We start from the raw sequence: 115,343 nt of genomic DNA, 5'->3' as shown, positions 1-115,343 counted from the left end.
CTCCCCTGTGCCTCTGCATCCCTCACTCAGCAAACTTGACTTGACAGAGTACTAGTAGTCTGTCCCATTAGTTACGAGGGGTGAACAAGTTCGTAGTAAGGACTTTAGTCCTAGATAGGACTTACGCAAGAGTTACGGAATAACGAACCTTATTAGGCGCAGAGTACACGGAGAAATCAGAGTTTGAGAGATATTTTGCGTAAGTCCTACTAGATTTTTAAGCACTTCAGTGCCTACTACGAACCCAGGAAATTTAATGAGACAAACCACTAGTACAGCAGGGCGTAAATCAAGCTACTATTTTAAAACTTGCAAGAGCCTTGATATACAAAACTTTTGAATGCGTGAATGCGTGACTTTTGCCTTGCGGTACTAGGCGTTCAGTTTTTTCTCCACCAATTCGTTAGTCAGCTTAGGATCAGCACGTTTGCCTGTCTTTTTCAGAACTTGTCCGACAAAGAAGCCTTTGAGGTTGGTGTTACCGTTGCGATACTTTTCTAGTTCTTTGGGATTGGCAGCTATGACTTCATCAACGATGGGTTCTAGTACACTAGGATCGGTAATTAACTCTTGACCGGCAAAGGCTTTTTCAGGAGAAATACCAGTGAGCAAATCTGGTAACTTTTCTTTAGCTTGAGCATTACTAATTTTGCCCGTTTCAATGCGAGTGATGATATTAGCTAGATTGGTGGGAGTTAGGCCGATTTCAGTAATACTGAGTTTTTGCTTATTGAGGTGGGCTGCGATATCTTGAGTAATCCAGTTTGCAGCAGCTTTCGGATTTGCTCCAGATGCGATAGCAGTTTCAAAATATTCCGCTATTGAACGATCTTCTGTCAGCACTCGCGCATCGTAAGCCGAAAGCCCCAACTCACTTTCATAATGATGGCGTTTTTGGGCTGGTAATTCTGGTAATTCGCTGCGCCATTTCTCTAATTCTGCATCTGTCACCTCAATTGGTGCTAAATCTGGTTCGGGGAAGTAACGGTAATCGCTAGAACCTTCTTTCACCCGCATACTACTTGTGCGTTGAGCGCCTTCTTCCCACAGCCGAGTTTCTTGGATAATGCTCGCGCCTGCAACGATTGCTGCAATTTGACGTTCAATTTCATAGTCAATCGCTCGTTGGATGGCGCTGAACGAGTTCATGTTTTTAATTTCTACCTTAGTGCCAAATTCCTTTCGTCCCACTGGACGCACAGAAATGTTGACATCGCAGCGCAGAGATCCTTCTTGCATATTACCGTCACTCACGCCGAGATACCGCACAATCCGGCGCAATTCTTCAGCATATTCAGCTGCTTCTAATCCAGAACGCAAGTCAGGTTCGGAGACAATTTCTACTAACGGTACACCTGCGCGATTGTAGTCTACCAGAGAATACGAAGAACCGGAGAGGCGAGTCTCGTTCCGAGAGGCTTCGCCAACGCCAACGCTACCTGCGTGTACCAATTTTCCAGCATCTTCTTCCATGTGCAGACGTGTGATCCCAATGCGTTTACGAGTCGGATTCCCCTCAGCATCTACCAACTCAATTTCTAACCAACCATGTTCTGCGATCGGTAGATCATATTGAGAAATTTGGTAATTTTTAGGTAAGTCAGGATAAAAATACTGTTTACGGTCAAATTTGCTATATCTAGCGATTTGACAATTCAGTGCCAAACCAGCCTTGATGGCGTATTCTAATACTTTTTCATTGAGTACAGGTAAGACCCCAGGTAAACCCATACAAACCGGGTCAATGTTAGTATTTGGGTCAGCACCGAATGCTGTAGAGCTATTAGAGAAAATCTTGGTGTTGGTACTCAGCTGACAATGGGTTTCTAGGCCAATAATCGCTTCATACTCAGTTTTTACGGTCGTAGCAATGGTCATAATATCAATATTTGGGCATAATCCTTATAGTGGTACTATTGTAGCGGCGTATTGAGGTGCCTTGAAGACGGTTATTTGGGTGAGCAATGCTTATCCTCATGAGCTTGAAAAGCGAGATGTAAACACAAGGTGAAGAAAATCTTAATTGTTGGTTCTGGGGGTGCTGGTAAATCCACCCTAGTACAGTGGGCGCGGAAATAAACATACCATTTCAAATGGCGCAAGAAGCTCGGAATACAATAGACGTCTCCGAAAAGAACAATAGCACTACTCGACAAGCTGTAGCTACCGTGCTTGAAAACAAGGATATCTTTACACCTTGGGCATGGGGGCGATTCATTCTGACAACAAGAGGATTAATTTCTCAATCTCAACTGGGAGTTTACCATTCTTCATCCAAACTTCCACATCTGCCTTTTTACATTTGGCGATGATACTGCCGACGCTCCCAAGGTAGATACGGTTAATCTTCCTGCTTGTCATTCAGCAATACTGGAAATACTAATATTTATTACCCGACCTTTTGACCCAGTACTTCTCTACCCAATGGGTATCGTGTTGGGGGGCAGTTTTTAAGGTACTTAAACTATGTCAAATGAGTTACATCATAGCAAGCTCTTCGCTTGCAGGGAGGGGGTTGGGGGTGGGGTTCTTATCTTCTTAACTAAACTTTTGCTTCCAAAGACTTGAGTAATTCGGTATTCACACCCGATTCGCGAGTCAGGGCAATTTTGCCAGTGCGGGCGATTTCTTTCAAACCAAATTTTTGTAACACCTGCACGATCGCTACCATTTTACCTGGATCTCCCACAACTTCTAAAGTGAGAGAATCTTCCGCCACGTCCACTACTCGCGCCCGGAAAATCTGAGACAGTTCGATCACCTCTGAGCGATTGCTGCTACTAGCATTCACCTTCAAAAGCATCAATTCCCGCTCTACGCAAGGAGTTTCGGTAATATCCTGTACTTTAAGGACATTGACTAACTTGTACAGTTGCTTGGTGAGTTGCTCGATAATGCGATCGTCACCAGGGATAACCATCGTAATTCGAGATACTCCTCCTTGTTCAGCAGGGCCAACAGCAAGGCTTTCAATATTAAAGCCGCGACGGGCGAATAAACCAGAAATGCGGGAAAGAACACCCGCCTCATCTTCTACGAGAACTGAAAGGGTATGTTTCATCTTCGCCAACAGAGGCTAGCACAGGATTTGAGGAACGCAGACTCTAGTACCGCTTTGCAGAATTCACTCATTCAATCAAAATTCCTTGAGTTGCAAACTCTTGACATTTTGTAAAATGTATGTTGACTTCTGTCGTGGTGTACTACTGCACTAATTGTCAGTGCGACCTTTTATTGTAAACTCAATAGCTGCACTCATTACATTCTCTAGAGATAAATAATTGGGTAGAAATCATCCTGCAAGGAGGAATTTCATTGAATCTATCTCTTTTCATTGATAGATGCGGCATTTTGGTCAAGCTTTTATACTCAGACTTAATGAGCTTGTAATAGGAGAAAAGTTTTTATGGGTTGGTTAAAAAGACTATTTGGGATGGAAAAACCTCAAAATGCCGAAGTAAATCCTACTCCGCAGTCAATAGCGCAAGCTCCTAATACTAACGTTGCTCCTACTGCTACTCAATCAATACCCCCAGAACGTGTGGGATTAAGCGGCGAATATGACCAAAGTGGGTTGGCAAAGCGGGTAGCGTTGGCATTTGATCAAGACCCCCAACTCGATGATGTTAATACCCTTTGGGTTGCTCAGACTGGTAGTACTGTGGTGTTGAAAGGTAAAGTTCCCAGTCAAGAAATTCTCAACAAGATGGTTTCTGTAGCTCGTTCTGTTAATGGGGCTACAGATGTTGACACTAACCAAGCTACGATTGGCTAGGTGTTAAATCAATTCAAAATTCAATAGTGGTAAAGGTATTGGTTGGCGCGATCGCACTCATTGCATAATATTTAGGGAGTAAGCAACGGTTAGCGATCGCTAACCCATCTCCCAATCCAATCTAAAATAGCTTGGTTGACTTGTTCAGGGCATTCATCATGGGGACAATGGCCCACATCTTCTAAATTCAGCACTTCCAACTTCTCGTTGTACTGGGCGAATTGGCTAGCCAGGGCTGGGGGAACAAACCGATCCTTTTGTCCCCAAATTAACAACATGGGAATTGTTAAGGTTGGTAATACTTTCTTGACACTGGGACTAAAGTTAATTCCGAGCGTAGCTTTGAACAAAGCACTAAAAGCTCTCGCAGAACCTCTATCTTGGGGAGGCCCTGCTAAAATTTCTATGAGTTCATCGGTAATTGCCTCTGGGTTAGCGTAGGCCAGACTAGCCCAGCGACGCAGCACCCCAGGACGGCGCACGAAGTTAAATACAGGTTTCAGAATCAACGGCGAAGCAACAATATTTTTAATTGCTCTGACAAGCGGTTGCAGCACAGGCGGGATTGCTTCTTGTTCTAGTGAAGGGTCGGGTAAACTCATCATCACCATACCCAGCACCATGTCGGGGTGAGCGGCGGCGGCGGCCATAGAAATCAGTGAACCGTTGGAATTGCCTATTAATATCGCTGGTTGACGGATAAATGTTTTCCAAAAGTCGTAAACCTGCTCAACCCAGAGTTCGATGCTGTAATTAGCTGCGGCTTTTTCAGAAGCGCCAAAACCCAACATATCTATGGCGTAGACTGTGTGATGTTCACCCAACACTTCTAAATTATGTCGCCAATGACCAATGGAAGCGCCAAAGCCATGTAGCAATATCAGGGGTGTTGTCTTGTGGTGATTTTGGCTAGGGCGAATGTAAGTGTAGCGGGTTTGCCAGCCGCGCCAAACCCAATCCCTTTGATTACCAACCCGTTCTTGCCAGTGTATCGCAGTGGTCACACTTACCTCCGATTCATCAGCGTGAAATTATATTATAAGAAAAATGCCTGAAGACCTCGTTACTTCAGTACCGAAGACTGGAAGTCCCGACTATTTACATAGCTCATGATCGCTTTTTGTCACCTTCTGGTTAGACTTCAAATAATCCTGTAGTAAATTGCAAGCCCGCGACAGTAATTTTTCTAGTTTGATATCTGCCAAATTTTGGAAAATTACTGTGCCATTACCACTACCCGTAGCTAGAGTCTTGCTGTCAGGGCTAAAACTAACGCTGCTTAACTCATCTTGATCACCTTTTAAAGTAATCAATAATGTCCCTTCTCGGTTCCAAAGGTTCACCTTGTTATCACTGGAGGCTGCCAGAGTCTTGCCATCGGGGCTAAAACTCACACTGATGAAACTATCGCCATCCCCCGGAAGATTATTTAGCAGATTCCCGTCCCGACTCCAAATTTTGACCGTGCTATCAATACTAACTGAAGCGATTGCCTGACCATCAGGTGACCAAGCAACCCCATTTACCCGGCGACTATGACCATTTAATGTGTATAGTAATTTACCATCTAAATCCCATATTTTCACGGTTTTATCATCACTGGCTGAGGCTAGCTTCCCATCAGGGCTAAAGCTTACCCAATTCACTGCATCTTGATGTCCCTCCAAGGTGTTGAGCAGTTTACCGTTGGGACTCCAAAGCTTCACCGTTTTATCTTTACTAGCTGAGGCAATTACTTGACCATTAGGTGACCAAGCAACACCCAAGACGGTATCTTTATGACCCTGCAAGGTGTTGAGCAGTTTACCGTCACTACTCCAAAGCTTCACTGTTTTATCTTTACTAGCCGAAGCGATCGCTTTAGCATCGGGGCTGAAAGTGACGCCCCAAACTTCACCCTGATGTGCCGTAAATATACGGAGTAGTTTCCCGTCTCGACTGAAAAGTTTTATAGTTTTGTCTCGACTTGCTGCTGCCAAGGTGCGATCGTCAGGGCTAAAACTGATGCTAGTTACCCAGTCATCATTCTTGGCTTTGGGTTTTCGTAGTAACACATCGTCCCAACGCCAGAGTTTAATAGTTTTGTCCCGACTTGCAGAAGCAAGGGTGCGGCCGTCTGGGCTAAAACTGACGCTATTCACCCAATTATTATGTCCCTTCAAAGTGCCGAGCAACACACCTTCAGAACTCCAGAGTTTGATTGTCTCGTCGGTACTAGCCGAAGCGATCGTGTTACCATCGCGGCTAAAACTGACGCTGGTAACTCCAGCACTATGCCCCGATAAGGTTCGCAGTAGCTTACCCTCCAGATTCCACAGTTTGATCGTCTGGTCTAAACTAGCAGAAGCAATAGTTTTACCATCGGGCGACCAAGCCACACTTTTGACTGCATCCTCATGTAAGAGCAAGGTTTTGAGCAGTTTCCCATCCCGACTCCACAATTTCACCGTCTTGTCAGCACTCCCGGAAGCAATAGTTTGGCCATCAGGCGACCAAGCGACACTTAAGACTGCACCATTATGTAAGAGCAAGGTTTTGAGCAACTTGCCATCCCGACTCCACAGTTTCACCGTCTTGTCTGTACTCGCCGAGGCAATAATCTGACCATCAGGGCTAAAACTGACACTATTCACCACACCCTGATGCCCTAATAAGGTAGCGAGCAGTTGACCCTCTCCACTCCAAAGTTTTACTGTCTTATCCTGACTGGCAGAAGCAACGATTTGACTATCTGGGCTGAAACTGATGCTATTGACAACATCCTCATGCCCCGATAACGTTTTGAGCAAGCTACCATCAGGACGCCAAAGTTTGATTGTAGTATCCGCACTAGCCGAAGCAATTAAAGAGCGATCAGGGCTGAATATAACACTATTTACCCCAGACATATGCGCCTCAAAGCGATTATATTCTCTTACCCCAGAAACTGCTTGATAAAGAGCCGTTTGTACTTGCTCTTTTGTATGGGAATATATCCAGATTGTTTGTTTTAATTTTCTTCCTGCCTTTAAACCTTCCTTTAAGGCATCAATACCTTTTTGCGAGGCAAATAGGGCTTCACTGGATACAACAAGGGTTTTAATCTCGCTATCTACTGCTGTGAGGATAGAGACACTTAATCCGAATATGGCAAGTACAGAAGCAGTCAGGGCGATTTTCAACAAACGATTTAATTTACTTTCACTGAGTCTTTGTGCTTCTTGACTCTCTACTAGCCGCGCCATTAATATTTTTAGGTGCGGTTCTCCTTGCTGGCGAATAAACGTAGCTATGTAGTCATGTACCAGTTGATAACGGTCAGTCGGGTTCTCTGGTAACAAAACCACCAAGCCAGATTTGACAAAAATCTCCAACACCAAATCTAATTTATTGCTATTTGTGGTTGCATCTGCGACTAATGCTTGCAAATCTCGTTCCAATTCAGCGCGAGTTTTCAGGGGGCGAGTTCCTTTTTCATCCGTGAGCAAATACAGTAACAACTCCGCCACCTGCTGATTCTCAACACCGCAATCATTAACAACTTCATCCAAATAGCGTTTAACCAGTTCTTCTTTAGTGCCACGCTGCTGATATTCTGCCAGAGTTGTGATGTTCTCCGTTTGCAGTTGCGCTCCCACAACCTGTAACTCAATGGGACGCACTTCACCCAATTCCCCGGCTAAATCTTGCACGAGTTGCTCAACTAAAGCAGGTTGTAACTGAAAGTTAGCTTTCTCTGTTAAACGCTGGATAATCGACTTAGCATCATCGGGTGAAAAGTTCCCCAACTCGTAGAGGACATTATTGCTGAGAATGTCATTGCCAATAATCTTCATGCTGGAGAAACGATTGCACTCCAGCAAGTAATGCAGGTAATCCACGCGCAACGATAGAATCACCTTCACCGACAGAACATTGAGACACTCTCCCAGAAACTCAAAAAACTCCCGCCTTTGCTTGGGTTCGGTGTAAACAAAGAAAAATTCTTCAAATTGGTCAAAAATTAGGATGGTGCGGAGGTTGCGCTGTTCATTTTCGCGTAGTTGGGAAAGGAGGGAGTTAGGAGACGCGATTAATCGCGTCTGTACAGGAGTTAGGAATAAGGAGTGGGGATTTTGAGTATTTGAGGTGGATGAACGGAGTTCTGAGGTGGATGAATGAGTATCAAAGGTGGATGAATCCAGTTCTGAGGTGGATGAATGAGTATCAAAGGTGGATGAATCCAGTTCTGAGGTGGATGAACGAGTATCAAAGGTGGATGAATCCAGTTCTGAGGTGGATGAACGAGTATCAAAGGTGGATGAATCCAGTTCTGAGGTGGATGAACGAGTATCAAAGGTGGATAAACGAGATTCTAACTCCCCCTTGTCTCCCCCGCTCCCCCTCTCCCCCGCTCCCTCTGCTTCCTCTGCTCCCCCTGCTCCCAAAACCCGCCCCAACTCTTCCACCCAGTTGGTGTAAACGCGCATCGTTACAGGTAAATTATCTTGAATACCTATTGCTTTATTCTTTAAAGCTGGTACAAGTCCCGCATTCACCAGGGAACTTTTGCCAACACCTGATTCCCCACAAATTATTATCAACTTTTTGTCCGGGCGACCCATGCTTTCAATTAAACGTTCTACATCTAATTGACGACCAGATGCGGCAATTTCTGGGGCGACGCTATCTTTATTGTCAATCCTTAAAGGTGTAAGACCTTGCGCTCCTACCTGTTTTGTCGCTTGCAACCTCCCAGCACCGATAAACGCCCGCAAACCAAATTGCTGCTCAACGGAACGCTGCTGCTGCTTCATTTTGTATGCTTGGAGATATGCTTTTTGCTGAAAGTAAAGCTTTTGCAAATGACTAAGAATCTTCAGATAAAGCCTTAAATCTGTCAGTGGATTGCCGATATCTTTTGCAACTTCTAAGTTACGAATTGCCTCTTGATAGTCACCTAAATGATATTGAGAACGAGCCAAGATAAACCGATAGAAACTCAAATCATTGGATACTACAACCTCTTGTGCTGGAAGGGTAGCACTGCTGGGCGCTCCTACATTCAAGGCTTGCTGTGCAAATTGATTTGCTTCTAACCAGCGTTCTTCAGCTAAAGCTACCTCAGCTAAAAAGCCATAATCTTTTGCTAATTCTATGGCTTGATTATTAGCCTGATGTATTTCTAATGCTTGTCCAGCCAGATTTTTTAACTGTTCCCACTCTTGTAAATCACGCAGTACAACGCCAAATTTCAAGATGGAATTAGCAATTAAATCTGGGCGTTCAGCCTGACTCAAAAAGCTAATATATTCAAGAATATAATGCCGAGTAGCTTGCCAATCTGGATGAGTAATATCTTCGTGTTTATAAGCTTTGAGATAATAGCAAAAAGCAATATCACCGAGGGTTTTACCCCATCGTTCTAGATTATTAAGCTGCTGCCAAAGCGCCAGAGCTAGTTGATAATGTTCCAGCGCTATATTGATTTTATTATTAACTTGTGTTGCCAAACCCAACAATGATGCTAAATTAGCCTTTACCTCTTGAGAAACCTGTGCATCATCTAGTAATTCTCTGTTGGCTGCTGCTAATTCTGCTTCTAAAACGAAATAAGCATCTAGATTCAGGGTTAGGGTGTTGCTAAAAAATTGCTTTGCGAGTTGTTGGAGTAAAGCTATTAAATCATCTTTAGCGATCGCAAAATTCCTCGTAATCGCCCAACTCTCTAAATCAGGAGCCACCTGTATCAGTTGCTTGTAGATTTGATCATCAATCCACAACACCAAAGGAAAAGCAAAATTCTTGCGAAACTCCTCCCGCACCTGATTAGCAGAAGTTAACATCACAGCCAAATCCTGCACTCTCTCCAAACCCACAACCATCACACAGCCTGGTACGTCCTCCCCGAATTCCTCCCGAATCGCAGTATAAAGAGTCCTGCGAGATTCCTGCACTACCAAAAGCCGAATTTCGACTTGAGAGATTTCACCCAATCTTTGGATCAGGCGATCGCGCCAGCTGGCATAATTACACCGTGCCAAAATCAGCTTAAACTTCCCCACACTCCCCTCAATGCCCCAAGCCAATTGTTGCAGCGAGCGTAGGCGTAGCCCGTCGTAGACATCGTTGTTTACAAGGTTATCTTTAAGTGGGTGCGGTGAATCAGTCATAGGTTAATGTTACATACTCCTACACTGATTGCAAGCAATGAGCGTGTGGGCATCAGCTACGAAAACATCGCTTTGCTCGTTTTCATAAAAAGCCGTGGGGAAATCGAAGTCCATAGTCATTAGTACCAATGACTATGGACTAATGATTAATGACAATGGATGCGGGCGGCTATTCCTCCCACCCCTCTTGAAGGTATGGGATTCCCGGCGATTTTCTTTGAGCGAAGATTTCGACTTTTTAAGGTTAGGTTAAGTATCTAAAATAGAGAGGAGGTGGGTTGCCGATGAGTCTTGCGCGTTAGGAGTTTTTCTTATGCCTTCTCCCTTTTGGGGCATGAATCCTTATCTGGAACATCCTTCCCTTTGGGCAGGAATTCATCATCGGTTAATTACGGCGATTGCCAATGACCTCGCCCCCAAGCTTCGCCCCAAGTACATCGTAGCGATCGAGGAGCGGGTGTATGAGGTGAGTGGAGATACGGCTCTACTGGTGGGTGTACCCGATGTTTCGGTGCAAAGTTCGCTGTATGCCGCGCCATCGACTCAATCCAATCTTGCGGTTGCTTCAACAACCCAGCCGATTGAAGTGTGGCTACCTTTACCGGAGATTCTGACAGAGGCATACTTAGAAATTCGTGACGTGGAAACCGAGGAAGTTGTAACCATCATTGAGGTGCTTTCTCCTAAAAATAAACAGGTGGGAATTGGGCGCTTGCAATACGAAACAAAGCGGTTAAAGATTTTGGGTAGCGCAACTCATTTTGTGGAAATCGATCTGTTGCGTCAGGGAAATTCGATGGCAATGGTGGGAGATTTTGGGCAAAGTCACTATCGAATTGTGGTCAGTCCTAGCGAAACTCGTCCAAAAGCTCAACTTTATGGGTTTAATTTGCAACATCGGATTCCTGAGTTTCCAGTGCCGTTAAGGGCTAATGAACCGGAACCAGCGATCAATCTAAAATCATTGCTAGATGAGATTTACGATCAGGGGAGCTATGACTTAAGGATTGATTACAGCCGCCCCCCAATTCCCGCTTTGTCGGAACCGGATATGGCTTGGGTAAATGAAAGATTACAACAGCAAAAATTAAGGTAGGTCGCCACAACAGTAACCGCTTCAACCCGAAATGATCTTGCTCCATGCGATCACCTACGGTGGGCGGTTACGCCATCGCAAAAAGTATTGCTAAATAATTGTAATAATATTTAACATGAGTCTAGTTGTGTAATTTAGATTAACTATTGCAAAGAAATTCTCAGAGACTTAGTAGAATGACAAATACAAGGAGGCAACTATTTTATGGATTAGTTACTCTAGAACTGTAGACTATGTTTTCAGTCCTGAGTTATTTCCGTATTTTGCCTCTGAGGCATACCAATTAAAGACCACACCAAATCCTTCATTAAGAGCTCCCACAAATCATAATGCCTGTGATTGAGAAGAAAAGAACTCGCGATCTGCCCCAAATTAACGAACGAATTCGCTACCCGAAAATTCGGGTAATTGATACTGATGGTGCCCAACTGGGAATTATGCTCCCACAGGAAGCACTACAACTAGCAGAAGAGAAAGAGTTAGATTTGGTGCTAATAAGTGACAAAGCTGACCCGCCAGTTTGTCGGATTATGGACTACGGGAAATATAAGTTTGAGCAGGAGAAAAAGGCGCGGGAAGCCCGGAAAAAGCAGCACACGGCTGATGTCAAAGAAGTTAAGATGCGCTACAAAATAGAAGAACACGATTACAACGTGCGTGTTAAGCAAGCAGAGCGCTTTTTGAAAGATGGCGATAAAGTCAAAGCTACTGTGATGTTCCGGGGTCGAGAAATTCAACACAGCGACCTAGCAGAAGATTTGCTCAAACGAATGGCAACCGATTTGGAGCCATTTGGTGAGCTTCAACAAGCGCCTAAAAAAGAAGGGCGAAACATGATGATGCTCATCTCGCCTAAAAAATAATCCTCTAACTCTATATAATAGACCAACTTTGAAAATCCCTTGACTTTTAGCCAGGGGATTTTTTGATGTTTCATTTCGATGCAACATGCGCCCAAACTTTTGAAGTTGTTTAAATTTATCCAAAATCGATAGTCCTGAAGGCTGAATGGGAAACATAATACTCAGTTGCTCAGGACTATTGCTATTTCCAGGAGATGAGGGAGATAAGGAAATATTTTCTTCCCCTGCTCCCCCTGCCCCCGCTCCCCATTACGCGGTGATACTACCAGAAAAATAAAACTGCATGGAACTGAAAAATCACTGGTTGGCTGCAAATAAAGTTGCTCTACCACGGCTACGACTACTACAGTGGCTGAATCTCCGACCAGAGGAGAGCGAACGAACTCAACTCATGTTCTTTTTCTACACAACTGTATGTGTAGGATTGCGGTGGGCAGAGGACAGTACCGTGGCGCTGTTTTTGGATGAATATGGAACTCAGCTACTGCCGTGGATGTATATTGCTAGTGCCGCTATGAGTGCAGCCCTAGTTTTTTTATACTCTTGGCTGCAAAAGATTTTTCCTTTGCGCCGGGTGATTGTAGCGATCGCACCTTGCATGTTGATGCCATTACTATTATTAGTTGTATTACGTTGGGGAGCGCATGTTTCATACCTGGCAGTTATTTCGGCATTTCTGCTGCGGCTGTGGGTAGATGCACTTTATGTGGTCAATGACCTCAACACTTCCATCGTCGCCAACCAAATATTTAATATTCGGGAAATTAAACGGACTTACCCACTGGTGAGCAGTGGACTTTTAGTGGCAGATGTGATCAGTGGCTTTAGTTTGCCTTGGCTAGTGCAATACACCACGCTCAATAAGATCATCTTCATCGCCTGTATAGTAATTTTATTAGGATCGGGAATTTTATTCTATTTAACTCATCAGTATCGAGCGGCTTTTCCTGAAACCCCACAAAGACTAGTTACTGAAGAACAAGCTTCACGACAGCGTTTTATTAAAAGTCCTCTGAAGCGCTATGTTTGGCAGCTATTTGCTTTTGTCGGTCTGTTGCAAGTCATTGGGTTGTTAATAGATTTTCAATATCTGCGCGAACTCCAATCTAATTTGGGCGACCGAGAACTCGCCAGCTTCTTAGGTCTTTTTGGTGGGACGTTAGGACTGTGTGAGTTGTTGTTGCAGTGGTTTATTTCCAGCCGACTCATCGAACGGATGGGGGTATTTTTCACAGCCACGCTTTTACCAATCACCGTAGGCTTTTCACTACCAGGAGTGCTGGTATTATTGCATTTAATTCCCGCCATCCAATCGCAAAGCTTTTTTTGGGGACTGATAATTGTCAAATTCTGCGATGAACTTCTGCGCTACACCTTTGTCATGAGTAGCGGCCCCATCCTGTACCAACCGATTCCAGAGGCAATTCGCAGCCGGATGCAGACTTTATCTGGTGGAACCGCCGAAGCGATCGCTACAGGTTTGACAGGAGTACTAATTTTTGCAACTATATTGTTTTGTGGGCAGTTTATACCCGTACCGTTGCAAAAGTGGGTGTTAGTAGCAGAAACAATGCTGATAACTGGCACCTGTTTAAAAGTAGTTTGGGAATTGCGATCGCGCTATGTTGAACTGTTAGTCTTGAGTGTGGCACGAGGCCAGTTGAGTGCAACCAATGTAGGCTTACGATTCTTCAAGCAAGGTGTAGTCAAAGCCTTGGGAGAAAAAGGCAGCGAAGCAGATAAACGCTCTTGCATTGAACTTTTAGCCCAAATTGATTCCCTTGGAGCTGCGGAAGTTTTAGCACCTCTGTTAGTCAAGTTAACCCCAGATTTGCAGCGCCAAAGTTTGGAAGTCATGCTGATAGCAGGTGCAAATCCCGCTTATCTATCCGCCATCCGTCCTTTGCTAGAACAACCTCAAGAAACTAACCCCGAAGTTTTCGCCCTAGCACTGCGCTATATTTGGCTGGCTGAACCAAATCCCAATTTAAGCATCTTAGAAGAATATCTGAACCCCCGGCAAAACTCACTCATCCGCGCTACCGCCGCCGCTTTAGTCTTACGCCAGGGAACGCCCATGCAAAAGGTAGCAGCTACCCAAACCATGCGCCGGATGTTGACTCATAAGAAAGAACGGGAACGGGTAAATGGAGTTAGAGCGCTTAGAGAAGCAGTTTATTTGCAGGCGTTGCGGATTCACATCCCGAATTTGTTACAAGACGAGTCTTTACGGGTGCGCTGTGCCGTATTGGAAATGATTGCAGCAACCCATTTAGAAGAGTACTATTCGGCACTGATAGCAGCACTTTATTACAAATCAACCCGCACTACAGCAATGTCAGCTCTAGTGCGGCTAGAGAATGAAGCTATAGAGATGCTATTGCGGTTAGCTACTAATATTTACAAACCACAAGTAGTGCGAATGTACGCTTGGCGTACCATTGCTCAAATTGCTACTCAGGAAGCATTGGAGACTTTATGGGAAAACTTGGAGACATCTTGGGGTACAACTAGAGATCATATTCTTCACAGCTTACTAAAAATACACAAACAACCAGGAATTAAAGGTTTAGTGGATCGATTTTATGAAAGTCGGGTAGAAAATTTAATTAAGCAGGAATTAAAGTTTTTAGGTGAGATTTACGCCGCATATATAGACTTGAAAACACTAGACGGAAAAGAAAATCATCAATCCAGTGAGAGGATTGTGATTGTCTCTGAGTTATTGCAACGCGCCCTTTTAGAATTGGAATTTGATGTCAAAGAGCGGCTGCTACTGCTACTTAAACTGCTTTACTCGCCAGAAAAAATGCAGGCAGTAGCATTTAATCTGCGATCGCTCTCAGTGGTAAACTTAGCACGAGGGTTAGAAATCTTAGAGCATACCATAACTTTGTCTTCAAAGTCTTTATTGCTGAATATTTTAGATAACCGACCGCAGGCAGAAAAATTGCAACATTTGGTAGAAGCCAAGATCGTAGAATATGAGAATATGTTAGTTAGTGATCGCCTCCACAGATTACTGATGTTGGGTAACTTCCTTTCTGATTGGTGTCTAGCTTGCTGTTTTCATTTTGCTCAAGTGACTCGCATCAGACTGACAAGTTCTGAGATTTTAGTGAGTTTGCGTCATCCAACCGGCTTTGTTAGAGAAGCTGCGATCGCATACTTAAATATGGTTTCACATCGCATTCTCCTGCAAATCTTACCCCAGTTACAAAAAGATCCACATCCTCTGGTGGCTGCTCAAGTTAAAGAGTTGCTCGAAAAATACCATAAAAATTACAATTGAAAAAACTCCCTGGAATTTGGTCAGGAGTAGAAAGTGAATTTGACATTTTAAGCCCTTCTTAGAGCAACTATTGGGTCTAGTTGACCAGTGACAAATTCATTTATTAGTTGCAAGTTTAGCAAGCACCCCACTGTACAATGCTGTAAATTTTGACTCTTCTAAAGATGCATCGCTGTTATTCCAAGTGGCAACTACACAGTAATTTTTGCCATTCTTCCCTTGCAACCAAGTTGTCATATTCAGAACACCAGGCTCAGATCCACCTTTAAATGCTACTCTTTGCCAATCTTTAGCCTGGGCAACACCAGGATTAATACTCATTAAAGGCAAATCAGCAACCTGTTCGATTAATCCACAAAGTTCCTCAGCTGTAAAAAACCATTCCACATCAAGGGCAACTGGATTAGCTCCCTCAAATTCATTCACATCAGGAAGCGGCTTTTTAGAAAGTTCTTTCAGGATTGCACGACGTTGAGCTTCGTTACTTGTACGATAACGTTTCAGAAAATTTTCATTTCGAGAACTTTTCAAAGTAAACGATTCACGGATAGTTAAGAAAGGACGATTACGGGGTGATACCAACTCAATAGGTTGTCGTCCTATCAGATTAATTAATATATCTGTTGCTGTATTGTCGCTCAAAGAAATCATTAAAGCTGCAAGTGTTTGTACTGTCAGATATGTTCCATCTGGCCATGTTTGTAAAATTCCAGATGGTAAACTTTTCCAACTAGGTTGCAGTTGCACTACATCTTTCCATGTCCGCTTATCAGAAGCAATTTCTGATTTCAGTGCTTTGAGTACGGCTAGTTTAAAAGCTGAACCAACTGCCAGAGGTGTTTTGGTATTTAATGCAGCTTGTATTGTTTTGCCTTCTTGAACTAGAAAACTTACTTTCCCCGGTAACGCTTGAAATTTACTAGCCGCTTCTTCTAAACTAATAACTTTTGCTTGCGGTGACTCAAACAGCAATCCGGAAATCTGTCCTTTGCTATTCAGAGTTATTTTAGTTGGTACTGAAGCTTGGCTAAAAAGAACTAAATAATCTTTGGCATTGTTTTGTACGCCTTGATAGGTTCCTAGTTGACTTTTCACTTTGTCAATAACTCCCTGCGCCTGTTCGATAGGGACTTGAGCTAAAAATTCCGGTGCAAACCATTCAGTCTGTATTTCTTTGCTAGTAAATAATCTTTCTAAAGCAGCTTTGGGAGAAATAGACTCACTTGGGGTTATCATCTGAGCTAAAGGTAGTAATTGAGGTTTAACATCTGCTAACGCCACCTGAGAAAAGATGAAATTTCCTGTTAGGAAATTAGTCAATAAAAAGCTGATGTAATATTGATGCATTAGAAGTTTTTAAATGCCTGAGAGTAAAATAATTTTTATATTACCAAAGCTAATTCAAAAAGGCTACACCCCGCTACGCTAACAGCACTCAGTAAGGGAGCAGTTTCTCAAGCTACATGTTCATTTCCTTGTTAACGTATAGAGTGAAACAAGAAGTTACAGAGCATCAAGAACAGCCATGTACGTACTGATTGGTGGAGCAGGCTTAGTGGGCTTAAGTTTAGCGCAAAAACTGGTAGAACTGGGGCATACTGTTGCCATAATTGACATTGACCCTATCGCTTGCCGCTACGCCCGTGAACAAGTGGGAGCAATGGCTTTTGAAGGCAGTGCTGTGAGTACAGAAGTATTGTTAGAAGCTGGGATTCGCAAAGCCGGTTCCTTAGCAGCTGTCCTCAGAAGTGATGCCTTAAACTTAGCAATGGTGACTCTTGCTAAACACTACGGTGTTCCCCATGTTTTGAGTCGGATGCGCCACCGAGATTTTGCCGAACCACTGCGTATCGCTGGAGCTAACCACATCATCAGTACCGTTGAACTAGCGGTTTCAACGATGGTAAATGCCATTGAGTATCCCCAAGTGGAATCAATGATGCATTTTGAGCAGGGACAGATTGAGGTACTAAAACTTTCCATCCCAAACAATTGCTATGTTGCTGGCCGTAGCGTTGCCGAAATTGCTCAGGATTCCCAATTCCCTAGTGGCTCGCTAATTATTGGCTATCAACCCCATCCCCACGAAGATTTGATGATTCCTAACGGCAGTACAATACTGGAACCTCATTCAACTGTGCTGATTGTGACTAAACCAGGATGTTTACATCAAGTTATTGATTTTATTGAACAAAGATGTTGAGCGCAGTCCCTACCTAAACTCCTTTTTAGGTGGGGTTAGCTACACATGTATAAAAAATTGGTGTAAATAGTTTTGATGAAGCCGTATTCACATATTTATTTAGCGATCGCTGTTATTTTTCTTGCATCTTGTAAATCAACAAATATTCCAACCAAGTCACAACCCGATGCCACTCAAGCAACGCCATCCCAAAAAATCGTGACGCTGGATAATAATTTTAAGATAGCAAGCAGTCAAACTGTTTATGTTCCTGTCTATTCCCATATCTATCATCACAATCGGCAGGAGGTTTTCGAGTTAGCAGCTACCCTCAGTATTCGGAATACAGATTTAACCAATCCAATTATTATTACTTCTGTGCGCTACTATAACTCAGATGGGAAACTAGTTAAGCAGTATTTGGAGCGCCCTATTCAACTTGATGCGCTAGCTTCTACAGATTTTTTTATAAATAGAAATGACACAAGTGGAGGTTTAGGCGCAAACTTTATTGTAGAGTGGGTAGCCCAAACAGAAATATCCGAACCTATAGTGGAGGCAGTCATGATTGGTACTGACTTTCAACAAGGAATTTCTTTTATCAGTCCTGGTAGGGTAATTAAAAGTCAAAATAACTATAAGCGATCGCCTTCGTAATTCGTAATTCGTAATGACGCTCGTTCCGACGCTCGATGACTCGCTTGCCGCCGGCGCTATCGCTACCGCAACGCTTTCGTAATTCGTAATTAAGTTTTTCCTCGTTCCCATACTCTGCATGGGAATGCACTCATTGAGTCTCTGGCTTAATGTTTAGCAGGAGGCAGCAGATTTTAATCAATCAGCAAAAGCTCAGAGGTTCACTCACGAAGCTCAAAGGTTCATCGACGAAGCTCAAAGGTTCACTCACGAAGCTCAAAGGTTCATCGACGAAGCTCAAAGGTTCACTCACGAAGCTCAAAGGTTCATCGACGAAGCTCAAAGGTTCATCGACGAAGCTCAAAGGTTCATCGACGAAGCTCAAAGGTTCATCGACGAAGCTCAAAGGTTCATCGACGAAGCTCAAAGGTTCATCGACGAAGCTAAAAGGTTCATCGACAAAGCCCAGACTATCCCCAGTCCACAGTCCATAGTCCCCAATCCCCATATCCTTAATCATCTTCTAGTTTCAACAATTGTTCATCAAGAGTTTGTATCCGCCCGCGCACAATTTCTTCTGAAAGAATTCGCTTCCGCATTGCCTCATTGAGCGCTCCTTTTTCTGCCAGCAGTAAACGTCGGCGAATGGCATCAAGTTTACTGCTGTTGCCACTTTTGCCTGACAACTCATCAGGGCGACGATTAAAAAGTTCCCGCAGTGTCTTTTCTGCACCGGCAATTCGTACCTGATAAGCTGAACGCATCTGTTCATAAACGGCTTTTGGTAACACCCCTGATTTCAACAGGCTATCTAATTCATCTTGTGCTGCCTTACCTGTCATCAGATGGGCTTGCAATTCTTCAACCTGTTGTTGAGCTTCTGAAAATTTAGATAATTTTAAGCGTTTTACCACCCAAGGCAAAGTTAAGCCCTGTCCCACTAATGACACCAGCACACTGCCGAAAACTATAGCTATGAGGACTTCTCGCCCTGGTAATGTGGTGGGTAAGCTCAATGCCAGAGCCATTGAGAGTGAACCTTTGATGTTGCCTAAAAAGAGTAAATGTTGCCAGCGCAGCGGAATTGGGCGGTCAAACCAACGAACCACTGCTAGCAGTGGATAGACCGTAAGAACTCGCCCGACTTGATAAGCCAAAACTGCAAGTAGAATTGCAGGTAAAGTCCTCCAGAGCGTTACCAAGTTGATTTCTACACCAATCAACAGAAAAATAAAGGTGTTGACAGTAAAACTTGCATATTCCCAGAAACTCAACAAAGTGATGCGACTAGAAGCAGAAGTATTGTGAGAAAGCCCAAAATTCCCAAAAATTAATCCAGCTACAACTACGGCCACAGCACCTGATACACCTAGAAAATCTCCAGCCTGAAAAGTGCCTAATGCAACTGCTACTGTCAGTAATAGACTGCTAAGGGGATCATCCAAACGGGCGAATACAGGTATGCTCAAGTAGCCTAAGACTAACCCCACGAGGCCGCCTCCTAGAGAGATAAATAGCGGTTGTTGGATTCCCTCTAGTAACGTGAGTGAACCTGTCGAATATACTTGCAAAACCAGGTTGAACATAACTAGGGCAGCAGCATCGTTAAATAGGGTTTCTCCTTCAACGATGGTGGAAAGCCGGGAGGGCACTGGTATCTCTTTGAAGACGGCAATCATGGAAACTGTATCAGTGTTTGCCAGAATTACTCCTACAAATAAGGCAGGTATCCAACTCAATCCCAGTCCAAATTTCAACAGGACGGCAATAATACCACTGGAAAGCACAGCCCCTGGCCCAGCTAGAAGGGCAATTGGTTTAAAGGTGCTACGTAGGCGACTGACATCTGTATTGATTCCAGCTTCAAACAGGAGAATTGGCAGGAAAAGATCCAAAACAAGGGTTGGATTTAAACCAATCGGACGAGATAATAGCTCAGTGATGGGCAAACCTGCTAATACTAAACCCATAACATAAGGGATTCGCAACCGCCGGGACAGCAGAGCTACACCTGTAGCAAGGAGCAAGAGAATAATTGAAACTTTGACTAATTCGGTAACATCCACTATTGCGTTTTGGAAAATTAGTTTGACTTGACTGATAGATTTTCTCCTCATTCATGCCAAATTAGCAAGTTCAGGGTGCAATACTGCTCGGGTTTTGGTGCATAGTCATTGGAGATCCCCCTTAGTCCCCCTTAAAAAGGGGGAAAATAAGGCATTTTGAGCAAGCCTTTTTAAGGGGGGTTGGGGGGATCGACTCAAAACCTACGCAGTATTGGTTCAGGGTGTGGATTCAGAACTGAACGAGCCAGTACCTCGTTACCATAGCTGGGCAATCCCACCAGCCAACCCGATCGCTACATTTTTCAAAGCATATAGATGCAAAAAAAGCCAGGTTTTTTCGCTATCAAGCCTAAAAAACCCGGCTTTCTTTTATATCCTTAGTTGAAGCCTATAACTCCCGGAATCTCAAGCACAAAATCTGCCCCATATACGGATGCAGGAGTCTGGAATCCTACCTTAACTTCGCCTTTAATCACCCGTTTGATAACTGCTACAGCAGCTAATGCGGTAAAATCGTATGCCTCTGGCCCTAAGAGCTTTGCAGTTACTTGTTGACCAGTTTCATCCTCGGCAAAACCAATTACTCTAACTTGACCCTTGGCTCGTTCTGCTGCCGTTGGCCCAGTCGGTAGAGTTTTAATTAGACTTGCTAAAGCACTTTGGAATAAAAACGAGTTAAATAACCATCCCAAATACTGACTCGACTCCATCAGGAAGCGCACAGGATTAGGAAATACGGTATAAACCTCGATATTGGGAATACCCGTAGTCTGGAACGCAGTGATAATATCAGCACGCCAAGGGTTTGTTACTGCTGTTACCGGCCCATAACCAAAATCAATTTTACGCTTTTTCCATGCTGGTCGAGATGGGATGAGCTTACCTGCTTCTCGAACTACCCCGATGTGATGTAAAGTTGGCAGTACAGTATTTGCCGTTCCTTGAGATACACCCCCTACTGTTTCATAGACTAAAATCAGTCGTGTTGCCATCGCTAACTTATCTTTGAGGTAAGCAGCTACACAATCAGTAGGGACAACCCCAAATCCTACACCAGGGAGAAGCATTATCCCTGCACTTTTAGCCTCAGTATCTCGTGCCTGTAGTGCCTGAAATTCAGGTACTTCGCCAGCTATGTCTAAATAGTGAGTTTTAGTTTGGAGGCAGGCATCGACAAGTGGCTTTGAGGTTTTGGAAAAAGGGCCGGAGCAGTTGATGACAGCAATTATATCCTCAAGAGAGCGAGCGATCGCCTGCGGATCATCTAAGCCAAAAACCCGAAAGTCCAAACTTAATTCATTGGCTACTGCTGCCAGTAAACTTTGATTACGTCCAGCCAAAATTAATTCTAGTCCGTTATTTTTAGCTGATGTAGCAATTAGTTTTCCAGCATAGCCAGTTGCACCATACAATAACACCCTTGATGTCATTATTATCACCAGCTAGGAATTGTTCGCAATCTGCTGCCATAACCTGACATCAGGTGGGTCAACCAAAAATCGTCCTGCTTTTTCCCCCAAACCTTTAATATACGGCTGCTCTAGGTGTTGAGCTAAAATGTCCTGGCTGACCCAATTTTCATGTAATAGAAACAAAGATGGATCTTCAACAGATTGATGTAAATCGTAATTAATACAACCTTCTTCTTTGAGGGTGAGAGCTATTACGGCTTGAAATTCCTGCTTAAATTCGTTCTCCAAACCTGGCTTGACTTTTAGTCGAGCCGTGACAGTTACTTGCTGATTTGACATTGTTATTCCTCTTTTTTGGTAAACTAACTTAAGTATTGATGCTGTTAATAATTTGCGAAGGCTTGAGGTAGTTGTAAGGTATGGGACGAGTTTGATTTCTGATGTCTATTTGCCGTTCTATTTCATGCAAATTATGTTGGAATTGCACCACAATTTCCTGCGCCAATGGATCAGCAAACTCCTCATCATAAAAACCCAATTTGTCATAATGGAAAGATGTTAAAATCTCAGTCCACATTACCTGATCGGCAGCTTGTTTAAAAGGGGGAAGTATCTTCATGATAGTTTCCAAATCCACACCCTTAGTTTCTGGAATTGGGTGGTAGGCTGCATAGGGCATATTGGGTACGAAAGCCATATATTCGTACTGAGAAAAATTCAAAGCAGAGTGCAGAGGAGCGCAAGTGAAGACCACTACACTAATGATTTCAATCAGTTGTTCTAGAGTCTCAATCTTGGCTGGCATTCCCTTGACTCTACCACCATCTTGGGCGACTAATTCCCTAGCCCAATTTTGCAATTCATAGTCATCAATGAGATCCTGTGAAGTCTTATAATAGAGTTGCAAGTATTCAGCCACAAACTTTTCGATAGCATTCCAGATTAATATGCCATCGTCCCGGAAAGGAAAGTGCGGCAAAATTGCTGGGTCATCTGTTTGACGACTTTTTATTAACCGAGGGAAAGTAAACTTTTCTATACTCCATTCTTCATAAACCTTCGCTACAAATCCAACAGACTCCGCCAATGAACCTGCCATAAACTCATCAACTGGGCCTCCAGGCTGTAAAAACTGAGTGCGTCCCAAATCGTTATCAAATAGCATGAAACGGAAATGAGGTTTTAATAGTAAGGCGATAGGATGGTTTTCTGCTAATTGCCGCGCAGTTACAATTGCAAAGGGAGCCATAACTGCATGGGTATAAGCAAAATGACTACCCAATTCTTGATGGTTGCCATCAGCAATTTGGACGCAGGTTTTTGCCAAAAACCAATCTAAATGGGGGTCATCTGGTGTATAAATCACGCTATTTGCGCCAGAGTCATGATTAATCTGGATAGCAACAGGCACTAGAGAACCACCATTAGAACTCTCATTACTTTGCCAGTAAAATAGAGCTTGCGGCTTGGGAAGGTACTTTTTAACATTATTGTAGACACCACCTTGAATATCAGATAGCAAAGGGTAATCTAAAAAATACAGCTTGCCTTCCTTGAGTGCCTTTTCCAAAGTAAATTCTGCACCTGCAACCTTCTGAAAATGGTAATCAGTTACAGCAAAATTATCAGGTAATACATCAATTCTTCGGATAGCTAATGGGTTCGCTCCAGAGAGTCGTTGTTCGGCAAAACACGAGTCTGTTTTGTAATTTTTTATGACATCGGGTTTTGGTAGTAGTGCCAAAAGGTCTTCATATTCTTCCAACTCATCTAGCGGGTCTAAGAAATTTCTGGCTTTAGCAGCCAACATATTTGGTGCGAGAGTTGCCATACTTGCCAAGCGTTTAGCAGTATATTCTGCTGAAAATATTTCCTTGTGAGGCACTTTATCAATTACTGGTAAAGGAGCCAGATAATCATAATTAAAATTGTACTCTTCTCGATTTTTATCCAGCCAACTTGCTCGATAATTCCCATTTGGATCGTTCTGCGGTAAGTATGGTTTCATGATTATCTCCAATTCCGGTTTTTATGATTTGCTAATGAGAAGTCCTGCTGAATTCAGAATTCAGAATTCAGAATACCCTAACTCTGTCAAGTCAGGGGTTTCAAATGTGGTCACTGAGCGCAGTCGAAGTGTGGATATTTTTCTTTGTTCACGCGCGTTTAAAATCGCTTGCTCTAAACCAACATTCATTCGCTTTATCATTCAGAATCCCCAAGCTGGATTCTGGCTCCAGAAGGACTGAATTCTTCTTCGGTAAATGATTAACTTCATAAGTTGCTAAACCATAGAAGGTTTAGCAACTACTTTCACTACATAGCTTTCAGATATTCAATCAAGGCTTTTTTATCCTCACCAGATAAATCAGTTCCATAAACATGCCCCTGATTTGAATTAGCAGTTACGGTTGTATCGTACTTAAAACCTACAGCCTTGGCTTCATCTCCCTCAGTAATAAAGCCAACTTTTTTCGGGTCGTAAACATCATATCCCCGATAGAAAACCTGAGGACGATTTTCTGGTTTTTCTAACAAATCTTGTAGAGATGGGACTGAACCATTATGTAAATATGGCGCTCTTAACCACAAACCATCTAGAGAAACAGATACATACCCATTAGTTTTGCGTAAGTTTTTAAAATCCCAAGGGTAGCCATCACCAAAATGATTGTAGGTATCTGCTCCTTCCTGCGTCCACATATCTAACCGATGGCGGTCAGTTCCCACTTCTTCCACAGGAATGACAGTACCTGTTCTTTCCCCACCAAAAGCGTGACAAGATGCACAAGTATTAACAAAAATTTGACTTCCTTTTGCAGCCACTTGCTCATCAATAGCAAATGGATATTTGGGAGGTGGTAGTTCTTGAATAAAATCTTCTACCCGTTGTAAATCAGCTACAGGAAGTGATTTTTTGGTAGCGCCGTCACCAATTGCTCCAGTTTGAACAGTTTCTGTCAGTGAAGTTTCTAACCCATCCCAATGTAGAGCAAACCCTTTATGCATCTTTTGATTCCAAAGAGGCATCATATCAGAGTTGCCAATAGTATTATCTTTGGGCAACTTTAAAGTATTGAATTTAACTGGATTAAAAGGGTCAATTCGACCAGGCCCCCAATTAGGACGGGAATCTGTCCAACTATAGTCTTCTTTTTGTTGCAGCAGCGCTTTCTTAGTTTGAGGAATTAGCACATAGCGATAAAGTAGGTTTTCCAACCAGGAAAGCCGATAACTATATTTGATTTCATCAAGGATATAATCTGCTGTAAATCTGGGATCACCAGCACTTGCACTCAAAAATCGTAAATAACCTTGTGAATCAAACTTACTGGCAGGGGCTGCGGCCACAATTGTGGGTTTATCTTTCTCTGTTTTTCTATAGGTGGCGGTATGGCAAACAGCGCAAGTTATACCGACACGAGGGAAGCCAATGGTTTTTTTCGTAAACCCAACTGGCATTTCTTTACCCTCTTCCCATGTTATTCCCAAGGAAGTGTAACCACCTGGGCGTGGTAACTTATCAGGAAATATTCGTGGTAGTACCATCCAAATCCAATAGGGAACACCTTGTGCTTCTTCTGTGCCAATAGAACCATATTTAAAATGTTCTTCAGGCGACTCATAATATGTGGGAACCTCTCGAAAAAGGTTGTACCATCCCACATACCCAACTACACCAACTAAAAGGATCACAACTAAAACAATGCTTGTGATTACCCTACCTATTTTATCTTTGAGTATTGTCATGGCACTCTCTTGCTCCTTTACAGAAGAATCTGTTTGTAGTGCAGGCAATATACCCACACTAGACTAGGGATAAAATTAGGAGAATTGCTTCACTGGAGTTGCAGCAATTGCATTTTGATCACGCATTGCTAGTGTCAGAAGAATTACTTCCGCTAATCCAAAAAACAAGTCTACAAAAGCAATAGATAAAAATCCTTTATCTTGAGCAAAGAAAAGCACTGCAAAAATAAAAAATGTCGATCCAAAAGCTCTTGAAGGAAATATTGATATCCATGCTGTTGCCTGATATCGGTACGGGTCAATTGCTCCAGGGATATAAAATGCACTAATAATAAATAACAGCATTCCCGCAGCACGAACCCAGATAATTGGCACTGGTATATGCATGTGAAGGAACGTCAGCATTAGCTCTGGAAAGAAGCAAGAGGGAATAACAAAAAACATATTAACGATAATGCCGAGCCAAGTAACGCGACTAAACCATTTAGCGTAACTATTCATTTTTTCTCCTTTTAAAGTTTCTTCATGTACTCAACTAGTGCATCTTTATCTTCTGTGGGAAGATCAGTACCGTATAAGTGGCCACTGTTACTATTTCCAGGTTGTGTTGTATCGAACTTAAAGTATTTCTTACCGTTTTCTTCACCTACATCAGATACAAAACCAACTTTTGCTCTGTCGATAACGTCATAGCCACGATAGAATTCTTTTGGTCTATTTTCTGGTTTTTCTAGTAAATCCCGTAAGGTGGGGACTGAACCATTGTGCAAATAAGGGCCGCGTAACCAAACACCATCAAGGGGCATATTGGCATATCCATTAGTTTTGCGGAAATTCTTAAACCGCCACGGATAACCTGCATACAAAGTATTTTGGTTAGACATCGTTTCGTAGGTATATGAGTCGAGACGATGAGGGTCTGTACCAATTTCTTGAATTGGTATAACTTTGCCTGTATATGCACCACCAAAAGCGTGACAGCTAGCACAATTACTTTCAAAAAGTGGTTTTCCTCTGGTCGCTAAAGTTTCGTTAACTTCATAGGGATATTTTGGTGGTGGTAGTTCCCACAGCCAATCAGCAACTCGCTGAATCCGAGGCAAATCGATTGTTGTGGGTGTGACTCCAGCGCCTAAAGCTGCACTCTTATTACGTTCATCAACGGAACTATTGTTACCATCCCAATGTAATTGCAATCCCTCGCGCGGTTTTTGGTTCCAAACTGAGGGGAAATCAGAAGTACCAATCAGTTCATCCTGACGCAATTTATCCATTGGGAAATGGAATTGAATTGCTTTATAAGGATTAAAAGTATCTACTCTTCCTGGGCCCCAATCTGGCTGTTCTTCAACAAACTTAAGTCGATATGCCTGATTAATTAGCGCATCTCTAGTTTGGGGAATTGCAATGAAGCGATAAAGTAATTTTTCAACAGGATTCAGACCGCCACTGATTTTCTCAATTTCTGGCAACATCCGGTTAGCAGTAAAACGCTCATCTACACCAACTGCTGACAAGAATTTGATGTATCCCTGCAAATTAAGCACATTAGCAGGCATCGTGGTGATGACTTGATGTTCACTATTAGGGGTATTTCGCAGCGTCCCTGTATGACATACAGCACAATTCAACCCAACTCGATCAATAAAGACTCTCCGTTGCGAAAAACCTATAGGTAAATCTTTGTCAGGTTCTTTGATAAATCCCAGAGAAGTATAACCTTTTCCAGGTAATTTATCTGGAAATAATTCTGGTAAAACTTTCCAAATCCAGTAAGGAATGCCATTGATGGGTTCGCTGCCGATTGAACCATATTTAAAGTGGTTTTCAATGTCAGCATAATCTACTGGGGAGTTGGACAAAACAGGCCACAATAAAAAGACTGCTACTGCTACAACACCCACAATCACAACCCAAATCCGCTTGAAGATGCCCTTTATTCCCTTGTGTGGGGTAGAAAGTAGGGTAGGGTTAGTTTGTTCAGTCATGAAACACTCCCTATATTGTCGAGATTATTTGTAAGCGAAATTATCAATGTGATACCCATCGCAAATTTATCTAGATAAATTTGCAAACTCAGTTTGATGAAAGACTGACATTACTTCTTCCATCATCTCTTCATAGCTATTAAAGCGATCCTGTTCGTAACAACCTAAAGGGTTTTCGATTACATTCAGGAGGCATTTATTACAATAAGTACAGGGTTTCTCTGCTAGGTCTTTACCTTCTTTAAAAGATTTAACTAGGTCATTGTTAGCAATTAGGGTACGAGCCATTGTCACGCCATCGCAATACTTATCATTAATTGCCTGACGAATATATGAAGCCTGCTGCAAACCACCTGTACATAATACGGGAATATTAACGTGCTTTTTAATTTCTCTGGAATCTAGTAAGTTTCTGCCTTGGTTCTCTATTAGTAACTGCTTGATTTTGGGGTCTTTTACATCATCACCACTAAATGCCTGAGGAGGCAATTGCTTTTTCACGCGGTTCCATAAAAGATTGAAAATTGGATGTAAAAATGATTTGCGGAATAAAATGTAGTTGCGTGTGGTTTCAACACCACTCGACAACATCGCGTCATAGGTTTTAGTAATGACATCAAAATTAAAATCACCAATGGGATTGAGTGGATGAGGAAATAAGCTACCAGTTGACACATGCACGGCATCAGCCCCAGCTTCTTCTGCCCATTTACAAACTTGGATGGAATCTTTTATGGTATTACCTGGTTTTTCCCAAAAGGTGACGGCGTTGTTATAATCAACGGCACTAATTTTGAATTGTAGATGAAAGTCGTTGCCTACTTCTTTACGGATTGCTCTAATTACATCTAGCAAAAACCGCGCTCGATTCTCTAATGAACCACCATATTCATCTTGACGGTCGTTAATTCCTGAACTGAGAAATTGGTTAAAAAGATATCCATTAGCACTGTGCAGTTCTACTCCGTCTAAACCCGCTTCACGGGCACGTCTAGCACCATCGGCAAAGTATTGGATTGTTTCTTTAATTTCTGCTAGTGTCATTGCTTGACACAAAAAGCCGTGGAATGGCTCAGTTTGGCTGGTGGAACTTAACGCTTTTTTCCCTAAGTTTTCTACACCACCAATGTCCTGCTGTCGTCCAGAATGACTTAATTGTAAGATAAATTTACAATCATATTCGTGGACTTTTTCTCCTACTTTTCGCCAGAAAGGAATGCGCTCATCACAGTTAATTGTGGCGTAATTGGGCATAATTCGTCCCCGAATGGCGACTGGGACAAAGGAACTAATAATAGCCCCTACACCACCACGAGCAAACTTTTCTTCCCAGTTGATTCGGGCTTGAGTACCTGAACCATCATAGTTATCCCACCTTCCAGAAATACTAGAGCGAAAAACCCGATTTTTGACTGTGAGATTACGGAATCTCAATGGCTCAAAGATAATATCGTTTTCCATGTGTTCCTCTGTCTTTCGTGTTATTTCGGCAATAAAATTAGGTATCAGAATTGTTAGTAGCACTAATAGCCTCGCTAGAGAACTATTATTTCTAGTGTCTCTGGGAGGGCAAGTTATTTAGTTCTACAAATCAACAGTGCAGGTTTTCGGATGCGATCGCTAAATATTAAGTTTTTGTTACTTAGGTTTGCCTACCAAGTTTCAGGATGTTGGTTTTTACAGTTATATAAAGACTTTTGCAGTTTGTAAACCTACACCATCAAGCAACAAATTTAAAAAAAAGTGAAAACTTTCGCATTTTATTTCTCTCAAAAGGTTAAGGCAACCTTAAAAGTAGCTTCTAACAATTTGTTACAAACTTAACCAACTATGCAGGAAATTGATATAACCATAACAAATTGGTTATTGAACGCCATTGTAAATTTACAAATTTTTAAATTTTTGATTGAGAAATGTATAAAAGTTTATTGATGACGTTTTGCAAAGTTGTGTAGTAAGTTCATATATAACGAACCTCAGTAGGGTACATTTTAAATCATCAAAATATCCCAAGGCTAAATCCGGAAAATGGGAAATAAATGATGAAGCATTAGTGTAACTCTGCAAAGGTAAGGTGCAGTGGAGAAGGTTTAGCTGTTACAACCAAAGATTTTTTATGAAAAAGACAAGTCTAATTTTTAAGGGCTGTCTGCTCCTCCTATTCGTGACTATGTTTATAGTCTGCGGCTTTTATGGAACGCCTACAGCTCTAGCCGATGAGTATAGTGAGACACCTACGCCCATAAGTACTGACTATTCTAATACTGGTGTATCTGAATACCCTGATAACTGTGAGGGTATCGGTTATCTCCCAGACTACACCAAGGAGAATTTGACAGATGCCGAGAAACGGGGTCGTTGCACCTGGTACTTATGGACTGGCGGTAACGCCAAGTACTATCGTGATTTAGCGAAGCGAACACGTGGCGGTGCTGATCTGCTAAAGCTGATTAACTCACAGAAGCATGACGAGCGATTTAAACTCTATGGCGCAATTAACGATCCTGGATGTGAAAAAGCGACAGCACCAGATGAATACGGATTGCTGCTAGATAAATGTAAAGATCCACTTTCAACTGGCGTTATTGGGTTGCGTAAGTTCCCCAACCCCAACTTCGACCGGGCAAAATGGAACCCCGTTGAATATGCCAAAAACTCACAAGTTGAGCCTCCCTACGTGATTGGGCAGTCCTGTGCTATCTGTCACGTAGCATTAGATCCGCTCAATCCACCCAAAGACAAGGAACACCCGAAATGGGAAAACCTTGTAGCAGCATTGGGTAATCAGTACATCAAGGAAAACAAATTCTTTGAAACCAGCGTCGGGGACAATAGTTTTGTTAAGCAAGTACTTAACTCTCAGAAACCGGGGACTTCTGATACTTCTCGGATTGCGACCGATCATATCAACAATCCGAATGCGATCAATGCCATTTTTAATTTAGGCGATCGCCCCAGATATCCAGAGGTGATGAACGATGGTTCAACCAAGGATGTTAATCATATTCTTAAGGATGGTGCAGACTCGACAGGAGTGGCAAATGCCTCACTACGCGTCTACGTCAACATTGGGATGTGCGGCGATTATTGGACAAGTCTCCATGAGCCTTTATTAGGCAGAACTCCCCAAAAACCTTTTGATATCGAAAAGGCACGGAAGGAGTGCGAAGGCTGGAGACAGACAGAAGCACGCATGGCTGATGCCGAAACATTCTTGAAAGGCATCAAGCCGATGCACCTGAAAGATGCACCAGGTGGTGAAGAGTTCTTAACCAAAGATGAAGAAGTTCTCAAACGTGGCAAGCTTGTTTTTGCCAGCACTTGTGCTAGTTGCCATTCCAGCAAAAAGCCACCTGCTGAGATTGCTGCTGACACCGAACAGGCTCAGAAATGGTACGAAGAGTCTGTACTCAGTAGTAATTTTTTAGATCACAACTTCTTGTCTGACGACCAGCGTTATCCAGTTACACTAATTGGTACTAATGCGGCGCGATCGCTAGGGACAAATGCCACTAAGGGGCATATTTGGGATCAGTTCTCCTCTAAGACCTACAAAGAACTGCCGTCACCAGGAACTCTGACGCTGTACAACCCCTTCGATGAGAAAAAACCCATCGATTTTAAGATACCAGACGGTGGTTTAGGATATTATCGCACACCTTCGCTAGTGAGTATTTGGGCAACAGCACCACTTCTGCACAACAACACTCTAGGACTATACAACGAAGATCCTTCAGTGAAAGGACGCGTAGAAGCCTATACGGATGCTATGGAAAAGCTGCTGTGGCCTGAAAAGCGTAAGGGAATTATCAGCAGGACAGATCGAGATACCAAATTAGAGCTTCCCCCAGGAGATCCGAATCCTAGATTTAGAATTCCTGTTCCTAAAGGTACGCCTGTGAATTTGCTGGCAAGCATCAATATCAGAGAGGCGATTACATCTCTCAATCTCAGCAGCCTTTTCCAAGACTTGAAACCAGGGGGTGGAATCAAGGGTAAGTTGGCACGCGTGCTTTTAAGAGCTAATAAGTCTCCTGACTTCGTTGAGGATGAGGGTCATTATTTTGGCTCAAATCTACCGGATGAAGACAAAAAAGCCCTAATTGAGTTTGTGAAAACTTTCTAAGACCAAAACCAGGCTTGTCGAAGTGGGGGACTCAGATCCATGTTGCCCCCTGCATTCCACGGCAGGAGGATGGGGTTACCTCCCCCTGCCTCCTGCCTCTTCGTTGAATCTGGGAACGAGCCAAAATATTTATTAATTGGCGTTGCATAATAAAGGGATGAATTGAGGGGTTATACTGTGCAGTGTCCATACTGTGAGTCTACTGAGATTAGAAAAAATGGAAAGCGAAGAGGTAAACAGAATCACATTTGTGTCAATTGTGGTCGTCAATTTATCGATGTTTACAGCCCGCCAAAAGGGTACTCAGATGAGGTAAAACAAAATTGGCTTTTAAGCATATGTAAATGGCATGGGATTTCGAGCAATTGAACCTGATAAAGGTGTTCAGACGCTCGCGGACTCGCTAACGCTTTGCTATCACCAGGTCGCGGCGATAGCGTAGCTAAGCCGAGGAACGAGCGTCGGAGTCCCCCACCATACATAAAAGTTGGTGTTCTTGATGAACGCAAGAAGGAGTACTGGGTACTGGGTACTGGGTACAAGCAACAAGTTTTTTAAAATTTGGTGGTGGGTAATGAGCAACCACCATAATTTTAAGGGTTTTACACCCAGTCCCCAATCCCTAATCCCCAGCGATGCACTGAGCGTGGTCGTTGTGTCCCCAGTCCCTTTTACACAAGTGTCATTTCTTCGGTCAAACAAGTTGGCGCAGTAGTAGAATTATTAGCTGGCGGTGCTGCATTTGAGGTTGAATTTAGCGATGCCTGCGGCGGGCTACGCCTACGCAACGGCCGTACTTATGAATCTGTCGGTTTACGCCCAGAGCAAATTATGGTATTACATTTTGAGCCAGCATCCCCTGATTCAGTCCCGGAAATGATGCCAGCGTAATCGATATAAAAACCCAGATGCTAATGATATTTATGATGGGCTACCCTTACGCACATCAACCTAGAGAATCTGGCGATCGCATTAAAAATTATTGAAAAATTGAGCGCTTCTTGACAAAAGCCTGATTAGTAATCACAATGTAATTACAATCAAGGATAAGTATCCTCATGGGGACAGCAATTAGAACCCGTATTGTTAAAATTGGGAATTCTCAAGGTATCCGCATTCCTAAACTTCTGCTGGAACAAAGTGGTATTGGTGAAGAGGTGGAAATTGAAATTCAAGATTGTCACCTAATTGTCCGTGCTGCCTCTCAATCGCGCAAGGGGTGGGATGAAGCATTTGCAACAATGGCGAAGCAACACGACGATGCACTGCTCGATGATGCCGTAACTACAGAGTGGGAGGATCTAGAGTGGGAGTGGTAGTCAATCGATTTGATGTGTTTTTGGTTAACCTCGACCCAACGATTGGCAGTGAGATTCAGAAGACAAGACCCTGTGTAGTAATTTCACCAGATGAGATGAATAAATATATTGCCACGGTTATTGTTGCTCCGATGACAACTAAAGGACAGTCTTATCCGACTCGTGTTGCTTGTCAGTTTCAGGGCAAGGATGGGCAAATCGTTTTAGATCAAATTTGTACAATTGACAAAACTCGATTAGTCAAAAAGCTAGGTCAGATTGACTCTGATGAACAAAAAGCAGTTTTAGATACCTTAGCTGAAATGTTTGCCGAATAATATGCCTAATAATCTTATACACCGGATGGTTATGAAATTCCACCGTAATGGTTATACCAATTCTCTACTAAGGTGCGCTTTATTAGTCCCCCCTTGGAAAGTGGCGACGGCGCAGCCGGGTGATAAATAGATTGTAGCTATCACAAATACAACGAATTACGAATTATGAATTACGAATTACGAATTACATTAATATCTCTGGTTATCTTCAACATTTTATTTCCACCAGGCTGTAATTCGTATTCAACCTTTTCAATATCTATCTTGTAACCCATTGCAGTGTAATATTTTACGATTTCATCTAAATGTTGTGAATGTTTCCACATTAAAGTTATGAGGGGAAATATTCGGACTTCTTTAGCAATACGCAGCATCTCACCTATAGAATCTAGGTGAAAATCGTAATTGAGATGGTCTGAATATAAAAACAATAGATGTGAACAAAGGGCTATGTCAAATTCTTGATTTTTAAATGCCAACTTTGGCAATTCACCGACTGTGTATCTATTAGACTTTTTACCAATTTCATAATCAGACAGAAATTCTTGAATAACTTTCACTCGATTGTGTCGCAAATCATCTGGAGATTTATGATAGCTCCATACCCAATCATTCGATGTAGCCTTGACTTGGTTAATGATGTTATCTACCACTTCATTAAATCTTTGCAATATCTCATCACCGGAAAATTGGTAGAGTGGATCAACAGAAACTACACTTTTACCCTGACGTGTCATTTCTGCATTAAAGCTTGCCGGGCCATCCCCAATCCCAATAATGCTTTTATTTAAATCTGCGTTTTTTAAATTGAATATTTTTATATATTCATCCATTGACCTTCCAAAAGGAACTACTTTATCTAGAACCATTGCCATATAATTTACCTCGTCAATAGACTGATTAAATAATTCGTAATTCGTAATTCGTAATTCGTAATTCGTAATTAAGTTTTGTAATGGGGATTTAACCCCAACACAAAACTTGCTTTTTTATTGAACCAAATACTATTTGCTCATTCTCCCAAGCTGGGGCAAACTTATACATATTTAACTGTCTGACTTCTGAATCTTGTAAGTTGCTCATTGCAGCCAAAAAAAATAGTTAGTTATTTTTTGATTAAATAGAATACTTTAGCGAACCGTAGTTCAAAGATAAGATTTTTAAATATTCTTGCACAGCAGTAAATAATCCCACCTCCAAAGCATCGGCAATCAAGGCATGACCAATAGACACTTCAAGTATGCCAGAAATTGTACAGAATTTTTCTAAGTTTTGCAGATTTAAATCATGCCCAGCGTTCACTCCTAAACCAATTTCCTGAGCCTTTTGTGTTGCTTTTTGGTAATCTTGAAATACAGACTCTACATTGCCATTACGAAAAGCTGTAGCATAAGGTTCTGTATATAGCTCAATGCGATCACTTCCAATCTCTTTAGCACGTTTAATTTGAGTTAAGTCAGTATCCATAAACAAGCTGACTCGAACTCCGAGGTCTTTTAGCTCTCGAATGATTGGTCTGAGCCAAGAGCCATCTGTAGCCAGATCCCATCCGTGGTCTGATGTGAAAGCATCAGGTGCATCGGGAACTAAGGTACACTGCGTTGGTTTGATTTTTCTGACTATCTCTAAAAATTGAGGTGACGGATTACCTTCTATGTTGAACTCAACAGTCAATATCTGCGCCAGTGCATCGACATCTTCGGGCTTGATATGTCGCTGGTCTGGGCGTGGATGAACTGTGATTCCCTGTGCACCAGCTTTAATGCAGGTCAAAGCCGCTTCAATTACACTCGGTCTACCAAAATTTCGAGCATTCCTGAGTAAAGCGACTTTGTTAAGGTTAACGCTGAGATTGGTCATATTACAAATATGTTAGAGTTTGTTATTTACAGCCAAATAATTAATCTGATAACACCACATCTTTACGCAATTTGAGATTTTGAATGCGAGTATCTTGGGCGGGTGGCACATCCCCTTGAGCAAATGGAATCTGCTTAAAGTTAGCAGCCAGATATTCTGCTAATGCATCTTGCTCCGAACCATCAGCAGCAAAGGTGGCTAAACCTGTGCGTTTGCTCTTATCAGCATCTTTTGATGTCAAATCAACCCGTTCTCTTTTGGGAAAAGGATAGCCATCACCACCAGTTGCGAGAAAGTTAAGGGTAACAGTGCGGAAGACCCGATTAGAGTCACCCACTAACTCTGCATTTTTAACCACGACATCAATAGTTTTGCCTTTCCCATCTTTGATAGCAAGGGACTTGACACGCTTACCTGCTGGCAAGTCTGGGTCAAAGCTAAAGACTAATCCCGCTACTTGGGGAAAACTGCCAGGGGTGGCACCGGGTGCGATCGCTGCTACACTATGTTCAATCACCGCCAGTAATTCCCCAGCATTCAGAGTAACTAAAGTCAAGCCGTTGTTGAACCGTAAAGCATTTGTGATATCAAGTTGGGAGATTTCTTTTGCTTTCTTACCTGCCACAGGATTTGCTTGAGGTGGCAGTTTGATAACATCCTGTGAGCGAGTCGAACCTGCGGGAAAGGTATAGATACCGATATTGTCACGGATACCACCACCATTTTTGATAGAAATGACAGTCTTAGGATCGTATCGCTTGGCGATCGCTAAATTAGCTTCGGCTGTCAAATTCCCTAAATTGGTTTCTTGTGTGCGGACATCACCCCGCCAGCCGTTGAGGAAAACGTTGGTTTTCCCGAAAATCTGACCATCTTGGGCAATAATTACTTTTTTAAGTGCCTCTGTAATGGCGACAACTTTCGGGTCAGGTTTCGCACCTACAGCAGCTACACCTTTGGAATCAGTAGCATAAGCACCACTGATTTTGGAGTCAATACTAAACGGAATAATCACTCCATTGGCATCAAAGTTAACTACTAGACGACCAACATAGCGATAGTTTCCATCAGTATTAACTACGGCTATCGGATTACCATCTGCTGCTTTTTTGAGGATTGGGTAAGTTCCAGCAGATTTATCACCCACTCGCAGACGGTCTGTTTTGTCGGCTAATAAGGTATTGGAACCACCAGCAACGATAATATCTACTCCCTTGAGTAATCCTGCTAGCTTTTGCTCAATCGCAATTTGCTGCATGTGCGCCAACAGAATGACTTTATTAATCTTTGGGTTTTTTGTCAGCAACGCATCGACAGAAGTTTGAATTTCAGCAGCTAAGGCGGCGATGTCTGCGGCATCACGGTCATTAAATTCTTTAGGCAACACAGTCACACCACCGGGAGAGGAAATAGTCCGCAGTGTCGGAGTTGTCGCCCCAACTACAGCAATTTTTTCACCATTGAGGGTAATAATGGTGCTACGCGCAATCTTATTAGGAATTTTACTTGCTTCTTGTCCATCAGCAGTAACTAAGTTTGCCAGGTCTTTATCAGTGCTGAAGTCTAGATTTGTACTGAGATAGGGAAACTTTGTACCTGGGTAATCTTCTTTAGGTCGGATTAAGTCAGCAACAAGACCCGTACCTAAGTCAAATTCGTGATTGCCAAATGCGATCGCACCAAACCCAAGAGCATTTAAAATTAAAATATCTCCTCTTCCCTGTCCACCAAAAACTGTGTCACTGGCAAATAAAAAAGGGCTGGGAATATAGGCATCTCCAGATGAAAGGATTAAGGTATTAGGATAATCAGGCTTGCCGTCACGATTTGCATCTTGATTTTTGAGTGCATTCAACACCGCAGAAAAGTTTGGTACATCCTTCAGCGCAAGAACCCCTGCTTCTTGGTCGGAAGTATGTAAAAGTTGCAGTGTGAATCCAGCCTTAGGTGCTGTTCTGACTTGCGCCACACCACCACGACTTCCTATAAATAAAAAGATGCTAGATATCATTAGCCAGCTTAACTGGCTAGCATTTGAATGTCGGCTATTAAACTTACTTAAAAATCGGTTTTTATTATCTAAAAAAGACATAATAAATTTTAGAGTTAATCAGTGATGAATAATTTTCTAGTTTATTACAACCAGAAGCTATAATATTTAACTCCTGTCCGTGGGTTTAAGTCCCCCGGTTCAAAAATCACGCAAGTTTTGTGTTGGGGTTAAATCCCCATTACAAAACAAAATTTACGAAAGCGTTGCGGGGCGTTCGCGTTTAGCGTCTCTAAGAGTTGCCCATTACGAATTACGAATTACGAATTACGAATTACGAATTATTTAACCCCAGCCATTCAGCGCAAATGTATGCTAAAATCATATATATTTTACTATTTATATTATTCGTTTTACATCTTTACAATAAAATCTGTAATTCTTTTCGTTTGATTTTCTTACTAAAATCGCGCATATTTTGTTGTAGTCTCATACAGATTTATGGGCAATGAATGCAGCATGAGCTTTGGGCAGATTGTACTCACCATAACTACGCACAATCTCAACTTGGAAACCAACTTGACGAAGTTTTTCTGCAATATCTGTCGCTTCATATAACTGCTGATAGTGTACTTCATCATCCCGCCTGTAGTGTTCTCCCACTTTACGAAAGGTGATAATTCTACGGGTAAGTATCCTCTCCTTTTGATCCTCCTTTTTTTCAACAAGTACTATCCAATCCTCTCCTTCATTGAATCCCTTAGTTGTAATTCCCGGTGCAATCTGTCCTGGCTCTGCAATATCGAAAATTAAGACACCTCCAGAAGCTAAAGCGTTGTATATGCGGTCAAACAGATCAACCAGCATTTGAAGATGGGGATCTGGATCAAACAAGTAATTAAAGCATTCACTGATCGATATTACGGCATGACACGGTGAAATTTCAGCTTTGAAAAATGATTCGACTCGGAACTCTGCATCTGGCACTCTTTTGCGAGCGATTTCAATCATTGACTGAGAGATATCAATTCCGAGAACACGATAATTAGCCTTCGTGAGTTCTTGCGCTGATAATCCACTTCCACACCCCAAATCTACCACTAGCCCATCCCGGATTTCGCTTCGATGCAGGATTTCTATAATGCCGAGAGCAGATTTGAGAGCGTAATTACTATAACCGACATCATGGATATATGCGAGATCGTCCTTGTACCACTCTTTCATATTGCGACTCGTCTATTTATTCAATTTGCCTTGCCAAACAATTTCCTTAACTTTGATTTCTTTTGGGATCAATTTAATCTTGTAGAAGGTATCTGCAACCTCTTGTTGTTTCGTAATCACTTCATCTGTGAGCGGAAGTATATCATACTCACGCCGCTTTTCTGCGATTTCCAACACAGGAGCATCTATACCCAAAGCTGGGGAAAGAAATTTAGCAACTTCACTAGGATTATTCTTTGCCCATTCACTAACTTTCTTTACCTGATCGAGAACTATTTTCAAGGCATCTGGCTTGGCATCAACAAAAGATTTTGCAGCCAGATAATAACCACGATTGGGAGCTAATCCCGTCGCGTCTATTAAAGTGCGTGCGCCCGTTGCTGCTTGTGCTGCGGCTAAGTAAGGGTCCCAAATTGCCCAAGCATCAACGTTTTTTCTCTCAAAAACAGCACGAGCATCGGCGGGAGTGAGAGTTACTTGTTGGATGTCACTGTACTGTACCCCTGCTTTTTCCAGTGCTTTCACCAATAGGTAATTAGCATTAGAACCTTTGGCAAAAGCAACTTTTTTGCCCTTGAGTTCAGCCACACTTTTAATAGGTGAATCCTTGGGCACCAGAATGGCTTCAGCCTTGGGACTCCAAGGATCGTAGGCAACATAAACCAAAGGAATACCCCCAGCTTGAGCAAATATAGGTGGTGATTCTCCGGTATAGCCAAAATCAATGCTGCCTGCATTCAATGCCTCTAAAAGTGGGGGGCCAGCCGGAAATTCCGCCCAAGTTACGGAAGATCCTGAAGCTGCAAAGGCTTTCTCTAATTCCCCTCTCCCCTTCAGCGCATAGAGGACAGTTGACGCTTTCTGGTAGCCTATGCGAACTGTGGTATTGCTAGTTGCTGGACTCGGGGCTTGGGTTGTCTGCGGTGTGCCAGAGTTGTCGCTTGCGCTTGGAGAACAAGCAGAGACAGCCAAAGTTAAACTAAGTCCCACTGCAAACAGTAGAGAAAAAGTGCGGATTCTTCGTTGTTGGAACCTTTGCAGGAAGGCAAAAGCCATACCCAACAGTCGGGTTGGAAAGAACTTAGTCAACATCATCACTCTGCTTTCAAGGGTAAATTAATATCACACTTCAGCAAACTTACGGTATAACTCCGGCAAGCTTATTGATTTACCGTATGATTATGGAATGATAAAAATATCACATAATTAAAGCTAAAATGCAAGTTGATTTGCTGAAGAAAAAATTTTCCCTAAAAGTCTTAGCAACGTCAAATCTAAACTTAATGGGATCAAAAAGCGCATGATGACAGATAATATTCTTGAACAACAGATTGAGTACTATCGCGCTAGAGCCAACGAATATGATAAGTGGTTCTATAGGAAAGGACGCTATGATCGCAGCCCCTAAATTAACCAGCGCTGGTTTCATGAAGTAACTATTATCAAAAATGCATTATATAAAATTGGCGTGGTGGATGATATTTTAGAGTTAGCATGTGGAACAGGTATCTGGACGCAGGAGCTTTTGATTATCGTTAAAAAAATTACTGCGATCGATGCCTCTGAAGAAGTGATTGTAATTAATCGCTCTCAGCTATTTCCTCTGAGTAATAATGACCAATAATTTCAGATTCTCAAAATTTTTTATTAGCCTGATCAACTTCAAGACAAGCTAAAAAAAGCAGTTTTTCAGGCTGAGGTTAAGGTGACAGATAACTATTTTATCTCTACACATGAGAGTAAGGTTTAAATAGTTCTTAATTCTCACTATACCCCACTTATTCAGTATCACCTCAATGCTATGCGAGTATCAGACCTATTTTTTCTGGTGGAGACATCAATTCAACATGGTATGAGGAAGCTTCATCCGACTATTTTCCATGACACACTCCTTAAGTTCTGTACTGATGCTTGATCATGTATATATATTTGTAATAACTATACAGATGACTGATGTGGGGCTAAAGGAGTAAAAATGAAATGTATTTTGATTTACAGCGAACAACGTTATCTAGAGCTAGGTGAACAGAAAGTTGAAAACCTTTTTTAAATTGAAGATAGGCTATTTATTGATTAATCTTAGTTAACTATGATTGCCGAGCAAGCACAGTAAAATCCACTAGCTGCCCAATAGACCGTTTGCAATGCAAATTCTTAAAGTACTAACTAGAGTCTATCTTAGTCCGATAGATTTGGATGAGGCGATCGCTTTCTATGAAAACCTCTTTACAGAAAAATGTTGGTTGTGGTTTCAATATTCCGAGGCTGAGTTGGAACTCGCAGGTGTGGGTTCTATTCTTTTAATTGCTGGTTCGGCAGAAGCACTCTCTTCATTCAAGAGTACACATGCAACATTTCTCGTTGACTCACTCAATGATTTTCGAGAAGCACTTATTCAGCAGGGTGCAGTGATTCTGGCCGAACCTAACAAAGTTCCCACTGGAGTCAATATGCGAGCCATGCATCCTGATGGAAGCATTATTGAGTATGTTGAGTTTGCATAATTGATTTTTAGCCCAAAAAGGATGTGCTGTGAAGGCTACAATCAGACTAGCTAATGAAAGTGATGCCTTAAAAATGCTGGCAATTTATGCGCCAGTTGTGCGGGAAACTTCAATTTCCTTTGAGATAGAGCCTCCCAGTAAAACGGAATTTGAGGGGCGCATCCAGAATTATCAACAGCAGATGCCTTGGCTAGTGTGTGAAATTAACGGTGAGCTTCTAGGTTATGCCTATGCTACTCCCTACCGGACTCGTGCCGCTTACCAATGGTCTGTAGAATCATCCGTGTACGTCAATGTTGAGCATCGTAGAAAGGGAGTTGCGAAAGCCTTGTATACTTCTCTTTTTCGGTTGCTGCAACTCCAAGGATATTACAACGTTTTTGCTGCGATCGCTTTACCGAATCCCGCAAGTGTCGCTGTGCATGAGGCTGTCGGATTTTTGCCTGTAGGTGTATTTTGCAGAGTAGGGTATAAATTTAGTGAGTGGCACGATGTCGGCTGGTGGCAACTATCTCTGCACCAAGAGCTACCCCTACCTGTAAATTCAGCTCTTTCTTTACTAGAAATTCAAAAATCATCTCTGTGGAATGAAGCTTTAAGAAGTGGACTCTTACTACTTCGCGTTTAACTTGGTGTTGCCATTAGCTACTTAACATTTGTATATAATTTTCCATAGATTTATCTGCAATAGGACATTCTGATAATAATGAGCATTTAAGTTGCATAAAAGCAGGGCTGTTCGCGAAGCGTTCCCGTAGGGTAGCCCTTACTACAAGCGGAATCATTCTGGAAAAATGAATGACGATTACAATTATGAAATGCTTTTCCTAACATTAAATACTGCGACAACATTGGTATAGGTTCCTAAGAAGGCTTGTAGGGAAACTTTATTTGTATTCCAGATGCTCAGATATCCAGCCTGAGTGAATTGCTTAGTATACATTATTGTCTTAGTACGTGTAGGTTGCCATAACGTACCAAGACAGCAAAAATTATTCTTTTACGTTTAAGAGGATGTTTGAAAAGTATTGGGCGAATAGAATTCGCTACTACACAAAGGAAGTCCACCTCCGTGGACTAACGAAAAATCAAGGTTTTTAACCCACGGAGGTGGGTTTTGTCTGTGTAGCCGCGACTTCTAGTCGCCAAGGCAAGTAATAAATTAGACTTTTCAAACAACCTCTAATTAAGTCCGCTTACTTAGCTATGAATTGCTTACATTACTTTTAATAACAGTTTTATCAACTCCCACTAAATATTTAGCTGCTATGTCATAATAAAAAGTGAGAATTAATTCGGCGACCGCGTTTGTTTTTATTATTGACAGGCTTTTTCCTTTTGGTATTCACAGACTTTTCTCCGAAATCTAAAACTCTACACATCTATGATTTGGGAGACAATTTATGTCAGTTTATGTAGGCAATCTTTCTTACGAAGTTACAGAAGAAGGTTTGAATTCTGTGTTTGCAGAATATGGTTCTGTAAAGCGGGTTCAGCTACCGACCGACCGTGAGACAGGTCGTATGCGCGGCTTTGGTTTTGTGGAAATGGGCACAGATGCTGAAGAAACAGCTGCCATTGAAGCTCTTGATGGTGCTGAGTGGATGGGACGTGACCTCAAGGTGAACAAAGCTAAACCCAGAGAAGACAGAGGTTCCTTTGGTGGAAATCGGGGAAACAATAGCTTCGGCAATCGTTACTAAGATTCAGAGATATAGCTCTTAAAGCTAGTCTATAAATTGAATTTAGTTGTGGCTCAGGCAGGAATGCTTGAGCCTTTTTGCTGCAAAAGTGGCTTGATAAAAAATTAGGCGATCGCCACTTCACGAGTAGCAACTTTGCTAAACTGATTTACCGGACGAGGTAAACCAAGATTTTCGCGCAGGGTTCGTGCTTCATACTCTGTGCGGAACAGACCGCGACGTTGCAATTCAGGAATTACCAAGTCAACAAACTCATCCAATCCTCCGGGCAACCAAGGCGGCATGATATTAAAGCCATCTGCCCCGCCATTGACAAACCAATCTTCTAGTTGATCGGCAATGTGTTCTGGTGTGCCCAAAATTTGACGATGCCCACGCGCTCCAGCTATCCATAAATACAGTTGTCGAATCGTTAAATTCTCTCTACGAGCCAGGTCAGTCAAAAGTTGCTGACGGCTTTTACCGCCGTTAGTCTCTGGTAAATCCGGCAACGGCCCGTCCAATGGATAGCCGGACAGGTCAAATCCACCGATCATCGAGCCAAGCAAATTTAAGCCGACTACCGGATCGATCAACTCCTGAATCTGATCGAATTTATCCTTAGCTTCTTGCTCAGTTTTGCCGATGACTGGGAATACACCAGGCATAATCTTAAGATGGTCAGGTGAGCGTCCGTATTGAGCCAGTCTCCCCTTCACATCTGTATAAAATGCCTGAGCTTCTGCCAGAGTCTGCTGGGCAGTGAAAATTACCTCCGCAGTTTGTGCAGCAAGATCCTTACCATCCTCGGAAGATCCAGCTTGAATGATCACTGGATAACCCTGGATGGGACGCGCCACATTTAGCGGGCCGCGCACTGAAAAATGCTCGCCTTTGTGGTTGGGAACGTGGAGTTTATTTGGATCGAAGTAAATACCTGACTCTTTATCATGTAAGAAGGCATCATCCTCCCAACTATCCCAGAGCTTGGTGACAACATCCACAAACTCTTTGGCACGCTCATAACGTAGCGTATGCTCCATGTGCTTTTCCTGATTGAAGTTCAGCGCTTCAGCTTCAGTGGCAGAAGTCACGAGATTCCAACCGGCACGACCGCCGCTGAGATAATCTAGTGATGCAAACTTGCGGGCGAGGTGATAAGGCTCGTTGTATGTAGTCGATACTGTCGCCGTCAAACCAATGTTTTCCGTCACCACAGACAGAGCCGACAACAGGGTGAGAGGTTCAAAGTGGACGAGTTTACCATTGCGGCTCAAAACGTCAGCGCTTTGATTGCGATCGCGCACAGCCACGCCGTCGGCAAAGAAGATCATGTCAAATTTGCCGCGTTCTGCCGTCTGTGCCAGCCTTTTATAATGTTGAAAGTTCAAACCACCGTCAGCTTGGGCTTCAGGGTGCCGCCATGACGCAACATGATGGCCAGTGCTTGGCAAGAATGCACCTAGTCTAAGTTGAGGTTTTTTCGTACTCATGCTTTTTTGAATTTTGAATGTATGAATTTTGGATTGCTTATACAGGCTGTGGTTTGAGTAAATCTGTTTTGGTAACAAATTCACTGAATGTACTTGCAACCTGCTGCGGTAATGCAATCGCAGGAGTTTGCAGTGGCAAGTGGGGAAACACTAATTCAGCGACTCGATAGGCTTCTTCGAGATGGGGATACCCTGAGAAAACGAAGGTATCAATTCCTAAATCGGCATATTCCAGCATTCGCGCTGCAACTGTCTCTGCATCTCCGACTAAGGCAGTCCCAGCACCCCCACGCACTAAGCCAACACCTGCCCATAAGTTGGGGCTAATTTCTAAGTTTTGGCGATTACCCTTATGCAGTTGGGCCATGCGGCGTTGTCCTTCTGATTCAGATTGAGCAAACCGCCGATGTGCAGCAGCTATGGTTTCATCATCCACATACTGAATCAGTTCATTAGCTGCATCCCAAGCTTTTTGCGTAGTTTCACGCACTATAACGTGCATCCGAATCCCAAAGCGGACTGTTCTACCTTGTTCTGCTGCTAATCGGCGTACCTTTGCAATCTTTTGAGCAACTTGATCTGGTGGTTCACCCCAAGTTAAATACACATCAATATGTTTAGCAGCAACTTGGAGCGCAGCATCTGAAGAACCACCAAAATATAAGGTGGGGTAAGGCTTTTGTACGGGAGGAAATTGGAGTTTAGCGCCTTTAACTTTTAGATGACGACCACTATAGGTTACTTCTTCACCTTGCATGAGCGATCGCCAAATTGTCAAAAACTCATCTGTGAGTTCATAACGCTGATCGTGATCTAAGAAAATCCCATCTTTAGCAAGTTCTTTTGTATCACCACCAGTGACAACATTCAGAATGATTCGACCGTTAGAAATCTGGTCAAAAGTAGCAGCCATTCTAACTGCCAAGGAAGGCGACATAATTGCTGGACGGAAAGCTACGAGAAACCGCAAGCGTTCCGTAACTGAAATTAACGAAGTAGCTACAATCCAGGTATCCTGTTTTTGTCCAGTACCAATTAACATCCCACCATAGCCCAATTTATCAACAGCTTGAGCTATTTGCTGCATATAAGGATAAGTCGCCGGCCGCCTGCCAATTGTAGTACCTAAATAACGCTCGTCTCCCTGTGTAGGTAAATACCAAAAAACTTCCATGTTCCTATCTCCTGGCGCTATTTCTGACTGATAGTTTCTGGTGTAATGGCTGCATATTCTTCACTAGTTAGCATCGCTTCCTTGATACTAATTGGTTTAGGAATAACTTTTTCTTTGGCAAACAAATCAGCTATCTTCTGTTGATTTTTCATGATTTCTGGCGTAATTGGTCTTAAGCCAGAAGTTCGCCTTTCAACCATTGTTGTTAAAATATCTTCATCAATTTTGAGGTGAGGAATAGTAAGTTTTACAACTTCTGCTCGGTTTTTCTCAGCCCATTGACCTGTGTTATCTATCTCTTCAAGAACTAATCGCACTAATTTCGGATTTTCTGTGGCAAACTTTCGCGCCGCCATGTAATATCCGCCCTGAGTAGAAATGCCACTAGCATCTCTCAAAACACGAGCATTTGCCTTTTTTTGTGCCACCGCTAAATAAGGGTCCCAAGTTACCCAGGCATCAATTTTTCCTTGAATAAAAGCATCACGGGCTTCTGAAGGTGGGAGACTAATGGCTTGAACATCACTATATTTCAAACCAGCCTCTTCCAAAGCTTTTATTAATAAGTAATGGGAAGCAGAACCCTTTTGAAAAACTACTTTTTTACCTTTGAGGTCGGCCAACGTGCGAATTGTTGAATTATTTTGAACTAGAATTCCGCTTCCTTTACCAGTGCTGGGTTTATTACTAGCAACGTAGACTAAAGATGTCCCAGCCGCTTGGGCAAATATCGGGGGAGTTTCGCCTACAGAGCCAATATCAACCCTACCCACATTCATAGCTTCCATCAGTTGTGGCCCTGCGGCAAATTGCGCCCATTCGACGGAAACACCTAAAGGCTGTAGACGCTTTTCTATCAATCCTTTTAGTCTGACAATATCCCCAGAACTTTGATATCCCATTCGGACAACTTTGGTTTTCAAACCAGTGGCTTGATTTTCTGAGTTTGCGGTTTGGACTGAGCAACTAATTAAAGTTGTTGAGATTGTTAATAATCCAGGTAATAGAAATAGTGAAAAACGTTGGAAAATGTTAACTCGTGGCTGTTTGAAGGCGGTAATCATCGATGTGATACTTTATTTTTATTTGCTTTTGACTATTTGGCTAATATTTGCCGACGTTCAGTAGAGGCGCACATCTGTGTGCCCAAAGCGCGTATTGCTCCTAACTCAAAGATTTAGACTTTTTGAAGCTGAAGGTTTTTTTGGAACAGTTCTTGAACGTTTTTCCAAGCATCGGCAGCAGCTTCGGCATTGTAGCTGGCGCGATGGTTGCAGAAAAAGCCGTGTTCTGCACCAGGATAGCGGAAGACAGCATGAGGAATCTGATATTTCTTCAGTTCCGCCTCGATCTGCTCTGTTTGCTCCAAGGGGATTCCTTTATCTTCAAGACCAAAGAATGCGTAAATGGGGCCTTTAATATCAGGAGTACGGGTGATCGTTGGTTCTCCACCGCCGGGAGTTGAGTTGGGAATACCGCCACCATAGAAGGAAGCTGTAACTTTAATATCTGGTAATGTGGCAGCTAGGTAAACGACGTGGCCGCCAAAGCAGAAACCAATGGAGCCGATCGCATCTCCTTGCACATTTGGTAGAGTTTTTAAATAGGCGATCGCAGCTTTAATATCACTCAATATTTCATCTGCTGTTGTCTGCTCCTTATACCCTCTTCCTTGCTGGACATCTTCAGGCGTGTATCCACCCTCAAAACCGGGAGCGGTGCGTTGAAATAAAGTCGGTGCGATCGCCACATACCCCTCTTTGGCAAATTTCTCAGCAACTTCCCGAATGTGAATATTGACGCCAAAGATTTCCTGAATCACGATAACAGCTGGGAAGGTTCCCTTTTGTGCTGGTTCAGCTAAGTAAGCATCTATTTGCAAATCACCGTTAGGGACTTTAACTTGAGCGGTGCGAATTTCTGTGTTTGTCATCTTAGGGATTAGCCTGTAATTGCTTTGAGGACGAAATGTTTTATGGTAAGTTTTGTACTTATATTACTTAAAATTTACCGATTTACCGTAGTTTATAGAGTAGTATTTCACAAACCATAGGCAAAGGCAAGTCCTTTGATTTAGAGATGTAGATGAATATCAGACTATATCAAGAATCTGATGTTGAATCAGTAAGTGCTCTGTGGGATGAGGTGTTTCCTAATAACCCATCGCACAGCAGCCCAAAATTGGTAATCAGTCAGAAACTTGCTGTACAGCCTGAGTTGTTTTTCGTTACGGAGATTAACTCTGTAATTATAGGCACTATAATGGCAGGATATGACGGGCATCGCGGTTGGCTATACACAGTTGCGGTCAGTCCTCACTATCAACGGCAGGGTATTGGTAGCAAGCTAGTGCGACACGCAGAGAAGGTATTGATAGCGATGGGATGCCTCAAAATCAATCTCCAAGTTCGTGTCTCCAACGCAGAAGTAGTTGAGTTTTATAGAAAACTTGGCTATCTCGTCGAAGAACGCATCAGTATGGGAAAGCTTGTCGCATAGGTGATTGATTGTAGAGTTGCCAAATTTAACCCAAACTAGGAAAAAAATTTATGAAGCTTAATGCAGTTCATCATATTCAGGTAACTTATCCTCTTGAGGTGGAGGATGCAATGCTGTTTTTCTACAGCAAAGTTTTGGGATTGACTGAAATTCCCAGACCTGAGGTAATCAAAAACGATTCAGGAGCGTGGTACAAGTTGGGAGACATTGAGCTGCACATTAGTACAGAGAAAAACACCAATAACCAAGGATCTAGACGGCATTATTGTTTTCAAGTCGATAACTTGAACGCCTTTGAGGAACACCTAAAAGGACATGGGGTAGAAATTATTCCCGATCAACGACCGCTCCCAGGATGCGTGCGGTTTTTCCTCCGCGATCCCGGTGGGAATCGAATAGAGATCGCAGAATTCGTCAAGAGTACTTTTGTCCAGCTACAAACAGAGGAGTTGCTATTAAAAAGACATTCAGTAACATTGTCTTAGATACCAAGATGACTGGAAGTCGCACGCCAGTTAAGCTAAACCACATCTAGTTTGCATATCTAAAATTTATATAACTCTTGTGGGGTGGGCATCTTGCCCGCCGCAATGATGCAATTTAAATGTGGAACAGCTTACTACTCTGCTTTAAACTTTCTGGCAACATCTAAAAAAGCTTGATTTTCTGCTAGTACAGCACGGCGAAAATAAACCACCCATTCCAAATCAACGAAACTCTTACGCTATATTCCTTTTGACTTTTGACTTCCGCTTTGCGGTACTAGTCTGCGTAGGCAAATTAATTATGTGGATTGAACCTGCAACTCCTGAACACCAGATAGCCTTTAATGACTGGGGTAAATTTGACCGCCTAGAAACAAAAACATGCCGTCCGATTATTGACGGTCAAAGAATTACCATAAGTGATAAAGCAATAGTTTTTGCTTTCTTCATAGATGGATTAGAAGAACCTGTAGGAAAATTCAGATATTTTGATATTAACCCACGAAATCGTTCGGCAGAATTTGGATATACCATCAACCCAAAATTGCGAAAACAGGGTCTAGGAACAAAAATGTTGATTACTGCCATCGATTACCTGTTGACAACAACAGAACTCAACAAATTATATTGTCAGACTGCTGCTTTCAACATTGGTTCAGTTAAACTACTTGACAAGCTCGGTTTTCATAGAGATGGAATTTTAAGAGAACATCACGAGTTAGACGGTAAACTATGGGATGATTATATTTACAGCATTTTACGGAGTGAGTGGAAAATTAGCAGATTTTTCAATAATTAACTGTTTAATTAATCTTACTTACTGAGAATATACCAATCCAATTTTATTTTTTAACTTATTTGTGTATGCAGGAAGTGGGGAATAGGTAATCAGCCTTTTCGAGTTGTACGGAGTTTGTTGAAAAATAAAATAGGAATCCTAGATTTTTTGTAAGTCTCACACTAAAGGTAGAAGTATTTTCGGAATACACATCTGTATACCAATAAATGGTCAGATTAATTTAGAGGAAAATAACTTATGTCTGATTTAATTAACAAACAAATCATCCTTAAAAGTCGTCCAGTCGGCGAACCAAAGGAGAGTGATTTTGCTTTAGTAGAAACACCAACTCCCGAACCGGGTGAAAACGAAATTCTTAGCCGCACTATTTATCTATCTCTCGATCCTTACATGCGTGGTCGCATTAGTGGAGGTAAGTCTTATGCTGCATCAGTAGAATTGGGTTCAGTTATTGTAGGTGGTACAGTCAGTCAAGTAATTAAATCAAATCATCCTCAATTTAAAGTTGGAGATTTTGTTCTTAGCAATAACGGTTGGCAAACTTATGCTGTATCTAAGGGTGAGACACTGCGTAAACTTGATCCTACTCAAGCACCTTTATCCTATAGTTTAGGTGTACTGGGTATGCCTGGTCTGACTGCTTATGCTGCTCTACTTGATGTTGGTCAACCGAAAGAAGGTGAAACTGTTGTGGTTTCAGCCGCTTCTGGTGCTGTCGGTGCAGTAGCAGGTCAAATTGCCAAAATTAAAGGTGCGCGAGTAGTGGGAATTGTCGGGAGTGACGATAAGCGGGATTATATAGTTAAGGAATTAGGTTTTGATGTTGGCATTAATCGCAAAACTCAAGAACTTGATTCAGCCCTTAAACAAGCTGCCCCTAATGGCATTGATGTTTACTATGACAATACAGCAGGTGTAATTTTAGAAGTTGTGTTGCAGCAAATCAACCTTGGGGCAAGAATTCCATTAGTAGGTTTGATTTCGGAGTATAACGCTACATCTACTCCATCAGGGCCTAATTTAATGCCACTACTAATCAAACGAGCTTTAATCAAAGGTTTCTTAGTTAGCGATTATCAACATCGGTTTAATGATTTTTTGCGTGATGTTTCTGGATGGTTGCAGTCTGGTCAACTCAAGTATAAAGAAGATGTAGTTGTTGGTTTAGAGAACGCTCCTAGTGCATTTATCGGTTTACTTCGAGGTGATAATTTTGGCAAGCTGATTGTTAAGGTTAATGACAACCCAACAACAGCTTGATCGGTTATTAAGCTAGGTGTGTGCTACGTTGACGCATGGTTATCAACGCGATCGCGTCAGCCACGACATAAGGGATTTCCAAGAAATAAATTATCCAAATAAACGAACCACAGAGACGCAGAGAACACAGAGAGAAGAAATAGAGAGAATTTTCGCGTCAGTTTTGGGATATTTTTTTATTTGGAATTCCCAAAAAAGATGTTACCCGGTTAGCTGTGGCAGAGTTTGCCGATGCAGGACAAAACCTCAACTTAAAAATAGTCGATTTGGCAGCAAAGTCTGATGCTATTAATACTCAGTTTCGCGTAAAATTCCGCGCACAGGATAGCTTGCACGGTTTTTCTGGCTATAAAACTGAATATGAAGGTGATATTCCCAACGAACTTGTGACTCGTGACTACAACCGTTTTACTCTAGCTTTGGGCAAGCTCAAAATTCCTGACGAAGTTTTACGCCCTGGTGTCAACGTTGATATTGAAGTCGTAGCAACTCGTTCTTTAGGAATACGTTCTGCGAAGCAAACTATTAGCTGGCAGGGTGCAATCCCCAAGGCAAAAGTCAAAAGTCAAGGGATTTCCAAGAAATAAAGTATCCAAGAAAACGAACCACAGAGGCGCAGAGAAGCCAGTGCGCCCTTGCGGTTAAGAGACTTGTTCGCGCAGCGTCTCCCCTTGGGAGAAGCAAGTGGCGCGACACCGAGAGATGAAGAAGAGAGAGGATTGTTGTATGAGATTTTTGGATATTTTTTAATTTGGAAGTTCCCAAAAGTCAAAATAATTGTATTCCGAGCTTCTTGCGCCATTTTAAATGGTATGTTTATTTCCGCCGTCTGTACTAGAAAAAATTTAGGAAGATTTTTTCCCATCAGAAACCATTTGCGAGAGAATATAGGCTGCGAAATCTAGTAATTGATCTAGCAAAAACCCAATGATACCGATGTAGATGATCACCTGGATTATGTAATCGGCATTGCCAGCTTTATAAGCATCCCAAAGGGTAAAGCCAAGTCCTTTTGGGCCGATTAACATTTCTGTAGCAATAACTATAAACCAAGCTACCCAAATGCTAACTTTCAAGGCGTGAAATAGATGAAATATAGCTACTCGAAAGTTCTTATTCTGTCTATGAAAATGCCGCATCCCTATTGCCGTATTAATAATCATCGTCCAGAGAGTTCCCAAAAAAACTACTATAATAGCAGCCGATTCGCTCTCTTGGAATGCTATTAGGGCAATAGGTAGCAAAGCTATAGGAGGGATACTATGTGGTATCTGAAATATCAGCCTAAATAGCTGATAAATCATGTTATTAATCCCTATGAAATATCCGATAAAACTACCCAAGACAACGGCTGGAATGTAACCGACAAATAACCGTTGCAGGCTAGCTAAAATGTCTAAAAACATATTATCCTCTCTGCCTCAGTTCTCATGGAAAACATTTAGGAAATACTGTGGCAATAACACAAAATAGCGAATAGAAAAGTGTATTTAATTACACGTTATCTTTGAACACCACAAGATTATTGATATTTTCTCCTCCTTGATGGCTAATCAAAAACTTAGGTATTCTTACGATGTGGTAGTAGTAATACAAAGAAGAGGTAAAACTTGGCTTTACTAAACCTTATCAGAAAAATAAATCCTGATTAGTAAATTAAATACAATTTCCAGAATTTACTTGCTTGATAATTGTACTAATACCAATTAGTTGTAAAGCTGCACAAAATCAAGCTTGGTCAGACTTGGGGCTTGAGCAAATTGTTCGGAAGCAATTTCATAGGTAATCTGTATAAATAAGAATATCTAAAATTTTTAATATTAAATGAATAACAAAGTTTGTTATTAGCAATACAAAATATTTTGTAAATAGTAAGGATTAGAGGTAATTTGTCAAGCAAAAATAAAAATACTTTAGGGTAGCTAGTGCGCTGCTTGGATTCTCAACTGTTTTACTGACATTTTAAGCACCCAAAATTACCTGAGCTAATCGGCGTACTCCTTCCTGAATTTGCTGCTCATTTAATTCAGCGTAACCCAAAATAAATTCACTACCAGTATGGGCTGGGGAAATTCCCTTGCAATTGAATGTGGCAAAACCCATTGCCGATTCAGGCTTGCATCCCCAAATTGACGTACCTGCATATATCAGCAACTATATTAGACCAAAAGCCACGCGGTAGCCTCAAACAACACAAGGAAAAGCTGTTTTATTTGATAACGCCTTTAACTAACCAAGTTTGATACCCTGTTGCTTGAGTAGATTTATCAACAATTTTTGAACTATACCAATTAAACTACCAATAAGAGGAGTAGGCACAGTTAGGAGATATCGACGGAAAGTTTTGACATCGAAGGGCCAAACGGGTAACTCATCAGTCATAGTGTACAAGGCACGTAGCTGCTGAATTTTTTCAGATTTTTTCTTGAAAGCTTCTGTCTCTTCAGCCAGACTAGTATAAATCCCTGAATACTCTGCTCGGAACTGTCGAGCGATTTTATGTAAAGACTCTTCTTTAGCTCTTTTCATACCGCTATGTGCTGCCAGCAATGGCCCAAAAAAACATTCCATTGATAGCAAAATATATAGTGGAATTACCAGATGAACAAACCACAATTCTTTTTCGATACCTTGTGTAATCACCTGATACTCAATCACGCCAATCAAGATACCTAATACACCAACTAGATAGGCAGTTTGAAGTGAATAATCACTTAGACATCGAAGACCGCCACAGCGATCGGGATGAAGAGGATTAATATCGAGATTCTTCTTTCCGAAAATCCGGTAGAAAATCCAAATATTTGTAATAAGATTGAGGACAAGCATACTACCCATATATACGACTGCAAATGTGGCAATCGTAATAGTCAAAGTTGCTAAAAGACTAGAGCTAGTCCAACTATTTTCTAATCTTGGTCGAGTTATAAAAACAATAGTGCTGAAAAAGAGAGCGCTGGCAAGTGCTGAAAAGTCCACCAATTACTAATTATGCCCTCGCAACCCCACCCCGCTTTTGTCTAGCGACAAAATCTCCCCTCCCCGTTCACGGGGAGGGGATTAAGGGGAGCCAGTGCGGTCTTAGGGTCTCCCCAAATGGAGCATCTGGCGTGTGGGGTAAAATGACTCTGGAATGAAGCTCTCTGACTTAAGTTGACACGTATGAGCAAAGTTTAGCCCCTACAGCATGGTCTATTTCCGATCGCAGGATAATTAAGAAAAGCCTGAAAACTTCCTCAAGATCCTTAATTCACATCATGATGCATTTGTACAGTGCGTAAGTGCTAAGGGCAAACGCGTCTAAAGTAGTGTGGTTCACAACTAAAGTTAAGAACTAACGGCAAAATCAGCATTTCTCATTTGATAAAAAGTTTTTGGTACATACCTCGCCCCAAGCAATGCCCTGAGCAAGCCGTTGAGTGGGCGTGCTATCTCTTAGACTAATGACTAATGACTAATGACTAATGACTAATGACTATTTTCCTAGATTCCGCTTCATTTGTTCTAACTCATCCTGAGTTTCCCAGCTACGGAACTTCTCTTCTAAGTCATCAAATCCACTAGAATAACTGCTAGTTTTATTTGACCAGCCGTTGGTTTCAAAACGCTGCTGGGTTTGCGCTTTAGCACGGACTGTCTGTGCAACGGCAGCTTTAGCTTGCACTTCCTGTCGCCGTTGCTGAATTTTTCGCAGTAGTTCCTGAGATTGGTTAATGCGTTCTTTCAGCCCTTGCATGTGTCCCCAGCGCTGATTTCCTTCGCGCAACAGGGCTGCTTCTCGCTCGCCCGCAGCACTTGCTAAATCCTCTCTGCCGGCGTTTTTGGCTTTTTGAATACGGATATGCCAACGCTGAATTTCTTGAGCGGTGGACAGAATTTCTTCTTGCGATCGCTTCTCTTGTATTCGTAAATCTGCGATCAGCTTTAATGTGCCTTCCTCTTGCTCACGCAGCTGTTCTAGCAGCGCCTCTAACTCCAAATGTGGATTGTTACGCAAGAATTCTTCTAAACGGTTTTCTAGAAACCGACTCAAATCATCAAATAAGCCCACTGCTAGAACTCCAGAGATCGGGTGCGTGACTATTTTATTGTACTAGTCAGGTGAACTTCTGAGTGTTAGTTAGATTTCAAAATTGGGAAGAATGTATTTGGTGAAAATACGTTGGTCAAAAGAGGCAAGGGAGCAGGGGGCGCAAAGCTTAGGGGAAAACTGAGACGGAGCTTGTACTCCGCCTTCCTTCAGGCGTCCTTTATGACGGGGCTTGATACCCATGTTCCAGAATTCATTCCACGGCTCAGGGGCAGGGCTTGCTCCCCCCGCTCCCAGCAAGAACTGCCCCTGAGCCTCTTCGGTCATACTTCCAGCGCAACTGGAACAATGAAACTGGCTTAGTCAATTCCGTTGATGGCTTTGCCTCTGTAAGTATGTGGGATCAGACAGCAGCGATCGCAGCTTTGGTCAACGGAGAACCTTGGGCAACCATCGCAGATACCAGAGAAAAACACAACGATTTGCGGTTCCTCAGTGCCAAAGCTGCGATCGGCTGGCATGTGCTTTACAATACTACTTACACCAGTCAGTTATTTGATTTTGTCCAAGGCAACCTCAAGTCAAAAGATGGCTGGTACAACGGCTTTTATGAATCTTTGCGTCAGCCGAATAAAACTCTTACCGCCAACAATAATGGTGTGATTTTAGAGAGCTTGTTGTATAAACAAGTTGGACGACCGCTCACAGTTTGGGCAGGAGTCAGGAGCCAGAAGTCAACCAAAAGGGCTATCAGAACACCGCAAGTTACAGCTAAGATTCTTAGACCATGAAAAAACTGGCGTTGCATAATAGAGGGATAAATTGAGGTCATATACTGTGCAATGTCCATACCGTGGATCTACGGTAATTCGGAAGAATTGTACCTACAGAAGTCTATTTATCTCTCCATTCAACAATGCCACCCTATGGCAAAAGTCTCTGAACGGACACTGAAACATCTGGAAATGCTAATGGTGTAACCGTTCCTTCATTGTATTGATAAATGCCTGCGCTACCTCAGTACGCTGTTCTGCGTAATATTGAACGGCATTAGCATATTCTGTGAGAGCTTCAGGATGAAATACATACCTCCCAAAAAACTTTTGAGACATCCTCTTAACTCGACTTTATCCATTTTTACGAAATCCAAAACATGACGCTGAAACGCTTGTAGGATAATAGTTTTAGTTTTTTGACTTGAGCGATAATCAGTGATATCATGTTCGCATAATTAGTTATGATTTCCACAGTCATTGCACCCCACCCCTTAATCCCCTCCCCGCTTGCGGGGAGGGGAGACGAAGCGTAGCTTTGGCGGGGTGGGGTTCTTCGGGTTTAATAAGTAATCAAGCGAACATGATATGACATGGAAAAAGTATTTGCCAAAAATCTAGAGTTTTTGCTGAATCAAGAAAGCCGAGTTCTTAATTTTGGATAAAGTCGAGCTTAAGACTTGGGCAAAGAACACCAGTTTTTATGAAAAATAAGGCTTTCTAACGCCAAATATCAACAGTGGTGCTGTTTAAGGAAGCCATTGTAATCCCTTATTCTGTAATTTACGCTCGATATGCTGCATTTCCTGGATATTTTCTCCAGTAACGATCGCATAAATATCGGTGTTGATTTTTCCGTATTTGATCTTCTCTAAAGCCGACAGAATGATTAAATCCTTGCGATCTAGTTCTGGTTTTAAGGTGACTAAAATTGAATCCAGTGTTCCTTCCATGCGGTAATCACTGGAATATTTAGCTACTCCCTTTCCCAATCCCACTAGGGTATTACGCTGCAAGCACAACGGAGTCGAGCCATTGACTCGAAAATTGGCATCGATGGCATAAAATTGTCCCTCTTGGTCTTCCAGCACATCAAAGCCAATCACGCCGAAATAACCCTGTTTATGAGCATACTGACCAACGTTAGCAATCATCTCAAAGAACTTACTCATGTCAGTGTTGCGGTAGTCAATCAGTCCGCCTAAATAGTTGCCTTCTGGAGTGACGAGTTGGCCGGTAGTGCCGATGAGGGTTATCTCTCCTAGTTTGTTGACATAGAACTGTACGCAGTAATTCTGCACTTCATTCTTGACGAACTCCGAAACAATAATCGTATCGAGCAACTTAATATCAAGATATTTCTTAATTTCTTCAAAGCAGTAGTTCAAATCGCTGGGACTTTTGATGATATAAGTGCCTTCTCCTGAGAGTCCGTGGGAGGTTTTAATTAAGTAAGGGTATTGTGGTAATTGAATGTCTTCGAGATTGACTTGGTGCAGATTATAGCTCTTGTATTTAGGACATTGTACCCCCAATTCGGCTAGCGTTACTTTGCTAAGTAAGCGGTAATGAGTGTCTGGATCAACAGCGTGTTTTTCAGGTTTGAGGTGATCAAAGGGAAATAGAGTGATCAGTTTGTCAAAGCGTTCGCTGTGGCTGAGGTCATCTAGATAACTTGAGCAATCCATCATCGACCTATTGGAGTGGCTGCCGAAATGCTCTTGCCAGTAGCCAATTAGCGACTTTGGCGGTGGTATAATCACAATTCCAGGAATGCGATCGCCTAACACAGCCAGATTTTTCCAAGGTTCTTTCTGACAAATCTTGTCGAAGGAGGTTTTGGTGGCTTCACTACTGCCATCTTGAATAAAATATTTTTTCAGGTTGGGATAAGCAGCCCAACTGGCAGTTGCAGGGTAATTTAGGATAAACCCATAAGATGCATCTGTGATATCTTGAGCAAACAGATCAGAAAGAGTACTCCCTTGAAAATAATGAAAGTCGTATTTTGACATCTACTCCTCCGATAAACCGCATTCCTTTGTGGATGTGGTTGTTTATATTAAATAAGTTTCCTGAATTTCCAAGTAACACCAACTTGAAAAAACAAAGCTGTATATTCAAACTTGAAAACTCAGATGTAATTTAGCTTCATTAACTACACATTACCTTAGCGTAGCCCATTACGAATTGGTATGAGTTATTTCTTGGTAAAGACAGCCACCTTGTCTTGTCCTTCGGTCATATAAGCGCAAATTACGGCGTAATTAATCTATCTGCTGGTTGATTTTCCTCGTAAAGCCGTTGTAATTGTTTTATTTGGCTAGCTTTTATCCCTTGACTATTGCCATAAATCTTTTGCATAAATTAACAGTTGATAATTTGCTTTTTAGCTATCTATCCTATATTTTGCCTTCTGAAATTTTAATTAACTCTATCAAACGAAATAAGTAAATTAGTTTATTTTTTACCATAAAATAATGTTACTAATTATTATTCATATATAGAAGCGATCAAGTGATAACCATGAAGGTGGAAATATGTAAATACCGCTATGGTTTAGATATTTAACCTAATTTTTTACCTACTAGTGCGATCGCACCTCTAAAATATTCAAACGGCGATTTGAAACAGGTATAATTCTTAAAATTACCTTTACTCTTTGCTGTGGATCTACCGCGAGTATAATAGCGAAAGCGTTTGTCTCTAACTATATCGCTGTTGATGCCATTGCCAAGCATGAGTGAGGATTTCATACAGGTTGGGATACTGCGGAGGCTAGCCTAAAACTTTAATTATTTTGTCGCTGCTATCAACTAGAATAGGCGGATTGCCAGCTTGGCGATCGCTATTTTCTAAGACTTTTCCAGTGTCCAGGTTCTCGACACAAAAAATATCAAAATTAAAACGCTTTAGACAGTCCTGCTTGTTTCAAAACTGTGTTAGCTGTATGGCGTGACTTGATGAAACTATCTACCACAAAACGACGGTCTGTGATTGGACTATACCAAATTTCATGGTCTCCCTTGCCTTGCCTTTCAAAGTAGCACCCAGCTTCCAAAAGCATCTTTTTCAACTCAGGAGTAAAAGACACACCCATTTATGAAGCTACCTCTATCAACTCTTGTCGATGGCTGGTTAATTCAAAGCTGATAGAACCCACATAATCAGAAGGCACAATTCGATTCAGAACAAGGAGTTCTGGAATCATTTCTCTAAGCTTTTGCGTAAGAGACTCAATAGTAGAAGCTTCTGTTACTAATCCTGGGACGTTTTCACTAGTTGCCACCCAAACTTCTGCATCTGTATCCCAAAATGCATGAACTTTCAATGTGTTTTGTGTCATGATCGAGCGCTACATACAAATTTACGACGATAATTCAAGTTTAAAACAATAAACTGCAATTCAAAGGTGTTCCTCTAGCTTCTTTTATCATTCAGTACATGCTCCATCACCCCTAGTAGTCTGTCAGTAATTGCTGGCTCTTGTTCAATTCTTCCATCATGCATAGCTTCCAGAGTTTGTTTTTCTACTTTTCCAATATTAAAAACGAGATTAGTAATAAGCTTTTTATTAGCGAATATCAGGAGTAAATTTAAGTAACGAGTTTTAATGTTTTAGCTCATTTGATTATTCCCCATTTCAGTGATATATAACTCACAACTTAACAATAAAACTATCTCGCAAATGAAAGTCAGCCTCTGCACTTCGATGAGTTAACGCCCAGTAAGTCACCTGATCATTTCTATGTTTGATGACAGTTGTAATGCCAACTTCAATAGCTTGCTTTACAGAGATAATTTTATCCAAATCTACATCCAACACAAGTATTAAACCATCGGCTTGATTTTGAACATTAAACGGTAGGTTTTCAAAAGCTGTTTCTTCTTGCATTCTTTGACGATATCCATCAAAGCGATAGACATTCCAGTGTCCGCCGGGGGAGAGGTTAAATTCCCAATACCGTGCAAAATTCTTGATGCCAAGAAAGAACTCGAAGCAGGTGTCTTGCCAAAGTTCATGCTTGCGTGATGGAGTATTTGATGGTGGAGCGATTGCAATTTCTTTTAAATCGCCCTCAAGCATATAGCGGATGGCAAGTTTATTACCATTTCTGGCAATATTACCTGCAATTTTCAAATTAGGCAGGGATTTTGTAGAAGGAAAGGGTTGCAGGAAAAATGTCTGGTTGTTCATTTCATATCTTTAATAATATTACAAATCTGCGTTTCTTGCGATTCAATACTTTCGGTAAGCTTAAACTGGACGATCGCTCTTGCCAAGTTATGTTCTGGGTGTTTAACTTTAAAGTAGATATTCCCAGCTAAATAATCAGCAAAAAACCTCAATCCTAGTTCAAAGGCGATCAGACGAATTGCATCGTATATATATGCATAGTCATTCTCAGTCAGAAATGCCTTTGCTACCGAGAGATAACCTTGTAAGATTCCCTGACACAGATCAGTATCGAAATAAACACTATCCCAATTCTCAGTTTCTTCTCCAGCCGGATTGCAACCCGATCGCAGGCAATCACCAATATCGTAATGTACCAGACCGGGTTTAACAGTGTCCAGGTCGATGACGCTGACGGCTTGCAGGGTAGCAGTGTCAAACATCACGTTATTGATTTTTGGATCGCCGTGCATCAGACGCAAAGGTAGCTTGCCTTCAACTTTGGCATTTTCTAGGATATGTGCAAAGGTTTGGCGATCGCTAACAAACTGTAAGCAATAATTAACTTCTGAAGATTGACACGCAATAGTTTTCGCCAACACTTCTTCGTAATGCTGGAGATAAAGCGGTGTGATATGGAATCCTTGAAGAGTATCGGCGAGTTTTTCTGGTGGCAAATCGCTGATCAGATTGTGGAACATCCCCAAGGCATAACCGATTTCTTTCGCGTGTGAGCGATCGCGCATAGTATCGAAAGACTGGGAGCCTTTAATAAAGCTGATCGCCCGCCAAAAGGAGCCGTCTGCATCCCTCCAGTGGTCTTGAGCATCCTTGGTCAACAGCACGCGTGGCACTTCCCAGCGACGATTCGGGGGTGTGCGCTGTAACCGTTTGCGGACATGCTCAGTGAAGGTACGCATATTCTGCATAATCAGTTGTGGCTGCCGAAATACCTGCGTGTTGATGCGTTGCAGGACAAAATGTTGTTCTTCTGAAAAATCTAGATTTACTAAGAAGGTGTCATTGATATTACCACTTCCAAATGCTTTAACGCCTGTAACCTTCCCTAGCCTAGCGAATTGATCTGCGATCGCAACCAGATTATCTGCACCCTGTGTATTGAATTCTTCTGTCATATTTTTGACCTGTCCTACTCCTCATATACATTGCATCAAGGCAATAGGGGATATCGTAGCGCAAGTGTCAAAATAATTTGTAATTAAAAAGGGTTTGTTTCCTGATGCTACAAAAACTTCTACCTAACCCACTGGTCGGTCTTTTCGTTGTGGGATTGGTTCTGCAACCGATGGCTAGCCATTCCCAGACTGTAACATATTCATTGAATGCACATTTATTCAAGCTGTCCTTGGTAATAAGTCAACATAATTCGTAATTGATAATTCGTAATTCGTAGTTGCAATTCCTTTGGGGCTTGAACCCTCCACTGTCTTGTTGACCACCCTTCAGCAGAGATTATGGTGGGGGCTTGAACCCTCTTTAATTACGAATTACGAATTACGAATTAGTACTTTGACAGTGATATTGTCAGCCGGTAATTCGTCAACCAACTGAATAATTGATTTATCCATCAGCCGATCCTCAAAACTCAAAATATTTTTACATCACAGTTCAAATAAACCTACAACAACCAATACTAGTTGCTACCCTACGGAAAGCTTTTCTCTGGTCAACGCTGCACGAATTACTGAACAGTATTAATAGAGTTCCCTGATCTAACCAAAAAATCACAACAGGCGATCGCGCAAATCATGACAACATTGTTTCAAAAATGTCTCAAAGGGTAACTTATGGCAGTTTGCAAGTAAGTGAGGGACAAAATGCAAGACTCAAATCAGACAGGACTTATGCAAAATACCTCTCAAACTCTTATTCCTCCCTGTTCTCTGTGCCTCTGTGGTAGCAGCCGCTTCTCTACGAGACGCTCCGCGAATGCGTCTACGATTTCTTAACAGATGCTCACCGTCTTGGGCGGTATTAACAAATATTGAATGACAAATATTGATTTTTGTTATTTAAACAATATCATAGTTGTATCACCACAGGGAGAACTTGCTATGTTGTCGCGTCAACTGGGAAAAAACGGTTTAACAATATCGGCGCTTGGGCTTGGCTGTATGGGCATGTCTGATTTTTATGGCCCAGCCGATCGCGAAGAAAGTATTGCAACGATTCATGCAGCGCTTGATGCAGGCATTACCTTACTGGATACAGGCGACTTTTACGGCATGGGGCACAATGAACTGCTGCTACACGAAGCCCTAGCAGGACGGCGGCGGGAAGATGTTTTCATTGCTGTTAAATTCGGGGCGCTGCGATCGCCTGACGGCAACTTTATTGGCTTCAATGGTCGTCCTGAAGCCGTGAAGACTTCACTTGCCTATACATTAAAACGACTGGGAACCGATTACATTGACCTTTACCAGCCAGCCCGGCTCGATCCGAGGGTGCCCATTGAAGACACCGTTGGGGCGATTAGCGAAATGGTGAAAGCTGGATATGTTCGCCACATTGGTTTATCTGAAGTGGGTGCAGATACAATTCGGCGTGCTTATGCGATTCATCCCATCACCTGGCTTCAAATCGAATATTCGCTCCTAAGTCGTGGCATTGAGGATGACATTCTCCCAACTGTGCGTGAATTGGGCATTGCTGTCACCGCTTATGGAGTCCTCTCACGAGGATTGTTGAGCGGTCACTGGTCGAAACAACGCTCTGAGCAAGCGCAAGACTTTCGAGGACATCTACCACGCTTCTCTGGAGAGAATCTAGATCGCAATTTGTTGCTAGTCGAAGCCCTTCGCCTTATTGCCCAAGAACAGAGTGCGACGGTTGCTCAAGTGGCAATTGCTTGGGTGCTGTCGCGGGGGAACGACATTGTGCCCCTGATTGGAGCGCGGCGTCGCGATCGCTTAAATGAAGCGCTGGGTGCGCTGGATCTACACTTAAGTCAGGATGATCTCGCCCGGATTGAGGCAGCAGTGCCACTAGATGCCGTGGCTGGCGATCGCTATGATCCAGGTCAAATGGGGATGTTGGATAGTGAAAAGAGATGAATGATTCAGCTTTGACACCGGAGCGGATTCTCGACGCTGCCGAAGAGGTTTTGCGTCGTTACGGTCTGGCAAAGGCAACAGTCGTCGATGTGGCTCGCTTTTTAGAGGTGAGCCACGGCACGATTTATCGGCATTTTCCCAGCAAGGCAGCCTTGCGCGATGCGGTAGCAGAACGGTGGCTGCATCGGGTTTCCACACCACTAGCAGCGATCGCCCAAGAACAGGGTTCCGCCGTTGAACGGTTGCACCGATGGTTTGAGCAACTCATGACTCTGAAACGTCAAAAAGTCCTGAACGAGCCAGAGTTGTTTGCAACCTATTCTGCGATCGCTCAAGAGGTGCGAGGGGTAGTTCAAGCTCACATTGCTGAACTGGTAAGCCAAGTCGCTGCGATCGTCGAGAGCGGTATTTCCAGTAACGAGTTTAGGGTAACAGATCCGCAGGTAGCAGCGAAGGCAGCCTTTCAAGCGATGGTTCGATTTCACCATCCAGCTCACGCATCCGAATGGAGCGATCCAAACATCGACACGGATTTTGCCCAAGTATGGCGCTTGATAGTTGCTGGTCTTGTGGTGGGTGAGTGAATAGTTATTGAATCTAAAATTGTTTAGATTTTAGATTCATCCCATGTCCCCATAAATAGTCATTCTAACCACAATCATTACACCTCTCCCGAAGAGCGGCTACGGTGTACACACAAGTCTTACCGCAGCCATATCTTTATTAATAATCTCGCACTGCATTTCTATTCCGCCTCGGAATGAATTCCGAGTCTCATAGCTGAACTCCACTCAAGTGGACTAAATGATCGATTCAGTCCACTTGAGTGGACTTCAGCTATCAGCCCTGAACTTCAGTTCTGGGCGGGATATCGGTAAGTGTGACAGTTTCACTCTGACAAAAATATGGGTAGAGGACGACTTGTGTATACACGGTAGCCGCTTGCGGGGAACTCGGGGCCCCCTCTGGGGATTAGGGGCAGGGAGACAAAGCATAGCTTTGGCGGGGTGGGGTTCTTCGGGTTTAATAAGCAATCAAGCGGACATTGTTATCACTCCGTGGCAAACTTTTCAACACGAATTTTTCAATTCCATTATCCAAAATCTAAAATTCGGTCAAGCTGTATTGCTTATTTTCCCGTCTCCAGTTGCTTACGTTGCTTACCATACTCCCGCAGTTGCTTCAACAGGTCTTCTTGGGATGAGTTAGAGATAGACGGACTGGGGGTTGCGGTTGGTTCAGGGTTGATGTCGGTACTTCCAAAATTAGCAGGTGGGGGATTAATTACGTAGACAGGTAGGGACTTATCATTAGCCATCGCCTCTTGGGTTGGGGCTGGGATAGGAATTAGATTCTTTGGTTTGCTCACAGCAGTTTTTACCGAATTTAGAGTAGTAGCAACTTGCACTTGTTGCTGCATCTGTTGTGTAGAAGATACCAAACTACTTAGACCATTCACTAATTGCCGCAAATTTTGGCGGAAAGTAGGATCACCTGTCAACTCATCCAAATCAGATGTAATTTTTTGGCTATTTTCAAACGTTACTCGTGCTGAATCTAAAGTTTGTTGTAGCAGCACCGCATTCTTTGGGTCATTTAAGCTTTTTGAAGCATCACGTAAATTAGCTGAGGCTTGCGCTGCATTTGCTGAAAGAGTTTCTAAATTGTTGATTAATGCTCCTTGAGTGAATCGATTCACAGCTGGTGATAGGCTAGTGACTGTAACACGCAGTTGGTTGCTGGTTTCAGTGATATTGTTCAAAGCGCCAACCAGCGAAGAACGATTTGTTGTCAACAAAGTATCCAGGTTGTTCAGCAAACGATTTGCTTGAGTTGCAGTTGCACCGAATTTATTTATTGTTTGACTCGAAGATGCACTCAGTTGGTTTGTCGCTCGTTGCACTGAATTAGCAGTGGCTGAAAAGGTATTAAGTTGTTGTCGCAAGTTCTTGGTCAAACCTTGTAAATCCTGACTTAGCGCAGTAAAACTGGTTGCTGCGCCTGTGGTAGTTTCTAGAACCCTATTGACATTTCTATAGAATTTGGGGTCATTGTATACAGCAGCTAGCTCACTTGAACTGCGAATTAGTTCATCAACACTAATGCCAATCTGACCTTTTAACCGAGAGCCATTACAAATTATCAGGCTGGGATCACAATTTTTATCTAGGGGTTTAGCAATCACAACCCCAGTAGGTAACGTTGCTTTTGGTGTGATGTCGATGATACTTTCGCTAATTAATCCGCTTTGATTAGCTTCTACCACTACATTCCGGGGGAGAAGTAGGTCAGTTTGGGCAATTTCAATCTCTACATCAATGGCATTTGTCCCTGGTCGAACCTGGGAAATAGTTCCTACCTTAACGCCTCGATAGCGAACTGTTGCTCCCTTTTGCATTCCGCCAGCGTTAGCAAATTCCACAATAACCTTGTATGAACGGCCAGCAGGAGTGAATCTATTTAACCACAGAAACAGTAATCCAAATACCCCTAATCCTAGCAGGAGTAACAATCCCACAGAGCCTTCTCTAAATGTTCGCCCAGACGCGAAGCGGCTTGTCATAAGACCTCGCATTTTTTTCCTCCACCCAATAATTAGTTATGAGTTATGAGTTATGAGTTGGGAGTTAGGAGGTAAATTTAACTCTCGCTCCTGATTCTTAACTCCTCACTTTCTAACCGACGACTTGAATCGGCCCTTGGACACTTCCACTGAGAAATTGTTTGATCAAAGGATGTTCTGTGTTGTATGTTTCACTAACTGTACCCTGCCACTGCACTCTACCTTCATAGAGAAATATAAGTCTATCAGCTGTACGACGGATAGTGCTGTCTTGGTGGGTAACAACAGCATAAGTACTACAAACTCCATGTAAACATTGCAAATAGCGGATTAAATCTTCGATTACTGTTGAGGCAATGGGATCAAGTCCGGCTGTTGGTTCATCGTATAGTAGAATTTCTGGGCCTTCTGTGGGATCATCGGGATTAGACATAATCGCACGGGCAAAACTTACCCGTTTTCGCATTCCCCCGGAAAGTTCGGCTGGGTAGAGGTGGCCTATTGCTGGCAAACCTACCATCTCCAATTTTTCTTTTACCAAATCTTGGATGCGCGATCGCGGTAGCTTTGAATTTTGATAAAGTAAAAATCCCACATTTTCCTCCACCGTCAGCGAATCAAATAGCGCCGCCTGCTGAAACACCATGCCAATGCCAACCTGCTGGCCACCATCCTCAATCAAACCGTCTCGCCGCACTCCTTGTACATAAATTTCTCCTTCATCGACAGTAAGTAACCCCGCCATTACCCGTAAAATTGTTGATTTACCAGTACCTGATGGCCCAATAATCCCTAGTGCTTCTCCCCGGTAAATGGTCAAGTCTACATTATCTAGAACTTTATGGCTACCAAAGGACTTAGAAACACCTTTGAGTTCAATCAATGGTTCAGTCATTAGTTATTAGTCATTGGTCATTGGTCATTGGTCATTTGTCCTTTGTCCTTTGCTAATGACAAATAACAAATAGCCCAATAGTGATGTCATAGTTCTTGGTCGGGCATTGTATGGTACATTATAAGTATATGATTAGCATTTTAATTAATAAAATTTATTTTTTTAGCATAATACTTAGTTATTTGCAATGTTTAACGTCTCACAATCCCCTCAATGCAAGCCTGACGAAGACACCATAGTATTTTAACGTCTCAGTAACGGAGAACTAAGACTTCAGTTTTTTGTGGACATTAGTAAAGTCATAACAATAGTCTAAACTACTTAGCATAAATATGCTGATTGTTGTTATAAATACTTTAGAAAAAAGTTACGAAAACAAAAAATAATTAACAGGTTGATGCAAGACATAGCAGTTATATTTAATTTTTTAAAATCAAAATTTTTAGATTCAAAACTTTTTAGATAAGTCGGTAATTTTTGTTCACGAATGATTAAATAAGGCTATATAAATATTTATCCTACCATTTTAAATAGGGCTATTTCGTTCTAGACATAAACCGCCCATAACTAAAGTTCCTCTTTTATAGCTAAAGTCCGTTTTAACGGACTATAAGCTTTTCTCAGTCGTTTTTAGACGACTTTCGCTATTAGACTCAGAATTCATTCTGAGGCGGGCTAGATGAGAATGAAATAGCCTTACCATTTGAAGTTCTTGTAATTAGCAGAATTATTAGATATAGCGGTTCTTGCCGAGTAAAATACAGAAAAAATAATTAACCACAGATGAACACACATACTCGTAGGGACACGGCATTGCCGTGTCCCTACCCAGTACCCATTCAAATGATAATCGCTATAATTTGAGGGGTTAATAGCATCCACCTCAATTTTGGAGTTGCCAAATATCAAAATTATTCACTAAGATTATAACAACTACTGATAAAAATTAAAGTAGAGATTATGATTAGCCAATTAGAACAGTTTGCAAGTGATAATTCCTCTGGGATTTGTCCAGAAGCGTTGGAATATATGATTAGGGCAAATCAAGGTAGTGTTCCAGCCTATGGAAATGATGAATGGACTCAAAAAGCCACAGATTATTTTCGGGAACTCTTTGAAATTGATTGTGAAGTATTTTTTACCTTTAATGGTACAGCCGCTAATTCTTTATCTTTAGCAGCCCTTTGTCAGTCATATCACAGCGTCATTTGTCATGAAACATCTCACATAGAAACAGATGAATGTGGCGCACCTGAATTTGCATCTAATGGCTCTAAATTGTTACTTGCTCAAGGTAAAAACGGTAAGTTAACATCAGAGGCTATAGAGGCAATTGTCACTAGACGTACTGACATTCATTATCCCAAACCTAAAGTTATTAGCATCACACAATCAACTGAATTAGGGACTTTATATTCTATTGAAGAACTTCTGAAAATTAAAGAAGTTGCGAAAAAGTATAACTTAAAGATTCACATGGATGGCGCTCGTTTTGCAAATGCAGTTGCCGCTATGAATAAAAGCCCTGCTGAAATTACTTGGAAAAGTGGAGTGGATGTGTTGTGCTTTTGTGGTACAAAGAATGGAATGGCATTAGGTGAAGCGATTCTTTTCTTCAACAAAGACCTAGCAGAGGATTTTGATTATCGATGCAAGCAAGCAGGTCAGCTAGCCTCAAAAATGCGGTTTATCTCTGCTCCCTGGTTGGGTTTATTAGAAACTGGTGCTTGGCTAAAAAATGCCAGACATGCCAATCAATGTGCTGAATACTTAGAAAATCAACTATTGAATATAGGAAATGTTGACTTGATGTTTCCTAGAGAAGCCAACGCTGTGTTTGTTAAACTACCTGAGCAAGTCATTCACGCCTTAAAAGCAAAGAACTGGCAGTTTTATACATTTATTGGTGTGGGAGGAGTACGTTTTATGTGTTCTTGGAATACGACTCAATTAAGGATTGATGAATTGATAGATGATATTAAGAACGCAACTATTTCCAAAAACTAAATATAAAAAATCTAACAGGTTGCTAGTGTGATTTAATATCATGTCCGCATAAATAGTTACGCTAGCCACAGTCATTACACCCCACCCCCAACCCCTCCCCGCTCTTCGGGAGGCAGGGTGGTTTCATACAAGCAGAGAAAAACTAAAACTGGGTTTCAAAGCCTCTCCCCCCGTGGGGGAGAGGTTTGGAGAGAGGGAAAAAGCCTGGACACAAAACGAGAAATCAAGACTTATGTATTTTTCTTTTTTCGTATGAAACCACCCTGCTCCCCGCAAGCGGGGAGGGGAGACAAAGCATAGCTTTGGCGGGGTGGGGTTCTTCGGGTTTCATAAGTAATCAAGCGGACATGATATAACTCACTGAAGACTATCTACTTAATAAACGCTTTGTAATCTTCAATTAACTTTGCCAAGCGTGAAGCAAGAAATGGACTTGCATCCTGCAAAGCTTCATAAATCTGAATACCTTCTTCTCGATATCGAACAATTTTCTCTTGAGTCCAATAATGTGGTGGTGCTTGTAGGTTGCTGATTCTATCTGCTAATTTCACCATCCATATTTCTTGCGGTTGCTCTTTTATCCTTTTTAAACTATCTGCCATTTGGAGATATTTTGCTAAACTTTTATCTTTAGTCAGTGCAATTACACCATTAGCTACTGATTCACCAAATTCAGTTTTTATTTCCTCAAATGTTGTGTCAGTATCTTCGATAGTGTCATGTAAAATAGCACATTGTATAGCAAGGTTTCCATCATGTTCTGTTTCTACACTTAGGGCTGCAATTACTTCCATGCTTACAAAACTCAAGTGCATAATATAAGGTATTTCTGAACCTGGCATTTTCTGACCTTGATGTGCGTGTGCTGCTTTCTTTAAAGCTTTGATGTAAGTTTCTTGTGACCAGTTTTTTGGGCTGATTTGATATTTTTTCATGAACTGATGTAATGTTGTCGCAGTTATATACCAACCATAGTTCCCAAAGATACTAGTATTTAATATTGCTTAATGTAATAAATTTTAACCCTGATTAGCAGGTAAGATTTTAGTTGGGATTAACCAAAAATTGCTCTCTTATGTGTATAGAATTTGGGCGGGAAACTTGCGGCAATCTTGACATTGCAGAGTCGCGGGAGTGGTTAGTTACTAACGGTATTGGTGGTTACGCCTCTGGGACTGTGGCTGGTTTATTGACCCGCCGCTATCACGGACTACTGGTAGCAGCATTGAAACCACCTCTGGGTCGCACCTTACTGCTAGCTAAACTAGATGAAACTGTCCTGTATGACACAGGCTCTTATTCTCTACACACTAATCGTTGGGGAGATGGTATCGTCAGTCCCCACGGTTACCAACACATTGAACGCTTTTCCTTGGAAGGTACAATTCCCCTATGGCGTTTTGCTGTTGCTGACTTCTCATGGGTTGCGATCGCGTAGCGTGTCTGAAAGACTCTCGCTAGCTTCTGACCATCCTCAATATCAGGGTAAATAGGGTGGTAATCAGTATCAACGTGATGGAGCTTACCACCAAGGAACAGTCTGGGGTTGGTTGTTGGGGCCGTTCGTCTTAGCACACCTGCACGTCTACAAAAATCCTGAGCAGGCCCGTCAATTTTTGGAACCAATGGCTAATCATCTGACTGCACACGGTGTTGGTAGTCTCAGCGAAATTTTTGATGGTGATGCTCCGATGACCCCACGGGGATGTATTGCCCAAGCGTGGACAGTGGCAGAAGTTTTACGTGCTTGGTTAGCAACGGAGAGTTGATGCTCAGAAATTGTATATTTTGCTGGGATGTTGTTGAAATAAGTGTTGTTCTGAACTTAATATTAGAGGCAGGTAAGGAAAGGCAACCCCTGCCCCTATTAATAGTTAAAAACTTATTCCTCAACTTCAATAAGATTAGTTGACGGCCTGATGGGAAACAGGACTCGCATTAGCTGACCCACTGGTACTGAGCGCTGCTCTTGAACAAAAGCCAAAAGCACAAGTGCAGCCATTCGTAGTAAGCCTGAGAGAACAAACAGCCCTAGCAAACCTTCGATAAAAGGTAGAATCGTTAGAAAGCTACCAACAGTGATACCCATTGCTCCAGTTATACCAGCAACTGCACCTGCGATCGCAACATAAGTAATCAAAATTTTTTATGGCACAGACAGAAATTAACGATATATCGGCAGATAGCTCTTTAGTTGATCCCGAAAAAGACTTGCTAGGACATGCGAACTTTGCCAAGTATCTAGCGGACAGTATTTGCAAAATGACCTTTCCTGAAGGTTTCGTTATTGCAGTTTACGGTTCTTGGAACTCTGGCAAATCTACATTATTAAACTTTGTAGTTCACTATCTTCAGCAAAAGCCAGAGGAAGAGAAACCAATCATCGTTCCTTTTAATCCCTGGTTATTTTCTGGACACGAAAATATTACAAGGCGCTTTTTTGACCAATTAAAAAACGTTTTAAGCCAAGAGTCATCTGTGCCAAAAAGTTTGAGAGAGAGAGTAGCTGATTTTGCCGCCATTATTTCAGATATTCCTCTACCTTATGCTCAAACTGGCTTGTGAACGCACAGCACCTCAAAGAACTAGAAGAAATGACTACCAAAATGTAGGTAAAAAGTGATACTAGCTATAAATAATATAAAATCTGGATTTATTTATAGTGTTTCTTGGTTGGGTACAATAGTTTATGCCTTAGTTAACCGTCCCTACATTGTAGATTTACAGGAGGGGCGATCGCTTGTTGCTAATTTACTCAAACTTGGTCTAGATGTTTACTTGATTGATTGGGGATATCCTAACCAAGATGATCGCTGGCTCACTATTGATAAATACATCAATGGGTATATCAATAACTGTGTAGATGTCATCCGCGATCGCCACAACTTAGAGCAGATTAACTTATTGGGAATTTGTCAGGGGGGAACCTTTAGCCTTTGCTACAGTTCTCTTTACTTAGAAAAGGTAAAAAACCTGATTACTATGGTTACGCCAGTCGATTTTCACATCAATGAAGGACTTCTCAATGTTTGGAGTGGAAGCAGTTTAGGGACACAAGCATTAGATGTGGATCTTCTAGTTGACACTTTAGGTAACATTCCTGGCAACTTTCTCAACTTTGTCTTCGTAATGCTGAAGCCTTTTCAGTTGGGTGTCAAAAAGTATATTGATCTACTAGAGATTGTTGAGTATGAGGACAAGCTGCTCAATTTTCTCCGCATGGAAAAGTGGATTTTTGACAGTCCAGATCAAGCTAGAGAGACTTTTCGACAATTTATTAAGGACTTCTATCAAGAAAATAAATTAATTAAAGGTAAGATTGAGATTGGCAATAAGCTAGTAGATTTGGGAAATATCCCCATCCCAATTTTAAACATTTATGCCGAACAGGATCATCTAGTTTTACCGGCATCATCTTTAGCTCTTGAGAAATATGTTGGCAGTGTTGATTATACAGTGCGATCCTTTTCAGTTGGACATATTGGTATGTATGTGAGCAGCAAAGTTCAAAAAGACCTACCGCGAACAATTGCCGATTGGCTGAAGGCGCGAGAATAATTGTAGATTCCCAGTTATTGAAAAGTAGGGCTATTTCATTGTATACATAAACCGCCCAGAACTAAAGTTCTAGGCTAAGGCTAATACCTAAAGCCTGTTAAAACGGACTAGAACCTTTTCTGAGTCATCTAAAGATGACTTTCGCTATTAGACTCAGAATTTATTCTGAGGCGGGCTAGATAAGAATGAAATAGCCCTGATTGAAAAGCATCCTCTAGGCTTCGTTGAAAGGTCTGAGAAACGACTCAAAATTATTGGGAAAATCTATTATTATATTTACTCCTATTGAATGGTGTTGATGCTGTCTATTTATATTAATACTTATATTTTTATACAATATTTAATTTACTTCTAAAGAATGATTTATTGCTATCAAAATCATTGTAAATTAATATTACAGTTTTTAATAAGTTTATTTTGGCAAAATAAATCATTCAAACAAAAGCAATTTCTTATCAGAAGTTAGAAATAATAATTGATTTAAAATTCAAAGTTGTTTCATTATTTTCAATTTTTAATTCACCAACGTGATGAGAAGTATGGAAGAAGTTTATATTGTCTCAGCAGTACGCACACCGCTTGGTAGGTTTGGAGGTGTCTTAGCAGATTTGTCTCCAGTAGACTTAGGCGCGATCGCCATGCGTGCAGCCTTGGAACGAGTGGGAGTATCAGGAGAAGCTCTAGACTTGTATATTTTTGGTAATGTACTTAGCGCCGGGTATGGACAGGAGGAGAAACTTGGCGGTTCCCCGAAGTTCCGATCTTGGCAGTGAACAAGCTTTTAGACAAACTCAAAATGAAAATTTACGATTTTGATTTGTTTGAAAACAACGAAGCATTTGCTCTAAGCAATGTATTGTTCAATCGGGAGTTGGGCGTTCCTTATGAAAAATTAAATGTCTATGGCGGGGCGATCGCAGAAGAGCAAAACACCTTTGGGCGCGAAGCAAAGGGCTTGGTCACGGGCGGCGTTGCTTTTTGCTAATCCCTTGCAAGTTCCCAACGCATGGCTAGCAGAACAAGAGCGAATGGGGCTGCTTCCTGGCTTTTTGGAAGCCAATTTATCCATACTACGTTCTCAAGTATATGTATTAGGACAGCACCAGGTAGTACTCGAATCTCTAACTTTGGTAGAGATGCCGACTCTGGTTGTGTGGGGTATTAATGACTTAGTTTTGCCAAATTACCAAGCTCAAGATGCAGTCAGCCGTTTAAAGCAAGGACACCTAGCTTTGATACCCAATTCTGGTCACTTACCCCAAGTCGAGCGTCCCGAATTATTTACCGACGCGTTGAACCAGTTTCTTGCTTATCACCTTTGACTAGGGGCTGGGAACAGAAGAAGGGAACAGAGTACAGGTTAGAGGGGACAGATTATTCCCTATCACCTGTCACCTATAACCTCTTCCCTAATACCCAATCCCCAGTACCCAATCGCCAATTCCCAATCCCTTTTAAGGAGTAACATTTATGCAATTAAAGCCAATCAATCAACAGGTCGTTTCCGTCGTTGGAGCCTCTAGCGGTATCGGACGAATCACAGCTCTTGAGTTTGCTAGACGCGGGGCAAAAGTGGTAGTCTCGGCTCGCGGTGAGTCGAAACTAAAGTCTTTAGTAGAAGAGATTCGACGTTTTGGCGGCGAGGCAACTTATATTGTGGCCGATGTAGAAGTATTTGATCAAGTTAAGGCGATCGCAGATAAAACTGTAGAAGTCTACGGGCGACTCGATACATGGGTACATGTCCCCGCCATCGGCATCTTTGCCACTTTCGACAATACAACACCAGAAGAGTTTAAGCATGTCATTGATGTCGATCTCATGGGACAGGTGTATGGTGCAATGGCGGCCCTACCCCATCTGAAGCGTGAGGGACGGGGGGCATTGATCCATGTCTCTTCAATGGAAGGTACGCGATCGCTCCCCTACCAAAGTGCTTACTCCGCAGCCAAGCACGGGGTCGAGGGTTTTATCGAAGCCATGCGCGTTGAGTTGCAACATGAAAAATGGCCTATCAGCGTTACAAGTGTGAAGCCAGCCGTGATCAACACCCCTTTCTGGAACAATGGGCTGACGAAATTAGGCGTAAAGCCTGCCGGGATACCACCTTACTACGAGCCTAAACTTGTAGCTGATGCTATCCTCTATGTAGCCGAACATCCAACTCGTGACTACTTAGTTGGGGATGTAGCTAAAATATTAGATTTGGTACAGCGCATCTCACCACCATTAGTAGATTCACTGTTACTGCTCGTCGGCTTCAACTTACAGCGTAGTTCCGAGCCGAAGTCTGAAGATGCACCAAATAATTTTTACCAACCTGTTGCTGAACACGACAAAGTTGACGGAGATTATAGTAACTTAGTTATACTTAGCGTTACTGACTGGCTAGAAAAAAATCCGCTTCTCCAGTGGGGTGCGATCGCTGGTACAGCAGCATTAGCGTTGCTAGCAGCTCAACTCTTGAAAGATTAAGGATAAATACAGTAGCTCCCCTTAAAAATAGGGTTCGGATAAGCAGGGGAGGCAAAAGGGTTATTGTTCAGTAATTAATTTTTCTCTCCCTCTGCTTCTCTTCTCCCCCTGCCTGCCTCAACCAAAAAATTCTTTAACCGAACGGTATTGAGGATTAAGCCTTAGCAGAACGAATTGCACTAATAAAGTTTTGAGCATAATTCTGCGTTGAGAAATTGAGGGCGCGTTGTCTGGCAGCTATTCCGGCACTTTGGGCAAATTCTTGCTCGTCAAGATAGCGGAGAATTGCGATCGCTAATTTATCCGCATCGCCGTAAGGTGTTAATAGTCCATTCATGCCATCGGTAATAATCTCCGTCGGGCCCCCAGCATCACCAGCAATCACAGGTTTACCCAGCGCCATCGCCTCAATAATCACAATCCCAAACGGCTCTTTATCCGATGCATGAACGAATACATCCATCGCCTGCACCCACTCCGGGATATTACGCTGTAACCCAGCCATAATTACTTGCTCTTTCAAGCCCAAGGCGGCAATTTCGGCTTTTAAGAAGTCCTCATAATCCGGTTCTAAATCGTGCTTACCGCCAACCACCACACAATGAGCATCAGGATACTTCTGTAAAATTTTGGGCATCGCTTGCACTAATACGTGCATTCCCTTCCATCGTTGCAATCGCCCAACAATTCCAATCAACGGCCCGTGTAAAGGTAAGCCCAGTTTTCGTCGTGCTTCTTCTGGAGTAGGTAAAGCATTAGGCTCAAATCGGTCTAATGCAACACCAGGATAAACCAAAAGTGTTGGTCTGTGGGGCCAAATCTCTGCCTGTGCTTGCTTGCCATCTTGGGAGAGAGTGATAATTGCACGCGCTGGGATTAAAGTAGCGATTCGCACCAACCAAGTTTTATCACTAGGCACTTCTAGCTGATACCATACAGCAGGTAACCCCGCCAACATCGCCGCTAGACCTCCAGATATATGTGTGATCCACATCCAATTGACAATTATATCTGCACGTTCGCGGCGGGCGATCGCAGCTATCCGAAAAACGGCAGCAATAAAACGGTGGATTTGGCGTAAACGTCCACTTTCCACAACTCGTGCATCAATGCCAAGGGACTTTACTTGTTCAACCATCGGGCCGTTTTCTAAAAATATCACCAGCCACTCGACACCAGCATTACGTCCCTGCTGTACTAAATCCCAAAGCATCATTTCACCGCCACCTCGTTGCTCGGCTAGTGGCATTACAATAATTGCTTTCATAATCTATAATCAATCCTAAATAATTTGTAAACTTCTTCCTTTTTTCTCTTCTCTACCAGAGGCTGCGCGTTCACGTAGTGTCTCGTAGAGAAAGCGACTTAGCGGTTCCGATAATTTTTACAACTCCAAAACGAACCGCAGAGGCGCAGAGAAGCCAGTGCGCCCTTGCGGGTTACCCGACTTGTTCGCTCAAGCGCGTTCCCGTTCGCGCAGCGTCTCCGTCAGGAGAAGGGTAGCAACTGGCGCGACACAGAGAGAATGAGAAAATGCTTAATCCAAGTACATTGCAATAGGATAGTCAAATATTTTTGGATTAATTCATAATTCATAATTTTTTTGATGTTGATAGTACTTGTGTCCTGCCATAGCCATAGCTAAAAATCCCCAAAGAATCATCCCTGCCACACTTAACATGCCGCTACCGATAATTAGCTGTGTAGAAGAACTGATACCAATAGCGCGGGCAGCACTGATAAAACTATCGAAACGACCTTCTCCATAACTGCTGACACTAATAATTAAAAAAAGTAGTCCACCCATATAAAAGATGGCTCCAAACCAACCAAGGGTGAAAAACATATCTAAAATGCCACTATCAATCACCACTACTTCAATTTGACCAGTTTTTTCGTTGACTTTCCAAATATTTCCTAACCCATTACCTAGACCATTAGAAAGGGCTAAACCAAGGTTTTTGTCGTAACTTCCCGATCTATCTTTAAAACTGTTATCTTCTTCAAGATTGGAAAATGTTTCCAAACGCGCTGCTACAACCCCAGCAATTGGCTCGATGGTTGTCAATGGCACAACACAAATTGCCATCACTACAATTATGGTGATTAACCGCATTTGAATCCGGGTTTTGACTGAACCCACGATCATAATTATTCCTAATAACCAGCCCGCCCAATTAGTACGTGCTTGTGTCAGTAGAAAGGACAAATAACCAACAGCTGAGGCAGGAAAAATTAAGTTTCCTGAACTGGTAAATAACAACAGCAACCCAGCTTGCATGACAGAACCAAAGGGGCCAACTGAGTGCAATGTACTCCAGACACGCATTCCAAAAGGTACAGGGTTTCCAGAACTCATGAATAGTTTTGATTCTATGAGCCAGTACCTATCCCACTCAGGAGCCACGACGAATTGATATACGCCATACGCTCCTAAAATCAACACACACCAAAGAAATGTTCGCTGAATGTTCTGGCGATAGCTGGGATAATCTCGCCAGTTTATAAATAAGTGAAAAGCAAAGATGATCGGACTGAGCCAATCTAGCAATCCGCGGGCTACAGGGATTGGTGGGTTATAAATCAGACCGATTAAAAAGCCATAGAAGACTCCGATAAAAGCCAAAACAAACGGCAAGCCCCCTTGACGTGAGGCGCGGGGAAAGTGTCGTAAGAATGTTGCGATGGTGACAAACACTACTAAGTAGGGTGCTATGAGCATCTGACGGGTAGCGTCCCAGCCCACCCGATAGTCAACCAAGCGGGTAGCTAAAGGCGTGAGAAACCAGATCCACCAGGTAAAGCTGATGTAGAGAATGGGATGCCGCAAGTATAAAAATATGGCTACTACTAAAGCCATCACCGGATAAATTAGGCGCAATGCGGCAGTAGCACCAGCAAAATAGCAAGCTACAGTCAGTAATATAAAGCCTGCGATCGCCATCCAACCCTGTTGCGATCGCTCCTCAGGAGAATAGTTTTCTTGTAAAAAACTATTGAAAAGTATCTGTCTAGAATTCATTCAATTTTAGATTTTAGATTTTAGATTTACACATTAGTAAATCTAAAGACTTAAAAAGAATTCAAAATGGAATAATCTGTCTGCAATTACGAATTACGAATTACGAATTACGAATTGTTTATATCCTTGCCAACGCCCCCGCCAGGATGCCAGCAATTTTTTCCCTGCCAACTGCCCTTGACTAGGTAAAAATCTCAGCCATTGTACGAAACCCAAACTATCACATGTACCCACGAATACTGCCCAGAATAAAAATATAATCCGCCGGACAAATGGCAAATGCTCTAGTAAAACTAAAGTTTCATTATGGACTAAATTAATAAAGGCAATTTCATTAAAATTATTTCGCTGGTCTTCATCAAAACGTTTTGCTGGATAGTGATCTACAGCAACATTAGGATCGTAAATTATCTTCCAACCAGCCCGTTTTAATGTCAGAGTAAATGCCATTTCAAAATGTACTTGCGCTCCAGTGCCGCGCATCCGCTCGTCAAAGCGCAATTGTCCGATTGCCTCTTTACGAAAACTCATGTTTACGCCCTTGAGAATATCGACTTCACGGGGTTCTCCCACTCCCAGGTGATGGTTGCCAATCACTCGCCCAAACCATTGCAACTGTCCGACTACTGGGCGGGATTCGTTTTCTAATTTGCTGCCGTGGTATATCCAATCACGCCCACCAAGACCGCCGAGGCGACGATCACAGCTAAAGTAAGCGGCGATGCGCTCTAACCAATCTGGGTGAGGTGCAGCATCATCATCAGTAATGGAAACAATATCACCCTCCACTGCTGCTAGTCCGGCGTTGAGGGCTGCTACTACCCCCGGTTGCGTCACTTTCACGGTATGCAATGGCAAGTTGTGGGCTTTGAATTGGGCAAGAAATTCCCAAGTTTCTGCATCCGTGTCACGGACAACCACTATCACCTGATCGACGGGTTTAGTTTGCTCCTGTAGCGCCAAAAGGCAGCGTGATAGGTCTTGTGGACGGCGATAAGTCGGTATGAGAACGGTGTTCCGCATTCTTGCTTAATTCCTCGAATAGATCCACATAAGTTTGTGCCATAGTAGTCCAGCTATGTTTTTCTGCCACAGAGCGAGCAGCTTTGCCCATTTGCTGCATCAACGGGATATCGCTCACCAAGGACATCAGCGCCACAGCCAAAGCATCAATATCATCTGAGTCGGATAAGACGATGCCACATTCTGGTGTCACCAACTCACCACCCCCGGTGGCTGTGGCAGTAATTACAGGCAGTCCTGAAGAAAGCGCTTCTAACAATACGAGACTGCAAGCTTCGTATCGGGAAGGAAAAACAAATAAATCTACTGCTTGCATAATTTGTGGGATATCACGGCGAAATCCCACAAAATGCACGCGATCGCTTAACCCTAAAGATGCTGCTAATTCTGGGAAAGGGCTACCTTGGGTGTGTCCCACCACCACCAAATGTAAATCGCGAACTTTCGCCAAGGCGTGCAACACTGTATCTAAGTTCTTTCTGGGTGTGCGGATATCTCCGGCGAACAGTGCTAGGGTGACATTTTCCGGTAAACCTAATTTTTGGCGATTGCTTTCACCAGGGGCAAACTCTTCTAAATCAACGCCATTGACAATTACACGAATACGAGAACGTGGCACACCAATGTTAACTAATTCCTGGGCGACCTTTTCGGATACAGCTACGACAACCTGCGCTTTTTGGAAAGCCTGCTTTTCCCAACGGGCATTAAAAGCCGTAAACAGCCATTGATAGAAACCATATAAGTCTCGACGGTTGCGGTAAATATGAACAGGCGATCGCAACCATGAACTGTGGACAAAATGTACAGCATTCACATCAGCCGCAGCCAGATTAATTGCTCCATTGACTTTAACTAAATCAATCTCAGAGCGATGTTGACGTAACCAATCTGCACTTTTTTGGGCAAATATGAAATTCCGCACAAATTCTGTCGGATAGCCTTTTACTGGAATTCTAATCCAATTAACTTGACTATTATCCTCTAGTTCTGGTGCAACTTCACTAGCCAATAATGTCAATTGATGACCACGACAAATTGCTTCTTGAGCAACTTCGTAATTTACCCGCCCCTGACCATCACCTTTTTTGATTTTATGAGTAACAATACAAAGTTTCATACACTACCTTACTTGGTAAAATAAGTTGAAACAAAGACGCAAAGTAAAAATCAAAAAAAAATATTTTTTTTACCTCTGTGTTCTCTGCGTCTCTGCGGTTCGTTAAAAAAAATCTACAATTCAGACATGATTACTCTATTATTTAGATATTTCTATTAATTTGTCTGCGAAAAAACGCGGAGTAAAACTGAGACTTAGTGCCGCTATAGTTCGCACATCAAACTTTTGTTTATTCAACGCCTGCCAAAAATAAGGACGTGCTGCTGCTATCTGTTCACTTCGTAGCAAACCAATTCCCAAAGTGGTATTAGCTTCTAACCATTTCTTTTGAAAGTAAGCCTTAAATTGCTGTAAACGAGCGTCTTCCATAAAGACTTGATAACAAAACATTTCGCTTTTAGCTTTGCGGATTTTTGCCTGCACATCTCGACTCCCACTGAGCATAGTGTCAGTTTGCTCATGGGCACGATATCGCGTCAATCTCTCTGGATAGTAGTAAGCGCCATAACCAGATATACAACAGAGATAAGTTAAATATAAATCCCACATCCCGCCAACTTCTGAGGGAATACTATCCCAATCAATTAAATTATTGCGAATCACACAAGATGCAGCAGTAGCTATGCTTTTATCTACCAATCCAATTTTATAAAAAGGTTGATGAATTCCTTTTGCTAGTTTGTCTCGCTTATAACCGCGTGTATTTTCTTCAGTTCCAGCATTATTAATTATGCTATTTGCATCTATGATATATTGGTCGCAAAAAGCGATAATTAACTCAGAATTTGCTTCTAGAGGTGGTACTAGCTTTGCTAAAAAATCTTCATTCCAGATATCATCATCATGGAGACTAGCAACATATTTACCTCGCGCCATTTTGAAGCCATGTTGCTGATTAGCAATCATCCCCACATTTTGCTGATGTCGCCAAAATCTGATGCGTGAATCACCAAAAGATGCCACAATTGCTTGAGGATTTTCTGGGCTATAATTATCAGAAACAATAATTTCGATATTTTGATAAGTTTGTTTAACAGCGCTAGCGATCGCTTGCTTGAGATACTCTGGTCTATTATAGGTGGGGATAATAACGCTAACTAAAGGCTGTTGGGATTCTTGAGACAATGACATAGTTTTTTCCTTTATATTTCATAGGTAAAAGATGAACAATTTGGTGTATCAAACTAAGCTTATTTCACTTGAGGAATGCTATATATTTTTTTCGCTCTAGAAGGAAATTCAGCTATTGTTTTTGCATAAATTGTTCGGAGATTATTTACATGAGCATTCATGGTAAATTCTTTCATTAATAAAGCATGACCTTGTTCGCCCATGTGTCGGCTTTTTTCATAATCTCCATACAAATCATGAATAGCATCTGCCAGCTTTTTGATATCATTACCTGGAACAAGAATACCTGTTTCTCCATCTCGCAAATGTTCTGGAATTCCTCCGACTGCACTACCAATTACAGGTCGATAACGAGAGTATGCTTCTAGAGTTACAAGACCGGCAGGTTCAGGCCAAACGCTAGGAAAGATGACTGCAAAACACTGTTCGTAAAGGTTATTTAATGTGTTGCGATCGCACCAACCATGCCAAGTAATTCGGTTACTTAATCCGAGTGTATTTGCTAACCTTTCTAACCGTGGTCGTTCCCAGCCTTCACCTGCAATATCAAGTTGAATTTGCGGATTTGTATGTATTAAGGTTTTGAGCAGCCATTCCAGACCTTTATCAGAAACAATCCGTCCAACAAACAAAATTCTATGATTTTGATGGATATCTAAACTCAGGGGTGCAGTTGTTATTTGTGGTATAGAGATACCACAGTGTAGCGTTACAATTTGTTCAGAGGGTACACCATTTTTAATCAACTCTTGACGCACGTATTCGCTATTAGCAACAAAAGTAATTCTTACCTTTTTTAAGGCATCTAAGAACTGATGAGTAATTTGAAGTTCTTTAAGAGTTCTTAACGGTCTACGGCTACCACATTTATCTGCTAATTTACCCCAGGTACAACCTAAGTAAGAGAAGTTGCGATCGCAGATTGTTCGCTGTCCAGCTAAATATTTTGTGCCACTAGGACAGTACAATGAGTGATTATGAACGCTGAAAACCGTAGGACACTCGCCTGTAAGCTGCAAAAGTAAATCTGGGCTGTGGAGGTGCAGCAATTTGAATTGGCTTTGGTCAACATTATTAAGCGATTTTATCACGCGATCGCTAACTTCAGGTGGTCGATGTTCAAACAGAGAAGCTAAATAAGTTTCAACACCTCCGCCCTCACCTACATCAAAATTGGAGCATTGATAAATCAGGTCTTCTTCAAAAATACGCCTGTGCAATAGTTCATCATTTCGCTTGGCATCATTGATTGAGTTAAGCATTAACCACCATTTTTTTTACGTTATTACTAATTGTATTCCTCATCTATATAGAGGCTTAAATTCATCAACTTATATGCCAATGTTAAACCATAATTTGTGTCTCACATCACTCACGTAATGCCTGAGAGCAATGTTTTTACTTGCAGATTTATCTGGATAGATGAACTGATCTTCTACATTGAGAACATATTTTTTTGTGCATAAAGGCTCACCATGATTGTGATGCATTGTCAAATGAACAATTGTTTGTTCCGTAAAATAAGTAGGAGCTTCTTGAAGATTTGCTAAACGTTCGATAGCAAAACTCCAGTCAAATTCATGCCTAAATAATATAAATCCACCATTTACTGGATTTGACTTTTCAGAATCATTATAAATAATTCGCTCATCTAGCGATATAGAACAATCAGGTAGATAAAGAGAATATTTATCGTCCGATTTACTCAAATCAATTAAATCAATACCGCCGGGGAAAAATAAAATATCTGAATCAGTGTAAATCGTAGCTCCATTAACCGGAATTGACATTAATGCCGACAACTTTTTGCCAAGTGGATGCAGTTGGGCATAATCAAGAACACATTGAGGTAAATCCGTTCTCAGGAAGTTTTGTAAAAGTATTACCTTAACGCAGGGATGGACACGGCGGAGTAAATTACAACTAGACTCAGTGTAACTGCCATCAGAAACTACAGCGAATGTATCTGGAATGCCGACATTACGAATGAATGAGCGAATACTTGCCACTTGTTCTGGTAAATCACGTTCACATGAGAAGGCATAGACACTTACCGGAATTTGCTGAGTTTGTTTTATCGGGATGCTGACAACCTGAGAAAGGGCTGCTTTATATAGGGAGCGATTAAATCTACCCTGAATTTTAGCAGTGTGGTAGCCTATATTTACCATTGATTTTTCCTGCTTATATAAATAATTGAGTAGGGAAACAAATTCGTAATTTACGAATTACGAATTACGAATTACGAATTACGAATTATAGTATTGCATCTGGTGATATTCCCAAAGCTTGCCTTGGCGTCCGAGTAATTCTTGATATTTGCCCTGTTCTACTATCCGCCCTGCTTCCAAAACTACGACTTTATCGGCTTTAGCAATAGTAGAAAGACGGTGAGCGATCGCAATTACTGTTCTACCAACAGATAGCTTTTCTAATGAATCTTGAATTAAGCGCTCAGATACAGAATCTAAGGCACTAGTTGCTTCATCCAAAATCAAAATTTCAGGGTTCCTTAGTAGCGCCCGTGCGATAGCAATTCGTTGTCTTTGTCCTCCAGATAATCTAACACCCCGATCTCCCAATTGGGTATTAAAACCTTCGGGCATTTCTAAAATAAATTCCAGCGCATTCGCTAGTTTCGCGGCTTCTTGAATTTGCTCATTAGTGGCTTGTGGAGTACCATAAGCAATATTTTGCCAAACATCAGTATTGAAGATAAAAGTATCCTGACTGACTACAGCTATTTGACGACGTAGAGAGTTAATTTCAAACAAACGAATATCAATTTCATCGATATAGATATTTCCCTCTATAGCAGTATAAAAGCGGGGGATTAAATCAGCAAGAGTTGTTTTACCAGCACCAGAAGCTCCGACTAATGCAGTCATTTTCCCCTTTTCAATGGTTAGGGTAATATTATGCAGCACTATATTTTCGTTATCGTAGCCAAAATCTACAGATACTAAATTTATTGCCCTTTCTAAAGCCTTAAACTTAAGTGTCCCATCCTGAAAATAATTTTTATCATCACTTTTTAGCAGATTTTTAATGTTGTCTGCCGAGCCATGTAGAGTACTGAGAAATGCTCTTGTGCCATTGATATCTTGAACAAACGGGATGAAGCGAAATAGCACAAAGAAAAATGTTAGCAAAGAAGCAACTTGTAGCGTTCCATTACTAACCAGGCTAGTGAATGCTAAAATAATCATTCCGACCAACACCGTAGTAGCTACCCCTTCGGCAATTGGCTTAACAAGTGTCCAAGTGAATACAACTTTAGTTGTAGTACTTACTACCTTGTCGCTAGCTTTGTAATAACGCTGGCGCTCAAATTCTTGAGTACCACAGGAATGAACCGTGCGAATGCCATTAATAAATTCTATGGCTGTTGATGTAAAATTAGCATTAGCAGTTGTCATGCCAAAACTTGATTCTCTGACTCTGGCATTCAGATTAGATAAACCTACACCTAAAAGTGTAAATAGTAATGCTGAAATCACAGTCAGTTGCCATGATATCAAAAACATTGATGTTAAGTAGACAAGAGTTGTGATTCCCCTAGTTACTAAAAAGGCTGCCCCACTGAAACCCTGTCTTATCCTTTCAATTTCTGTGGTTATTGTGTTAATTAGTTCACCAGAACGAGTTTTAGCAAAGTAACTTAACGATAAGGATTGTAACTGTTCAAAAATTTGCTTACGTAAGCGATCGCCAAAATGCAGTTGAGATAATTCAGTATAGACTTGTCCAAAATAATTGAAGGTAACACGTAACCAAGTACTCAATAAAATCAGCGAAGATACCCGGTATAGACGATTAATTGCCGATGAATTAGCTCCCAATACTAAATTATCAAACCATTCTATACCTGTTTGGACAGGTTGAGCGTTGGGACTAGTTAAGCTTTGCAAAAATGAAAGTAAAAAACCAATACTGACACCTTCAAAAGTTGCCGCCAGAATCGAGAATATCAGAGCTAAAATTACAATCTTGCGAAAGTGTTTAAATTCTCGCAATAGCAAATAGTTATCCTGCCAGAAGCTGGTAGCTTTGAGCAGACTACGAAGTTTTTGAGGAAGTTGGAAATGCATGGATTTTATAATAGTTTGGCAAGGTAGATAAACCGCTATAGTGCTTTAGCCTCAGTGCGGTAGATGAAACCATCAATTACCGCACAGATAAATTACAGTGTTTGGCTATCTAGATGTAACAGGTGAGATTGCGCTTCTACTTCCCACGAAGCTTTAATTTCTGGTAGTTTATTTAGCTGTACTGCATCTTCTAAAGTCCAACAACGAGATCCGGTTAAATTCATGTCACCCCGCAGCACGTTAAATAACTGTGGCAGATTGTCGAGACTGTATTTACCCATCCAACGCCCTAGAAGTGTGGTGTTTTGCGTGCGAAACCTTATTGCCCGAAACAGTTTACCCCGTTCTCCAACACGCCACTCACGACAAAAAAGTGACCCTGGCGAGTAAACCTGCATTAACACAACCAATCCCAACACGACTGGACTTACTAATAGCAGCAAAACGAAAGCAGCAATCCAATCAATTAGTCGCCCGAAGGGTTGGTTAGACAGTTTTTTACTAGCGCGTATGCTTAGGAATATTGGTTTTTCTGCTTCTTCACATGCATCTGCCCAAAACCTGAGCAAAGTCTCACCCAGTTTGGGATCTATGCTTACCAAACTTACAGGAGAATGTTGTAAGCATTTTACTAGCGATCGCTTACTATTTAACGAAGGCAAATATGGTTGTTTAACTCGTCCAAGCGGCTTCACCAACAGCTTACCCCGTCGCCACTGGAGTGTGCAGTACCCACGATTATCTTGGTGTTCCTGGGTTACATCATATAAATTCTCTAGAGTTGGAATTATTGAAGTTGTCATAATGTCTTTGGGTTTATACAGGAGTGAATTGCTGAGGCGTTATCAAAGGCTATCAATGCCAAAGACCCAAATCCGAATCTTGTGTCAGTCCAAAAAGTTGGAGATAATTGAGGGCAAAATATGTTATTGCTATTTGCCACTCAGCCAAGCACACATCGTGCAGAATTCTGCTGGTGTAGAGGTGTACAAATCAACGTTACTATCAATATTCATGGGCAATCAGTATTTTCCGGTAACTACTGACAGTAGAAAAGTGTAGAGGTAAATTACCCATGAATCTATATCTACTAGCGTGTCAAGGCTAAAATAGTGCATTAAACGTAGACGTAGGTTGGGTGGAGCGGAGCGCAACCCAACATATATCAGGATGTTGGCAATGGCTTAGCCTCCACCCAACCTACATTTTTTTTGCAACATTTTAGCCTTGTCACGCCACTACGTTTAATTGCAGTGAGGTGTTTATTGTGTCGATATACTTAACAAAACCAGTCCACTGTTATCTTCTAGCTTTTTTGAAGGTGCTTTAATCTCTAGAATATAAGAGTATGTAGAAATAGCGATCGCTCAAATAAATTCTTTATTTACTCTTTAAAGAGCTAGTGATTTCTCTGATAACCCATAAAGATAGCATAAATATACTGAAATTTTCCTGATCGCAACAAAATTAAAATTTGTTCATAAAAACGTAGGGTAGCACAGCTGTGCTACCCTACTACGTCTTGCATTTAATATGAACAGATCCTGACTTTTCACGGTATCTGGAAAACCTCACTTCTATTTCTCTCTTCTTTTAAGGCTACGGTGTACACACAAGTCGGAAAAACTTCATCCACCAAAGATTTGCGGTGCGTTACGCTGGTGTGACAAAGCTAAATTGTTGCAATCATAGCGATGCCTGCGGCGGGCTACGCCAACGCATTTGTTATTTCGGCGAACTCATTTGTTATTTCGGCGAACTCATTTGTTATTTCGGCGATCGCATTTGTTATTTCGGCGAACTCATTTGTTATTTCGGCGAACTCATTTGTTATTTCGGCGATCGCATTTGTTATTTCGGCGAACTCATTTGTTATTTCGGCGATCGCATTTGTTATTTCGGCGAACTCATTTGTTATTTCGGCGAACTCATTTGTTATTTCGGCGAACTCATTTGTTATTTCGGCGAACTCATTTGTTATTTCGGCGTGTCCATAACGCACCCTACTGGCGTGGCAAGATTAAAATAGTGCTACTACGAAACTACTAGAAGAGTTAAAACCTATGCTGGTCATACTTGTGTGTACACTGTAGCTCCTAAAAGGAGAGAGACTTTGAATTTTCCCCCTTCCAGTAACAAAAGTTTTTCCGTTTCCTTCTCCTCGTAGGAGAGGGTTAGAGAGAGGTCGGGAAGGGGGTTAGGTCTTTGTGGGCTTTTCCACATGACCTGAATTGTCAGGAATAGCCCCAACTCCTTAAAAAAGTCGGGGATCTTTCGTCGCCGTACTAACTATTTTTCTACAGCTTGGCGCAGAGCTAATTGCTGTTGTTTGATATAAGGTACGTAATTACTACTAGAGTTTGATACCCCATTAGCTACAACCCCAATCAGATTTAACTTACTCAGCATGGCTGTCGCTTGACTAAGCTGACTTCGGGTCACAATCCCAATGGTTGCCACCATGACCACACTACGACAAGATGATGCGGTAAGCATGGCATCCACCAAACCGAGAACTGGGGGAGCATCTATGAGTACCAAATCATAGTTTTCCTCAAATGCTGCCATTAATTCCATCATCCGAGGGGAACTCAACAGATTAGCTGGGTCAGCAGGTTTGGGGCCAGCAGTCAAAATATCGATGTAGGCGGAACCTGAGTATTGAAGACTAATCTGGTTGGGTAGAGTTGCATCACTAGCCAGTAGAGTTGAAAGCCCCTGTTCATTAGGAAGATTCAGTTGTTCGTGCAAACTGGGATCGCGTAAATTGGCATCAATCAGCAATACCCTTTTGTGTAAACGGGCAGCACTCATCGCCAAACCCAACGCCAAAGCTGACTTACCCTCATCAGGTAAAGCTGAGGTAATCATCAAAGATTTCAAGTTAGCAACAGTATTTAAAAGTTCAATGTTTTTGTAAATCAGATCCAGCGATTCCCAGCGCGGTGGAGATTGCAATACCTGAATTGTCCAGGGGGCGAGAACTTCTGGCTTACCAAAGGGCAACTTGATCATTGATTCTCTGGGTTTGGCTGGCGGTAATTTGGGAGTTGTTCCCAACAACGGCATGGCCATTTGCTTCTCCAACTCAGCAGTGGTGTGAACTGCATCATCAGCCGATTCTCGAATAAAGGCAACAATGCCCCCTAACATAAACCCAACCACAGTACCTAACAGCAAGTTCTGTTGAAGATTGGGGCCTAATTGTCCGCCTTTTTGAGGTTCTTCCACAACTTCCCAATTAAATCCACCCTTGGAAAGTTCTTGCCGTAATTGCTGTTCTGCTCTTAAAAGTTGCTCTAACCTTTCACGGCTAAATTGCAACTGCGGTAGCATTCGATTGTAATAAGCCAAAAGAGGCGGGAAGCGTTTGATTTCAAAACGTAGCTCGTTTTCTTTCTGGGCCAAAGTTTGATCGCGAGCAGTTAAAGCAACTATAGTTGTCTGCGTTTCTACTAACTGACCAGCTAGGCTGAGATCAATTTGGCCAAGCTGTCCTTTTTCGAGAAGAGAGTCTCCATTCGTGAATGCACTAGCAGACTTTTCACCTAAAGTTCTTCCTACTTCTTGTTGCAATAATTCCTTCTGACTCTGAAGCTGTTCTTTGAGCTTTTGCACACTCGGAGTTTGATCTGTAAAGCGTAAGCGTTCTTGTGCTAGTGCCAGTTCGCTTTTTTGGATTTCATTCAGTAAGCCTTGATAGCGAGTAGACTGACTCAGACGAGAAGCAACTAGAGCATTTTGGGGAGAACGGTTAAGTTGTTCTTCTAAAGATTTTTGGCGTGCTAATGCTTCGCCATACTGGGCGCGAGTTGTCTGTCTTTCTTGGGCAATATTGTTCAAAGCTGTCTCAATCGCTTTGGCCTGTGACTCTGGATCAATTAAGTTCTGATTTCTGCGGAACCTTTGTAAATTTGTCTCAGCCGCGTTTACTTCTTCACTGGCTTTACTTAACTGTTCCCTGATAATTTGCAGACCTTTTTGTAAACGCGAATTCTGTTGTTCTTTGTTATATTCCACATAAACTTGTCGAATCGCGCCCAGAACTTTTTGTGTCTTTTCTGGATCTCCAGCAGTGTATTCAACTTGAAATATTTTAGTAGCAACATTATCTTCTTTGCTCCTTAATTGAGTTAAGACTAAGGAAGCTTTAATCTCAGCTGCACTTATATCTGAATAATCAGATTGAAGTTTCTCAACTGCTTTTTGGATAAGTCCCGAACTCTGCATCAAGTTAAGCTGGGTTGCAGTATCTATGACCACATTAGAGTCAGTAAATTGGTTGTCTACCCCCGCTCCTTCTGTTTTACCTTGATAGTTAGGTTCTACTAAAAGTTGCATTGAACTTTTATAAGTTGGCTTGGTTTTTAAAGTTACCATGCCTGCAATAGCAATAGAAGTAATTAATACTGCTAGAAACCAAGGAAATCTTCGCACAAATACGGCAAACAATTGTCCATAGCTTGGTTCATTTTCCGAAGCTGGAGTTATATGAGGATTTAGACTACTTTGAACCACTTTTATTATCCTTGTCTTTTCTACGAAAGGCTGTGCCAACAAGACTTACGCTAAGAGATTCTCCGAAGAATACCTATTTTTTTACAAACAACTCAGGATGAGAGAGTTAAATAAATAGGTAATCTTATAGTGGGAAGAGATTACGAAATAAAACTGCAACGCCAGACAATACGGTTCGGTTAACGTTTTAACATTTTGAAGATCCCCCCAACCCACGCCACTTGCTCCACTTGGGGAAACCCCATCGCCCTTGGCGTCTCCCCTTGGGAGAAGACCGCAGTGGCTCCCCTTAAAAAGGCTTGCTCATAAACCTCATTTACCCCCTTTGGGGGTCGCCGTAGGCGGGGGGATCTGAACCGAACCGTATTGCAACGCCAGAGCCATTATTCCTTGAGATACCACGCCTATAAACAACATGGTTTGAATTAGTCTAATATTAGAAAGTTTTTCTGCTCACTTTTAAAGTGAGGTATGTACCAAAAAACAATAACTAATGACTAATGACCAATGACCAATGACTAATGACTAATGACTACTTGATCAAATGAATATTAGATGCCCGCCACAAGCTTGGTTAATAATTTGCTCAACTTTCCCAAAGAAGGCATTCTCTGAAAAGTTTGCTACTGCATGATTACGGATGCGATCGTAATCCCAAGAAATGCCATTGGCTTCTAGTAATGCAATTTGTAGAGATTCGGGTGTTTGCCTTTTGAAAAAGACTCCTGTTTCACCTGGTATTTGAGTATCTAATACTCCACCTGCTCCATAAGCGATGACTGGTGTGCCGCTAGCATTAGCCTCTACTGGAACTAATCCGTAGTCTTCTAAGGCTGCGACAATAATAGACTTGGCTTTGCAAAACAAGTCTTTGCGGGTTCTATCACTTACGTGTCCCAAGAACTCAATATTTTTTAATGCTTTGGATTTTAACCGTGCTTGTTCTGGGCCGTCACCTGATATTAATAAGCGCCATCCCAGCCAATTAAAAGCTTCGACTATTATATCAAGGCGCTTATAGCTAATCATCCGGGCTGAGGCCAGATAATATTCATCTTTTATATCGGAAAAAAGAAATTTACTAGTATCAATTGGATAGTTTACCATCATTGCCTTTTTGCCATAAATATTTTCAATACGGCGGGCAACAACACTAGAATTAGCAATGTAAAGGTCAGGTTCCTGTGCATATTTCAGGTCTACCTTTCTCATTACTTGAAATACTTGTTCGATTAAAGGAGCAAAATATCTATAGTCTCCGTATTCTCTTAAATAGGTTGCTGTATCCCATAAGAAACGGGTGACATTATGGCAAAAACAAATGTGGCGGGCATTTGGGTTTTTTCGCACTGCTTTGGCGAAGCTTGTGCTACTGCTAATAATTAGATCGTAGTCTTGCAGATCCAAGGCACGAAAGGCAGGAAAATATAGAGGAGCCATTGACCTAAAATATTTTACTGCACCGGGAATTTTTTGTAAAAAGGTTGTGTTGACTATGCGATCGCCTAGATCAATAGTTTTTTGTGGATCGTACAGAGATGTGAAAATATCTGCTTCGGGATAGCGTTTACAAAGCAGTTCAAACACACGCTCTGCCCCACCTCGCTGGGTTAAATAATCATGGACTAGAGCAATTTTCATGAATTTGACTTAAAGTTTCGATCGGGTTTGTTTCAAGGCTCCCCAGCAAGTTATTATCAACAACTTTAGTGTTCAGCAGTATAGCTTCCTATCCTCTTGACGAAATTCTTGTTACAAATACGTTGGTAGGGGCCTCGGAGATCCCCCCAACCCCCCTTAAAAAGGGGGGCTTTTTGTAATTTTTTACCCCCTTTTTAAGGGGGTCGCCGCAGGCGGGGGGATCTTATCCGAAACGTATTAGGGGCGTACAGCTGTACACCCCTACAGCCAATTCATTTGTTGCAAATATTTTAGGAACCGATATTACCCAACTGCTACCAAGATTTTTTCTGGGGTGAAATAAGTGTTTTGCTCAGTTCGTAGTTGGTCGCAGAGTCTGCCTTCAGGTAATTCTACATCCTCGTATGTGAGGACTTGATCCTTAGAAATATCTCGTTTGAGGCGGCACCCTTCAGCTAAACCCATTGGTAGAAGATTTTGCTGTTGGACGATATCGGAATTTTCACATTGTCCGTAGGTCATGTAGTAGCCGATGCCATCTAAGGTTTCTCCTGCTTTCAGGTCGATTTTGGCAGTGGTGACAACATCTACTAGCGGGCCTGCTAGTGGAGACATAACCGCATCACCGAATAGGACAGCACGCGCTACGGACAAGGGAACTTCAAAATGACAGAGGTGATAAGGAGTATAGAAGCTGTAAAGTGGGCCTTCGCCTAATTTGTATAAGTTGAGATAGTGCTGTTGCTTGGGGTCGTCGTGAGTGGCAAATACATATACGCCTGGGCCAGGTTTTGCTCCAACTACATAATCGACAATGCCGCCTAGTTCTTTGAGTTGTTCAACATCATATATATGGGCCATTTCATCGACATAACCGTTGAAGTCATATCCTAGCATTCCCCGTTTGGCGACTTTCATGCCTGTGGCATTGGCAACGATCGCTTGCTCAAAGGAAATTTTGCTTCCGTCGGCGAAGCTAGCCACCATGTGGGGCTTTTGACCCCAACGTTTAGCAAATCCTTCCTGAGTGGTGGGATTGCGATAGGGGTCTTGAAGTCCTTTAATGTTACCGCACAATAACGGAGTTAGACCAATGCTTTTTACAAAGCGGTAGAGGTTCATTTGCACCCCTGGTTGATCGCCATCACAGGCGCTGAAGATCACACCTGCTTTGTCAGCATAGACTTTCAGGATGGGGCCAATGGTGCCGTCGAGTTCGGCATTCATCATGATCACATGCTTGCAATGAGCGATCGCTTCCATAACGATGTGAGCGCCAAATTCCACTGCACCTGTGACTTCGATTAATGCATCAATGCCCTGGGCCCGACACAGTAACTTAGCGTCTTCTGTGACTGCATATTTACCGTTAGCGATCGCATCTTCTAATTCGCTGACAGTTGCAACAACTTGAATATCTTCAATTCCTGCTTCCGAATAAGCTTGTTTAGCTGCATCAATCTGGCGATTGGAGATAGCAACTAACTCCATTCCTGGCACTGAATTGACAATTTGGTTGGCAATTCCTCGACCCATAAAACCAGCACCAATCATTCCCACCTTGATAGGATTTCCTGCTGCTGCACGGGTTTGTAAGGCGCGATCGATAATAATCATGAACTAAACTCCATTTTGGAACTGTTGGTTGTGATACAAATTATCTATAAACTTGCACTTAATAATTTCTTACAGCTAAATATTAAGTACATTTTCATGGAAATTGGGATTAGCTTGCACCAAGCGACTACAAGTCACAGCTACACAGGCAAAACCCGCGCAGGCGGGTTTGAAACCCTTAATTTTCATCAGTCCGCGAAGGCGGACTTGGTTTGTATAGCCGCGATTTCTAATCGCCAGGGCTAAATAGTAACTGGTTGTTTGCTAGATGCTATAGAACCAGTCTGTTTTTTCTGGCTGTGATTTTCGATAATTTGCTCCACAACATTTCTGTAAACTTGGGCAAACTTTTCTTTGGTATGATTTGCTCTTGCATATTCCCAAGCCTGACGAGACATCAGCTTTAGGTCTTCTACAGGCAAATTGGAAATACTTCTAACTTTCGCCTTAATTTCGTCAACGGAAAGATTATCGAAAATTACACCAAAATCGTGAACATCTACACCAGATTCGTAGCTTAAAATCGGAATTAACCCAGCTTGCAAGCAACTAATTACTGCTCCTGACTGCCCTTCAGAAACGGAAGGATAAACAAGTCCTAGACAGTTATTTGTCACCTCTATAAAGTCAGGGCTACTAACATCAATCCACCCATAAGTGTGGATGTTAGGTGTTTCGTACAGTTCTTTATAGAAAGCTTGCTCAAATTCTTTGTCATTACTTACCGGGCCACAAACTGTTAAATGGTATTCCGGCATTTGGGCAAAGGCATCTAAAACTAAATCTAATCCTTTGAGGACTAAAGCACTACCACCAAACCACAGAAAGCGCTTTCTTACCGCTTCAAAATCTTTCTTATCGGGATAAGGATAAACGACAGGCGAAGAAATTGGGATACGATACATCGGTTTGTTGGCATACTTAAATGTATCAGTTGTGAAATCGTTACCCAACACAATCGCGCAATCAGCATATTCAATTCCCAAGTTAGGAACTTCAAATCGCTGTGGTTTTAAGGTGATACCTTTGCGCCGTTGTAGTTCTAGAAGTCTGTTGCATTCTGCTGCATTGCGAAACACCATATTAGCAATGTCAACGTGGAAAATCTTGATGCAATCTTTATTGAGTTTTGGTGCAAGCGCTTCCATTCGATGACGGATATCAATGAAAAATGCGTAATCTTTTTGAGGAACGAATTTATCATTGTGGAACTGGATAACATCAACGTTGTAACCTAAGTCTAAAAAAGTTTGGGCTATTTGCCAAACTTCCCAATACCAAGTATGGTCATTAGGCATTACCTGACCAGGTTTTAAGAGAAATGGTTCAATTCGATAAGAAAGAAGTACATTTCCTTTGGAAGGCTGTTTAGGCTTTAGGGAGACAACCTGTAAAGCCTTAGCATAATTGATTCGAGCTTGGACTTTTTTGGAGACAAAAGAGATAGTATTACTGACACGAGATAGAAGATTATTTGGCATTTATTTCTACCCTAATTAATTATTGTATTACCTCATACAGAGCAGCCAGTGTGTTGTGCTAGTACAATATCTAAGCTAGTAATGAAAAGTTTGTAGTAAGCAGCTTTGTGCTTAGAGGATAAAGACTAAAGTCCTTACTACGAACTTACTTACCCATCAATTTCAACTTGACAGACTACTAGTACAACGTGGCGTAAATAAACCTACCCTTCGGGTTCACCAGTCGCCTGACGCCACATGCTCTACTTGGGGAGGCCCCAAGACCGCAGTGGCTCTGGAGGGAAACCCTACCAAGAGCGCTGGTTCACCATTTCATTACAGCCAGAAAGCCCAAAATTAAAGCATGAGTGAATGCGTGATTTTTGAATGCGTGACTTCCGCCTTGCGGTACTAGTTCTCTGCACTGAAATACCTGGCGCAGAGAAAGAGTCTATAGTTATTTGGAAACTGTACCGCCAACAGTCATCATTCTCAACAAAGGCCAATTTAAATCTTTCTCAGATATTTCAGTCACATCTAGAGGCCAATCAATGGCAAAGAATGGGTCATCATAGCGTAAACCTCTTTCATACCCTGGTGTGTAAAATTCACCTACTTGATATACAACTTCAGTCTCATCTGTGAGTGCTTGATAGCCGTGAGCAAACATTTCTGGAACATACAAAGCGCGGCGGTTTTCTGGGGTTAGCTCTACACCAATGTGTGATAAAAAGGTAGGAGATTCTGGTCGCATATCAATAATTACGTCATAGATAGCACCTTTAGTACAGCGAATTAATTTCGTTTCTGCTGCTGGCAGAATTTGATAGTGCATTCCCCGGATAGTACCTTTTTTATAATTAAAAGATAGATTACATTGGGCAACTGTTGGCTTTAATCCGTGTGCTTCAAATTCTTGAGCGCAGAAAGACCGAGCAAAAAAACCACGGTGGTCTGGCTTTTCTTCTAAGTCAATAATGAATGCGTCTTTGAGTGCGGTTTCGGTGAAAATCATTATGATTGCTTTGAGATGAATGTTTGCTTAGTGTTCGCGCCAGAAAATAAACGAATCACAGAGGCGCAGAGGACAGGGAGAGATGAGAGTTTGAGAGATATTTTGTGTTAGTCCTAAACTTACAAATCGGGTACAACTCCTTTCCTTCTCTTTCTCTGTGTTCTCTGTGCCTCTGCGGTTAATTAAATTAGATATTCTTCTGGCGAGAAAGTTTTTAAGTTGATACTTTAACTGCATCAGATGCAGAACGTAACTCTGCTCTAGGATAAGTATCATCCCAGTATTGGGTGCAGAGGTCTGGTCTTTCAGGAGGATTGGCGGTGTAACACAAGAATAGTGTTGACCGGTCTTCTGTACGGACTGTGCCGTGATGCAAAGCATTTTTCGTATCTACAATAATCACAGTACCTGCTGGGCCTGGGCAGGATTTCCAAGCTGATTTGGGGATGACTGGTTTTACTTCTTCATCGTCGATACCCATATAGCTTGACTTCCAAAGTTTGTAATAAAGTCGAACATAATTCCAACTAAATAAGGAAGTTAAAGAGCGGGGGATGTATTCAAAAGGCCCAGTTTTTTCTTCTACATCATTCAAGTAAACAATGATTTTTATAATTCGACGGTCTTCTGCATCGCTATGCCATAACAGCGTCCCAAACTGATGTTTATTATTGAAATCTTTGCGTAAATGTACACCATGAAAAGCAACAGGAAGACCAATATAATTTTCGATGATATTGAGCAGCCTTTTCTCGATTCCCCAAGCATAAAATTCTGGTAAACCTGTAACTGTGGAAATTTGTGGCAATTTTTCGTCTAGATGGTCGTTGTTGGGATTTTCCATCTGAGACAATTGATGGTAAGCAGCTTTGAGTAGTTCTGAGCTAGAGTTGAACCCTAAATCTGCCAGTGTTGTGACGTAAACGCCATCTTTTTTGAGAGTATTAAGAATGTTGCGATCGCGTCCTTCCAATGCTGGCAGATTTCTGCTATGCTTCCAACGGGCTACATAATATTCAAAGTCAGAAGACAGTGTAGATATTTTGCGTTTAATTGCACTAAACATGTCGTAAATCCTCCTCTTTTTGATATATATTTGTTAGCAATTTAAGAGCTTACGGCTTATAGGTTCGCACTTCTTGAGTCGGTATTTCACTCGATTCTGCTAAACCGAATTCTTTAGAAACCATCACGTCAAAAGCACACAAGCTGACTAAAGCCAAAAATGGAACTACTATCTTGATAGCAGACATCGGCCATCTTCTTAAAGCACCCAAGAAAACTTTCAAATTGACTTCTTTACCGTTCTGCAAAAGCATCCGTCTACAAAACTGCTTAGAATATCCATTCTCTTCCAGTTTCAAAATCACTTCGGGTATATGTTTGTATTGCATTAAGAGTGCAGATTTTGGTTCTTTCTGCCAATAACTCACACCAACAACACATTCTAAATAAGTCTCTTTAGTGACAATTACACTACCATTAGCAGCACAATAACCAGCTAAATATGCTAAAGATATCCAGTTATTCTCAGCATCTTTCCAATTTTGAAGAGCGCGTTTTACTAGGTCAGTGCGGTAGACTGTAGCAGTCAGAAAAATAACTGCACCGACACTTTTTGAGAAACAATGTTCAAAGATAGCTTTACCATCACCATCAGCATTTTCACTATCAACGTCAAACCAACGATTACCAACAATTGTTGGTGGGTGGACTGGTTCACCAGTCATTTGGTTCCGGCCGGAAAAGTTGAGGAACAATAATGATAAATTTTCATGCTGCTTAAGTTTGGTAATCACATAAGCAATGGCTCTATCTTGAATTGGGTCATCATCACCAATAGTCCAAACATATTTTGTTGTTGTAGATTTTAGGCAATACATAATATTTTTGACTACGCCTAAATTATTGAAATTTTTATTCGATTTAAATGTAATATTACTAAGTGTTGTTTGCCATTTTTGGATCACCTCCTGAGTATTGTCTGTTGAACAATTATCAGAAACTAAAATTTCACAGTCATCTTCAAAACCTTTAATAGCTTGAGCTAACCAAGTAAGTTGTTTATCTAGAAGTTGGGCACGATTAAATGTAGGAATGGCAATAGTTAGCAGTTTATTCATATTAAGCTCTAATCTGTAGTTAACAAGGCACTAAGCTGTTTCCCAGTCTAGTTTTTTGTGGTTCGGCGGCAAAAATTTATAGTAGATACACCTTTTAATTACTCTTTAGCGATTTCCAAAATACATCAAAGCATTTGTTTTTTGGAAATAACTTAAATATTGCCCATGATCGCGCCCCCATATAAATATAGTAGTAATAGGCAATTTATGGGTTTATAATTATAAATTACGACGCTATTAAAATCTTATTCTGAATAGGAGATGGATAAATTTTAACTTCAGGAATTGGCACTACAAACTGTCCACCCCATTCGCCAATAAATGCCATTTGTTCCATAATTTCTTCCTTGAGATTCCAAGGCAATATTAGAAGATAATCTGGTTTGGTTTCGCGGATTTTATCTGGTTCAAAGATGGGAATATGAGTTCCAGGTAGAAATAATCCCTGCTTGTAGGGATTGCAATCTACTGTGTAATCGATAAAATCTTTACCAATCCCACAGTAATTGAGCAATGTATTGCCTTTAGCAGGTGCGCCATAACCAGCAATTGATTTACCTTCTGCTTTAGCTGTCAAGAGAAAATTTAATAGTTTGTGCTTTGTTTCTTTGACTTTTTCTCCAAATGTAATGTAAGTCTCTATGCGATGCAGCCCGGCGGCAATTTCTTTAGCTTTTAGATGTCTAACTCGTTGACTAATACTGAGGTGAACAGCGTAATCATGTTTGGCATAAATTCTTAATGAACCGCCATGAGTTGGTAATTCCTCTACGTCAAAAAGTTGCAAGTTGTGTGCTGCAAAGATTTTTTCGATAGTGAGGAATGAAAAATAAGAAAAATGCTCGTGATAAATAGTATCAAACTGATTTTGTTGAATAAGTTGCAAAATGTGAGGAAACTCCATCGTCAAAATACCATTGGGTTTGAGGATGAGTTTCATTCCAGCGATGAAATCGTTTAAATCTGGTACATGAGCTAAAACATTATTACCTATCAAAAGGTCAGCTACTTTTCCTTGTATCACAAGTTCTTTGGCAGTTTCAACTCCAAAAAACTTGTTAATACTAGGAATTCCTCTATCTTCAGCAACTTTAACTATATTTGCTGCTGGTTCTATTCCTAAAACAGGGATTCCCTTTTCTAAAAAATATTGCAGTAGGTAGCCGTCATTACTGGCAATTTCAATAACTTGATTGTGATGATTAAAGCCAAACTTTTCTACCATCATATCCGTGTAAGCCTTGGCGTGTTTTAGCCAACTTACTGAGTATGAAGAAAAATAAGCATAATCGCTGAAAATGTGATCTGGTGTTTCAAACTGTTCTAATTGAACTAAAAGAGTGTCTTCAGAAACATAAGTGTGGAGAGGATAAAATTTCTCTGCATTGTTTAGCTGTTCTGCTGTCAAATAAGCGTTGGCTAAGGGCGACATTCCTAGATCAATAAAGGTTTGATGCAGGGGTTGACCACTGAAACGACATTTTGCGATCGCCATAAGCTTTAACTCACTAATTGCAAATAATTTGATAGATGGGATAAGTCCGAATCAAATAGCGTTGATTCGGAAACTTAGTTTATTTGTTCGCTGCTGCTAGGCTAATCTAACTACTTTTTATTCCAGAAAAAATCTTTGTCAATTTGCTCGGTACGAATCAGATACTCTAGTTGCCTTAAGCGGGTAAATCCTCTAAACAAGAAAGTATCTTCAGCCATGTGTATTTGACTGAATAAATCAAATAACTGCTGGGCACCAAGTTGGGCATTCCAATCACACTTAAATCCAGGTAGGATTGTGTTAATTTTCTCGAAAGATACCCGATAGCTGCGGTTATCTGAGCCGTTGTCACCAAAGGACAATTTACAATCTGGGAAAATATCAGCAATAATTTCTGCGATTTCTTTGACGCGATAATTATTTGCTGTATCTCCCACGTTGAAGATTTGGTTATGTACAATGTCTCGTGGTGCTTCCAAAGTGCAGACTATTGCTTTGCAAATATCCAGTGCATGGACTAATGGCCGCCAGGGTGTACCATCACTGGTCATTTTGATTTGTTTGCTAGTCCATGCCAACCCTGCTAGGTTGTTTAAAACAATATCAAAGCGCATTCTGGGAGAAGCACCAAAGGCAGTTGCATTCCGCATAAAGGTAGGAGAGAAGTCATCATCAGCGAGTGGTTTGACATCTCTTTCTACGAGAGTTTTGCATTCTGCGTAGGCTGTTTGAGGATTAACAGACGATTCTTCTGTGACATCACCTGCGGTAGCAACACCGTAGACGCTGCATGAAGACATGTATACAAAACGGCGCACACCCATAGCTTTAGCTAGGCTAGCCAGACGAACTGAACCTATATGATTAATTTCGTAGGTAATATTAGGTGCTAATTGTCCGGCTGGGTCGTTGGATAGTTCCGCCATGTGAACTATGGCTTCAACACCTTCCAAATCATCAGGGGTGATGTTGCGAATATCTTTGTTGAGGGTTTTGGGTGTCACCCCATTAGCGTTGTATAGCCAACCAACTTTATAAAAACCAGTATCTAGACCGATAACTTCATGTCCCCGTTCAATTAACAGAGGGGGTAATAACGAACCAAGATAGCCTTCTGTTCCAGTTACTAATATTTTCATTGTGGTTAATGCCTTTGTATTGATGAGTTAAATTAGGGGCGCACAAATATTTGCCCTAAAGGGTGTTGCATTCAAGAGAGAACCGCTATTTCGTTTGTATGCAATAACTCGACCTCTCTCTAAACGTCTTTCCTAAGAGGAGAGAGGCTTTGAATCTTGCTCTCATTCCCTTGTAGGGAAGGGGTTGGGGGTTAGGTCATTGGACTCAACCCAGAAGCGCTATATATAACTCGGCTAACATTCATTACATACTTGGCCGACTTATATTATGTCCGCTTGATTACTTATTAAATCCGGAGAACCCCACCCCGCCAAAGCTGTGCTTTGTCTCCCCTCCCCGCCTGCGGGGAGGGGTTGGGGGTGGGGTTCTTTAATTTGGCGGACATGATATTACCCATTGGGTAGCAGCACTCTATAGCGGTTCTTAATTGATGCACTACACTTTTTTCTTGTGAGATAGGTATCTTACCCGTCTCTTATGTTTCCAGGCTGGAAAAGATGCCCACTATACAAGATTCATCCTTTTATTCAGCAGCCCGGAAGTAATAACTATGTTATCTATGCAGTTACTGCAATATCTAGATGCGAAAGTTGGGGAATTTCTGCCACAAGCGCTTTACCGATTTCTAGAGAAGATGTGGCCGCAGGAGAAGGAGCATTGCAAACATGAATGGAGTTTTGACCGGAAACAATCAAAAAGTCGTCTACAAGCTTGCCATCGTTCATTAAGGCTTGAGCGCGAACTCCTGCATGGGTGGGAACTAAATCTTCTGCTTGAACCTCGGGTATTAGTTTTTGCAAACTTCTAGTGAAGGCTGCTTTACTAAAGGAACGAATGATTTCTTGAATCCCTTCATCAGCGTGTTTGGCTGCCAACTTCCAGAAACCAGGATAGGTGATGACTTCAAGAAAATCCCGTAAGTCAAAGTCGGTTTTTTTGTAACCTTCGCGTTTGAGCGACAGCACCGCGTTTGGCCCTGCATGGACGCTACCATCAATCATCCGGGTAAAGTGAACACCCAAGAAGGGAAAATCTGGATTGGGAACTGGGTAAATTAAAGTTTTGACCAGATAACGTTTTTCTGGGGTGAGTTCGTAATATTCTCCCCGGAATGGAACGATTTTTGCTTGGGGTTCAACTTGACCTAATTTGGCGGTGCGATCGCTATGCAATCCAGTACAATTAATTACAAAGCGGGTTTCAAAGCTACCGTTGTTTGTTTGTAGTACCTGATTTTTACCACTTGGGGAGATTTTCAGAACTTTTGTATTCAGGTGTAAATCCCCGCCCTGCTGTTGAATTAGCTGGGCATATTTCAAACAAACTTGCTTGTAATTAACAATACCAGTTGAGAATACCCGAAGTCCACCTACACATTTTACGTGAGGTTCAATTTCCCTGACTTCTTCGGGGCTAATTCTCTTAACTTCTATGCCATTGTCTAAGCCACGTTTGTAGAGATTTTCTAAGCGTGGTAGCTCTTGTTCATCAGTTGCAACAATGACCTTACCACAAACTTCATGCTCAATTCCATGCTCTTGACAAAACTCTACCATAGAGCGAGAACCGTCACGACAAAATTTAGCTTTGAAACTTCCTGGTTTGTAGTAAATACCAGAATGAATCACTCCACTATTATTGCCGGTTTGGTGAAATGCCCATTGACTCTCTTTTTCTACTACTAAAATACGGGCATTGGGATAGCGTTTTCCTAAAGCCAACGCTGTAGAAAGCCCAACTATTCCCCCACCTATAATTGCAAAATCATACATTAGGATTATTGTACTTGAAATTACAGTAAATCTATAAAATTGGGAGTGGGGAGTTAAAACTCATAACTCCTGTACAGACGCGATTAATCGCGTCTCTACTCCTAACTCTTCTCTTACCAAACTTTCCAAGGAGCTTGAGTACTTGTCCATAGCCCCTCTAGGTAGTTTTTATCGCGTAAAGTATCCATAGGTTGCCAAAAACCATCATGTTTGAACGCAGATAGCTGTTCCATATCAGCTAGTTTTTCTAATGGTTCTTGCTCCCACACGGTAGAGTCATCAGCAATCAAATTGATTACTTCTGGTTCTAACACAAAATAACCGCCATTAATCCAAGCTCCATCACCTTCGGGTTTTTCCCGAAAACTGGTAATTTTAGTTTGCTCATATGCTAAAGAAATGGCACCAAAACGTCCGGCCGGTTGAACAGCTGTGAGGGTTCCTAAGGTCTTTTGTTCTTTATGAAATTTAACTAGCTCGGTGATATTAATATTACTGACACCATCACCATAAGTAAAGCAAAAAGTTTCATTACCAAGATGTTCGCTGATTCGCTTTAAGCGTCCGCCTGTCATTGTATTATCACCCGTATTTACTAAGGTGACACGCCAGGGTTCAGCATAACCAGAATGCACGTTCATCTGGTTAAATCGCATATCAAAGGTAACATCTGACATGTGTAAGAAGTAATTAGCAAAATACTCCTTAATTATGTAACCTTTGTAACCGCAACAAATAATGAAGTCATTAATGCCGTGAGCAGAGTAAGTTTTCATTATGTGCCAGAGAATTGGCTTACCACCAATTTCAACCATCGGCTTGGGTCTGATACTAGTTTCTTCACTGAGGCGTGTACCAAGTCCTCCAGCCAAAATCACCGCTTTCATGCAATTACCTCGGAGATTTGTAGGGATATAATTATTTGACCGTGCCAATTTTAGATTCTGGATTTGCAATTTAGTATTAATGCTCGAATGTCACGAGCCTATGAGTAGATTTGCTCTGCCCATTTTCATAGCGGGGCATGTACCAAAAAACTCTTTTTATCGAAAATCCAAAATCCAAAATCCAAAATTGTTTGACTTTATCGACATGAAGAGGATGCACTTAGATAGAGAAAAATTGATTTATTTTTTCTTTTTCTCCGTCAATAATCTAACTGTTATTTTCGGTGAAATCATGAAGGAAATATAAATTAAAATCTTTTTTATATAAAAGCTCTATGAATATCTAAAAATAGGAAAATAAATTATATCATGTCCGCCAAATTACCCATAATAAAAGAACCCCTCCCCGCAGGCGGGGAGGGGAGACAAAGCGCAGCTTTGGCGGGGTGGGGTTCTTAGGGTTTAATAAGTAATCAAGCGGACATGATATTACTCTTTTAAATTAAAAATATTACCCAATAAATAACTAGGGCTAGCATCAGCTAACCCTAATCAGGCTTGATTTCTGAAATTCAAACCAATAATATGCTAGTAAAAAAACTTACTTGTTTTTAGTTAGTTTTTTCCACATTACTTGAGCTTTGGAATAAAGGGTCACATTTGTTTTCTATGACTACACACATGTTACTGAGTGCTTGCTGATAATTATCCATATCATCTTGCTCAAGAAAGAATTTGGCAGATGCCTGTATATCCTCGACAGCTTTCGCCTGATTTTTGTTAGATTCACTACCGCCATATTGTGCTAGTTCATAGCGAACCATGCCTCGTTTGAGATACACTTTTGCTAGTTTGGGGCTGATAGTTAATGCTTGGTTAAAGTCAGAGATCGCTTGATGATATTCTTGCTCATAATTGCTGCTATATTGAGCAATTTGATAATAGACAACACCGCGTTGAAAGTAAGCTTCTGCTTTGGATACATTAAGTTTTATGGCGTGAGTAAAATCTGCGATCGCTCTTTTGTAAGCTTGTTGAGATTCACCGCTATATTTAGCCATTTGGGTGCGGACAATGCCGCGTCTGATATAAGCTTCAATTTCCTTACTATCCAGACCAATGGCGCGATTATAGTCTGCGATCGCTAGGTTATACTCTAGATCAGGATCGTTGCTATATTCGGCGAGCATATAGCGGGCATTACCCCGATTCACAAGAGCTTTGGTTTGATTGGGATTGATTTTAAGAGCTTGGCTATAATCTACAACTGCTCCTTCGTAGTCCTTCATGTTATAGCGAGCATTGCCACGATTGACAATAGCTCTGGCGTGTGTCGGTTCTTGTTCAATTGCTCCGGTAAAGCTGGCAATTGCTTTTTCATAATCTCGGTCTTTGTAAGCAGTATAACCCTGCTGATAGTAATCAGCGAAGCTGAGTTTGTTAATTGTCTGGCGAGACTTCAGTGTTTGTTGAGTGTAAGCATTTTGGGTAACCAACGGCTGAGTAAATTTAATCATTACATCCGCATATCCCAATAAACCAAAACCCAGCAAGCAACAAATAATCGGGTATAACTTTGACTTTTTGGAAGGTTTATAAGATGTACCGCTTGGGGTAATTACTGGCTGCCAATAATTAGCTGAGTGCGGTGACATGGTTCGCTGTGGAAAATGCGGTGTCTGGGTGTAGTGCTTTTTCCGTTTGATTCGCGGTTGGAGATGTTCTCTAGCTTCTATAGCCCGATGTGATGGGAAGGGGTCGCGTCCGCCTAATCGCACGGTACGTTCACACCAGGGACAGCTACGTATATGATTGTTGTAGCGATGCTGAGGATTTGTCGTGCAGGTAATTAGGGAATCTTCAGCTTCAGCAATAGCTGATAGCCAAGCCTGGGCACTGGGGCGCAGCTGTGGGTTGTTGTGACCGTCTTCAAAACAACGGACAAATAGTTCTTGTAGGCTGGGATGAAGAATTTCCCAAGGGGGTGCAATGGGGGTAGGAAGGTAGGGTACGTAGCGCTTTTGGCTGTAAGTGAAATGACCCGATGCAATGCGGGCTTCGTAGGGCGGTGGCTCAATAGCGCCTTGAAAAATCCCCGAAAATGGGTGCGTGCCTTCCATTAAGAGTTGAAATACCAGCACCGCTAACCCAAATAAATCGTGAGAAATTTCGCGATCGTGCTGGGCAAAAGTTTTATTCTGTAGTTCTGGTGGGGTAAACTCTGGTTTACCCACTGGGCAGCGATAAACAACATTGCTGCTTGGGTCGAGTACTTGGAAGGAGTCTGTGTCTATCAAAGTCACCAGTGCTGTGTCACTGACGAGGATATTTGACTCGTTTACATCACCAATACAATATCCACTAGCGTGTAAAGCTGCAAAAGCTGCCGCCAAGTTACGAGCCGTGCGGAGCAGGTACTGATAGTTGAATAGGGGGCAGTGTTGGCGACGGGTTCTGGGGTTGTAAAAGTCGATAATTGGACGCATCCCTTGAATGCGTGGCATCAAAAAGCCGAGGATGATATTTTTGCCATCTGCCGCTCGTAATAAATCCTCTGGCCAAGCGATAGAGATATGCCCTAAACTCGCCGTAGGGTTTTCTGGCGGGTTGGCAAGCATCGCTTGGAGTTTATCAGCATGAGCAGTCGTTGGCTTGTGGTAAATCTTTGCCACCAAGTTGTTATCGGATGGCACTGCATAAACACAAGCTTCACCGCCACGTCCCAAACTGACATTGAGACTGAGGATTTCTTTTCTAGGGGAACAACGTAGTACCTGCATAATGAAATTACCGCTAACGGAGTTATTGTAAGATGTGAAACCTGTAAATTTTTTGCTTATGAGTTGTTGAATGCAGCTATAATGAGTGTCAAATCATCATCAGTGCGTTGCGTAATCCGTTCTGAGCGTAAAAACTTTACCAACTGCTCCTTCGCTTCTGTCTTATCCTCGGCATTAGCTACAAATTCAAACAGGGGAAAAAAGAAGGGTTTGTGAGGTTCGCCAACCACCATATTCAAAGCCAGCATTTGTAGTCCGTCGGTGATGATGCCAACATTTACTATGTCTGTGCGCCAGACTCTCATCTGCGCTGTATCTAAGGCATTAGGAGAAGTTAAAAAAGTTGTTTCGTTGATGTATTCGCCGCTATCAGGTATAGTCAGTGCCAGGAGGTTGCCCATGCTATCTTTTGCCACTGCCAAACCATCACCTATTTGCATTACAGCCACAACTTCTGGTGTGGCAAGCATCACAATTAAGGTAGTTGCTAAATCTTGAGGCTGTTTGTCACAAGTAGCCGCCTCATCATCCACAGCTTTTTTGGCGGCTAGTATGGCATCATTTAAGAGCGATCGCACTAATGCATCATCAGTCAAACTTTTCCGCGTGAGTCTAAGAGTAGAAATGTTTTCTATTGCTGTCTCCACAGCAATCATCGCTCCCACTTTCCCAAGGCTAGCAGAACCCGCGCCATCTGCTGCGGCCGCCACTAAAACGTTATCTGATAATACCTGCCAGTGATGAGCATCCTGACATAGCTGATTGTTTTTTAAGTGACTTGTACCACATACAGACGCAGCCACAATCCGCCATTGAGCAATCTGTTTTGATATGTTCATAGATTTTTTTCCAGCAGCTTGATGTTTACACAGCTAGCTGCGATTTTTAATTAAACAGTCCCCCAACCAATCGGCGGTAATGCTACCTGTTCGTCCACCTGCGAATGAGAAACAGCCGACATACTAGTTGACAGCCAGACAAACATCTCGATAAAATTTAATCCTTTCAGCTTCAGGGGGGTACGCACAGCTATTTGATTTAAACGCGTCATATTCGCATTTTCAACACCTACTGTAAAAAATGCTACACGCTTATTCGCTTCATCTCCCTGGAGGCGCTGGGATGCTTGCTCTACCACATTTTCTAACTCGCCTTGTGGTTCTCCATCGGTAATCATGAATACCCAAGGACGATAGTAAGCAATCCCATTGGCACGATACTGAGATTTCCGCTCTTGAATTATGTCTAAAGCTTTATGAATTCCTGCACCCATTGTAGTCAATCCCTGCGCTGTCAAAATCGGCGGATTGAATTGATCGGCAGTCACAAAGTCTTGTACTACATTGATATTACTATCAAAAGTTACGATCGCTACTTCCACCCGTCTTGCGGCTAAGGAATTTTTGACTAATTCATCTTTTAAACTTAGTAAACCCTGATTTAAAGCCTCAATCGGGTCTCCTTGCATCGAGCCAGATGTGTCTAGTAACAGTACACAAGGACAACGTGGTTCTGGGTTCTCAGCAAATTCTACTACTTCATCAAGTCTTAATGTATCATCCATAACTTTTTGTGTTATGTTAAAGTTCAAAGCCTTATTTTCCTTTTCGCAGAGTATATAATTACAGTCGCCTCGGCGACTTACAGAATATAGTATCTAGTGGTAGATGCTCTAATTTTTATTAAACAAATTTTTTTCATGAAGTTCTCGACATATTTAAGAAGAACTTTAGAACAGCTTAGTTTAGCAAAAAAGAGTTTATCAAAACGCAGCATTCCCTGTTGTAATGTATCTACCCAAAAATTATATCCATTAACCCTACAGTACAATAAACACGTAAACTTTCCTATATAACTTTTTAAAGATTTTATGTAGAAGAATCGTTCTTTTATATAAAAGTAATTAACCATAATTAAGCTCATTAGCTCTAGAACTATACCAGTGTAGCTGCAAAAACTTGGAATCAAATTTACCTTTTTAAGTGAGTGGGCATAAATAAACATCATTATTAAGGTCTTCAGTCAAGAGTTGTCGGTAGTAAGTAAAATCTAGAAGTAACTAACATCTACTGATAGTTTAGCTATGATACTTGTTTACGTTTATTCATACCCACCTACTTCTTTGAGAGAGATAAATTAAGTAGTATGTGCTAAATATAACAATTAAACTCTCAGTCTTTATTCTTTTTAATATATATACATATTTTAAAAAGAATATTTTGTACGGAGAGAAATATTACAAAGAAGAAAATATTTCATCGCTGATATTTTCAATTTACAAATGTTCGGTTGTTGATTCCGCAAAAAACTTGAGAAATATGAATAATTCCGGTGAATTCACCAAACTACGTCCAATAAGTTTGTTAAGACAGTTATCCAACTGCTCCGACAGTACTTGTTTACAAGCATTGAGTAACTCCGTTTCTTGGTCGATTTACCTAGAACAGGGAAGAATAACCTACGCTACTCATTCAGTGGAACCCTTTGACCGGCTAGAACGTCATTTGCGTCGCCTCAGCCACCAAATTCCACTGCTTACCAGTGAGGTTCGTGTTCAAGTACGTCTAATGTTTGAACCTGATTCACACGCTCAGTTAATCGAAGATGACATCAATTCGAGAAGCCACCCTCCTGAGTATCAGGCTATATCCTGGCTTGTCAGTCAACAATATCTACATTCTACACAAGCAGCAGTGCTGATTCAAGAATTAGTTCAAGAGGTGATTGAATCATTTTTACTAATCGAAGAAGGTACTTATGAATTAGCAGAAACACTTGAGAGAATGCCAAGAATTTGTAGGCTAGATGTAGAAAAAATTCTAGAACATTGCCAAGTCAGATTACAAAATTGGCAAGCTTTTGTTCCCCAAATTTCTTCTCCATATCAACGTCCATATCTGTTGATTAACAGCAAAATTGAGGAAAAAGATTTACCAAAACTTCAGCCAGCTTTAACTAATTGGATGAAGGGCTTTAGCCTGTGTCATCTGGCCGTAATTTTGAATCAAGATGAAATCCAACTGGCTCGCATTTTATACCCTTACATACTTAAGGGTGCGATTATCTTGCATGAAGCTGATCCACCTTATGATAAATTACCAAAGATATTTGAGGAGCGATATCTACGACGGGCTACGCCTACACTTTTGCCAAAATTCATAAGAGAGTTAGTTGACACCAAAAAAGAACTAAATACCACCGTCAACTCTTACCTAGATATTTCTGAAGAGAATATAGTTCCTGTTCAACGATTACCACAAATTTCTCCTTCTCCAAAAGAGAACTTTCAGGAAGCAACAATATCAAATAGCATAAATCCTCCTTTCCAAATAGTAACGCCTGCTACTGTAACGGCACAAAAAGCCCACAAAATCGTTTCTGTTGATGATAGCCCCACAATTCTCAAAGAAATTAGCCGTTTCTTAGAAAATGAAAATTTTTCTGTAGTGACTATTAACGATCCACTAAAAGCCGTTTTGTCAATTATAAGGCACAAACCGGATTTAATTTTGTTGGATTTAAACATGCTAGGAATTGATGGTTATGAGTTGTGCCGGATTATACGAAATAATTCAAGATTTCAAAAGACTCCTATCATCTTTGTCACTGGGAATAAAGGGATTATAGACAAAGTAAAAGCCAAATTAGTTGGGGCATCTGGATATCTGACTAAACCATTTACCCGCGCCGAATTACTTAAAATAGTCTTTATGCATTTGACTTAGATTAAACACTCCAATGAGTTTTTTTCCTGCACATTACTTTGTGCGATAATCTACACATGACTACTAATCTAGAAATTGACGAAAACTTAATTAAGGAAGCTCTCGAACTTGGTGGTCATCCAACTAAGGATGCCGTTGTTGAAGAGGCATTACGAGAGTATGTACAACGTCGAAAGCAACTGAAAATTCTGGAGCTATTTGGCACGATTGAATACGAGGATGATTATGACTACAAGCAACAGCGCCGGAGTGGATGAAAGTCATTGTTGATACTTCAGTCTGGTCTTTAGCTCTCAGACGCAATTATAAAGTTGACGACTCAACCCATGTTGCAGTGTTGCGAGAATTAATTACTGATGGTCGAGTTGCTTTGCTGGGTGCTGTTCGGCAAGAGATACTCTCAGGGATTCGTGATGCCAACCAATACAATCGGCTAAAAAATTATCTCCGTGCATTTCCCAATCTTGAGTTAAATATGGAAGACTATGAACTTGCTTCTGAGTTTTATAACATTTGCCGAAGCAATGGTATTCAAGGTGCAAACACAGATTTCCTCATTTGTTCTGCAGCCGCTCGGAGAAATTACAAAATAATAACCGCAGATAACGATTTTGAGAATTTCAGTCAGCATATTCCCATAACATTGCTTCAATGCTAGGTATACGCTACTTACCCCTGCACTCAAGTTAGAGATTTTAATCTGAGGCGATGTCTACGACGGGCTATTGGGCGTCGCACCTAATAACCTAACAGATAATAATTCGTCCAAAGTATTGTAAAATCGTGGTCATTGCTCATCGCAAAAAGCTGGCTTGTTGAGAACAGAGAAATAATAATGTCCCTTTTACATAATGTAATAATTGCTCAACTATGAAGTAATAATGCTAGAAAGTAAAACTAGAGTGAATCTTCAAGATAAATTAAGCAACGAATTCTTTGAAAAGCGCTGTTGAAGTTCTTGAAATCAGAAAAAAACTTGTGTATTTAGATTGCTGGTTTTATGGGATTTTAGCTCAAGCGTGAGAAGCCAAACGGCTCTTAATCGTAATTGTTATGCAAGAAGCGAACGCACAAAAGTTAGCTAATTGGGTTTTGTGTTTTAAAGCTTCACTCTAGCAGAAAACAGAACAATTTATAAGCTTGCTTTCTGGCTCAACTAATAAAAATTACTGACTATGGAGTATAAAAAATGAAAAGTGTAGTGAGGGCAGCAGTTATATTAACATTTCTTGGTGGAGGAAATTGTCTTCCTAGCTATGGACTCTTATCAAACATCAAGCCTTCAAGAATAGAAGTCCAATCAATTGCTTTAGATAATCATCAACAATTGATGGCTAGAGTTGGAACTACTTTAGATACTCCATTTTATCTTAAATATGGAAAGACAGCTTACCTCCCCACTGAAAATATTGAAATCAAATTTTCAAAAGTTATCCAGGATTCTAGGTGTCCAACTAAAGTAACTTGTATTTGGCAAGGGCAAGTTATTATTGGATTAGACATCATCAAAAATGGTAAGCCACTTTCAACATTAATGCTAACCCTTATACCAGGTGGTGATGCTTTACCAATTCAATTTTTAGATAAATATACGGTGAAATTGACAGAGGTTTCCCCGTACCCACAGAGCGAACAGACGATCGCGCTCAAAGACTACATTGCTAAAATTGTTGTTAGTAAACCGTAGATGACCAACCTTTGACACGCTTTTTTTCTGAAACAAAACACCCGGATTTTTCACATGGGATAAATCCGGGCGTATGTAGTTTAACGTCAAAATCAACCAAATAAAAATAATCTCTTACTTCCGTGCGTAGATACATTCTCAGTATTTACTTATTTTTACATTGCCAGTCTAACGTAGTAGGATTGTTCAAGTGAAAGGGTACGCCTTGCAGGACGAGTAGCCATCGATCGCTTCTTGCACCCTAAAATAAGAGCAAAAGACGATTCCTAAAACAAGCACACTCCATGCGTATTTCTCTAAATTGGCTGCGCGAACTAGTAGAGATAAAACTTAGTCCAGAAGAATTAGCCGAAACCCTGACAATGGCAGGGTTTGAGGTTGAAGAAATTGAAGACCGTCGCACTTGGGCAAATGGCGTTGTTATCGGGAAAGTGCTTGAGCGTCAACCCCATCCCAACGCCGATAAATTAAGTGTTTGCCAAGTGGATATTGGTACAGGTGAGACTTTAAATATTGTCTGTGGCGCTGCCAATGTGAAGGCAGATATCTATGTACCAGTGGCAACTACGGGTACTTACTTACCCAAGATTGATTTAAAAATTAAACCTGCAAAACTACGTGGTGTCGCATCTCAGGGCATGATTTGTTCTTTAAAGGAACTCGGTTTGCCCACTGATGTAGACGGAATTCATATTTTTATCCAGGAAAATCTACCATTGGGTAGTGATGTGCGTCCTTTGTTGGGTCTAGATGATGTAATTTTAGACCTCACGGCAACTGCTAATCGCGCTGATGCTTTGAGTATGGTAGGCGTAGCACGGGAAGTAGCAGCTTTAACTGGTGGAAAGTTGAGCATTCCTGAACCCGGTGAAGTCTTTATTACCAAAAGTGCCGGAAATTTAACTTTAAAAATTGCCGATACCCAAGCTTGTCCTGCATACATTGGTACGGTAATTGAACAGGTAAAAATTGCTGCATCTCCTGAATGGTTGCAACAGCGTTTGCGGGCTGCTGGGGTACGTCCCATCAGTAATGTTGTGGACATTACTAACTATGTTTTGTTGGAATGGGGACAACCACTGCACGCTTTTGATTGCGATCGCCTACAATCTGTTGCAAGTAGCGAAAATTTAACCATCGGTGTTCGCTTCGCCAATAATGGAGAATCCCTCAAAACCCTGGATGGACAAACTCGCACCCTATCAACCCAAAATTTGTTAATTACCGCTAACAACAGACCCGTTGCACTGGCGGGAGTTATGGGTGGTGAAGAAACAGAAGTCCATCAAGGGACTCAAAGCTTAGTTTTAGAAGCAGCTTTATTTGATTCCGTAGCAATTCGCCGTTCTTCCCGGAGTGTTGGTTTAAGAAGTGAGGCTTCTGGCAGATATGAACGGGGAGTTAACCGGGCTGAGTTGGAAATAGCTAATCGCCGCGCCTTATCCTTAATTAGCGAATTAGCTAGTGGAATTCTTGTCCAGCAGGAAATTGCCGACACCCGCCCCGATCCTTCTACCTGGAGTCGTTCTATCGCCCTGCGTTTAGACCGAGTTAATCAGATACTAGGGCCAATCGATTTGGGAGAGGATACAAGTGAACTGCAAGAACAAGATGTTGAACGCATCCTGACTGCATTGGGATGTCAGTTAACTCCTTCAGGAAAAGATACTAACCATCAACCTACATGGTCAGTTTCTGTTCCACCCTATCGTTACCGCGACTTAGAGCGAGAAATTGACTTAATTGAAGAAATAGCCCGTCTCTATGGCTATAACAAATTCTGCGATACATTACCAGAAAAAGCGGAAGCTGGCTATCTGCCTTTAGATGAGGAATTGATTCGCAAATTACGAGCTTTCCTGCGGGCTGAAGGGTTGACAGAATTAATTCACTATTCTTTAGTCAAACCAGGAGAAGACAGAAATATAGTACTGTCAAACCCCTTATTTGTCGAATATTCAGCGCTGCGAACCGATTTGATATCTGGGTTAATTGATGCCTTTCAATACAATTTAGAGCAGGGTAATGGTGCCCTCAACGGCTTTGAAATCGGGCAAATTTTCTGGCAAGAAGAAGACGGTTTGCAAGAAACAGAAACCCTTGCTGGGATTGTGGGAGGGGATATTTCTGTTGGGAAATGGTCAAAAAGTGGACGCGAAGAACCCATCACCTGGTTTGAAGCCAAAGGCATTTTAGAAAGTGTATTTCGCCAACTTGCCTTGCAGGTAGAATTCCAACCCGATCGCCGCGACGATCGCTTACATCCAGGACGCACCGCTTCCCTGTGGATTCGGGGTAACAGGCTGGGTATTTTTGGACAACTCCATCCCCAATTGCGACGAGAAAAAGGCTTACCAGATTCCGTTTATGTTTTCCAGTTGGATTTAGATGTGCTATTAGATTCTTTAGGACAAGATGGAATTCTTGTGCCAACATTCCAGCCCTATTCTACCTATCCAGCTAGCGATCGCGACATCGCCTTTTTCGCACCCGTGAAAATCTCAGTTACCGAAATTCAAAAAGTAATTACCAAAGCGGGTAAAGATTTGCTCGAATCAGTGGAATTATTTGATGAATATCGGGGCGAAAATGTCCCCCAAGGACAGCGGAGTTTAGCATTCCGCTTAGTTTATCGGGCTAGCGATCGCACTCTTACTGAGGCTGAAGTTGAACCAGTACACAATAAAGTCCGCGAAGCTTTAGTGGAAAAATTCGGCGTAAATCTGAGAAGTTAGGAGTAAAGAAGGGGAAAGGTTACAGGTGATAGGGTACAGCAAAGAAAAACTATCCCCTGTACCCTGTACCATGTACCCTGTAAACTAAGATTTTAAATTTTTAATTGATTAACCATGCCTAAATATGTACTTTGGGGAACTTACTGTGAAGACGTTCTCGAAAAACGCGCTCCGCACCGTCAAGCTCATTTAGACGGATTAGCAAAACAAAAAGAATCCGGTGTGCTGATTACCATTGGCCCCACCAAAGATGTCACAAAAGTTTTTGGGATTTACGAAGCCGAAGACGAAGCCACCGTGCGCGAGTTAATTGAAAATGATCCCTACTGGAAAAATGGCATTTGGACTGAATATTCTGTCAAAGAATGGATTCAGGCTTTTTGAATTGGGCATGGGCATGGGGGGATCAGCTTGAATGTTGAGTCTTTGAACCCGAACGTTGAACCTTTTTACTCGAACGTTGAGCCTTTGAACCCGAATGTTGAGCCTTTTTACTCGAACGTTGAGCCTTTTTACTCGAACGTTGAGCCTTTGAACTCGAACGTTGAGCCTTTTTACTCGAACGTTGAGCCTTTTTACTCGAACGTTGAACCTTTTTACTCGAACGTTGAGCCTTTGAACCCGAACGTTGAGCCTTTGAACTCGAACGTTGAGCCTTTTTACTCGAACGTTGAGCCTCTGAGCTTGAAACTTTCAGTTTTAACTCTCCCCCATCTCCCTCATCCCCCTCATCTCCCCACTCCCCACATAATGAAAATTTGGCAAGTTGATTTTTATCGTCGTCCATTACCAGATGCATCTGGACAAGTTTTATGGAAGTTGTTGATTTGTGACGCAACTCGCAGCTTTGAGTATGAAGCTAGCTGTCTCCAGTCAGCAGCAAATTCGAGTTGGGTTGCTGCTCAAATTGAGTTAGCCGCAGGTGAAAAATTGCCAGATGTGATTCAGGTGTTTCGTCCTCAGTCTTTAAGCTTAATTGAGGCGGCGGGACGCAATTTAAGTATAAATGTCGAACCTACCCGTCACACTTTGGCGTTGAAGCAGTGGTTACAAGAAAAGCAATATCCCTCAACCCTCGATAAACCACCCCCAGCACCATTACCAGAAAACCTCTGGGGAGAACAATGGCGTTTTGCAAGTTTAGCTGCTAGTGATGTGGAAACAAGATTTAGCGATCGCCCCATTCCCATTTTGCACATCCCAGAACATCGCAAACCCATCAATTTGGGTTTAGCTTCAACAGTGCCCGTCCCTGGTGTAGTAATTTATGGTGGACGGCAATCGATGCGCCTAGCCCGGTGGTTGCAGCAAGCCCGTCCCGTAGGCTTGAATTACATATCTGGCGCACCAGACGGCTTAATATTAGAAGCTAGCTTGGTGGATAGATGGATTGTTGCCACTTTTGAAGATCCAGAAGTTACAACAGCAGCCCAAGCATTTGAACAACGAAAAAAGCATTGCCGAGGATTGCATTTTTTGTTAGTTCAACCCGATGATTCCGGGATGACTTATAGCGGCTTTTGGTTGTTGCGGGCAGAAGATTGATATTGATTGCCAAAAATATTTATCCGCTTAATTTCTTTAGCTAAAAAAATTAACTAAAGCGATGTCTGACTGCAAGGTACTACGTGTCTACGCTTTACTGTAATTTGCCTATATAGGTTAGGTGCATAGGTTTAGCAAATTTTAGTATGATGATAAAACCATACTAAATAGTAATACTAAAAATTCATTATAGATGCTCAAAGTCACAATTACCTTAGAAGAAGACATTCTGCGATTTGTAGATCAGTATGCACAGGGAAATCGTAGTGCATACATTAATACACTGCTGGCAGAACACCGCCGCCAAATTTTGGCAGCAGAAATGATTGCAGCCCTCAAGCAGGATGCTGAAGATACAGAATATCAAGTTGAAATTGCTGCCTGGGATAGCGTTGCTGGAGATGGCATAGATGCCAGGGAGTAATTTAACTTATCGGCGAGGAGAAATACGTTGGGTGAATCTTGATCCAACAGTAGGGGCTGAAGCAAAAAAAATCCGCGCTTGTTTGATTGTGCAAAATGACATCATGAATCAGTACGGGTTGCTCACAATTGTCATGCCATTTCGACCCGGAAGTAAACAAGCCCCCTACGTTGTCAATGTAAAAGCAACACCAAATAATGGATTAGATCAAGACCGTTTTATTGATGTTGGGCAAATTCGTGCTGTTGACAATAGTCGTATTTTGGGTTTGGTGGGTGTGCTGGAGTCAGAGTACTGGGAACTTATTCATACAGCTTTAAATGTAGTTCTGGGATTTGTGGTTTAGGGGTGTTCTTTAATTCTTTAGAGAGTGCTATATGCAAAAACCAAACGACCAAAAAGACTATTTCCTTAAGTACCTTTCTCTTGCTCCTGTTCTTGCCGTTGTTTCTGTATCAATTGCCTTCTCTACCTGGGCGATTTTTAATTATTTTTTACCTGATCTTCTTTTTCATCCTATGCCATAAGCGGTGATGATTTAAAAGCCTTATCATCACTATTTCATTGTTAGTAATATTGTTGTTGACACTAAAAAACGCCCTCCCAATTTGGGAGAGCGCTTTATTATTTAGTTAGAGATTAGAATTAACCGTTGATAGCAGGAGCAGTTAGAGCCACAGGAGCAACATCACCAGCAGCCAAATCTAAGGGGAAGTTGTGAGCATTGCGCTCGTGCATTACTTCCATACCCAGGTTAGCCCGGTTGATTACATCAGCCCAAGTGCTGATGACGCGACCGCTTGAATCAATGATTGATTGGTTGAAGTTGAAACCGTTCAAGTTGAACGCCATTGTGCTTACACCCAAGGAGGTGAACCAGATTCCGATTACAGGCCATGCTGCTAAGAAGAAGTGCA

The 115,343-nt window shown here is 41.8% G+C and carries 100 protein-coding genes and 6 pseudogenes; 43 read left to right on the top strand and 63 right to left on the bottom strand.

What is annotated here, in order from left to right; all coding sequences use genetic code 11:
* Positions 1-372: 372 nt before the first annotated feature.
* Together gatB and ilvN are read right to left on the bottom strand one after the other, a co-directional pair.
* On the bottom strand, positions 373-1,878 hold the full coding sequence (gene gatB / locus LC653_RS08350; protein WP_229494049.1) for an Asp-tRNA(Asn)/Glu-tRNA(Gln) amidotransferase subunit GatB: 1,506 nt from the start codon (positions 1,876-1,878) through the stop codon (positions 373-375).
* 664 nt (positions 1,879-2,542) lie between these two features.
* On the bottom strand, positions 2,543-3,061 hold the full coding sequence (gene ilvN, locus LC653_RS08345) for an acetolactate synthase small subunit (protein WP_229494048.1): 519 nt from the start codon (positions 3,059-3,061) through the stop codon (positions 2,543-2,545).
* Between the two features lie 345 nt (positions 3,062-3,406).
* Between ilvN and LC653_RS08340 the strand changes: the two genes are divergently transcribed.
* Entirely contained in the window at positions 3,407-3,775 is a 369-nt protein-coding gene (locus LC653_RS08340) for a BON domain-containing protein (protein ID WP_229494047.1), read from the top strand.
* A gap of 89 nt (positions 3,776-3,864) precedes the next feature.
* Here the strand turns inward: LC653_RS08340 and LC653_RS08335 are convergent, their stop codons facing one another.
* Complete coding sequence (locus LC653_RS08335) at positions 3,865-4,779, bottom strand: alpha/beta fold hydrolase (RefSeq protein ID WP_229494046.1); 915 nt, start codon at positions 4,777-4,779, stop codon at positions 3,865-3,867.
* Between the two features lie 90 nt (positions 4,780-4,869).
* A complete protein-coding gene (locus LC653_RS08330) occupies positions 4,870-9,906 on the bottom strand; it encodes a WD40 domain-containing protein (protein ID WP_229494045.1) in 5,037 nt (1,678 codons plus the stop codon).
* Positions 9,907-10,219: 313 nt separating this feature from the next.
* Here LC653_RS08330 and LC653_RS08325 point away from each other — a divergent pair, with 313 nt between their 5' ends.
* The 3 genes from LC653_RS08325 to LC653_RS08315 all read left to right on the top strand — a co-directional run bounded on the left by LC653_RS08325 (position 10,220) and on the right by LC653_RS08315 (position 15,157).
* Positions 10,220-11,002, top strand: coding sequence for a DUF4058 family protein (locus tag LC653_RS08325; RefSeq protein ID WP_229494044.1), 783 nt, complete (start codon positions 10,220-10,222; stop codon positions 11,000-11,002).
* A gap of 329 nt (positions 11,003-11,331) precedes the next feature.
* Positions 11,332-11,865 carry a translation initiation factor IF-3 gene (gene infC, locus LC653_RS08320; RefSeq protein WP_100898496.1) on the top strand — a complete coding sequence of 178 codons (534 nt, stop codon included), beginning with the start codon at positions 11,332-11,334 and terminating at the stop codon, positions 11,863-11,865.
* 283 nt (positions 11,866-12,148) lie between these two features.
* Positions 12,149-15,157 carry an MFS transporter gene (locus LC653_RS08315; protein WP_229494043.1) on the top strand — a complete coding sequence of 1,003 codons (3,009 nt, stop codon included), beginning with the start codon at positions 12,149-12,151 and terminating at the stop codon, positions 15,155-15,157.
* A gap of 96 nt (positions 15,158-15,253) precedes the next feature.
* Here LC653_RS08315 and LC653_RS08310 read toward each other — a convergent pair whose 3' ends face one another.
* Positions 15,254-16,504, bottom strand: a complete 1,251-nt coding sequence (locus LC653_RS08310; RefSeq protein ID WP_229494042.1) for a serine hydrolase — start codon at positions 16,502-16,504, stop codon at positions 15,254-15,256.
* Between the two features lie 178 nt (positions 16,505-16,682).
* Between LC653_RS08310 and LC653_RS08305 the strand changes: the two genes are divergently transcribed.
* Together LC653_RS08305 and LC653_RS08300 are read left to right on the top strand one after the other, a co-directional pair.
* Positions 16,683-17,360, top strand: coding sequence for a potassium channel family protein (locus LC653_RS08305; protein ID WP_229494041.1), 678 nt, complete (start codon positions 16,683-16,685; stop codon positions 17,358-17,360).
* Positions 17,361-17,435: 75 nt separating this feature from the next.
* Entirely contained in the window at positions 17,436-17,996 is a 561-nt protein-coding gene (locus LC653_RS08300) for a DUF3124 domain-containing protein (RefSeq protein WP_229494040.1), read from the top strand.
* Between the two features lie 181 nt (positions 17,997-18,177).
* Here the strand turns inward: LC653_RS08300 and LC653_RS08295 are convergent, their stop codons facing one another.
* The 9 genes from LC653_RS08295 to LC653_RS08255 form a co-directional block, all read right to left on the bottom strand.
* On the bottom strand, positions 18,178-18,495 hold the full coding sequence (locus LC653_RS08295) for a hypothetical protein (protein ID WP_229494039.1): 318 nt from the start codon (positions 18,493-18,495) through the stop codon (positions 18,178-18,180).
* Positions 18,488-20,041, bottom strand: a complete 1,554-nt coding sequence (locus LC653_RS08290; protein ID WP_229494083.1) for a cation:proton antiporter — start codon at positions 20,039-20,041, stop codon at positions 18,488-18,490. The genes LC653_RS08295 and LC653_RS08290 overlap by 8 nt, the downstream gene beginning before the upstream one ends.
* A 377-nt stretch (positions 20,042-20,418) precedes the next feature.
* Entirely contained in the window at positions 20,419-21,471 is a 1,053-nt protein-coding gene (locus LC653_RS08285) for a saccharopine dehydrogenase family protein (protein ID WP_229494038.1), read from the bottom strand.
* Positions 21,472-21,483: 12 nt separating this feature from the next.
* Positions 21,484-21,792, bottom strand: a complete 309-nt coding sequence (locus LC653_RS08280) for a putative quinol monooxygenase (RefSeq protein ID WP_229489631.1) — start codon at positions 21,790-21,792, stop codon at positions 21,484-21,486.
* 28 nt (positions 21,793-21,820) lie between these two features.
* The gene (locus LC653_RS08275) at positions 21,821-23,461 is read right to left on the bottom strand and encodes a lipoxygenase family protein (protein WP_229494037.1); all 1,641 of its coding nucleotides are present in this window, start codon (positions 23,459-23,461) and stop codon (positions 21,821-21,823) included.
* A 308-nt stretch (positions 23,462-23,769) separates the two neighbouring features.
* Positions 23,770-25,203: a c-type cytochrome gene (locus LC653_RS08270; RefSeq protein WP_229494036.1), complete on the bottom strand. Its 1,434-nt coding sequence runs from the start codon at positions 25,201-25,203 to the stop codon at positions 23,770-23,772.
* Positions 25,204-25,278: 75 nt separating this feature from the next.
* The gene (locus tag LC653_RS08265) at positions 25,279-25,704 is read right to left on the bottom strand and encodes a hypothetical protein (RefSeq protein ID WP_229494035.1); all 426 of its coding nucleotides are present in this window, start codon (positions 25,702-25,704) and stop codon (positions 25,279-25,281) included.
* A gap of 11 nt (positions 25,705-25,715) precedes the next feature.
* Positions 25,716-27,191, bottom strand: a complete 1,476-nt coding sequence (locus tag LC653_RS08260; RefSeq protein WP_229494034.1) for a c-type cytochrome — start codon at positions 27,189-27,191, stop codon at positions 25,716-25,718.
* 66 nt (positions 27,192-27,257) lie between these two features.
* Positions 27,258-28,715, bottom strand: a complete 1,458-nt coding sequence (locus tag LC653_RS08255; protein ID WP_229494032.1) for an NADH:flavin oxidoreductase — start codon at positions 28,713-28,715, stop codon at positions 27,258-27,260.
* A gap of 592 nt (positions 28,716-29,307) precedes the next feature.
* On the opposite strand from LC653_RS08255, the gene LC653_RS08250 reads away from it, so the two are divergent.
* The 5 genes and pseudogenes from LC653_RS08250 (at position 29,308) to LC653_RS08230 (ending at position 32,953) form a co-directional block, all read left to right on the top strand.
* Positions 29,308-31,317, top strand: coding sequence for a hypothetical protein (locus LC653_RS08250; protein WP_229494031.1), 2,010 nt, complete (start codon positions 29,308-29,310; stop codon positions 31,315-31,317).
* Positions 31,318-31,494: 177 nt separating this feature from the next.
* A pseudogene (locus LC653_RS08245) lies at positions 31,495-31,702 on the top strand (IS1/IS1595 family N-terminal zinc-binding domain-containing protein); the annotation flags it as partial.
* A gap of 314 nt (positions 31,703-32,016) precedes the next feature.
* Positions 32,017-32,208: pseudogene (locus LC653_RS08240) on the top strand (DUF4926 domain-containing protein); the annotation flags it as partial.
* Between the two features lie 167 nt (positions 32,209-32,375).
* Positions 32,376-32,636 (top strand): AbrB/MazE/SpoVT family DNA-binding domain-containing protein, encoded by a 261-nt coding sequence (locus tag LC653_RS08235; protein WP_229494029.1) that lies wholly within the window; start codon positions 32,376-32,378, stop codon positions 32,634-32,636.
* Complete coding sequence (locus LC653_RS08230) at positions 32,630-32,953, top strand: type II toxin-antitoxin system PemK/MazF family toxin (protein WP_229494027.1); 324 nt, start codon at positions 32,630-32,632, stop codon at positions 32,951-32,953. The genes LC653_RS08235 and LC653_RS08230 overlap by 7 nt, the downstream gene beginning before the upstream one ends.
* Before the next feature lie 170 nt (positions 32,954-33,123).
* Here the strand turns inward: LC653_RS08230 and LC653_RS08225 are convergent, their stop codons facing one another.
* The 5 genes from LC653_RS08225 to LC653_RS08205 form a co-directional block, all read right to left on the bottom strand.
* The gene (locus tag LC653_RS08225) at positions 33,124-33,828 is read right to left on the bottom strand and encodes an SAM-dependent methyltransferase (protein WP_229494025.1); all 705 of its coding nucleotides are present in this window, start codon (positions 33,826-33,828) and stop codon (positions 33,124-33,126) included.
* A 241-nt stretch (positions 33,829-34,069) separates the two neighbouring features.
* Positions 34,070-34,813 carry a pyridoxine 5'-phosphate synthase gene (locus LC653_RS08220; protein ID WP_229494023.1) on the bottom strand — a complete coding sequence of 248 codons (744 nt, stop codon included), beginning with the start codon at positions 34,811-34,813 and terminating at the stop codon, positions 34,070-34,072.
* Positions 34,814-34,853: 40 nt separating this feature from the next.
* Positions 34,854-36,905, bottom strand: a complete 2,052-nt coding sequence (locus LC653_RS08215) for a bifunctional metallophosphatase/5'-nucleotidase (protein WP_229494021.1) — start codon at positions 36,903-36,905, stop codon at positions 34,854-34,856.
* A 387-nt stretch (positions 36,906-37,292) separates the two neighbouring features.
* Positions 37,293-38,027: a class I SAM-dependent methyltransferase gene (locus LC653_RS08210; protein WP_229494020.1), complete on the bottom strand. Its 735-nt coding sequence runs from the start codon at positions 38,025-38,027 to the stop codon at positions 37,293-37,295.
* Positions 38,028-38,039: 12 nt separating this feature from the next.
* Positions 38,040-39,119: a sulfonate ABC transporter substrate-binding protein gene (locus tag LC653_RS08205; RefSeq protein WP_229494082.1), complete on the bottom strand. Its 1,080-nt coding sequence runs from the start codon at positions 39,117-39,119 to the stop codon at positions 38,040-38,042.
* Positions 39,120-39,498: 379 nt separating this feature from the next.
* Here LC653_RS08205 and LC653_RS08200 point away from each other — a divergent pair, with 379 nt between their 5' ends.
* The 4 genes from LC653_RS08200 to rbp all read left to right on the top strand — a co-directional run bounded on the left by LC653_RS08200 (position 39,499) and on the right by rbp (position 42,234).
* Complete coding sequence (locus LC653_RS08200) at positions 39,499-39,651, top strand: methyltransferase domain-containing protein (protein WP_229494018.1); 153 nt, start codon at positions 39,499-39,501, stop codon at positions 39,649-39,651.
* A gap of 520 nt (positions 39,652-40,171) precedes the next feature.
* A complete protein-coding gene (locus LC653_RS08195) occupies positions 40,172-40,531 on the top strand; it encodes a VOC family protein (RefSeq protein ID WP_229487261.1) in 360 nt (119 codons plus the stop codon).
* Positions 40,532-40,559: 28 nt separating this feature from the next.
* Complete coding sequence (locus tag LC653_RS08190; protein WP_229494017.1) at positions 40,560-41,159, top strand: arsinothricin resistance N-acetyltransferase ArsN1 family B; 600 nt, start codon at positions 40,560-40,562, stop codon at positions 41,157-41,159.
* Between the two features lie 775 nt (positions 41,160-41,934).
* On the top strand, positions 41,935-42,234 hold the full coding sequence (rbp, locus tag LC653_RS08185) for an RNA-binding regulator (protein ID WP_100902586.1): 300 nt from the start codon (positions 41,935-41,937) through the stop codon (positions 42,232-42,234).
* 104 nt (positions 42,235-42,338) lie between these two features.
* Here the strand turns inward: rbp and LC653_RS08180 are convergent, their stop codons facing one another.
* From LC653_RS08180 to LC653_RS08165, 4 genes are all read right to left on the bottom strand, one after another.
* Positions 42,339-43,706 (bottom strand): LLM class flavin-dependent oxidoreductase, encoded by a 1,368-nt coding sequence (locus tag LC653_RS08180; RefSeq protein WP_229494015.1) that lies wholly within the window; start codon positions 43,704-43,706, stop codon positions 42,339-42,341.
* Between the two features lie 37 nt (positions 43,707-43,743).
* Positions 43,744-44,880, bottom strand: a complete 1,137-nt coding sequence (ssuD, locus tag LC653_RS08175; protein ID WP_229494013.1) for an FMNH2-dependent alkanesulfonate monooxygenase — start codon at positions 44,878-44,880, stop codon at positions 43,744-43,746.
* A gap of 17 nt (positions 44,881-44,897) precedes the next feature.
* A complete protein-coding gene (locus LC653_RS08170; protein ID WP_229494012.1) occupies positions 44,898-45,944 on the bottom strand; it encodes a sulfonate ABC transporter substrate-binding protein in 1,047 nt (348 codons plus the stop codon).
* A 113-nt stretch (positions 45,945-46,057) separates the two neighbouring features.
* On the bottom strand, positions 46,058-46,813 hold the full coding sequence (locus tag LC653_RS08165) for a dienelactone hydrolase family protein (RefSeq protein ID WP_229494010.1): 756 nt from the start codon (positions 46,811-46,813) through the stop codon (positions 46,058-46,060).
* A 152-nt stretch (positions 46,814-46,965) separates the two neighbouring features.
* On the opposite strand from LC653_RS08165, the gene LC653_RS08160 reads away from it, so the two are divergent.
* From LC653_RS08160 to LC653_RS08140, 5 genes and pseudogenes are all read left to right on the top strand, one after another.
* Complete coding sequence (locus LC653_RS08160; protein ID WP_229494008.1) at positions 46,966-47,379, top strand: GNAT family acetyltransferase; 414 nt, start codon at positions 46,966-46,968, stop codon at positions 47,377-47,379.
* Between the two features lie 50 nt (positions 47,380-47,429).
* Positions 47,430-47,864, top strand: a complete 435-nt coding sequence (locus LC653_RS08155; RefSeq protein ID WP_229494006.1) for a VOC family protein — start codon at positions 47,430-47,432, stop codon at positions 47,862-47,864.
* A 301-nt stretch (positions 47,865-48,165) separates the two neighbouring features.
* Complete coding sequence (locus LC653_RS08150; RefSeq protein WP_229494004.1) at positions 48,166-48,663, top strand: GNAT family N-acetyltransferase; 498 nt, start codon at positions 48,166-48,168, stop codon at positions 48,661-48,663.
* Positions 48,664-48,900: 237 nt separating this feature from the next.
* Entirely contained in the window at positions 48,901-49,923 is a 1,023-nt protein-coding gene (gene curA, locus LC653_RS08145; protein WP_229494003.1) for an NADPH-dependent curcumin/dihydrocurcumin reductase, read from the top strand.
* 185 nt (positions 49,924-50,108) lie between these two features.
* A pseudogene (locus tag LC653_RS08140) lies at positions 50,109-50,510 on the top strand (collagen-like protein); the annotation flags it as partial.
* A 258-nt stretch (positions 50,511-50,768) separates the two neighbouring features.
* Here LC653_RS08140 and LC653_RS08135 read toward each other — a convergent pair.
* The 4 genes from LC653_RS08135 to LC653_RS08120 all read right to left on the bottom strand — a co-directional run bounded on the left by LC653_RS08135 (position 50,769) and on the right by LC653_RS08120 (position 53,974).
* Positions 50,769-51,329 carry an ABC transporter permease gene (locus tag LC653_RS08135; protein WP_229494001.1) on the bottom strand — a complete coding sequence of 187 codons (561 nt, stop codon included), beginning with the start codon at positions 51,327-51,329 and terminating at the stop codon, positions 50,769-50,771.
* 556 nt (positions 51,330-51,885) lie between these two features.
* The gene (locus tag LC653_RS08130; protein WP_229494000.1) at positions 51,886-52,077 is read right to left on the bottom strand and encodes a hypothetical protein; all 192 of its coding nucleotides are present in this window, start codon (positions 52,075-52,077) and stop codon (positions 51,886-51,888) included.
* Positions 52,078-52,152: 75 nt separating this feature from the next.
* The gene (locus LC653_RS08125) at positions 52,153-52,905 is read right to left on the bottom strand and encodes a hypothetical protein (protein ID WP_229493998.1); all 753 of its coding nucleotides are present in this window, start codon (positions 52,903-52,905) and stop codon (positions 52,153-52,155) included.
* Positions 52,906-53,398: 493 nt separating this feature from the next.
* Positions 53,399-53,974 carry a TIGR04376 family protein gene (locus tag LC653_RS08120; RefSeq protein ID WP_229493996.1) on the bottom strand — a complete coding sequence of 192 codons (576 nt, stop codon included), beginning with the start codon at positions 53,972-53,974 and terminating at the stop codon, positions 53,399-53,401.
* Positions 53,975-54,231: 257 nt separating this feature from the next.
* On the opposite strand from LC653_RS08120, the pseudogene LC653_RS08115 reads away from it, so the two are divergent.
* A pseudogene (locus tag LC653_RS08115) lies at positions 54,232-54,372 on the top strand (DUF3131 domain-containing protein); the annotation flags it as partial.
* A 9-nt stretch (positions 54,373-54,381) separates the two neighbouring features.
* A pseudogene (locus LC653_RS08110) lies at positions 54,382-54,744 on the top strand (DUF3131 domain-containing protein); the annotation flags it as partial.
* A gap of 177 nt (positions 54,745-54,921) precedes the next feature.
* Here LC653_RS08110 and LC653_RS08105 read toward each other — a convergent pair.
* The 7 genes from LC653_RS08105 to LC653_RS08075 all read right to left on the bottom strand — a co-directional run bounded on the left by LC653_RS08105 (position 54,922) and on the right by LC653_RS08075 (position 60,039).
* Entirely contained in the window at positions 54,922-55,065 is a 144-nt protein-coding gene (locus LC653_RS08105; protein ID WP_229493995.1) for a hypothetical protein, read from the bottom strand.
* A 410-nt stretch (positions 55,066-55,475) separates the two neighbouring features.
* Entirely contained in the window at positions 55,476-56,741 is a 1,266-nt protein-coding gene (locus LC653_RS08100; RefSeq protein ID WP_229493993.1) for an ATP-grasp domain-containing protein, read from the bottom strand.
* A 552-nt stretch (positions 56,742-57,293) separates the two neighbouring features.
* A complete protein-coding gene (locus tag LC653_RS08095) occupies positions 57,294-57,482 on the bottom strand; it encodes a hypothetical protein (protein WP_229493991.1) in 189 nt (62 codons plus the stop codon).
* A gap of 146 nt (positions 57,483-57,628) precedes the next feature.
* Entirely contained in the window at positions 57,629-57,826 is a 198-nt protein-coding gene (locus LC653_RS08090) for a type II toxin-antitoxin system HicA family toxin (RefSeq protein WP_229493989.1), read from the bottom strand.
* Positions 57,827-58,072: a DUF1902 domain-containing protein gene (locus LC653_RS08085; protein WP_229493988.1), complete on the bottom strand. Its 246-nt coding sequence runs from the start codon at positions 58,070-58,072 to the stop codon at positions 57,827-57,829.
* Positions 58,073-58,384: 312 nt separating this feature from the next.
* Entirely contained in the window at positions 58,385-58,924 is a 540-nt protein-coding gene (locus LC653_RS08080; RefSeq protein ID WP_229493986.1) for a DOMON-like domain-containing protein, read from the bottom strand.
* On the bottom strand, positions 58,921-60,039 hold the full coding sequence (locus tag LC653_RS08075) for a phosphotransferase enzyme family protein (RefSeq protein WP_229493984.1): 1,119 nt from the start codon (positions 60,037-60,039) through the stop codon (positions 58,921-58,923). Before LC653_RS08075 ends, LC653_RS08080 begins: the two co-directional genes overlap by 4 nt.
* Positions 60,040-60,912: 873 nt before the next feature.
* Here LC653_RS08075 and LC653_RS08070 point away from each other — a divergent pair.
* Complete coding sequence (locus tag LC653_RS08070; RefSeq protein WP_308189054.1) at positions 60,913-61,977, top strand: aldo/keto reductase; 1,065 nt, start codon at positions 60,913-60,915, stop codon at positions 61,975-61,977.
* Positions 61,974-62,561, top strand: a complete 588-nt coding sequence (locus LC653_RS08065; RefSeq protein ID WP_229493982.1) for a TetR/AcrR family transcriptional regulator — start codon at positions 61,974-61,976, stop codon at positions 62,559-62,561. Before LC653_RS08070 ends, LC653_RS08065 begins: the two co-directional genes overlap by 4 nt.
* Positions 62,562-63,106: 545 nt before the next feature.
* Here LC653_RS08065 and LC653_RS08060 read toward each other — a convergent pair.
* Both LC653_RS08060 and LC653_RS08055 read right to left on the bottom strand, forming a co-directional pair.
* Positions 63,107-64,552 (bottom strand): MlaD family protein, encoded by a 1,446-nt coding sequence (locus tag LC653_RS08060; protein WP_229493980.1) that lies wholly within the window; start codon positions 64,550-64,552, stop codon positions 63,107-63,109.
* A 100-nt stretch (positions 64,553-64,652) separates the two neighbouring features.
* The gene (locus tag LC653_RS08055) at positions 64,653-65,435 is read right to left on the bottom strand and encodes an ABC transporter ATP-binding protein (RefSeq protein ID WP_229486753.1); all 783 of its coding nucleotides are present in this window, start codon (positions 65,433-65,435) and stop codon (positions 64,653-64,655) included.
* 960 nt (positions 65,436-66,395) lie between these two features.
* On the opposite strand from LC653_RS08055, the gene LC653_RS08050 reads away from it, so the two are divergent.
* Positions 66,396-67,442 (top strand): threonine aldolase family protein, encoded by a 1,047-nt coding sequence (locus tag LC653_RS08050; RefSeq protein WP_229493979.1) that lies wholly within the window; start codon positions 66,396-66,398, stop codon positions 67,440-67,442.
* Positions 67,443-67,813: 371 nt separating this feature from the next.
* On the opposite strand, the gene LC653_RS08045 is transcribed toward LC653_RS08050, so the two are convergent.
* On the bottom strand, positions 67,814-68,377 hold the full coding sequence (locus LC653_RS08045) for an HD domain-containing protein (protein WP_229493977.1): 564 nt from the start codon (positions 68,375-68,377) through the stop codon (positions 67,814-67,816).
* 140 nt (positions 68,378-68,517) lie between these two features.
* Here LC653_RS08045 and LC653_RS47255 point away from each other — a divergent pair, with 140 nt between their 5' ends.
* Together LC653_RS47255 and LC653_RS47250 are read left to right on the top strand one after the other, a co-directional pair.
* Positions 68,518-68,880, top strand: coding sequence for a glycogen debranching enzyme N-terminal domain-containing protein (locus tag LC653_RS47255; protein ID WP_372478133.1), 363 nt, complete (start codon positions 68,518-68,520; stop codon positions 68,878-68,880).
* Positions 68,881-68,995: 115 nt separating this feature from the next.
* Positions 68,996-69,211 (top strand): amylo-alpha-1,6-glucosidase, encoded by a 216-nt coding sequence (locus tag LC653_RS47250; RefSeq protein WP_372478132.1) that lies wholly within the window; start codon positions 68,996-68,998, stop codon positions 69,209-69,211.
* A gap of 113 nt (positions 69,212-69,324) precedes the next feature.
* Here the strand turns inward: LC653_RS47250 and LC653_RS08035 are convergent, their stop codons facing one another.
* Entirely contained in the window at positions 69,325-69,582 is a 258-nt protein-coding gene (locus LC653_RS08035; protein WP_229493976.1) for a hypothetical protein, read from the bottom strand.
* Positions 69,583-69,590: 8 nt separating this feature from the next.
* On the opposite strand from LC653_RS08035, the gene LC653_RS08030 reads away from it, so the two are divergent.
* The 6 genes from LC653_RS08030 (at position 69,591) to LC653_RS08005 (ending at position 73,475) form a co-directional block, all read left to right on the top strand.
* Positions 69,591-70,007 carry a KAP family P-loop NTPase fold protein gene (locus LC653_RS08030; protein WP_229493974.1) on the top strand — a complete coding sequence of 139 codons (417 nt, stop codon included), beginning with the start codon at positions 69,591-69,593 and terminating at the stop codon, positions 70,005-70,007.
* Positions 70,008-70,061: 54 nt separating this feature from the next.
* Positions 70,062-71,000, top strand: coding sequence for a class III poly(R)-hydroxyalkanoic acid synthase subunit PhaC (gene phaC / locus LC653_RS08025; protein ID WP_229493972.1), 939 nt, complete (start codon positions 70,062-70,064; stop codon positions 70,998-71,000).
* Between the two features lie 539 nt (positions 71,001-71,539).
* A complete protein-coding gene (locus tag LC653_RS08020; protein WP_229493971.1) occupies positions 71,540-71,773 on the top strand; it encodes a thiolase family protein in 234 nt (77 codons plus the stop codon).
* A gap of 23 nt (positions 71,774-71,796) precedes the next feature.
* On the top strand, positions 71,797-71,985 hold the full coding sequence (locus tag LC653_RS08015) for a hypothetical protein (protein WP_229493969.1): 189 nt from the start codon (positions 71,797-71,799) through the stop codon (positions 71,983-71,985).
* Positions 71,936-72,322, top strand: coding sequence for an alpha/beta fold hydrolase (locus LC653_RS08010; RefSeq protein WP_229493968.1), 387 nt, complete (start codon positions 71,936-71,938; stop codon positions 72,320-72,322). The genes LC653_RS08015 and LC653_RS08010 overlap by 50 nt, the downstream gene beginning before the upstream one ends.
* Positions 72,323-72,470: 148 nt before the next feature.
* Positions 72,471-73,475: an SDR family oxidoreductase gene (locus tag LC653_RS08005; protein WP_229493966.1), complete on the top strand. Its 1,005-nt coding sequence runs from the start codon at positions 72,471-72,473 to the stop codon at positions 73,473-73,475.
* Positions 73,476-73,629: 154 nt separating this feature from the next.
* Here the strand turns inward: LC653_RS08005 and LC653_RS08000 are convergent, their stop codons facing one another.
* From LC653_RS08000 to LC653_RS07885, 24 genes are all read right to left on the bottom strand, one after another.
* Positions 73,630-74,742 carry a glycosyltransferase family 4 protein gene (locus LC653_RS08000; RefSeq protein WP_229493964.1) on the bottom strand — a complete coding sequence of 371 codons (1,113 nt, stop codon included), beginning with the start codon at positions 74,740-74,742 and terminating at the stop codon, positions 73,630-73,632.
* Between the two features lie 318 nt (positions 74,743-75,060).
* Positions 75,061-76,497, bottom strand: coding sequence for an O-antigen ligase domain-containing protein (locus tag LC653_RS07995; protein WP_229493962.1), 1,437 nt, complete (start codon positions 76,495-76,497; stop codon positions 75,061-75,063).
* A 93-nt stretch (positions 76,498-76,590) separates the two neighbouring features.
* Entirely contained in the window at positions 76,591-77,520 is a 930-nt protein-coding gene (locus LC653_RS07990) for a glycosyltransferase family 2 protein (protein WP_229493960.1), read from the bottom strand.
* Positions 77,438-78,640 carry a glycosyltransferase family 4 protein gene (locus tag LC653_RS07985; RefSeq protein ID WP_229493958.1) on the bottom strand — a complete coding sequence of 401 codons (1,203 nt, stop codon included), beginning with the start codon at positions 78,638-78,640 and terminating at the stop codon, positions 77,438-77,440. The genes LC653_RS07990 and LC653_RS07985 overlap by 83 nt, the downstream gene beginning before the upstream one ends.
* A gap of 138 nt (positions 78,641-78,778) precedes the next feature.
* Positions 78,779-79,771: a glycosyltransferase family 2 protein gene (locus LC653_RS07980; RefSeq protein WP_229493956.1), complete on the bottom strand. Its 993-nt coding sequence runs from the start codon at positions 79,769-79,771 to the stop codon at positions 78,779-78,781.
* 59 nt (positions 79,772-79,830) lie between these two features.
* Positions 79,831-81,033, bottom strand: a complete 1,203-nt coding sequence (locus LC653_RS07975) for a glycosyltransferase family 4 protein (protein ID WP_229493954.1) — start codon at positions 81,031-81,033, stop codon at positions 79,831-79,833.
* A gap of 69 nt (positions 81,034-81,102) precedes the next feature.
* The gene (locus LC653_RS07970) at positions 81,103-81,942 is read right to left on the bottom strand and encodes a hypothetical protein (protein ID WP_229493952.1); all 840 of its coding nucleotides are present in this window, start codon (positions 81,940-81,942) and stop codon (positions 81,103-81,105) included.
* Between the two features lie 78 nt (positions 81,943-82,020).
* Positions 82,021-83,862 carry a heterocyst formation ABC transporter subunit HepA gene (gene hepA, locus LC653_RS07965; protein WP_229493951.1) on the bottom strand — a complete coding sequence of 614 codons (1,842 nt, stop codon included), beginning with the start codon at positions 83,860-83,862 and terminating at the stop codon, positions 82,021-82,023.
* Positions 83,863-83,954: 92 nt separating this feature from the next.
* Positions 83,955-84,665: a heterocyst development glycosyltransferase HepC gene (gene hepC, locus LC653_RS07960; protein WP_229493949.1), complete on the bottom strand. Its 711-nt coding sequence runs from the start codon at positions 84,663-84,665 to the stop codon at positions 83,955-83,957.
* Positions 84,666-85,570: 905 nt separating this feature from the next.
* Entirely contained in the window at positions 85,571-85,864 is a 294-nt protein-coding gene (locus tag LC653_RS07955; RefSeq protein ID WP_229493947.1) for a hypothetical protein, read from the bottom strand.
* A gap of 287 nt (positions 85,865-86,151) precedes the next feature.
* Complete coding sequence (locus tag LC653_RS07950; RefSeq protein WP_229493945.1) at positions 86,152-88,380, bottom strand: GumC family protein; 2,229 nt, start codon at positions 88,378-88,380, stop codon at positions 86,152-86,154.
* A gap of 540 nt (positions 88,381-88,920) precedes the next feature.
* Positions 88,921-90,021, bottom strand: a complete 1,101-nt coding sequence (locus LC653_RS07945; protein ID WP_229493943.1) for a glycosyltransferase — start codon at positions 90,019-90,021, stop codon at positions 88,921-88,923.
* Between the two features lie 303 nt (positions 90,022-90,324).
* A complete protein-coding gene (locus LC653_RS07940) occupies positions 90,325-91,638 on the bottom strand; it encodes an NAD(P)H-dependent oxidoreductase (protein WP_229493941.1) in 1,314 nt (437 codons plus the stop codon).
* 242 nt (positions 91,639-91,880) lie between these two features.
* Positions 91,881-93,119 (bottom strand): glycosyltransferase, encoded by a 1,239-nt coding sequence (locus tag LC653_RS07935; protein WP_229493940.1) that lies wholly within the window; start codon positions 93,117-93,119, stop codon positions 91,881-91,883.
* Between the two features lie 436 nt (positions 93,120-93,555).
* Positions 93,556-94,113 (bottom strand): dTDP-4-dehydrorhamnose 3,5-epimerase, encoded by a 558-nt coding sequence (gene rfbC, locus LC653_RS07930; RefSeq protein WP_229493938.1) that lies wholly within the window; start codon positions 94,111-94,113, stop codon positions 93,556-93,558.
* A gap of 214 nt (positions 94,114-94,327) precedes the next feature.
* Entirely contained in the window at positions 94,328-95,179 is an 852-nt protein-coding gene (locus LC653_RS07925; RefSeq protein WP_229493936.1) for a phytanoyl-CoA dioxygenase family protein, read from the bottom strand.
* Between the two features lie 49 nt (positions 95,180-95,228).
* Positions 95,229-96,236 (bottom strand): glycosyltransferase family 2 protein, encoded by a 1,008-nt coding sequence (locus LC653_RS07920; RefSeq protein WP_229493934.1) that lies wholly within the window; start codon positions 96,234-96,236, stop codon positions 95,229-95,231.
* 226 nt (positions 96,237-96,462) lie between these two features.
* Positions 96,463-97,731, bottom strand: a complete 1,269-nt coding sequence (locus LC653_RS07915) for a class I SAM-dependent methyltransferase (RefSeq protein WP_229493932.1) — start codon at positions 97,729-97,731, stop codon at positions 96,463-96,465.
* Between the two features lie 110 nt (positions 97,732-97,841).
* Positions 97,842-98,870 carry an NAD-dependent epimerase/dehydratase family protein gene (locus tag LC653_RS07910; protein WP_229493930.1) on the bottom strand — a complete coding sequence of 343 codons (1,029 nt, stop codon included), beginning with the start codon at positions 98,868-98,870 and terminating at the stop codon, positions 97,842-97,844.
* Between the two features lie 558 nt (positions 98,871-99,428).
* Entirely contained in the window at positions 99,429-100,643 is a 1,215-nt protein-coding gene (lhgD, locus tag LC653_RS07905; RefSeq protein WP_229493929.1) for an L-2-hydroxyglutarate dehydrogenase, read from the bottom strand.
* A gap of 113 nt (positions 100,644-100,756) precedes the next feature.
* Complete coding sequence (gene rfbF, locus LC653_RS07900; protein ID WP_229493927.1) at positions 100,757-101,530, bottom strand: glucose-1-phosphate cytidylyltransferase; 774 nt, start codon at positions 101,528-101,530, stop codon at positions 100,757-100,759.
* A gap of 611 nt (positions 101,531-102,141) precedes the next feature.
* Entirely contained in the window at positions 102,142-104,310 is a 2,169-nt protein-coding gene (locus LC653_RS07895) for a tetratricopeptide repeat protein (protein WP_229493926.1), read from the bottom strand.
* A 56-nt stretch (positions 104,311-104,366) separates the two neighbouring features.
* Entirely contained in the window at positions 104,367-105,149 is a 783-nt protein-coding gene (locus tag LC653_RS07890) for a PP2C family serine/threonine-protein phosphatase (protein WP_229493924.1), read from the bottom strand.
* Positions 105,150-105,199: 50 nt separating this feature from the next.
* On the bottom strand, positions 105,200-105,874 hold the full coding sequence (locus LC653_RS07885; RefSeq protein ID WP_100898244.1) for a vWA domain-containing protein: 675 nt from the start codon (positions 105,872-105,874) through the stop codon (positions 105,200-105,202).
* Between the two features lie 754 nt (positions 105,875-106,628).
* Here LC653_RS07885 and LC653_RS07880 point away from each other — a divergent pair.
* From LC653_RS07880 to LC653_RS07835, 10 genes are all read left to right on the top strand, one after another.
* Complete coding sequence (locus LC653_RS07880) at positions 106,629-108,035, top strand: response regulator (RefSeq protein ID WP_229493922.1); 1,407 nt, start codon at positions 106,629-106,631, stop codon at positions 108,033-108,035.
* 56 nt (positions 108,036-108,091) lie between these two features.
* Positions 108,092-108,292: a type II toxin-antitoxin system VapB family antitoxin gene (locus LC653_RS07875; protein ID WP_229493920.1), complete on the top strand. Its 201-nt coding sequence runs from the start codon at positions 108,092-108,094 to the stop codon at positions 108,290-108,292.
* The gene (gene vapC / locus LC653_RS07870) at positions 108,289-108,693 is read left to right on the top strand and encodes a type II toxin-antitoxin system VapC family toxin (protein ID WP_229493919.1); all 405 of its coding nucleotides are present in this window, start codon (positions 108,289-108,291) and stop codon (positions 108,691-108,693) included. Before LC653_RS07875 ends, vapC begins: the two co-directional genes overlap by 4 nt.
* Before the next feature lie 531 nt (positions 108,694-109,224).
* Positions 109,225-109,722, top strand: a complete 498-nt coding sequence (locus tag LC653_RS07865) for a hypothetical protein (protein ID WP_229493918.1) — start codon at positions 109,225-109,227, stop codon at positions 109,720-109,722.
* A 284-nt stretch (positions 109,723-110,006) separates the two neighbouring features.
* Complete coding sequence (gene pheT / locus LC653_RS07860) at positions 110,007-112,457, top strand: phenylalanine--tRNA ligase subunit beta (RefSeq protein WP_229493916.1); 2,451 nt, start codon at positions 110,007-110,009, stop codon at positions 112,455-112,457.
* Positions 112,458-112,571: 114 nt separating this feature from the next.
* Positions 112,572-112,841, top strand: a complete 270-nt coding sequence (locus LC653_RS07855; protein WP_229493914.1) for a YciI family protein — start codon at positions 112,572-112,574, stop codon at positions 112,839-112,841.
* Positions 112,842-113,207: 366 nt separating this feature from the next.
* Positions 113,208-114,002, top strand: a complete 795-nt coding sequence (locus LC653_RS07850; protein ID WP_229494080.1) for a Tab2/Atab2 family RNA-binding protein — start codon at positions 113,208-113,210, stop codon at positions 114,000-114,002.
* Positions 114,003-114,195: 193 nt separating this feature from the next.
* Positions 114,196-114,426: a type II toxin-antitoxin system MazE family antitoxin gene (mazE, locus tag LC653_RS07845; RefSeq protein WP_229493912.1), complete on the top strand. Its 231-nt coding sequence runs from the start codon at positions 114,196-114,198 to the stop codon at positions 114,424-114,426.
* Complete coding sequence (locus LC653_RS07840) at positions 114,413-114,772, top strand: type II toxin-antitoxin system PemK/MazF family toxin (RefSeq protein WP_229493911.1); 360 nt, start codon at positions 114,413-114,415, stop codon at positions 114,770-114,772. Before mazE ends, LC653_RS07840 begins: the two co-directional genes overlap by 14 nt.
* Positions 114,773-114,803: 31 nt before the next feature.
* Positions 114,804-114,953 carry a PsaJ protein gene (locus tag LC653_RS07835; protein WP_229493909.1) on the top strand — a complete coding sequence of 50 codons (150 nt, stop codon included), beginning with the start codon at positions 114,804-114,806 and terminating at the stop codon, positions 114,951-114,953.
* A gap of 118 nt (positions 114,954-115,071) precedes the next feature.
* On the opposite strand, the pseudogene LC653_RS07830 reads toward LC653_RS07835, so the two are convergent.
* Positions 115,072-115,343 (bottom strand): annotated as a pseudogene (locus tag LC653_RS07830) (photosystem II q(b) protein); the annotation flags it as partial.

Source organism: Nostoc mirabile CHAB5784 (genome assembly GCF_020829645.1).
GTDB classification, from domain to species: domain Bacteria; phylum Cyanobacteriota; class Cyanobacteriia; order Cyanobacteriales; family Nostocaceae; genus Nostoc; species Nostoc mirabile.
Note: the sequence above shows the minus strand (reverse complement) of the source record. Positions and strands in the feature narration are given on the sequence as shown.

Coding starts and splice junctions, on each gene's coding strand:
- LC653_RS08075 (WP_229493984.1), bottom strand. CDS start 60,039: ATGACAGAAGAATTCAATACACAGGGTGCAGATAATCTGGTTGCGATC.
- LC653_RS07920 (WP_229493934.1), bottom strand. CDS start 96,236: ATGAATAAACTGCTAACTATTGCCATTCCTACATTTAATCGTGCCCAA.
- LC653_RS07835 (WP_229493909.1), top strand. CDS start 114,804: ATGCAAAAACCAAACGACCAAAAAGACTATTTCCTTAAGTACCTTTCT.
- vapC (WP_229493919.1), top strand. CDS start 108,289: ATGAAAGTCATTGTTGATACTTCAGTCTGGTCTTTAGCTCTCAGACGC.
- LC653_RS08280 (WP_229489631.1), bottom strand. CDS start 21,792: ATGTCAAATCAGCAAGTAACTGTCACGGCTCGACTAAAAGTCAAGCCA.
- LC653_RS07995 (WP_229493962.1), bottom strand. CDS start 76,497: ATGAATTCTAGACAGATACTTTTCAATAGTTTTTTACAAGAAAACTAT.
- LC653_RS08220 (WP_229494023.1), bottom strand. CDS start 34,813: ATGACCAATCTCAGCGTTAACCTTAACAAAGTCGCTTTACTCAGGAAT.
- LC653_RS08005 (WP_229493966.1), top strand. CDS start 72,471: ATGCAATTAAAGCCAATCAATCAACAGGTCGTTTCCGTCGTTGGAGCC.
- LC653_RS08305 (WP_229494041.1), top strand. CDS start 16,683: ATGTACGTACTGATTGGTGGAGCAGGCTTAGTGGGCTTAAGTTTAGCG.
- rbp (WP_100902586.1), top strand. CDS start 41,935: ATGTCAGTTTATGTAGGCAATCTTTCTTACGAAGTTACAGAAGAAGGT.
- LC653_RS07885 (WP_100898244.1), bottom strand. CDS start 105,874: ATGGATGATACATTAAGACTTGATGAAGTAGTAGAATTTGCTGAGAAC.
- lhgD (WP_229493929.1), bottom strand. CDS start 100,643: ATGTATGATTTTGCAATTATAGGTGGGGGAATAGTTGGGCTTTCTACA.
- LC653_RS07850 (WP_229494080.1), top strand. CDS start 113,208: ATGAAAATTTGGCAAGTTGATTTTTATCGTCGTCCATTACCAGATGCA.
- LC653_RS08080 (WP_229493986.1), bottom strand. CDS start 58,924: ATGAACAACCAGACATTTTTCCTGCAACCCTTTCCTTCTACAAAATCC.
- LC653_RS08030 (WP_229493974.1), top strand. CDS start 69,591: ATGGCACAGACAGAAATTAACGATATATCGGCAGATAGCTCTTTAGTT.
- LC653_RS07940 (WP_229493941.1), bottom strand. CDS start 91,638: ATGATTATTATCGATCGCGCCTTACAAACCCGTGCAGCAGCAGGAAAT.
- hepC (WP_229493949.1), bottom strand. CDS start 84,665: ATGACAACTTCAATAATTCCAACTCTAGAGAATTTATATGATGTAACC.
- curA (WP_229494003.1), top strand. CDS start 48,901: ATGTCTGATTTAATTAACAAACAAATCATCCTTAAAAGTCGTCCAGTC.
- LC653_RS08090 (WP_229493989.1), bottom strand. CDS start 57,826: ATGGGTGTGTCTTTTACTCCTGAGTTGAAAAAGATGCTTTTGGAAGCT.
- LC653_RS07890 (WP_229493924.1), bottom strand. CDS start 105,149: ATGAACATATCAAAACAGATTGCTCAATGGCGGATTGTGGCTGCGTCT.
- LC653_RS08070 (WP_308189054.1), top strand. CDS start 60,913: ATGACAAATATTGATTTTTGTTATTTAAACAATATCATAGTTGTATCA.
- LC653_RS08260 (WP_229494034.1), bottom strand. CDS start 27,191: ATGACTGAACAAACTAACCCTACCCTACTTTCTACCCCACACAAGGGA.
- rfbF (WP_229493927.1), bottom strand. CDS start 101,530: ATGAAAGCGGTGATTTTGGCTGGAGGACTTGGTACACGCCTCAGTGAA.
- LC653_RS08265 (WP_229494035.1), bottom strand. CDS start 25,704: ATGAATAGTTACGCTAAATGGTTTAGTCGCGTTACTTGGCTCGGCATT.
- ssuD (WP_229494013.1), bottom strand. CDS start 44,880: ATGGAAGTTTTTTGGTATTTACCTACACAGGGAGACGAGCGTTATTTA.
- LC653_RS07895 (WP_229493926.1), bottom strand. CDS start 104,310: ATGCAGGTACTACGTTGTTCCCCTAGAAAAGAAATCCTCAGTCTCAAT.
- LC653_RS08045 (WP_229493977.1), bottom strand. CDS start 68,377: ATGAAAAAATATCAAATCAGCCCAAAAAACTGGTCACAAGAAACTTAC.
- LC653_RS07945 (WP_229493943.1), bottom strand. CDS start 90,021: ATGAAAATTGCTCTAGTCCATGATTATTTAACCCAGCGAGGTGGGGCA.
- LC653_RS08015 (WP_229493969.1), top strand. CDS start 71,797: ATGAAAATTTACGATTTTGATTTGTTTGAAAACAACGAAGCATTTGCT.
- mazE (WP_229493912.1), top strand. CDS start 114,196: ATGCTCAAAGTCACAATTACCTTAGAAGAAGACATTCTGCGATTTGTA.
- LC653_RS08150 (WP_229494004.1), top strand. CDS start 48,166: ATGTGGATTGAACCTGCAACTCCTGAACACCAGATAGCCTTTAATGAC.
- LC653_RS07990 (WP_229493960.1), bottom strand. CDS start 77,520: ATGCGGAACACCGTTCTCATACCGACTTATCGCCGTCCACAAGACCTA.
- LC653_RS08165 (WP_229494010.1), bottom strand. CDS start 46,813: ATGACAAACACAGAAATTCGCACCGCTCAAGTTAAAGTCCCTAACGGT.
- LC653_RS08310 (WP_229494042.1), bottom strand. CDS start 16,504: ATGCATCAATATTACATCAGCTTTTTATTGACTAATTTCCTAACAGGA.
- LC653_RS08340 (WP_229494047.1), top strand. CDS start 3,407: ATGGGTTGGTTAAAAAGACTATTTGGGATGGAAAAACCTCAAAATGCC.
- LC653_RS08210 (WP_229494020.1), bottom strand. CDS start 38,027: ATGAAAGAGTGGTACAAGGACGATCTCGCATATATCCATGATGTCGGT.
- LC653_RS08000 (WP_229493964.1), bottom strand. CDS start 74,742: ATGAAAGCAATTATTGTAATGCCACTAGCCGAGCAACGAGGTGGCGGT.
- LC653_RS08205 (WP_229494082.1), bottom strand. CDS start 39,119: ATGTTGACTAAGTTCTTTCCAACCCGACTGTTGGGTATGGCTTTTGCC.
- LC653_RS08105 (WP_229493995.1), bottom strand. CDS start 55,065: ATGTCTCAAAAGTTTTTTGGGAGGTATGTATTTCATCCTGAAGCTCTC.
- LC653_RS07865 (WP_229493918.1), top strand. CDS start 109,225: ATGAAAAGTGTAGTGAGGGCAGCAGTTATATTAACATTTCTTGGTGGA.
- LC653_RS07875 (WP_229493920.1), top strand. CDS start 108,092: ATGACTACTAATCTAGAAATTGACGAAAACTTAATTAAGGAAGCTCTC.
- LC653_RS08225 (WP_229494025.1), bottom strand. CDS start 33,828: ATGGCAATGGTTCTAGATAAAGTAGTTCCTTTTGGAAGGTCAATGGAT.
- LC653_RS08100 (WP_229493993.1), bottom strand. CDS start 56,741: ATGTCAAAATACGACTTTCATTATTTTCAAGGGAGTACTCTTTCTGAT.
- LC653_RS08315 (WP_229494043.1), top strand. CDS start 12,149: ATGGAACTGAAAAATCACTGGTTGGCTGCAAATAAAGTTGCTCTACCA.
- LC653_RS08085 (WP_229493988.1), bottom strand. CDS start 58,072: ATGACACAAAACACATTGAAAGTTCATGCATTTTGGGATACAGATGCA.
- LC653_RS07980 (WP_229493956.1), bottom strand. CDS start 79,771: ATGTCATTGTCTCAAGAATCCCAACAGCCTTTAGTTAGCGTTATTATC.
- LC653_RS07855 (WP_229493914.1), top strand. CDS start 112,572: ATGCCTAAATATGTACTTTGGGGAACTTACTGTGAAGACGTTCTCGAA.
- ilvN (WP_229494048.1), bottom strand. CDS start 3,061: ATGAAACATACCCTTTCAGTTCTCGTAGAAGATGAGGCGGGTGTTCTT.
- LC653_RS08235 (WP_229494029.1), top strand. CDS start 32,376: ATGGGGACAGCAATTAGAACCCGTATTGTTAAAATTGGGAATTCTCAA.
- LC653_RS08295 (WP_229494039.1), bottom strand. CDS start 18,495: ATGATTAAGGATATGGGGATTGGGGACTATGGACTGTGGACTGGGGAT.
- LC653_RS08155 (WP_229494006.1), top strand. CDS start 47,430: ATGAAGCTTAATGCAGTTCATCATATTCAGGTAACTTATCCTCTTGAG.
- LC653_RS08170 (WP_229494012.1), bottom strand. CDS start 45,944: ATGATTACCGCCTTCAAACAGCCACGAGTTAACATTTTCCAACGTTTT.
- LC653_RS08160 (WP_229494008.1), top strand. CDS start 46,966: ATGAATATCAGACTATATCAAGAATCTGATGTTGAATCAGTAAGTGCT.
- LC653_RS08275 (WP_229494037.1), bottom strand. CDS start 23,461: ATGAAACCATACTTACCGCAGAACGATCCAAATGGGAATTATCGAGCA.
- LC653_RS08060 (WP_229493980.1), bottom strand. CDS start 64,552: ATGCGAGGTCTTATGACAAGCCGCTTCGCGTCTGGGCGAACATTTAGA.
- LC653_RS07840 (WP_229493911.1), top strand. CDS start 114,413: ATGCCAGGGAGTAATTTAACTTATCGGCGAGGAGAAATACGTTGGGTG.
- LC653_RS07985 (WP_229493958.1), bottom strand. CDS start 78,640: ATGAAACTTTGTATTGTTACTCATAAAATCAAAAAAGGTGATGGTCAG.
- LC653_RS08285 (WP_229494038.1), bottom strand. CDS start 21,471: ATGACATCAAGGGTGTTATTGTATGGTGCAACTGGCTATGCTGGAAAA.
- LC653_RS08065 (WP_229493982.1), top strand. CDS start 61,974: ATGAATGATTCAGCTTTGACACCGGAGCGGATTCTCGACGCTGCCGAA.
- LC653_RS08020 (WP_229493971.1), top strand. CDS start 71,540: ATGGAAGAAGTTTATATTGTCTCAGCAGTACGCACACCGCTTGGTAGG.
- LC653_RS08135 (WP_229494001.1), bottom strand. CDS start 51,329: ATGTTTTTAGACATTTTAGCTAGCCTGCAACGGTTATTTGTCGGTTAC.
- infC (WP_100898496.1), top strand. CDS start 11,332: ATGCCTGTGATTGAGAAGAAAAGAACTCGCGATCTGCCCCAAATTAAC.
- LC653_RS08095 (WP_229493991.1), bottom strand. CDS start 57,482: ATGAAATCCTCACTCATGCTTGGCAATGGCATCAACAGCGATATAGTT.
- rfbC (WP_229493938.1), bottom strand. CDS start 94,113: ATGATTTTCACCGAAACCGCACTCAAAGACGCATTCATTATTGACTTA.
- LC653_RS08300 (WP_229494040.1), top strand. CDS start 17,436: ATGAAGCCGTATTCACATATTTATTTAGCGATCGCTGTTATTTTTCTT.
- LC653_RS08050 (WP_229493979.1), top strand. CDS start 66,396: ATGATTAGCCAATTAGAACAGTTTGCAAGTGATAATTCCTCTGGGATT.
- LC653_RS07880 (WP_229493922.1), top strand. CDS start 106,629: ATGAATAATTCCGGTGAATTCACCAAACTACGTCCAATAAGTTTGTTA.
- LC653_RS08180 (WP_229494015.1), bottom strand. CDS start 43,706: ATGAGTACGAAAAAACCTCAACTTAGACTAGGTGCATTCTTGCCAAGC.
- hepA (WP_229493951.1), bottom strand. CDS start 83,862: ATGCATTTCCAACTTCCTCAAAAACTTCGTAGTCTGCTCAAAGCTACC.
- LC653_RS08270 (WP_229494036.1), bottom strand. CDS start 25,203: ATGACAATACTCAAAGATAAAATAGGTAGGGTAATCACAAGCATTGTT.
- LC653_RS07970 (WP_229493952.1), bottom strand. CDS start 81,942: ATGGTAAATATAGGCTACCACACTGCTAAAATTCAGGGTAGATTTAAT.
- LC653_RS08250 (WP_229494031.1), top strand. CDS start 29,308: ATGAAAAAGACAAGTCTAATTTTTAAGGGCTGTCTGCTCCTCCTATTC.
- gatB (WP_229494049.1), bottom strand. CDS start 1,878: ATGACCATTGCTACGACCGTAAAAACTGAGTATGAAGCGATTATTGGC.
- LC653_RS47255 (WP_372478133.1), top strand. CDS start 68,518: ATGTGTATAGAATTTGGGCGGGAAACTTGCGGCAATCTTGACATTGCA.
- LC653_RS07915 (WP_229493932.1), bottom strand. CDS start 97,731: ATGGCGATCGCAAAATGTCGTTTCAGTGGTCAACCCCTGCATCAAACC.
- LC653_RS08195 (WP_229487261.1), top strand. CDS start 40,172: ATGCAAATTCTTAAAGTACTAACTAGAGTCTATCTTAGTCCGATAGAT.
- LC653_RS07910 (WP_229493930.1), bottom strand. CDS start 98,870: ATGAAAATATTAGTAACTGGAACAGAAGGCTATCTTGGTTCGTTATTA.
- LC653_RS08055 (WP_229486753.1), bottom strand. CDS start 65,435: ATGACTGAACCATTGATTGAACTCAAAGGTGTTTCTAAGTCCTTTGGT.
- LC653_RS07975 (WP_229493954.1), bottom strand. CDS start 81,033: ATGCTTAACTCAATCAATGATGCCAAGCGAAATGATGAACTATTGCAC.
- LC653_RS07925 (WP_229493936.1), bottom strand. CDS start 95,179: ATGTTTAGTGCAATTAAACGCAAAATATCTACACTGTCTTCTGACTTT.
- LC653_RS08215 (WP_229494021.1), bottom strand. CDS start 36,905: ATGTCTTTTTTAGATAATAAAAACCGATTTTTAAGTAAGTTTAATAGC.
- pheT (WP_229493916.1), top strand. CDS start 110,007: ATGCGTATTTCTCTAAATTGGCTGCGCGAACTAGTAGAGATAAAACTT.
- LC653_RS08325 (WP_229494044.1), top strand. CDS start 10,220: ATGCCTTCTCCCTTTTGGGGCATGAATCCTTATCTGGAACATCCTTCC.
- LC653_RS08330 (WP_229494045.1), bottom strand. CDS start 9,906: ATGACTGATTCACCGCACCCACTTAAAGATAACCTTGTAAACAACGAT.
- LC653_RS07935 (WP_229493940.1), bottom strand. CDS start 93,119: ATGCCAAATAATCTTCTATCTCGTGTCAGTAATACTATCTCTTTTGTC.